At 69.1% G+C, this 114157-nt stretch carries 109 protein-coding genes, 4 tRNA genes and 2 pseudogenes (2 of these 115 only partly in view); 53 read left to right on the top strand and 62 right to left on the bottom strand.

Annotated features, from left to right (window positions below; genetic code table 11):
- Positions 1–760, top strand: partial view of a 1-deoxy-D-xylulose-5-phosphate synthase gene (dxs, locus tag G6N49_RS12280; protein ID WP_011855437.1) — the 3' portion only. The gene continues 1157 nt to the left of window position 1, outside the view; 760 of the gene's 1917 nt are visible here — the last part of the coding sequence; the start codon falls outside the window, past its left edge; it ends in the stop codon at positions 758–760.
- Here dxs and G6N49_RS12275 read toward each other — a convergent pair.
- From G6N49_RS12275 to G6N49_RS12265, 3 genes are read right to left on the bottom strand one after another with little or no spacing between them, the layout of a single operon-like run.
- Positions 741–2450: an alkaline phosphatase D family protein gene (locus tag G6N49_RS12275; protein WP_011559607.1), complete on the bottom strand. Its 1710-nt coding sequence runs from the start codon at positions 2448–2450 to the stop codon at positions 741–743. The two genes, dxs and G6N49_RS12275, sit on opposite strands and share 20 nt — an antisense overlap.
- A 44-nt stretch (positions 2451–2494) precedes the next feature.
- Entirely contained in the window at positions 2495–3781 is a 1287-nt protein-coding gene (locus G6N49_RS12270) for an HRDC domain-containing protein (protein WP_011559608.1), read from the bottom strand.
- Position 3782: 1 nt separating this feature from the next.
- Positions 3783–4364 (bottom strand): DUF3000 domain-containing protein, encoded by a 582-nt coding sequence (locus G6N49_RS12265; RefSeq protein WP_011559609.1) that lies wholly within the window; start codon positions 4362–4364, stop codon positions 3783–3785.
- 113 nt (positions 4365–4477) lie between these two features.
- Here G6N49_RS12265 and hemE point away from each other — a divergent pair, with 113 nt between their 5' ends.
- The 4 genes from hemE to G6N49_RS12245 all read left to right on the top strand — a co-directional run bounded on the left by hemE (position 4478) and on the right by G6N49_RS12245 (position 10084).
- Positions 4478–5542, top strand: coding sequence for a uroporphyrinogen decarboxylase (hemE, locus tag G6N49_RS12260; protein WP_011768206.1), 1065 nt, complete (start codon positions 4478–4480; stop codon positions 5540–5542).
- A 7-nt stretch (positions 5543–5549) separates the two neighbouring features.
- Entirely contained in the window at positions 5550–6905 is a 1356-nt protein-coding gene (locus G6N49_RS12255; RefSeq protein ID WP_011855438.1) for a protoporphyrinogen oxidase, read from the top strand.
- 4 nt (positions 6906–6909) lie between these two features.
- Positions 6910–7614, top strand: coding sequence for a hydrogen peroxide-dependent heme synthase (hemQ, locus tag G6N49_RS12250; protein ID WP_011559612.1), 705 nt, complete (start codon positions 6910–6912; stop codon positions 7612–7614).
- 169 nt (positions 7615–7783) lie between these two features.
- Positions 7784–10084 carry a putative bifunctional diguanylate cyclase/phosphodiesterase gene (locus G6N49_RS12245; protein WP_235679515.1) on the top strand — a complete coding sequence of 767 codons (2301 nt, stop codon included), beginning with the start codon at positions 7784–7786 and terminating at the stop codon, positions 10082–10084.
- Here G6N49_RS12245 and msrB read toward each other — a convergent pair.
- Genes msrB through G6N49_RS12225 form a run of 4 tightly spaced genes read right to left on the bottom strand, consistent with a single transcriptional unit; the run spans position 10044 to position 14163 of the window.
- A complete protein-coding gene (gene msrB, locus G6N49_RS12240; protein WP_011855440.1) occupies positions 10044–10454 on the bottom strand; it encodes a peptide-methionine (R)-S-oxide reductase MsrB in 411 nt (136 codons plus the stop codon). The genes G6N49_RS12245 and msrB overlap by 41 nt on opposite strands.
- Positions 10455–10466: 12 nt before the next feature.
- Positions 10467–11783, bottom strand: a complete 1317-nt coding sequence (gene aftC / locus G6N49_RS12235) for an arabinofuranan 3-O-arabinosyltransferase (RefSeq protein WP_011559615.1) — start codon at positions 11781–11783, stop codon at positions 10467–10469.
- Positions 11784–11804: 21 nt separating this feature from the next.
- The gene (locus G6N49_RS12230) at positions 11805–13367 is read right to left on the bottom strand and encodes an alpha/beta hydrolase (protein WP_011855442.1); all 1563 of its coding nucleotides are present in this window, start codon (positions 13365–13367) and stop codon (positions 11805–11807) included.
- A gap of 22 nt (positions 13368–13389) precedes the next feature.
- Positions 13390–14163 carry a pyrimidine reductase family protein gene (locus G6N49_RS12225; protein ID WP_011559617.1) on the bottom strand — a complete coding sequence of 258 codons (774 nt, stop codon included), beginning with the start codon at positions 14161–14163 and terminating at the stop codon, positions 13390–13392.
- Here G6N49_RS12225 and zapE point away from each other — a divergent pair.
- The gene (gene zapE, locus G6N49_RS12220) at positions 14162–15247 is read left to right on the top strand and encodes a cell division protein ZapE (RefSeq protein ID WP_085975472.1); all 1086 of its coding nucleotides are present in this window, start codon (positions 14162–14164) and stop codon (positions 15245–15247) included. The genes G6N49_RS12225 and zapE overlap by 2 nt on opposite strands.
- On the opposite strand, the gene G6N49_RS12215 is transcribed toward zapE, so the two are convergent.
- The 6 genes from G6N49_RS12215 to G6N49_RS12190 all read right to left on the bottom strand — a co-directional run bounded on the left by G6N49_RS12215 (position 15244) and on the right by G6N49_RS12190 (position 18717).
- The gene (locus G6N49_RS12215) at positions 15244–15783 is read right to left on the bottom strand and encodes a GNAT family N-acetyltransferase (protein ID WP_011855443.1); all 540 of its coding nucleotides are present in this window, start codon (positions 15781–15783) and stop codon (positions 15244–15246) included. The two genes, zapE and G6N49_RS12215, sit on opposite strands and share 4 nt — an antisense overlap.
- A complete protein-coding gene (locus tag G6N49_RS12210; RefSeq protein ID WP_011855444.1) occupies positions 15771–16259 on the bottom strand; it encodes a hypothetical protein in 489 nt (162 codons plus the stop codon). The genes G6N49_RS12215 and G6N49_RS12210 overlap by 13 nt, the downstream gene beginning before the upstream one ends.
- Before the next feature lie 118 nt (positions 16260–16377).
- Entirely contained in the window at positions 16378–16944 is a 567-nt protein-coding gene (locus G6N49_RS12205) for a methylated-DNA--[protein]-cysteine S-methyltransferase (RefSeq protein ID WP_011855445.1), read from the bottom strand.
- Positions 16941–17417 carry an RNA polymerase sigma factor gene (locus G6N49_RS12200; RefSeq protein WP_011855446.1) on the bottom strand — a complete coding sequence of 159 codons (477 nt, stop codon included), beginning with the start codon at positions 17415–17417 and terminating at the stop codon, positions 16941–16943. Before G6N49_RS12200 ends, G6N49_RS12205 begins: the two co-directional genes overlap by 4 nt.
- A 41-nt stretch (positions 17418–17458) precedes the next feature.
- Entirely contained in the window at positions 17459–18181 is a 723-nt protein-coding gene (locus tag G6N49_RS12195) for a Clp protease N-terminal domain-containing protein (RefSeq protein WP_011559623.1), read from the bottom strand.
- A gap of 59 nt (positions 18182–18240) precedes the next feature.
- A complete protein-coding gene (locus G6N49_RS12190; protein WP_011559624.1) occupies positions 18241–18717 on the bottom strand; it encodes an SRPBCC family protein in 477 nt (158 codons plus the stop codon).
- 74 nt (positions 18718–18791) lie between these two features.
- Between G6N49_RS12190 and G6N49_RS12185 the strand changes: the two genes are divergently transcribed.
- Both G6N49_RS12185 and G6N49_RS12180 read left to right on the top strand, forming a co-directional pair.
- Positions 18792–19187: a helix-turn-helix transcriptional regulator gene (locus G6N49_RS12185; RefSeq protein WP_011559625.1), complete on the top strand. Its 396-nt coding sequence runs from the start codon at positions 18792–18794 to the stop codon at positions 19185–19187.
- A 233-nt stretch (positions 19188–19420) separates the two neighbouring features.
- Complete coding sequence (locus tag G6N49_RS12180; protein WP_011559626.1) at positions 19421–19798, top strand: hypothetical protein; 378 nt, start codon at positions 19421–19423, stop codon at positions 19796–19798.
- A gap of 398 nt (positions 19799–20196) precedes the next feature.
- On the opposite strand, the gene G6N49_RS12175 is transcribed toward G6N49_RS12180, so the two are convergent.
- From G6N49_RS12175 to G6N49_RS12165, 3 genes are all read right to left on the bottom strand, one after another.
- Positions 20197–20271: transfer RNA gene (locus G6N49_RS12175), tRNA-Val, on the bottom strand.
- Between the two features lie 16 nt (positions 20272–20287).
- A tRNA-Cys gene (locus tag G6N49_RS12170) sits at positions 20288–20358 on the bottom strand.
- A gap of 26 nt (positions 20359–20384) precedes the next feature.
- A tRNA-Gly gene (locus G6N49_RS12165) sits at positions 20385–20457 on the bottom strand.
- Positions 20458–20707: 250 nt separating this feature from the next.
- Between G6N49_RS12165 and G6N49_RS12160 the strand changes: the two genes are divergently transcribed.
- Positions 20708–20782, top strand: a tRNA-Val gene (locus tag G6N49_RS12160).
- Positions 20783–20799: 17 nt separating this feature from the next.
- Here G6N49_RS12160 and G6N49_RS12155 read toward each other — a convergent pair.
- The 10 genes from G6N49_RS12155 to G6N49_RS12110 form a co-directional block, all read right to left on the bottom strand.
- Positions 20800–21369 carry an alkaline shock response membrane anchor protein AmaP gene (locus tag G6N49_RS12155; RefSeq protein ID WP_011855484.1) on the bottom strand — a complete coding sequence of 190 codons (570 nt, stop codon included), beginning with the start codon at positions 21367–21369 and terminating at the stop codon, positions 20800–20802.
- Positions 21370–21981: a DUF6286 domain-containing protein gene (locus G6N49_RS12150; RefSeq protein WP_083044594.1), complete on the bottom strand. Its 612-nt coding sequence runs from the start codon at positions 21979–21981 to the stop codon at positions 21370–21372.
- Positions 21978–22358, bottom strand: coding sequence for an Asp23/Gls24 family envelope stress response protein (locus tag G6N49_RS12145; protein ID WP_083044593.1), 381 nt, complete (start codon positions 22356–22358; stop codon positions 21978–21980). Before G6N49_RS12145 ends, G6N49_RS12150 begins: the two co-directional genes overlap by 4 nt.
- Positions 22351–22530 carry a hypothetical protein gene (locus G6N49_RS12140; protein ID WP_011768207.1) on the bottom strand — a complete coding sequence of 60 codons (180 nt, stop codon included), beginning with the start codon at positions 22528–22530 and terminating at the stop codon, positions 22351–22353. Before G6N49_RS12140 ends, G6N49_RS12145 begins: the two co-directional genes overlap by 8 nt.
- A 315-nt stretch (positions 22531–22845) precedes the next feature.
- Complete coding sequence (locus tag G6N49_RS12135; protein WP_083044592.1) at positions 22846–23193, bottom strand: Asp23/Gls24 family envelope stress response protein; 348 nt, start codon at positions 23191–23193, stop codon at positions 22846–22848.
- 39 nt (positions 23194–23232) lie between these two features.
- On the bottom strand, positions 23233–23691 hold the full coding sequence (locus tag G6N49_RS12130; RefSeq protein ID WP_083044591.1) for an Asp23/Gls24 family envelope stress response protein: 459 nt from the start codon (positions 23689–23691) through the stop codon (positions 23233–23235).
- Positions 23692–23948: 257 nt separating this feature from the next.
- Positions 23949–25658, bottom strand: coding sequence for a hypothetical protein (locus G6N49_RS12125; RefSeq protein ID WP_225891980.1), 1710 nt, complete (start codon positions 25656–25658; stop codon positions 23949–23951).
- 362 nt (positions 25659–26020) lie between these two features.
- Positions 26021–26317 carry a DUF3618 domain-containing protein gene (locus tag G6N49_RS12120; protein WP_011559633.1) on the bottom strand — a complete coding sequence of 99 codons (297 nt, stop codon included), beginning with the start codon at positions 26315–26317 and terminating at the stop codon, positions 26021–26023.
- A complete protein-coding gene (locus G6N49_RS12115) occupies positions 26314–26715 on the bottom strand; it encodes a phage holin family protein (protein ID WP_059161186.1) in 402 nt (133 codons plus the stop codon). The genes G6N49_RS12120 and G6N49_RS12115 overlap by 4 nt, the downstream gene beginning before the upstream one ends.
- A 72-nt stretch (positions 26716–26787) precedes the next feature.
- Positions 26788–27549 carry a GAF and ANTAR domain-containing protein gene (locus G6N49_RS12110; RefSeq protein ID WP_083044590.1) on the bottom strand — a complete coding sequence of 254 codons (762 nt, stop codon included), beginning with the start codon at positions 27547–27549 and terminating at the stop codon, positions 26788–26790.
- Positions 27550–27563: 14 nt separating this feature from the next.
- On the opposite strand from G6N49_RS12110, the gene G6N49_RS12105 reads away from it, so the two are divergent.
- A complete protein-coding gene (locus G6N49_RS12105; protein WP_011559636.1) occupies positions 27564–28667 on the top strand; it encodes a hypothetical protein in 1104 nt (367 codons plus the stop codon).
- On the opposite strand, the gene G6N49_RS12100 is transcribed toward G6N49_RS12105, so the two are convergent.
- Entirely contained in the window at positions 28620–29126 is a 507-nt protein-coding gene (locus G6N49_RS12100) for a DUF1990 domain-containing protein (protein ID WP_011559637.1), read from the bottom strand. The two genes, G6N49_RS12105 and G6N49_RS12100, sit on opposite strands and share 48 nt — an antisense overlap.
- Before the next feature lie 42 nt (positions 29127–29168).
- Between G6N49_RS12100 and G6N49_RS12095 the strand changes: the two genes are divergently transcribed.
- From G6N49_RS12095 to G6N49_RS12040, 12 genes are all read left to right on the top strand, one after another.
- Complete coding sequence (locus tag G6N49_RS12095) at positions 29169–29795, top strand: PaaI family thioesterase (RefSeq protein WP_011559638.1); 627 nt, start codon at positions 29169–29171, stop codon at positions 29793–29795.
- Positions 29792–30238: a TIGR02611 family protein gene (locus G6N49_RS12090; protein ID WP_083044589.1), complete on the top strand. Its 447-nt coding sequence runs from the start codon at positions 29792–29794 to the stop codon at positions 30236–30238. The genes G6N49_RS12095 and G6N49_RS12090 overlap by 4 nt, the downstream gene beginning before the upstream one ends.
- An 83-nt stretch (positions 30239–30321) precedes the next feature.
- Positions 30322–32376, top strand: a complete 2055-nt coding sequence (gene thrS / locus G6N49_RS12085; protein ID WP_011559640.1) for a threonine--tRNA ligase — start codon at positions 30322–30324, stop codon at positions 32374–32376.
- 101 nt (positions 32377–32477) lie between these two features.
- Positions 32478–33107, top strand: a complete 630-nt coding sequence (locus tag G6N49_RS12080) for an ATP adenylyltransferase (protein ID WP_167535200.1) — start codon at positions 32478–32480, stop codon at positions 33105–33107.
- Entirely contained in the window at positions 33104–33772 is a 669-nt protein-coding gene (gene pgsA / locus G6N49_RS12075; protein ID WP_083044588.1) for a phosphatidylinositol phosphate synthase, read from the top strand. The genes G6N49_RS12080 and pgsA overlap by 4 nt, the downstream gene beginning before the upstream one ends.
- The gene (locus G6N49_RS12070; protein ID WP_011559643.1) at positions 33769–34692 is read left to right on the top strand and encodes a phosphatidylinositol mannoside acyltransferase; all 924 of its coding nucleotides are present in this window, start codon (positions 33769–33771) and stop codon (positions 34690–34692) included. The genes pgsA and G6N49_RS12070 overlap by 4 nt, the downstream gene beginning before the upstream one ends.
- 2 nt (positions 34693–34694) lie before the next feature.
- Positions 34695–35819 (top strand): glycosyltransferase family 4 protein, encoded by a 1125-nt coding sequence (locus G6N49_RS12065; protein WP_011559644.1) that lies wholly within the window; start codon positions 34695–34697, stop codon positions 35817–35819.
- Entirely contained in the window at positions 35816–36829 is a 1014-nt protein-coding gene (locus G6N49_RS12060; protein WP_011559645.1) for an NUDIX hydrolase, read from the top strand. Before G6N49_RS12065 ends, G6N49_RS12060 begins: the two co-directional genes overlap by 4 nt.
- 60 nt (positions 36830–36889) lie before the next feature.
- Positions 36890–37810, top strand: a complete 921-nt coding sequence (pdxS, locus tag G6N49_RS12055; RefSeq protein ID WP_049771550.1) for a pyridoxal 5'-phosphate synthase lyase subunit PdxS — start codon at positions 36890–36892, stop codon at positions 37808–37810.
- 10 nt (positions 37811–37820) lie between these two features.
- Positions 37821–38666 (top strand): acyl-CoA thioesterase II, encoded by an 846-nt coding sequence (gene tesB / locus G6N49_RS12050; protein ID WP_011559647.1) that lies wholly within the window; start codon positions 37821–37823, stop codon positions 38664–38666.
- The gene (pdxT, locus tag G6N49_RS12045) at positions 38663–39283 is read left to right on the top strand and encodes a pyridoxal 5'-phosphate synthase glutaminase subunit PdxT (RefSeq protein WP_011855492.1); all 621 of its coding nucleotides are present in this window, start codon (positions 38663–38665) and stop codon (positions 39281–39283) included. The genes tesB and pdxT overlap by 4 nt, the downstream gene beginning before the upstream one ends.
- 98 nt (positions 39284–39381) lie before the next feature.
- The gene (locus tag G6N49_RS12040) at positions 39382–40134 is read left to right on the top strand and encodes a YebC/PmpR family DNA-binding transcriptional regulator (protein WP_011559649.1); all 753 of its coding nucleotides are present in this window, start codon (positions 39382–39384) and stop codon (positions 40132–40134) included.
- 3 nt (positions 40135–40137) lie between these two features.
- Here the strand turns inward: G6N49_RS12040 and G6N49_RS12035 are convergent, their stop codons facing one another.
- Entirely contained in the window at positions 40138–41238 is a 1101-nt protein-coding gene (locus G6N49_RS12035; RefSeq protein ID WP_235679514.1) for a polyprenyl synthetase family protein, read from the bottom strand.
- A gap of 217 nt (positions 41239–41455) precedes the next feature.
- Here G6N49_RS12035 and G6N49_RS12030 point away from each other — a divergent pair, with 217 nt between their 5' ends.
- The 10 genes from G6N49_RS12030 to fmdA all read left to right on the top strand — a co-directional run bounded on the left by G6N49_RS12030 (position 41456) and on the right by fmdA (position 51108).
- The gene (locus G6N49_RS12030) at positions 41456–42916 is read left to right on the top strand and encodes an APC family permease (protein WP_011559651.1); all 1461 of its coding nucleotides are present in this window, start codon (positions 41456–41458) and stop codon (positions 42914–42916) included.
- The gene (locus G6N49_RS12025; protein ID WP_011559652.1) at positions 42913–43608 is read left to right on the top strand and encodes an SDR family NAD(P)-dependent oxidoreductase; all 696 of its coding nucleotides are present in this window, start codon (positions 42913–42915) and stop codon (positions 43606–43608) included. The genes G6N49_RS12030 and G6N49_RS12025 overlap by 4 nt, the downstream gene beginning before the upstream one ends.
- A gap of 2 nt (positions 43609–43610) precedes the next feature.
- Entirely contained in the window at positions 43611–44282 is a 672-nt protein-coding gene (locus tag G6N49_RS12020; RefSeq protein ID WP_011559653.1) for an SDR family NAD(P)-dependent oxidoreductase, read from the top strand.
- Positions 44283–44294: 12 nt separating this feature from the next.
- Positions 44295–45254 carry an agmatinase gene (gene speB, locus G6N49_RS12015; RefSeq protein ID WP_011559654.1) on the top strand — a complete coding sequence of 320 codons (960 nt, stop codon included), beginning with the start codon at positions 44295–44297 and terminating at the stop codon, positions 45252–45254.
- The gene (locus G6N49_RS12010) at positions 45251–46138 is read left to right on the top strand and encodes a polysaccharide deacetylase family protein (RefSeq protein WP_011855494.1); all 888 of its coding nucleotides are present in this window, start codon (positions 45251–45253) and stop codon (positions 46136–46138) included. Before speB ends, G6N49_RS12010 begins: the two co-directional genes overlap by 4 nt.
- Before the next feature lie 12 nt (positions 46139–46150).
- Positions 46151–47209: a Rieske 2Fe-2S domain-containing protein gene (locus tag G6N49_RS12005; RefSeq protein WP_011559656.1), complete on the top strand. Its 1059-nt coding sequence runs from the start codon at positions 46151–46153 to the stop codon at positions 47207–47209.
- Complete coding sequence (locus G6N49_RS12000; RefSeq protein ID WP_011559657.1) at positions 47206–48153, top strand: PDR/VanB family oxidoreductase; 948 nt, start codon at positions 47206–47208, stop codon at positions 48151–48153. Before G6N49_RS12005 ends, G6N49_RS12000 begins: the two co-directional genes overlap by 4 nt.
- Positions 48154–48184: 31 nt before the next feature.
- Positions 48185–49423, top strand: a complete 1239-nt coding sequence (locus G6N49_RS11995; protein WP_011855495.1) for a PucR family transcriptional regulator — start codon at positions 48185–48187, stop codon at positions 49421–49423.
- A gap of 189 nt (positions 49424–49612) precedes the next feature.
- A complete protein-coding gene (locus G6N49_RS11990; protein WP_049771613.1) occupies positions 49613–49843 on the top strand; it encodes an FmdB family zinc ribbon protein in 231 nt (76 codons plus the stop codon).
- An 11-nt stretch (positions 49844–49854) separates the two neighbouring features.
- Complete coding sequence (gene fmdA / locus G6N49_RS11985; protein ID WP_011855497.1) at positions 49855–51108, top strand: formamidase; 1254 nt, start codon at positions 49855–49857, stop codon at positions 51106–51108.
- 6 nt (positions 51109–51114) lie between these two features.
- Here the strand turns inward: fmdA and G6N49_RS11980 are convergent, their stop codons facing one another.
- Positions 51115–52314, bottom strand: a complete 1200-nt coding sequence (locus G6N49_RS11980) for a mechanosensitive ion channel family protein (protein WP_011768209.1) — start codon at positions 52312–52314, stop codon at positions 51115–51117.
- A 139-nt stretch (positions 52315–52453) separates the two neighbouring features.
- Between G6N49_RS11980 and G6N49_RS29500 the strand changes: the two genes are divergently transcribed.
- From G6N49_RS29500 to ruvB, 5 genes are all read left to right on the top strand, one after another.
- Entirely contained in the window at positions 52454–52759 is a 306-nt protein-coding gene (locus G6N49_RS29500; protein ID WP_225891979.1) for a hypothetical protein, read from the top strand.
- A 2-nt stretch (positions 52760–52761) separates the two neighbouring features.
- A complete protein-coding gene (locus G6N49_RS29495; RefSeq protein ID WP_225891978.1) occupies positions 52762–53112 on the top strand; it encodes a hypothetical protein in 351 nt (116 codons plus the stop codon).
- A gap of 77 nt (positions 53113–53189) precedes the next feature.
- Entirely contained in the window at positions 53190–53747 is a 558-nt protein-coding gene (ruvC, locus tag G6N49_RS11970) for a crossover junction endodeoxyribonuclease RuvC (RefSeq protein WP_085975395.1), read from the top strand.
- Entirely contained in the window at positions 53744–54334 is a 591-nt protein-coding gene (gene ruvA / locus G6N49_RS11965) for a Holliday junction branch migration protein RuvA (protein WP_011559664.1), read from the top strand. The genes ruvC and ruvA overlap by 4 nt, the downstream gene beginning before the upstream one ends.
- 1 nt (position 54335) lies before the next feature.
- Positions 54336–55409, top strand: a complete 1074-nt coding sequence (gene ruvB / locus G6N49_RS11960) for a Holliday junction branch migration DNA helicase RuvB (RefSeq protein WP_011559665.1) — start codon at positions 54336–54338, stop codon at positions 55407–55409.
- Between the two features lie 15 nt (positions 55410–55424).
- On the opposite strand, the gene G6N49_RS11955 is transcribed toward ruvB, so the two are convergent.
- On the bottom strand, positions 55425–56819 hold the full coding sequence (locus G6N49_RS11955) for a fatty acid desaturase family protein (protein ID WP_011559666.1): 1395 nt from the start codon (positions 56817–56819) through the stop codon (positions 55425–55427).
- Positions 56820–56828: 9 nt separating this feature from the next.
- Positions 56829–57926 (bottom strand): ferredoxin reductase, encoded by a 1098-nt coding sequence (locus G6N49_RS11950; protein WP_083044587.1) that lies wholly within the window; start codon positions 57924–57926, stop codon positions 56829–56831.
- A 223-nt stretch (positions 57927–58149) separates the two neighbouring features.
- On the opposite strand from G6N49_RS11950, the gene G6N49_RS11945 reads away from it, so the two are divergent.
- Positions 58150–58776, top strand: a complete 627-nt coding sequence (locus G6N49_RS11945; protein ID WP_083044585.1) for a hypothetical protein — start codon at positions 58150–58152, stop codon at positions 58774–58776.
- Here the strand turns inward: G6N49_RS11945 and car are convergent.
- Positions 58777–62302, bottom strand: a pseudogene (gene car / locus G6N49_RS11940) (carboxylic acid reductase). It abuts the gene before it with no gap.
- A 190-nt stretch (positions 62303–62492) separates the two neighbouring features.
- On the opposite strand from car, the gene G6N49_RS11935 reads away from it, so the two are divergent.
- Positions 62493–63314, top strand: a complete 822-nt coding sequence (locus tag G6N49_RS11935) for a hypothetical protein (RefSeq protein ID WP_011559670.1) — start codon at positions 62493–62495, stop codon at positions 63312–63314.
- Positions 63315–63380: 66 nt separating this feature from the next.
- Here the strand turns inward: G6N49_RS11935 and G6N49_RS11930 are convergent, their stop codons facing one another.
- Both G6N49_RS11930 and gabT read right to left on the bottom strand, forming a co-directional pair.
- A complete protein-coding gene (locus tag G6N49_RS11930) occupies positions 63381–64814 on the bottom strand; it encodes a gamma-aminobutyraldehyde dehydrogenase (RefSeq protein ID WP_011559671.1) in 1434 nt (477 codons plus the stop codon).
- Positions 64815–64831: 17 nt separating this feature from the next.
- The gene (gene gabT, locus G6N49_RS11925) at positions 64832–66172 is read right to left on the bottom strand and encodes a 4-aminobutyrate--2-oxoglutarate transaminase (RefSeq protein ID WP_011559672.1); all 1341 of its coding nucleotides are present in this window, start codon (positions 66170–66172) and stop codon (positions 64832–64834) included.
- A 302-nt stretch (positions 66173–66474) separates the two neighbouring features.
- On the opposite strand from gabT, the gene yajC reads away from it, so the two are divergent.
- The 6 genes from yajC (at position 66475) to G6N49_RS11895 (ending at position 74622) form a co-directional block, all read left to right on the top strand.
- Positions 66475–66828: a preprotein translocase subunit YajC gene (gene yajC, locus G6N49_RS11920; RefSeq protein WP_011559673.1), complete on the top strand. Its 354-nt coding sequence runs from the start codon at positions 66475–66477 to the stop codon at positions 66826–66828.
- A gap of 88 nt (positions 66829–66916) precedes the next feature.
- Complete coding sequence (gene secD, locus G6N49_RS11915) at positions 66917–68713, top strand: protein translocase subunit SecD (protein WP_011559674.1); 1797 nt, start codon at positions 66917–66919, stop codon at positions 68711–68713.
- A 3-nt stretch (positions 68714–68716) separates the two neighbouring features.
- Complete coding sequence (gene secF / locus G6N49_RS11910) at positions 68717–69970, top strand: protein translocase subunit SecF (protein ID WP_011559675.1); 1254 nt, start codon at positions 68717–68719, stop codon at positions 69968–69970.
- Positions 69971–69975: 5 nt separating this feature from the next.
- Entirely contained in the window at positions 69976–71625 is a 1650-nt protein-coding gene (locus G6N49_RS11905; protein ID WP_011559676.1) for an ABC transporter substrate-binding protein, read from the top strand.
- Entirely contained in the window at positions 71622–72146 is a 525-nt protein-coding gene (locus tag G6N49_RS11900; RefSeq protein WP_011559677.1) for an adenine phosphoribosyltransferase, read from the top strand. The genes G6N49_RS11905 and G6N49_RS11900 overlap by 4 nt, the downstream gene beginning before the upstream one ends.
- Positions 72147–72201: 55 nt before the next feature.
- On the top strand, positions 72202–74622 hold the full coding sequence (locus G6N49_RS11895) for a RelA/SpoT family protein (RefSeq protein ID WP_011855501.1): 2421 nt from the start codon (positions 72202–72204) through the stop codon (positions 74620–74622).
- Here the strand turns inward: G6N49_RS11895 and G6N49_RS11890 are convergent.
- From G6N49_RS11890 to G6N49_RS11880, 3 genes are all read right to left on the bottom strand, one after another.
- Positions 74589–75890: an Ig-like domain-containing protein gene (locus G6N49_RS11890; protein WP_423226878.1), complete on the bottom strand. Its 1302-nt coding sequence runs from the start codon at positions 75888–75890 to the stop codon at positions 74589–74591. The two genes, G6N49_RS11895 and G6N49_RS11890, sit on opposite strands and share 34 nt — an antisense overlap.
- A 126-nt stretch (positions 75891–76016) precedes the next feature.
- A complete protein-coding gene (locus G6N49_RS11885) occupies positions 76017–76979 on the bottom strand; it encodes a peptidylprolyl isomerase (protein WP_011855503.1) in 963 nt (320 codons plus the stop codon).
- Positions 76979–77857: a peptidylprolyl isomerase gene (locus G6N49_RS11880; RefSeq protein WP_041309634.1), complete on the bottom strand. Its 879-nt coding sequence runs from the start codon at positions 77855–77857 to the stop codon at positions 76979–76981. The genes G6N49_RS11885 and G6N49_RS11880 overlap by 1 nt, the downstream gene beginning before the upstream one ends.
- Before the next feature lie 131 nt (positions 77858–77988).
- Here G6N49_RS11880 and G6N49_RS11875 point away from each other — a divergent pair, with 131 nt between their 5' ends.
- Both G6N49_RS11875 and hisS read left to right on the top strand, forming a co-directional pair.
- Positions 77989–78657 carry an MBL fold metallo-hydrolase gene (locus tag G6N49_RS11875; RefSeq protein ID WP_011559682.1) on the top strand — a complete coding sequence of 223 codons (669 nt, stop codon included), beginning with the start codon at positions 77989–77991 and terminating at the stop codon, positions 78655–78657.
- Entirely contained in the window at positions 78654–79910 is a 1257-nt protein-coding gene (hisS, locus tag G6N49_RS11870) for a histidine--tRNA ligase (RefSeq protein WP_011559683.1), read from the top strand. Before G6N49_RS11875 ends, hisS begins: the two co-directional genes overlap by 4 nt.
- Here the strand turns inward: hisS and G6N49_RS11865 are convergent.
- Genes G6N49_RS11865 through urtA form a run of 6 tightly spaced genes read right to left on the bottom strand, consistent with a single transcriptional unit; the run spans position 79907 to position 85882 of the window.
- Complete coding sequence (locus G6N49_RS11865; protein ID WP_011559684.1) at positions 79907–81064, bottom strand: zinc-binding dehydrogenase; 1158 nt, start codon at positions 81062–81064, stop codon at positions 79907–79909. The two genes, hisS and G6N49_RS11865, sit on opposite strands and share 4 nt — an antisense overlap.
- Before the next feature lie 15 nt (positions 81065–81079).
- The gene (urtE, locus tag G6N49_RS11860; protein ID WP_011559685.1) at positions 81080–81772 is read right to left on the bottom strand and encodes an urea ABC transporter ATP-binding subunit UrtE; all 693 of its coding nucleotides are present in this window, start codon (positions 81770–81772) and stop codon (positions 81080–81082) included.
- Between the two features lies 1 nt (position 81773).
- On the bottom strand, positions 81774–82601 hold the full coding sequence (urtD, locus tag G6N49_RS11855) for an urea ABC transporter ATP-binding protein UrtD (RefSeq protein ID WP_011559686.1): 828 nt from the start codon (positions 82599–82601) through the stop codon (positions 81774–81776).
- On the bottom strand, positions 82598–83701 hold the full coding sequence (gene urtC / locus G6N49_RS11850; protein WP_011855504.1) for an urea ABC transporter permease subunit UrtC: 1104 nt from the start codon (positions 83699–83701) through the stop codon (positions 82598–82600). Before urtC ends, urtD begins: the two co-directional genes overlap by 4 nt.
- Positions 83698–84582: an urea ABC transporter permease subunit UrtB gene (gene urtB / locus G6N49_RS11845; protein ID WP_011559688.1), complete on the bottom strand. Its 885-nt coding sequence runs from the start codon at positions 84580–84582 to the stop codon at positions 83698–83700. The genes urtC and urtB overlap by 4 nt, the downstream gene beginning before the upstream one ends.
- Positions 84583–84616: 34 nt before the next feature.
- Positions 84617–85882: an urea ABC transporter substrate-binding protein gene (gene urtA, locus G6N49_RS11840; RefSeq protein ID WP_011855505.1), complete on the bottom strand. Its 1266-nt coding sequence runs from the start codon at positions 85880–85882 to the stop codon at positions 84617–84619.
- A 189-nt stretch (positions 85883–86071) separates the two neighbouring features.
- On the opposite strand from urtA, the gene G6N49_RS11835 reads away from it, so the two are divergent.
- Positions 86072–86482 (top strand): Rv2576c family protein, encoded by a 411-nt coding sequence (locus G6N49_RS11835; RefSeq protein WP_225891977.1) that lies wholly within the window; start codon positions 86072–86074, stop codon positions 86480–86482.
- Positions 86483–86486: 4 nt separating this feature from the next.
- Here G6N49_RS11835 and G6N49_RS11830 read toward each other — a convergent pair whose 3' ends face one another.
- Entirely contained in the window at positions 86487–88199 is a 1713-nt protein-coding gene (locus tag G6N49_RS11830; protein WP_083045121.1) for a thiamine pyrophosphate-binding protein, read from the bottom strand.
- Positions 88200–88297: 98 nt separating this feature from the next.
- Here G6N49_RS11830 and G6N49_RS11825 point away from each other — a divergent pair, with 98 nt between their 5' ends.
- A complete protein-coding gene (locus G6N49_RS11825) occupies positions 88298–89230 on the top strand; it encodes an IclR family transcriptional regulator (RefSeq protein ID WP_011855507.1) in 933 nt (310 codons plus the stop codon).
- Between the two features lie 272 nt (positions 89231–89502).
- On the opposite strand, the gene G6N49_RS11820 is transcribed toward G6N49_RS11825, so the two are convergent.
- The gene (locus G6N49_RS11820; RefSeq protein WP_011559693.1) at positions 89503–89706 is read right to left on the bottom strand and encodes a cold-shock protein; all 204 of its coding nucleotides are present in this window, start codon (positions 89704–89706) and stop codon (positions 89503–89505) included.
- 136 nt (positions 89707–89842) lie between these two features.
- On the opposite strand from G6N49_RS11820, the gene G6N49_RS11815 reads away from it, so the two are divergent.
- Positions 89843–90859 (top strand): Rv2578c family radical SAM protein, encoded by a 1017-nt coding sequence (locus G6N49_RS11815; protein ID WP_083045135.1) that lies wholly within the window; start codon positions 89843–89845, stop codon positions 90857–90859.
- Positions 90860–90866: 7 nt separating this feature from the next.
- On the opposite strand, the gene G6N49_RS11810 is transcribed toward G6N49_RS11815, so the two are convergent.
- The 4 genes from G6N49_RS11810 to G6N49_RS11795 all read right to left on the bottom strand — a co-directional run bounded on the left by G6N49_RS11810 (position 90867) and on the right by G6N49_RS11795 (position 95221).
- Positions 90867–92135 carry an acyl-CoA dehydrogenase family protein gene (locus G6N49_RS11810; protein ID WP_011855509.1) on the bottom strand — a complete coding sequence of 423 codons (1269 nt, stop codon included), beginning with the start codon at positions 92133–92135 and terminating at the stop codon, positions 90867–90869.
- Entirely contained in the window at positions 92135–93292 is a 1158-nt protein-coding gene (locus G6N49_RS11805) for an acyl-CoA dehydrogenase family protein (RefSeq protein ID WP_083045122.1), read from the bottom strand. The genes G6N49_RS11810 and G6N49_RS11805 overlap by 1 nt, the downstream gene beginning before the upstream one ends.
- Positions 93289–94518: an amidohydrolase family protein gene (locus tag G6N49_RS11800; protein WP_064874417.1), complete on the bottom strand. Its 1230-nt coding sequence runs from the start codon at positions 94516–94518 to the stop codon at positions 93289–93291. The genes G6N49_RS11805 and G6N49_RS11800 overlap by 4 nt, the downstream gene beginning before the upstream one ends.
- Before the next feature lie 76 nt (positions 94519–94594).
- Complete coding sequence (locus tag G6N49_RS11795) at positions 94595–95221, bottom strand: TetR/AcrR family transcriptional regulator (protein WP_011855512.1); 627 nt, start codon at positions 95219–95221, stop codon at positions 94595–94597.
- Between the two features lie 116 nt (positions 95222–95337).
- Here G6N49_RS11795 and G6N49_RS11790 point away from each other — a divergent pair, with 116 nt between their 5' ends.
- On the top strand, positions 95338–96231 hold the full coding sequence (locus G6N49_RS11790; protein WP_011559699.1) for an acyl-CoA thioesterase: 894 nt from the start codon (positions 95338–95340) through the stop codon (positions 96229–96231).
- A 42-nt stretch (positions 96232–96273) separates the two neighbouring features.
- Here G6N49_RS11790 and G6N49_RS11785 read toward each other — a convergent pair whose 3' ends face one another.
- The 3 genes from G6N49_RS11785 to ypfJ are packed head-to-tail and all read right to left on the bottom strand — an operon-like array spanning position 96274 to position 99339.
- Positions 96274–96810: a DinB family protein gene (locus tag G6N49_RS11785; protein WP_011855513.1), complete on the bottom strand. Its 537-nt coding sequence runs from the start codon at positions 96808–96810 to the stop codon at positions 96274–96276.
- Positions 96807–98456, bottom strand: coding sequence for a DUF885 domain-containing protein (locus G6N49_RS11780; protein WP_011855514.1), 1650 nt, complete (start codon positions 98454–98456; stop codon positions 96807–96809). Before G6N49_RS11780 ends, G6N49_RS11785 begins: the two co-directional genes overlap by 4 nt.
- Positions 98449–99339 (bottom strand): KPN_02809 family neutral zinc metallopeptidase, encoded by an 891-nt coding sequence (gene ypfJ, locus G6N49_RS11775; RefSeq protein WP_011768210.1) that lies wholly within the window; start codon positions 99337–99339, stop codon positions 98449–98451. The genes G6N49_RS11780 and ypfJ overlap by 8 nt, the downstream gene beginning before the upstream one ends.
- A gap of 75 nt (positions 99340–99414) precedes the next feature.
- On the opposite strand from ypfJ, the gene G6N49_RS11770 reads away from it, so the two are divergent.
- A complete protein-coding gene (locus G6N49_RS11770) occupies positions 99415–100911 on the top strand; it encodes a carboxylesterase/lipase family protein (protein WP_011768211.1) in 1497 nt (498 codons plus the stop codon).
- Here G6N49_RS11770 and G6N49_RS11765 read toward each other — a convergent pair.
- Positions 100908–101408: an SRPBCC family protein gene (locus tag G6N49_RS11765; RefSeq protein ID WP_011559704.1), complete on the bottom strand. Its 501-nt coding sequence runs from the start codon at positions 101406–101408 to the stop codon at positions 100908–100910. The genes G6N49_RS11770 and G6N49_RS11765 overlap by 4 nt on opposite strands.
- Before the next feature lie 19 nt (positions 101409–101427).
- Positions 101428–102316, bottom strand: a pseudogene (locus tag G6N49_RS11760) (oxidoreductase).
- An 88-nt stretch (positions 102317–102404) separates the two neighbouring features.
- Here G6N49_RS11760 and aspS point away from each other — a divergent pair.
- Positions 102405–104177: an aspartate--tRNA ligase gene (aspS, locus tag G6N49_RS11755; protein ID WP_011855515.1), complete on the top strand. Its 1773-nt coding sequence runs from the start codon at positions 102405–102407 to the stop codon at positions 104175–104177.
- Here aspS and G6N49_RS11750 read toward each other — a convergent pair whose 3' ends face one another.
- The 8 genes in view from G6N49_RS11750 to G6N49_RS11725 are tightly spaced (at most 28 nt apart) and all read right to left on the bottom strand, a layout consistent with a single transcriptional unit that may run on beyond the window.
- On the bottom strand, positions 104178–107096 hold the full coding sequence (locus G6N49_RS11750) for an FAD-dependent oxidoreductase (RefSeq protein WP_011559707.1): 2919 nt from the start codon (positions 107094–107096) through the stop codon (positions 104178–104180). It abuts the gene before it with no gap.
- A complete protein-coding gene (locus tag G6N49_RS11745) occupies positions 107093–107497 on the bottom strand; it encodes a hypothetical protein (protein ID WP_011559708.1) in 405 nt (134 codons plus the stop codon). Before G6N49_RS11745 ends, G6N49_RS11750 begins: the two co-directional genes overlap by 4 nt.
- Positions 107490–108512, bottom strand: coding sequence for a hypothetical protein (locus G6N49_RS11740; protein WP_179967751.1), 1023 nt, complete (start codon positions 108510–108512; stop codon positions 107490–107492). The genes G6N49_RS11745 and G6N49_RS11740 overlap by 8 nt, the downstream gene beginning before the upstream one ends.
- Positions 108509–108775, bottom strand: coding sequence for a hypothetical protein (locus G6N49_RS29275; RefSeq protein ID WP_179967750.1), 267 nt, complete (start codon positions 108773–108775; stop codon positions 108509–108511). The genes G6N49_RS11740 and G6N49_RS29275 overlap by 4 nt, the downstream gene beginning before the upstream one ends.
- Complete coding sequence (locus tag G6N49_RS29270) at positions 108772–109230, bottom strand: hypothetical protein (protein ID WP_179967749.1); 459 nt, start codon at positions 109228–109230, stop codon at positions 108772–108774. Before G6N49_RS29270 ends, G6N49_RS29275 begins: the two co-directional genes overlap by 4 nt.
- The gene (locus G6N49_RS11735; protein ID WP_011855517.1) at positions 109227–110387 is read right to left on the bottom strand and encodes a polyprenyl synthetase family protein; all 1161 of its coding nucleotides are present in this window, start codon (positions 110385–110387) and stop codon (positions 109227–109229) included. Before G6N49_RS11735 ends, G6N49_RS29270 begins: the two co-directional genes overlap by 4 nt.
- Positions 110384–111160, bottom strand: coding sequence for a hypothetical protein (locus tag G6N49_RS11730; RefSeq protein WP_011559711.1), 777 nt, complete (start codon positions 111158–111160; stop codon positions 110384–110386). Before G6N49_RS11730 ends, G6N49_RS11735 begins: the two co-directional genes overlap by 4 nt.
- A 28-nt stretch (positions 111161–111188) precedes the next feature.
- A protein-coding gene (locus tag G6N49_RS11725; RefSeq protein ID WP_179967835.1) for an AAA family ATPase crosses the window boundary here: on the bottom strand, positions 111189–114157 show its 3' portion. Its footprint extends 1336 nt past the window's final position; the window shows 2969 of its 4305 coding nt (coding positions 1337–4305); its start codon lies off the right edge, out of view; the stop codon is at positions 111189–111191.

Genomic DNA, 114157 nt, shown 5'->3' with positions numbered 1-114157 from the left:
CTACTCGACGTTCCTCAACCGCGCGTTCGACCAGCTGATGATGGACGTCGCGCTGCACAAACTGCCCGTCACGCTGGTGCTGGACCGCTCCGGTGTCACCGGTCCGGACGGCGCCAGCCACAACGGCATGTGGGATCTGTCCGTGTTGGGCATCGTGCCGGGGATGCGGGTGGCCGCACCTCGCGACGGCGCGCGACTGCGCGAGGAACTCGGCGAGGCGCTCGACGTCAATGACGCCCCCACCGCCATCAGGTTTCCCAAAGGTGATGTGGGCGAAGACATCCCGGCGGTGCGACGGCACCGCGGGGTCGACGTGCTGGCCGAGCCGGCCGACGGCCTGTCCGACGATGTGCTGCTCGTGGCGGTCGGTCCGTTCGCCTCGATGGCGCTCACCGTCGCCGAACGCCTGCGCAAACAGGGCATCGGTGTCACCGTCGTCGACCCGCGCTGGGTGCTGCCGGTGCCCGAGGTGCTCACCGAGTTCGCCGCCGCCCACAAGCTGGTGGTCACCGTCGAGGACAACGGTCTGCACGGCGGGATCGGCTCGTCGGTGTCGGCGGCGCTGCGTCACGCCGAGGTCGACGTGCCGTGCCGCGACGTCGGGCTGCCGCAGCAGTTCTTCGACCACGCCTCGCGCGGTGAGGTGCTCGCCGACGTCGGCGTGACCGACCGCAACATCTCCCGGCAGATCACCGGGTGGGTGGCGGCCCTGGGCGCGACGCCGGCGGACGCCGACGAGGTCAGCGAGCGACTGGACTGACGGTCGGGCTGCGCCCGCCGAGCGGGATGCGGGCGACCTCGCGGAGTTCGGTCGACGTATCGGGCTGCTCGAACAGCACCTCGGCCTTGCGGCCCGAAAGCAACAGTGTCGCGATGGTGTTGCCGAAGACCGGGCCGGCCGTGTTGGTCCAGTTGACGGTCAGCTCGGGCGATCCGTGCCGCAGTGCCCACCGCCGCATGAGCGGTGCGAGCCGTCGCGACCAGCCGAGTTTGAAGACCGGCTTCACATACGACGGCACATAGTTGTGCACCGGTGAGCACACCAGCTGGTGCACGGTGGCGTCATCGTCGCCGACGCCGTCGAGGGTGGCCTTCGCGGCGTAGCTGTGGTGTACGTCGCCGGACAGCACCGTGACCGTCGCCGGACCGTTGGGGTACGTGGCGGCTTTGCGGATCATCGTGGTCAACCGCAGGAACGACTTGACGAACGCCGGCCAGTGCTCGAGATCCGCCGCCTGGCGCACCTTTTCGGCCGGTATGCCGCGCCACCCCGGACGGTCGGCGGAGATCTCGTTGACGGTCTGCAGATCGGACAGCGCCGGCGGCATCAGCCACGGCACCGAGGATCCGAGCACCAGGTGGTCGATCTGGTCGAGTCCGTCGCCGGCCTGCTGTTCGAGCCAGGAGAACTCCCGTTCCCCGATCATCATCCGCTCACCGGAGTCGAGGATCCGGCCGTTGCGGGAGTCCATCATGATGAACCTGTTGCGGCCGAAATCCCACCGGTAGCTGAACCGCACGCCCTTGTTGGCGTCCACCTCGGCGTCGGCGCGGTCGGCAATCTCGACGAGAACCGGCCACACGTCACCGTCGACCGCACTCATCTTCTGGTAGTCCTCGTCGGCCTCCAACTCCGCGGGACTGAGGTTGCCCATGTGCTGGTACACCCAGTACGACGCCAGACCGGCCCGGATGCGGTCACGCCACCACGGTTTGGCGTTGATCTCGGCACGCCAGGCCGCCGAGGTGTTCCAGTCGTCGCGGACGTCGTGGTCGTCGAAGATCATCGCCGTGGGAACCGTGGACATGATCCAGCGGATCTCCGGATCCGACCACGAGTGCCGGTAGAGGCCCTCGTACTCGCCGAAGCTGACCACCTCGTCGGGCGGGCGCTGCCCGTGCTTGGCGCGGCGCCGCCGCCGGCCCGTCAGATGTCGGCGGGCCTCAGGGGTGAGCTCGTCGGCGTAGACCTGATCGCCGAGCAGGATCAGCAGATCCGGCCATTCGCTGACCGGGAGCCGTGCCATCCGGTCGGCATAGCGGTCCAGGGCGTCCGCGCCCAGTTTCTCGTCGATCTCCTCGACGCCGGTCTTGGGGTAGCGGCAGGAGCCGAACACCGCGCGCAACCGCTCGGTGCTCACGGGTCCCCGGGTGCGGATCACGCTGGGCGGGAAGGGGCTGTCGGGCAGCGGCCACACCAGTTCGCCGTCGATGTGCACCTGGTACTCGGACGACGAATCGGGCGCCAGGCCGGTGACGGTGACCAACGCGTAGTGGTGTTCTTGCACTCGGAAAGTTCTTGCGCTGCAACCGAGTACGGTCACCGTCGCGGGACGGTCGGTCTGCACCCAGACCACGGCGGTGGTCTCGCCGACGTGCCGCAGAGCGGGTCCGAGAACCAGTGGCGTCGTCTCGTCGGGGGAGTCGGTCGGCGTTCCGGTGGTACTCACCCCTCGGCGGTTCCCTGTTGGTCAATTATCCAAACGCGATGCGGTCATTCGGCGGTCGAGGGGGCGAGCGCGGCGGTCAGCACCGGCACCACCAGATCGCGTTGCCACGGGCGCACGCCTGCGGCCACCAGGAACTCCTCGACCGCGGCGGCGATGTCGGTGACCGGCTGCCAGTCCCAGCACAGCCGACGCACCACCTCCGGGGTGACGAGGTTCTCCGAGGGCACCGCCACCCGCTCCGACAGCGCGGACAGGCCGGCGCGGGCGGCTTCCAGGCGTGCGGCCGCCTCGGGTTTGCGCCGCGCCCACCGCGACGGCGGCGGCGGACCGTTGGGCGGTTCGGCCGAGTCGGGCGGATCGGTGTTGTGGCGCGCCCGGTCGAGCGCATCGAGCCACACCTGGGCGCTGCGGCGCTGCCGGGTGCCGCCGAACACCGGCAGTGCGGTGAGCTTCTCGACGCTGTCGGGATCGGCGGTGGCGGCGTTGATGATCGCTGCGTCGGGCAGGATGCGGCCCGGCGCGATGTCGCGCCTGCGGGCGATGTGGTCGCGCGTGGTCCACAGTTCCCGCACGGCCGCCAGCGCCCGGGGGTTGCGCACCTTGTGGATTCCGGAGGTGCGCCGCCACCGGTCGCGGCGGGTGGGGGCCGCCTCGTAGGTGCGCAGGTGTTCGAATTCCTGTATGGCCCAATCGGTCTTGCCCTGATCGTCCAGCACCGCGGCGACGGCGTCGCGCAGTTCGAGCAGCACTTCGACGTCGAGCGCGGCGTAGTTGAGCCAATCGTCGGGCAGCGGTCGCTTGGACCAGTCGGCGGCGCCGTGGCCCTTCATCAGCTGCAGTCCGAGCAGTTCGGAGACCATCGTCGCGAGGTTCACCCGCGCAAGGCCGGCCAGCCGGCCCGCGAGTTCGGTGTCGTAGAGCTTCGGCGGCCGCATGCCCAGCTCGGCCAGGCACGGCAGATCCTGATCGGCGGCGTGCAGCACCCATTCGTCGGTGTCGAGGACATCGGCCACCGGAGCCATCACCATGGTCGGGTCCTCGCCGTGGTTGACCGGGTCGATCAGTACGGTGCCCGCGCCTTCGCGCCGGATCTGCACCAGGTAGGCCCGGTTGGAGTACCGGAACCCCGAGGCGCGTTCGGCGTCGATCGCGAACGGACCGTGGCCCCCGGCGAGCAGTTCGGCGGCGGCGAGGATCTCGTCGGTGGTCACCGCGAGGTCGGGCACCCCGTCGGCGGGGGTGAGCAGCGGGACAGCCCCAGTGTCGGTGCCGGCCTCGGCGTCGATGTCGGTGTCTGGGCCCTCGGGGTCCGTGTCGGGTGTCTCGCTCATCTCATGCGCGGGTGCGGGAACCGAGATCGGTCACCCCGATGGGAGGCAGTCCCGCGGCGTGCTCGAGCACCTCGCAGAAGGCCTCCACGTGGGGACCGAGTTCCACCGTGATCGCGGTCCAGGAGGCGCGCAGTTCCAGCTGATGCGCGCGCGGGGGACCGGAGATGTCGCCGTACCGCACCGACGTGGTGGCGGTGACCGTTCCGCCCAGTGCGGTGACCTGATCGGATTTGGAGTCCAGCGCCTCGACCAGCCAACTCCAGGCCACCTCGGGCAGGAGCGGGTCGACCGCCTCGCTGGAATCGAGGTCGGCTTGGATGTAGGCCACCAGTCGCATGGTGCCATCCCACGCCTCGGCGCCCTCGGGGTCGTGGAGCAGGATCAACCGGCCGAAGGCGTCGCCCTCGGAACGTTCGGGCACGATCGCGGTCTCGGGATGTCGGATCTCGGCGCCCAGTGCGTAGCTGTAGGGTGCCAGCCGCTGCGGCGGGCGGATCGGGCCGAGTTCGATCTCCGGCCGTACGGTGGTGGCATTCATCGCCGCCACCGCAGCACGGAACTGAGCCGGTTCGGCGGTGGTCACGCCGGTGACGCTAGACCATTCGGCCGGACCTGCACGCAGGCGCGCCGATCCGACTCCCGATGGTGATCCGGGCGTCCGCGGCGCCGTTGCCGGTCGTGGCAGCATTGGGGGCGATGAACACCCGCCGTGAACTGCCCGACTCGCCCTATCTCGCCGCCGCCCGCGGCCGCAAACCCGCCCGGGTGCCGGTGTGGTTCATGCGGCAGGCGGGCCGGTCGCTGCCCGAATACCGGGCGCTGCGGGCGCGCAACACCATGATGCAGGCCTGCTTCGACGCCGACCTGATCACCGAGATCACGCTGCAGCCGGTGCGCAGGCACGGAGTCGACGCCGCGATCCTGTTCTCCGACATCGTCGTCCCGCTGCGGGCCTCGGGCATCGCGCTCGACATCGTGCCCGACGTGGGACCGGTGATCGACCATCCGGTGCGCACCGCCGCCGACGTCGCCGCGATCCGGCCGCTCGAGCGGCAGACGGTCGAACCCGTCGAGCAGGCGGTGCGGATGCTCACCGCCGCACTCGGCGACGTCCCGCTGATCGGGTTCGCCGGCGCCCCCTTCACCCTCGCCTCGTATCTCGTGGAGGGTGGTCCGAGCAAGCACCACGAGCACACCAAGGCGATGATGCTCGGTGCGCCCGACACCTGGCATGCGCTCATGTCGGCGCTGACCGACGTGACGATCGCGTTCCTGCAGGCCCAGGTCGACGCGGGCGTCGACGCGATCCAGGTGTTCGACTCCTGGGCGGGCACGCTGTCGCTGGCCGACTACCGCGCCTACGTGCTGCCCCACAGCGCCCGCGTGTTCCAGGCGCTGGCACCGGCCGGGGTGCCGATGACGCACTTCGGGGTGGGCACCGCCGAACTGCTCGGCGCCATGTCCGAGGCCATCGCCACCTCCGGGGCACCCGGTGTGGTGGGCGTGGACTGGCGCACCTCGCTGACCGACGCCGCGGGCCGGGTCGAACGCGGCAGCGCGTTGCAGGGGAACCTCGATCCGGTCGTCCTGCTGGCCGGGTGGCCCGTGGTCGAACGTGCGGTGCGCGCCGTGGTCGAGGACGGCAGGCGCGCCGTCGACGCCGGGGCGGCCGGACACGTGTTCAACCTCGGGCACGGCGTGCTGCCGGCGACCGACCCGGAGATCGTGACCGCCACGGTGGAGCTGGTGCACTCGCTGTGAGTTCCCGATGAGCGCGACGTATGCCGTTGTCGGGGGCGGTATCTCGGGCCTCGTGGCGGCCTACCGACTGCGGGTGACCGCCGGGCCGGACGCCACGATCACCCTCTTCGACCCCGCGGACCGCCTCGGCGGGGTGCTGCGCACCGAACGCGTCGGCGGTCAACTGCTCGACGTCGGCGCCGAGGCCTTCGTGGCGCGCCGGCCCGAGGTGCCCGCGCTGCTGGCCGAACTCGGACTGGCCGACCGTCAGATCGGCACCACCGGCGCCCGCCCGCTCATCTACAGCCAGGGCCGGCTGCATCCGATGCCGCAGGGCACGCTGCAGGGCATCCCGTCGGGCGCTGCGACGCTGGCGGGTCTGGTCGACGACGCGACGATCGCCCGGATCGCCGACGAACCCACGCGACCGCTGCGGTGGCGGCCGGGTGCGGATCCCACCGTGGCGGACCTGGTCGTCGACCGGTTCGGCGAGCAGGTCGTCAGCCGCTCGGTCGACCCGCTGCTGGGCGGGGTCTATGCCGGTTCGGCCGCGACGATCGGATTGCGCGCGGCCGCGCCGACCCTGGCCGCGGCGCTGGACCGCGGGGCGCGCAACCTCACCGACGCCGTAGGGGAGGCCTTGCCGCCGCCTGCGCCCGGCTCGGTCTTCGGCGCGGTCGACGGCGGCTACGCCGTGCTACTCGATGCGCTGCGCCACCGGGCGCGGATCCACTGGGCCCAGGTGGGCGTCGAACGGCTCGACCTGGTGGGCCGGGGCGTCGAGATCGTCGACGACGAGGGCAACCGCTGGCCCGCCGACGCCGTGGTGCTGGCGGTGCCCGCCCCGCGCCTGCCCAGGCTGGTCGACCACATCGCGCCGCGCACCGCCGCCGCCGCCCGAAGGATCCCGGTGGCCTCCGCCGCGGTGGTGGCGCTTGCGCTGCCCGGCGGCACACCGCTGCCGCAGCAGTCCGGGGTGCTGGTCGCCACCGGCGAACGACTCCGGGCCAAGGCGATCACGCTGTCGTCGCGCAAGTGGGGCCGGCGCGGGAACGTCGAACTCCTGCGGTTGTCCTACGGCCGGTTCGGCGACGATCTGGCCCGCAGCACCGGGGACGAGGACCTGCTGGCCTGGGCCGCGGCGGATCTGGGGACGGTCTTCGGCATCGACACCGAACCGGTCGACGCCCTGGTGCAGCGCTGGATCGACGCGATGCCGCAGTACGGTCCCGGCCACGCCGATCTGGTCGCCGAGCTGCGGGCCGGGCTGCCGCGCGGTGTCGCGGTGGCCGGCGGGTACCTGGACGGTATCGGCGTGCCCGCCTGTGTCGCGTCGGCGAGCCGGGCGGTGGCGTCGCTGGCCACCTCGGGCGTGGCACGATAGGGCCATGGCCAAGCTCGACTTCGACGCGCTCAACTCCACCATCCGCTACCTCATGTTCTCGGTGTTCTCGGTACGTCCGGGGGAGCTGGGCTACGACGAACAGGCGCGCGCGGCGGTGGTCGACGAGACCGCCACCTTCCTCAAACAGCAGGAGGAACGTGGTGTCGTGGTCCGCGGTCTGTACGACATCGCCGGGATGCGGGCCGACGCCGACTTCATGATCTGGACCCACGCCGACACGGTCGAGGCGCTGCAGGCCACCTACTCCGACTTCCGCCGCGCCACCGCGCTCGGCCGGGCCAGCTCACCGGTCTGGAGCAACGTCGCGCTGCACCGGCCGGCGGAGTTCAACAAGAGCCACATCCCGGCCTTCCTCGCGGGCGAGGACCCGGGCAACTACATCTGCGTCTACCCGTTCGTCCGTTCGCTGGAGTGGTACCTGCTGCCCGACGACGAGCGCCGTCGGATGCTGTCCGAACACGGGATGGCCGCGCGCGGTTACAAGGACGTCCGCGCCAACACCGTGCCGGCGTTCGCACTCGGTGACTACGAGTGGATCCTCGCCTTCGAGGCACCCGAACTGCATCGCATCGTGGATCTGATGCGGGATCTGCGCGCCACCGACGCGCGCCGCCACGTCCGCGAGGAGACCCCGTTCTTCACGGGTCCGCGCGTCGGCGTCGAGGAACTCGTCACGCGGCTGCCCTAGGGCGTTTGCCCACCGGAGGTCTTTCCGTTCGAAACTGGCTTCGACGGCCGAGGCCGCAACTTGCTAGCCTCGGCTCACGTGCGCCACGGTCGGGGGGATCCGGCGCACTACGTCGAGCAGTGTGGGGGCGGGGTTGCCGAGCATGCGTGCGAGGCCCCGAGAAGCGGTCGTGATCGCCGGGTCCGGTGTCGCCGCTGTGTTGTTGACGATCTGGTTGGTCGGCGAGTTCCCCGGCGCGGCGGCGGCCGACAACGTCGGCGTGGCCGTGTTCGCCGGCTACGCGGTGGTGTGCGCCGTGCTGGCGGCGCGCGCCGCCTCCGGGCGGATGCGCAACGTCTGGGTCTGCTTCGCCATCGCCTTCGGCGGATGGACGGCAGGCGAGGTCCTCTTCGGGTATCAGGATCTGGTGCTGGGGCATACGACGTTCCCCTCGGCCGCGGATTTCGGGTTCATCCTGTGCCCGATCTTCAGCTGTCTGGCCCTGGTGCAGTGGCCCGGCGGGGTCGCGGGACGCTACCGGGTGCGCCTGCTGCTCGACGGGCTGGTCTTCGCATTGTCGCTGTTCCTGCTCGCGTGGGTGTTGGTGCTGCGCGGCGTCTACGAGAGCTTCCGTGACGACAAAGTGGCGGTCGGCCTGGCCCTGGCGTACCCGCTCCTCGACCTGATGGTGCTCGCCGTAGCCGGGCTGGTCCTGGTCCGCGCGGTTACCTGGCGCCTGCCACTGGTCCTGCTCACGGCGTCCGTCGTCCTGCTCACCGTGTCCGACATCGCCTTCGCGTGGCTGACCACGCAGGGAACCTATGCCGCCGTCTTTCCCATCGACGTGGGCTGGGTGGCCGGGACCGTGTTCTTCGGCGCCGCGGCGCTGACGAGCCGCGGCATGGACGCCACCCCGGACACCACCACGCGGTTGCCCACCAGCGTCTCCCTGTGGTTGCCGTATCTGCCGCTCCTGGTCGGCGGCACGGTCGCGACGGTCGTGGTGCTCGACGGAGTCCTGGCCGTCACCGTGATCACCGTGATCGTCGCCATCTGCCTGCGCCAGTTCGTCGCGTCGTGGGAGAACCGCAGGCTCATGCGGATGGTGACCGATCAGGCGCTGCGCGATCCGCTGACCGGTTTGGCAAACCTCGCGCTGTTCAACGACCGGCTCGCACACGCGGTCCAGTTACGGGCACGCGACGCGGGCGCCGTCGCGGTGCTGTCACTGGACCTCAACGACTTCAAGGTCGTCAACGACAGCCTCGGCCACTCAGCGGGCAACGAACTGCTCACCCAGGTCGCCGACCGCCTGGTGAAGTGCGTGCGGGCCGGTGACACCGTGGCGCGAGTCGGGGGCGACGAGTTCGCCGTGCTGATCGAGGACCGTGTCGACCACTCGCTGGCGATCGCGCACCGCATCGTGGAAGCCTTCGACTCACCGTTCCACGTCGAGGGCGAGAGCCTGCTGATGCGGCCCAGCGTCGGCCTGGCCGTCGCCGCACCGGACGACGAACTCGAACCGTCGGGTGAGCAACTCTTCAGGCGTGCGGACGCGGCGATGTACGCCGCCAAGCGGTCCCGCACCGAGGGTGTCCACGTGTTCAGCCCGGAGATGACGCCGGCGAACACCGAACAATCGGCGCTGCTGCGGGTTTCGGACCACGGCGCCCGAGGGGGTGGTGTGTCGGCGGTCCAGCTGCTCGGCGAGCTGCGCCAGGCCATCGACCGTCGCGAACTGGACGTGGTGTATCAGCCCAAATACCACCTGGCGACGTCCGAACTCGCCGGCGTGGAGGCGTTGGTGCGGTGGCCGCACCCCGTGCACGGCACCCTCAATCCGGGCGACTTCCTGCCGATGGTGCGCAGGCACGGCCTGATGGGGGCGCTCACCGACCTGGTGGTCGACAAGGCGCTCGACCACGCCGCCGGATGGGTGGCGACCGGCACCCCGGTGCCCGTCGCGGTGAACCTGTTCGCGGCGACCATGGCCGACACCGACCTGCCGGACAAGATCGTCGCGGCACTCGAGTCGCGCGGGCTGGCGCCCGCCGGACTGACCGTCGAGATCACCGAGGACCTGATCCTGCCCGACTTCAAGCGGACGTGCGCGGTGTTGCAGGAGCTACGCCGCCGAGGCGTGCGGGTGGCCATCGACGATTTCGGCAGCGGGTACTCGGCGCTGAGCTATCTGCGGGAACTGCCGATCGACGAGGTCAAACTGGACCGCCGGTTCATCGGTCCGATCATCTGGGACCCGAGGGCCGGCGAGGTGGTCCGCGCGGTGGTCAGCCTCGCGCAGACCCTGGGACTGACGACGGTGGCGGAGGGCGTCGAGAACGCGGAGACCGCCGAACGCCTCCGCGATTACGGGTGCGATGTGGCGCAGGGTTTCCACTACAGCCCGCCATTGAGCGCGCCCGGGGTCACGGCGCTGCTGCGGGCGGAGACTATCCGCCCGCCGGCACCAGCCGCAGTGAGATGGAATTGATGCAGTACCGCTGATCGGTGGGCGTCGGATAGCCCTCGCCTTCGAACACGTGGCCCAGATGGCTGTGGCAGTTCGCGCACACCACCTCGACCCGTCGCATCCCCAGCGAATCGTCGGGCCGCAGGATCACCGCGTCGGAATCGGCCGGGTCGAAGAACGACGGCCAGCCGCAATGGGATTCGAACTTCTCGGAGCTGCGGAACAGTTCCGCGCCGCACGCCCGGCACTGGTAGACGCCCTCGGTCTCGGTGTCGGTGTACTCACCGGTGAACGGACGTTCGGTGCCCGCCCGCCGCAGCACCGCGAATTCCTCGGGGCTGAGCTTCTGACGCCACTCGTCGTCGGTCAGTTGCACCTTCGGAGCACTCATGACCCCAAGTTACTACGCCGTCGGCGCGGCCCGCTTGACCTGCGCGGAGTCCTCGGCGGGGTCGGTCAGCCACAGCGGGTCGATGCCCCGGTCGAGGCGGCCGTCGGCCTTGGCGTCGAGGTAGCGGAAGTACAGCACGGCGAACACCACCACCAGCATCAGCGACCAGCCGTAGGTCACCTTCATGTATTCGAGGAACCGGCCGGTGGTGGGCCACCGCCACATCAGCCACCGGTCCATCGTCATGAAGCCGTACACCGCCAGCCACGCCGGCCAGTTGCGCAGCACCGAGTTGGGCAGCACCACAGTCATCAGGAACGGGAACAGCATCATCGAGTAGTAGGCCTGGCCCAGCGACAGGATCAGGAACGACGCGGTCAGCAGCACCCCCGAGGAGGTCAGCATCCAGAAGCGCGGGTCACGGGTGCGGTAGAAGCGGTACAGCAGCACCAGGCTGCCGATCGTCAGCGCCAGGAACAGGATTCGCAGCGCGAGGATCAGCAGCGGCGGCAGGCCGTAGTAGATGCCGTTGCCCTCGATCGAGCTGTTGAAGTAGTCGCGCGTACCCATGATGTAGGGCAGCGTGCGCGTGACGAAGCTCATCGGGTCGCTCACCAGCGGCCAGGCGGCGAGGTTGAAGACCACGGGCACCGCGACGGCGGTGACCAGCGACCGCCACTGACGATTGAGCAGCGGCAGCAACAACAGCGGCGCCAGCGACGGTTTGACCACCAGCGCCAGGCCGATCGCCACGCCCGCCAGCCATTCTCGACTGCCTCTGCCGTCGAGCAGCCAGCGGAAGAACAGCACCTCCGCCAACAGCATGAAACCGTTGATGTTGGTGAACACGATGGTGTTGGTGACCGATTCGGTGCAGTACATCGCGAGCACCAGCGCCGGGGCGGCCACCGAGGCCAGCGTGTAGTTGAACATCCGCAGCAGGAAATACGCGGCGGCCAGCGTGGCGAGGCTGTTGAGGGTGAAATACCAGTTGCGCGAGGCGAATTCGGGCAGGAAGCCGAACGGCGCCAGCAGCAGGGTCCCGCCGGGGGGGTAGAGGTAGTGCGGGTCGACGTGGTCGAAGTGCTCGTTGTAGATGTCCAGACCCAGCCGCAGGTTGGACACCGCGCGGTACACCGGCCCGAAGTCGTCGGTGATGTAGCCGTTGGTGGCCAGGACGTAGGTGCGGTGGATCACCGTCATGATCGCCAGCGGCCACAACACGCTGCGCAGTACCGTCGCCACGCCCGGAGGCGACGTACGTGGCCGGAAGGCGTTGGACAGGCCGGTGCGAAGAGAGTCTGCTGCCGCCACGAGCGAACCGTACACCGGCGCCCGGCGGCCGAGACGTCAGGCCGGACAGTACGTGTCGGTGGCCGGCGGGGCGCCGGTGTCGACATAACCCACCAGCGGCGTCAGCGCGCAGGGGGAGTAGACACTCGCCCCGTGACCGATGCCCTGCCACATCACCCGCTTGTTGGAGGCGCCGGCGTTGAGGACCGTGGCCGCGACCGCGGCGACGCCTTCGTTGCCGACGATGGGATCGTTCTGCACACCGAGCAGCAGTACGGGCACCGGGAGGTCTTTGGGTTCCGGTGGCGCCGAGCCACTCGGCCAGTTGAGGCATTTGACCAGGTCGAGGGCGCCGACGACGCCGAATTGCGGGTACTGCTTACCCCAGGCGACCACCAGTTCCCGTACCCGGTCGGGTGTCGGGCGGTTCAGCGCGTCGCTGCAGGAGTTGACGAACTGGCCGTCGGTCTGGCGCAACCCCTCGGCGTCGGCGATCAGCGCCGTGAGCCGGGCGGTGTCGCCGGACCGCGCCCCGGCCAGCGCGGCGCCCAGATCGTTGGTGGCGGTGACACCGTTGCCCTTCGGGTAGGCCAGCGCCGTGGAGATCGCCGCGGCGACCGCGGCCACCGACGCGCCGCCGGGTCCGTCCCCGGAGCGCGCCGCCGACAGCAGTCCGTCGACGACACCCTTGGGGTCGGGGGCCGCCGGGCAGCCGATGGCCACACACTGCGCTGCCCAGGCGTCGAGCGCGGCCTGTTCACCCCGGACGCGCTGTTCGGCGGCGGCCTCGGCGCCGATCGCCAGCGGCAGCGGCGAGTCGAGCGCCAACCGGGCCACCTTGTTGGGGTGCGATCCGGCGTAGGCGAGCGCGACCTGGGCGCCGTTGCCGATCCCGAGCAGGGCCAGCGTCGGCACGTCCCACGTGCTGCGCAGCCGCTCGAGGTCTTCGGCGGCGTGCGCGTTGTCGTAGGCCGAGTCGCCGGGCGCGATCGTGTCGGTGCAGCTGGTGGTCGCCGTCATCGTGATGGCGCCGAGGTTGGCCACCGGATCGTCGCCGTAGGCGAACTGCGCCTGCTCGATCATCTCCTGGCGGTCGTAGAGGTCGCGGCACTCCAGCGCGCCGGACATCCCGATCCCTCGACGGTCGACGGCGACGATCGGATGTTTGTCGACCAGCGCCTGCGAACGCGCCAGCCACACCGGCAGCTGCACCGAGGACGGCAGATCCGAGCCGGTCGTCATCACCACCGGGCCCGCGTCCTGTGGCGTGCGCGGCGAGGTGGCCCGCACGACGCCGATGGAGACCGTGCCGGTCGCACCGTCGATCGGGTCGAGGTCGGCGTCGTAGGTGGCGCAGTCCAGCGTCACACCGGGCACCGGGTCGACGGCCGCGTCGCCGAACACCTGGTCGGTGCACTCCCGCCAGGACAGCTCGTTCTTCGGCGCCTCGACCGCGGGCGGTCCGGCCTGCTGCTGGGTGGTTTCGGGCTGGCCCTGCGGTCGTGCCCCGTTGTCGGTGGCGAACCGCGGGTTGGCCGCCAGCCCCGGCGCGCAGCCGGCCAGCACCAGCGCGACCGTCGACAGGCTCACGACCCGGAGCAGCTGGGGGTGCCGACGCATGCTGACCACAGTAGCGAGGTGGTCACCGGTCCCGGACGTACCGGCAGTACAGATAGCCGTCGTCGTCGCCGAGGATGTGGCTGCGGCGCAGCGGTGTCCGGACCTGACCAGGCCCGGTGACGATGCGCTGCGCCTCGCCGCCGACGAGCACGGGCGCGACCGTGACGCACAGCTCGTCGAGCAGGTCGGCGGCGGTGAACAGGCCGAGCACCCCGGGACCGCCCTCGGTGAGCACCCGCAGCAACCCGCGCGCCGCGAGGAGGTCGAGCGCAGTGGCCGGGTCGACGTCATCGGGTTCGGGTCCGGAGGCGTCCACGACGTCGGCGAGGCCGCCGAAGCGTTCGCGTGCCGTGGCGGCCGTGCGCGCGCTGGTGAGCAGGATCGGCGGAACCTCGGTGCGGCGGAACAGTTTGGCGTCGTGGTCGAGATCCGCCGACCGGGTGAGCACGGCGATGGGTGGGACCTCGCTCTGGCCGCGGGCCGCGCGGTCCTGTCGCGCGGCGGCCGACAACTGGGCCCCGGAGTAGTCCTCCGTGCGCACCGTCGAGGCCCCGACGACGATCACGTCGGCGGCTTGGCGCATCTTCGCGAACAGCGCCCGGTCGCCGGCCGCGCCTAGGCCGCCGGACCTGCCTGCGACGGTGGCGCCGCCGTCCACGCTGGCGATCATGTTGCCGCGCACCCAGCAGCGCCGCAGCGCGTCGGGGTAGGCGTAGAAGTCGCCGACCCGGTCGTCGGCGACCGATTCGACCGCTCCCAGCACTGTGAACTGCGTCCCAGCCGCGGAGTCGGGCATAGGAACGATTGCAGCACGTCGCTACGCTGCCTGCATGCCTGGGTCCAGTGGTGCGCCGAATCGACCGGACCATCTCGTCGACCGGAATCCCAGCGTCACCCCGGAACGCCTCGTCGCCCAGTTGGTGCCGCCGCCGACGTTCACCCACGTCAGCTTCGACAACTACCGTCCCGACCCGGCCGAACCATCGCAGGCCGCGGCCGTGGACGCGTGCCGGGCGTTCTGCGCCGACGCGGTGACGCGGCGCGCGGGCAAGAAGAAGCTGTTCGGCAAGCGTGAGGTGCTGCCGGGCGTCGGGGTGTACCTCGACGGCGGGTTCGGTGTGGGCAAGACCCACCTGCTGGCCTCGTCGTACTACGACCTGCCCGAAACTCCGGCTCATCCCAAGGCGTTCGCGACGTTCGGCGAACTCACCCAGCTGGCCGGGGTGTTCGGGTTCGTCGAGAGCGTGGAGTTGCTCAGCCACTACGTCGTGGTGTGCATCGACGAGTTCGAACTCGACGATCCGGGCAATACGACGCTCATCTCGCGACTGCTCTCGCAACTCGTCGAGCGGGGCGTCTCGATCGCGGCGACGTCGAACACGCTGCCCGAGCAGCTGGGGGAGGGCCGGTTCGCCGCGCAGGACTTCCTTCGTGAAATCCACACGCTCGCATCGATTTTCACCACCGTGCGGATCGAGGGCCCGGACTACCGGCACCGTGACCTGCCGCCCGCGCCCGAGCCGCTCACCGACGCGGAGGTCGCCGAACGGGCCGAGCAGACCGAGGGTGCGACACTCGACGACTTCGACGCGCTGTGCGCGCATCTGGCGACCATGCATCCGTCGCGCTACCTTTCGCTGATCGAAGGGGTCACGCAGGTGTTCATCACCGGGGTGCACCCGCTCGACGATCAGAGCGTCGCGCTGCGCCTGGTGTCACTGACCGACCGGCTCTACGACGCGGGTATCCCGGTGGTGGCGTCGGGGTCGAAGCTGGACACCATCTTCAGCGAGGAGATGCTCGCAGGCGGGTTCCGCAAGAAGTACCTGCGGGCGACGTCGCGGCTGCTGGCGCTGACCGCGGCGGGGCAACGGGCCTAGAGCGGGCACACCATCACGAAGTCGTTCTCGACGCCGGCGCCGAGGCGGAACGTCTTGGTGCCGGTCACGGCGAAACCGTGTTTGGCGTAGAACCGCTGCGCGCGGCGGTTCTCCTGGTTGACGCCCAACCACACACAGCGGTACCCGGTCTCGCGGGCCAGGGTGAGCGCCTCGGTCATCAGGGCCGAGGAGGCGCCGGTGCCGTGACTCTCGGGCAGCACGTACATCTTCGACACCTCGATCGCCGGGCGCGGCGATACCGCGCGCTGGACGTCCTCGTCGTCGGGGACACCGCGAATCAGCATGGCGTAACCCACGATCCGCCCACCGTCGCGGGCGGCGAGCACGATGCGGTCAGGGTCGGTGAGGTAGTCGGCGAACCGGTGCGGCGAGAGGTTCTCGGCGACGAACGCGGCGATGTTCTCCGCGGTCACCGACGGTGGGCACGCCAGCGGGAAGGTGCGGGCGGCGACGTCGGCGAGTTCGGGGAGGTCGGCTCGGGTGGCCGGAAAGACCTGTGGGCCTACAGGTTCCACTGTGCGAGGTGCTCACCGGTGATCTTGTCGACCAGTACGACGTTCGACACCAGATCGCGGTAGCAGTCCCACCACACGCCGCCGCTGACGGTCGACCCGGGCGGGGCGTTGGTCAGCGCGGCCTGCAGGGCGTCGGGCGCGTCGGTGTTGCGGGGTTCGTACGCGTCGCCGGTCGGGGTGACACCGCGGAACTGGAACGTGATGGCCATCGCGTAGGGCACCGGCACCTTGATCGGCTGGACCACGACGTTGGCGCGCCAGACCTGGTTGCGCGGCGGGCGGGGCGGATAGCCGAAGCCCGGGGGGATCGGCGACGGTTCGACGCTGACCACGGTCACGTCGGCGATCAAGCCCTTGAACTGCACGCGGAGCGGTTGACCGATGCGGCCAATCGGTGAGTCCACCGCTCCGGCCGGCGCCGCGGTCAGACCCGCCGCGACGATCATGGCGGTCAGCAGCATCAGAAGCCGGCGCATGGATTCCCTCCCTAGGTGTGCCTCGCATGATGGCACACCCCGACGAGACGCCACACCGGTTCAGACCCAGGGGCCCGTGGAGTCGCGTGTGTGCAGTCCCACCGCGGAGGTGGGTGTTTCATTCCCGCTCGAGCCGCAGCAGTGCCGCCTTGGCGGCCGATCCACCGACGTACTGGCCGGCCGTGCCGTCGGAGCGCACCACCCGGTGGCAGGGGATCACCACCGGCAGCGGGTTGTGCGCGCAGGCGCTCCCGACGGCCCGCACCGCCTTGGGGTTGCCGACCGCGGCGGCCACCGCGGCGTAGCTGGCGCGCTGGCCGTAGCCGATGGTGCGCAACTGTTCGACGACGTCGCGGCGGAATCCCTCGGCGAGCCGCAGGTCGATCGGCACGTCGAAGGCGGTGCGCCGCTTGGCGAAGTATTCGTCGAGCTGACGCGCCGCGGTGTCGAGCCGGTGCGGCGCCCGCAGGATGCGCGGGCTGATCCTGGTGGCCAGCGTGGTCAGCACCGCGGTGTGGTCCTCGATGTCGTAGGCAACCCGCACCAGACCCGCGGGGGTGGCGGCCAGCAGCAGCGTGCCCACCGGGGTGTCGACGGTCCGGTAGGCGACGTCGAGGAGCCCCTCGGCGTCGGCTCGGGCGCTCAACCGCGCGTGCAGGCCGGCCAATGTGGTGTCGTCGGTCATGGGAGGGGCTCCTCGCGGTAGATCGAGCGCAGTCTGCTCAAGCCGTCGGCACACGCGCGGCGGGCGGCGTCGGGGGAGTTGCCGAGCAGTCCGGCGATCTCGGCGAACGGCAGACCCGCGATGTGGTGGTAGGCGACGGCCTGCCGTTGTTTGGTGGGCAGTGATTCGAGTGCGGCCCACAGGTCGGGGTGTCGGTCCGCGGGGTCGCCGCGTACGGCGGGGCTGTCGGGGACGGTGCCGGTCGGGACGGCCCGGCGGGAGTTGGCGCGGCCGACGTCGAGTGCGCGCCGGTGCGCGATCGTCACCAGCCAGGCCTCGACGTTGGCGTCGGCGGGCAGGTCGGGGTAGGCCCGCAGCGCCGACAGGAAGGTCTCCGACCAGGCGTCCTCCGCGTCGACCGGGCCCACGACGGCGCGGCAGACCCGCAGCACGACGGGCCCGTGTTCGGCCACCACGTCTTCGAACGGTCGCATCCTCACATCCTGTAGACGCCGGCGGCGGGCCTGACGTGAGATCAGTCCGTTCCGGCGCCGGTGATCGAATCGAGCAGGCCGATGAGATCGGTCTGCGCCCGCTGCCGGTCGACGCCCAGGCGGCTCAGGGGTCCGTCGGTGTCCTCGGACTCCAGCAGCGCCAGCAGCAGGTGTTCGGTGCCGATGTAGTTGTGCCCGAGTCGCAGGGCCTCGCGAAAGGTCAATTCGAGCACCTTCTTGGCGGGACCGCTGAACGGGACCAGGTCCAGGGCGGGTCCGTCGGCCGAGGGTGTCAGGGCCACGGCGGCGCGGACGTCCTGCGGTGCGACGCCCTGTGCGGTGAGCAACGCGACCCCGAGTGATTCGGTGTCGACGAGCAGGCCGAGCAGCAGATGATCGGGGGTGATCTCGCTGTGGCGGGCCTCGCGGGCGGTGTTCTGTGCGTGCACCACCGCGGCGCGCGCACGCGGGGTGAAACGGGCGAATCCCTGGTTCGGGTCGAGCGGTTCGGTGTCCGCCTTGGGGACGAAGCGCTTCTGGGCGGCCTGTTTGGTCACGCCCATGCACTTGCCGATGTCGGTCCAGGAGGCGCCGGAGCGTCGCGCCTGGTCGACGAAGTGTCCGATCAGGTGGTCGGCGACCTCACCGAGCGCCTCCGCGGCAAGAACGGCGTCGGTGAGTTGGTCGAGCGGTTCGTCGTGGACGGTCTTGATGGCGTTGATGAGGTCGTCGAGGCGGACAGGGTGAGCGATGGGATCAGCCATGCGTCAACTTTAAGTTGACGAAAGATGGTCGTCAACTATCGGTTGACGCTGAACGGGGTTTAGCTGCGGACGTAGCCTCGTCGCACCGCGCGCTCGAGGATGCCCAGCGTCGCGCGCAGGGCCCCTTCGGAGATGACCGGGAAGATGCCCGCCTCACGCCACTTGTCGTCGATCTGCGACCAGTCGTAGAACGACGTGACGACGGTGCCGTCCTCGGTGGGCTCGAGGGTATAGCCGTAGACGTGCCCGATCTGGGGGCGGATCTGCCCGAGGATCGTCCACGCGATGCGGCGGTTGGGCTCGAATTCGCGGATCTCCACTGTCACCTCGTATTTCCCCATCGGGAAGTCATTGAGCGCTTCGCGGTCCATGTGGACGACGAAGGTGTCGCCGACCGCCGACACCGGCTGCCCGTCGGCGCCCTGGAGCATGCCCGAGGAGTCGATCGCCACGTGCCCCTGCGGATCGCAGAGCACCTCGAAGATCGCCTCGGGGGGCGCGGGGATCACACGCTGGACTTCGATGCGTTCGGTCATGACGACGATCGTGTCAGCAGTGGCATCCCCCTCGATGGGTTTCTGGGTGTTTGCCGGGGGGTACGCGAAATCACATGACGAACCTTCACGAACTGCCGACCAGCGGCCATCGCCCGCCGGGTCTGCGACGCTCGGTAGCGTTCATCCACGAAAACGCCGACAGCGACATCGGTCTTGCGGAGATCGCGGCCGCGGCGAACCTCACGCCGCGAGCGGTGCAGTACATGTACCGCAGACACCTGGGAGTGACGCCGCTCGAATACCTGCGCCGCGTCCGGCTCGACCTCGCTCACCGTGATCTGCAGGCCGCCGACCCCGCGGTCGACACCGTCAACTCGATCGCCGGCCGGTGGGGCTTCTCGCACGCCGGGCGGTTCAGCGTCGCCTATCGACGCATGTACGGCACCCCGCCGAGCGCGACACTGCGAACGACACGGCAGCGCCGCGACCGGGAGCGCTACGGCGCCTAGCGCCGATCTCGCGAATCGGTGATCCGGCACCACTGCTCGCCGTCGTCGAAAGACGCGGTGGCAGAGCATTTCTGGCTAACGCGTGCCGTGCGGTTGCCGGCGATCACGCCCCGTGTAACGCCGTGATCTTGTTGTACGACAGTCCCTACGCGACGACTCGTCGCTGATAGTGTCCCCGGGACAGCAATCAAGGTCAGGGATGAGAAATCCCCGCCGGAGGAAAGGTGAGGCCGATGGTGGGACGTGTCGATGTCCTGACAGGCAAGGGCAGGAAACTGGCGGTCATCGGAGCGGGTGCGCTCGCCCTGACGGGGGCCGTCCTCGCATTCGGCGCGGGCACCGCGAACGCCGACGTGGTGGACATCGGCGGTAAGCCGAATCCGGTCTTCGACGCCAACCCGGCGGCCGAAGGCGGCGTCCGCACGACCGGTAAGGGTGTGGCGAACGCCGGTCCCTCGGACGTGCGTCGCTCGCGTAAGGGCGCGCCGTTGCCGCCTGCGGGTGGTGAGGTGAAGGACAGCATTCGCGCCGTACCGCCGATCACCGGCGGTATCGGGACCTACATCCGGACGGGCCCCGCCCGCAACGGGCCGGGCATCGCCGGTTGGTGATGTGATCGACGAACGCCGCTGCGCATTCCGCGCAGCGGCGTTTTTCGTTGTGCGGGGGCTACCGCCGGCTCTCGGGGCAGGCGTCGTTGGTGCAGCGCGTTCGTACGGGGGCCTGATCGTCCCCTGTGACCGCCTGTGTGGCCACTGGGGCGCCGCAGCGCTCACAGGGCTTGTCGGTCAGCTGCCATTCGTCAGAGATGCTCATGGGTCCTCAGTGATCGCCGTCAGTGCGATCCCGCCGAGCTGCGCTGCTGAACCCCACGGGATCTCTGCGACCGCATGCCCGACTCACCGTGGATGAAACAGTTGCGGACAAGCCGACGCCGAGATGTGACCCGTCGGCGACCTCGCTGGAGACAGCAAAGGCCCGGTGGGAACCCGGGCCGCTCAGACGAATGTGGTGCGCGATACTGGGATTGAACCAGTGACCTCTTCCGTGTCAGGGAAGCGCTCTCCCGCTGAGCTAATCGCGCCGGGATCCTTCATCGGAGGTGGAGACGGGAATCGAACCCGTGTGCACGGCTTTGCAGGCCGTTGCCTCACCACTCGGCCACTCCACCGCTGGGGTTGATGCTTCTGCACCTCGAGCGGATGACGGGATTCGAACCCGCGACCCTCACCTTGGCAAGGTGATGCGCTACCAACTGCGCTACATCCGCGTGCTACGGGCGAGATCGTCGTCCGTCGCGATGCAGAACGATAGTCCACACATGCCTGGCCACACAAATCCCTTCGGCCGCACCGGTCCCGACGCCGACTTCTACACCACGGCGGTCACCGTCGGGCGATCACGACCCTGGTGTGGAACTCGGCGAACGGGCCCGAGGGTGACCTGCGGATTCCAGGATGGCGCGGCGCGCGTGATAATCTTCGTCGTCGTTCGGCCCACTCTGTAGGCCGATCCCACCCGGTCTCGTAGCTCAGTGGGAGAGCGTCCGCCTCACACGCGGAAGGTCGCTGGTTCGAAACCAGCCGGGACCACCACAACAAACCTTCGAGGGTTACTCGACGCGGTGTTCGCGGCGGCGGTGGTGACCGATTCGCACGGTGGTCCGAGTAGCGATGTCGGCGTCACCGAGAACTCCGGCGGTCTGAGTGCAGACCGTATCGATCGGGCCGATCAGCGTCTGAACACTCAGCGGCGAGCGCGCCGTGACCGTGAGATCGATGGTGCGCACACCGCGGTCGACGACGGCTTTGCCTTTCGCGGACTCCACGTCGGGGTACTGCTCCAACACCTGCGCCGCCGCGTTCGCGACCGCCCCGAGATCGGCGCTGACCGTTCCGCCGCTGTGCCCGCTCACCAGGGCCACCGCCTTGACTCTGGCCTTCGGCGTGTGGATGAGCAGCCACCGCAGTGCGAGCACGATGAGCACGATTCCGGCGGCGGCGAGCACCCACGGCCACCACCCCGCGTCAGCTGCGGTCACCAGGCCCGGCGCCGTTACGTACTCCGGTCTGTTCGGAATCCAATCGGAGCCCCAGGCCAGCATGCCGGCCCCGAGGGCGATCAGGGCGAGCCCGAAGATCAGCGCGCTGAACCGATCCCATGCGCTTGCCAGGCGAGTCATCTACCGGCCTCCCGTCCGAACGCGCACCGCCACTTTGGGTCGGTCGGCCACGACGGTGTCGAGGGTCTTTTCGACGGCCGCGGTGACCGCCGTCTTGACCTTGTCACCGCCCCGGCCGCGCTCGGCAGCAGTGGTGACGGCTGTGACGGTGACCTTGCGCAGCGTGGCCGCAGAGCGCGCGTCGAGGACGCCCGGCACCCGTTCGGCGGCGCTCGTGGCGATACGGGCGAGGTCCGTCTTGTTGATCCACACGCTGCTGTCTGCTGCCAGTTGCAGTCCGGTGCGGCGGCGGGGCCGCAGCGCGCTGTAAAACGACCACAGTCCCACGAGGATGGCCAGAACGCCGACGGGATACATCCACCACTGGAATGTCAGGCCGTCGAGCCACTCGACGGCGTTGAGGGTCCACGGACGGCCGTCGAGCCAGCCGGCGTACACGGCGCTGTCGCGCAGCGCGATCGCTCCGAGTGCCAATGTCAGCAGCGCGATCAGTGAGCCGACGTACCCCGCGACGGGGGCTGCCGCAGGTGGCGGTGGCGTTGCGGGCCTCGCCTTCTCGGCGATCGTGTCGTCGGTGGGCGTCTCGGGGGCGGTGTCTGGCGTGGTGGTCATTGCAGTGTCCTGGCCGGTGTGGATGCTTCGGTGACGATCGCCTCGATCGCGACGTCGACGCCGTCCACGGTCATCCCGACGCCGTTGTGCAACGCCTCGGCGACGTTGCGCTGGACGGCCGCACCGACACCGGGGAGCGAATGCGGCCACGTCACCGCGAGGTCGAGGTGTGCACGCACCCGGTCCGCGGACAAGAACACCTGCGCGCGGGGCAGCGACCGGCCCGTCAGCTTGTCCATGCCTGCGGCATGGGGTGCCACGCCGGGTGTGTCGAGGGCGGCGCGCACGGCGACGCGTTGTGCCACTTTGTCCTTGATGACCAGTGTTCCTGCATCTGTGTGCCGGTCGTCAGTATCGGTGGGTTCGGTGTCATCCACGGCCGCGGCCCCTCAACATGGCGCCGAGGTCGAACTGTCCGTCGGCCTGACCCCCCACCAGATATCCGATGACGCCGAGCAGAAGGGCGATGACGAAGCCGGTGAAGCCTCCCGCCGCCGCCGCCACGCCGAGCAACAATCCTGCGATCAATCCCAAACTTGAGGTGGTCATGAAACCCTCCGAAACGGTTGTGTCGCCGAGGTTCTGCGGCGGCAGTGGGTGACTCGAATGCGTATGCGCCGGGCTCGGCGGCGCAGACGCCGGATCCGCCGATCTGTCGAACCCCCTCTGGTCGAACGGAATTCAACAATCGACCCCCGATGGGTCGCACCGCTCCCGCCGAACCGGCGGTCGATCTGCGCAAGGGCCGCGGCGAACTGGTCACCGTCTCCGCCCAGATCGGGGTGGAGCAGCCGCGCGGCGGCGCGGCGGGCGCTGCTCCGGTCGGGCAGGCTGTCCCACGGCCGCTCGGTCATTGTCGTGCGGTCATTGTCGTGCGCCGGCGTCCGCGTCCCGGGTGCCGACGGTGACATCTTCGACGTAGACGTCGACGGTCCCGCCGACTGCCGCCGTCACGACGTCCCGAATGCGTGCCGCGGTGTCCCGCACCGTGCTGCCGAACTGCAGGACGACATGTACTTCGGTGACACCGTCCGCCATGCGAACGCCGGTGATCCGCCGGCCCGGCAGGTAGGTGCCGACCTCGCCGAACATCCCGCCGTGCAGCCCAGCGACGCCGGGGACGGCCTTCACCGCCGCGGCGACGACGTCGGCGGGATCCTCGGCCATCGCCTGCGCGGGGGACGCGCCGTCGGGTGGCAGGGGGTCACTCATCGGTGAAGCCCGCACTTCCGGTGGTGTACGCCCGTGTGGTCACTGCACGCGGGCGGGAGCGGGCTGATCATCGGAACGATCGTCCTCGGCGAAGTGCACGTCGTGGACGGTGATGTTCACCTCGGTGACTTCCAGGCCGGTCATCCGTTCGATCGCGGCCATCACATTGCGACGCAGGCCGGCGGCGAGGTCGGTGATGGAGACGCCGTACTCGGTCACGATGTCGATGTCGACGGCGGCCTGGGTCTCGCCCACCTCGACGGAGACACCCTGAGCGTGGTTGACGCTGCCGCCGGGGAAACGTTCGCGCAGGGCGCCGACGGCGCGCGAGGCGCCACCGCCGAGGGCGTACACGCCGTTCACCTCGTGTGCGGCGATGCCGGCGATCTTGGACACCACCGTATCGGCGATGGTGGTCTTACCCTGCGAACTCGTCAATGATTCACTGCGCGAGGCGACGCCCCCCGCCGCCGATGTCGGGGGTTGTGTGCTCGTCATCTGTGTCCAACTCCTCTGCTGGTCGGTCATCGGTGTCGCCGACCGGAGCGGTCGTGGCTCACACCGAATAGTTGTGATGTGCATCACAACTTCCGACACAGGAGGAGTGCCCATTTACGCGGCCGTCAAGCAGATCCGCCACCACCGAAAGGCACGGTTTCCGTGGTCGCGAGCAGAGTTCGCTTACCTACACCGAAACCGGGCATCACCGCGCGCGGGTGCCGGTCCAGGCCGGCTCCCGCGCCCGCTGATCACACTCAGTCGGTCGAAGGGGCGTTCGCGGTCTCGCCACCGGTGTCCCCACCGGTCTCGCCTCCCGCGTCACCGGCGTCCCCCGTCTCACCGGCATCCTCGTCGCCGTCCTCTGATTCCTCGGCGGTCTCTTCGGTCACATCACCGGAGACGTCGTCACCGGGAAGCTCCTCGACCTCGTCGAGATCCTCCTCGCCGAGTTCCTCTTCACCGAGATCGTCCTCGCCGAGGTCGTTCTCACCGAGATCGTCCCCGCCGAGACCCTGGTCGCCCGCATCGTCGGCCGGCTTCTGCTCGTCGAGCGGCGTCTGCTCGGCGTCCGGATCCGTCTCTTCGCCGGTGAGGCCAACACGCAGCGTCTCGAAGCCGTCCGGCACCAGCTCGGAATCGCCCTCCTCGCCCCCGAGAAGCTCGACCTCTTCGTTCGGGTCGATCTCTTCGTTCGGGTCCACCTCGACCTCGCCGCCCGCCTCGAGGTCGATCTCGAGTCCCAGGGCGACCGCGAAGTGATTGATCAGCGCCCGCACCGACGCCGCGAAGTCGACCTCGGGAAGCTCGGGCAGCGGCAGACCGATCCCGCCGAACAGTGCCGTGGTCAACCCGTTGACAAGCGAGACGCCGCCGGCGACCCCCACGTCGACGAGCAGGTCGTCGAGCGTGAACTTCCACGCGATCGCCTCACCCATACCGCGGATCCCCGCGTCGATGTCTGCGGAGATGTCGCCGACGAACTCGACAACGGCTTCGGCGAACGGCGCACCCGGGCTGCCGACGGGTACGAGCGCGGCCAGCGAGCTCAGCAACGCACCGGTGATGGCTCCGCGGATGTCCACGCCCCCCTCGGCCGCGGCCTCCACGAGTCCGTTGATCAGGTCGACGCCCAGTTCCACGGCGCCGCCGCCGGTCAGCAGTGCCCCGTTGATGCCGTCGGTGAAGTGTTCGATCAGCGCTCCGAGCGATACGGCGACGTCCTCGCCGTCGATGTCGGGCAGGTCTAGGTCGGCGTCGATGCCCAACGCGGCGAGCAGGCTCCCTGCCACACCGTTGGTGAGCGCGATCCCGCCGGTCGCCACCAGGTCGAACAGGACGTCGTCCAGGGTGGCCTTCCAGGCGACCGCCGAACCCGCGCCGATGAACCCGGTCGAGATCAGCTCTCCGATGCCCTCGATCGCACCGCCGATGGCGGCGGACAGGTCAGCCCCGACGCCACCTTCCGGCGTGATCGAGGCCAGGAGGCTCACCAGTGCGCCGGTGAACGCGTCCACCAGATCGACACCCAAGCCTGCGGCCGCCAGCGCGATCTCGGAGACCAGTGCGGCACCCAGGTCGACCACATCGTTGGCCGCCTCGATCCCGCCGTCGATTCCGATTGCGATCGCGTTGATCAGGTCCGCGAACGCCGCGGCGAGCTCCTCGGCGTCGAGGTCGATGTCGACGTCGACCCGCAGGCTGGCCCCCAGCCGTGCCAGCAGGTCCACGAGGTCGCTGTTGAACCGGAACACGCCGTCGAAATCGAGATCGATGACCGCTGCCGCTGCGGCCTGGAGTTGCGCCGCATCGAACGGCAGCGTCAGGGCCGCCAGCAGGGGCGTCGGCGTCGGAGCGCTCACCGCGTACGTGGTGGCGCGGGCCTCGGCGGGGGCGGGAGTGACGAACGTCCCGACCAGCGCGGTGGCGCCGAGCACGGCGAGGCCGCCGGTGATCGCGGGGCGCAACGCTGCACGCCGGCGCCGCACCCGTCGCGGCGCGGAATTTGCTGAAGTGGGCGCTGCGTGCGAGATGTGCACGCCGGGCGTCATGTCGACGGCAACGGTGGGCGTTGCAGTTCTCGCACGCCGGTGTCGACCGCTCATTCGGCGGGACCGGCCTTTCGCCGCTCCGCTCAGCGCAAACTCAGATTCGCAGCCTTCAACATTGTTGCCCGACATCATGGCCCCCTTTTCGACTAGGCATTGTCCCCCCGACCACGCCGGATGAGGAGAAACGTACCTTAAAGGAACCTGATAAAGAAGTAATTCGTTGAAAGTCGAGCAAATTGATTATCGGACCCGTCACGGACCCCGAAATCGGTTTGAGATCAGTGTCGACGACGCCATACGACAACGCCGACGGCGACCACGACGGCCACGACGAACGCCGCGACCGGGATTGATTTCTGCGGGTTGTCGGCCACGACGTGTTGCGCTGTGTGCGCCTTCTCGACCACCCGGTGTTTGGTCTCGTCGACCTTGTCTTTGGCCTGCTGTTTGACGTCGAGCTTGGCTGACAGCGCCTCGACCGTTTCGCCGAGTTCTCGGCGGGTGGCCTCGATGTCGGCCTCGATGTCTTCCATACCGGCGTCCGGGCCGGGTTCGGGGCGGTCAGGTGCGGTCATGACGCTCGGTCCTTTACCTCTTGGATGTCGGCCTTCACCGTCTCGACGGTGCGCGGTGCTGCCGGTGTGACTTCATCGGCCTGTTTCTTGCTGACGAGCGCCGCGATGCCCGCGATGACGAACAGCACCAACGCGACGATCAGCGCCGCCGCCCAGACGGGCAGCACCAGCGACAGCGCCGCCACGGCCGCCGCGATCACTGTCGCCAATCCCAGGAATGCGAAAAGCCCTGCGACGCTCAGTAATCCGGCTCCGATGCCGGCGTGCTTGGCCGACTCCTGGAATTCCTTCTGCGCCAACCGCAACTCGTCGCGCACCAGCCGCGACGTCTGGGCGGACAGTTGGCTCATCAGTTCGCCGAGCGACGCATCGGCGCCCGGCTTCGATTCGAGACTCATCACGCACCAACCCTCTGTGTTGACTGTGTGAGGGTGTGGTGCCCCGGCCTTGTCGGACTGAAACCCCCGGCGTCAGATCCCCGACGAAGTCGCCTTCCGCGTCAGGTCTGTCGCGATCGCGATCAACGGGACGTTGGAGTCCTGTGAGAGCTTGCGCAGCAGCGCGAACGCCTGCACCGCGTCCACGCTGTAGCGCTCCATGATCATGCCCTTGGCCTGTCCGATGATGTCGCGGCTGGCCAGCGCCTGTTTGAACTGCTCGTCGCGGCGTGCCGAGTTCCAGGCCACCGAGGAATGGGCGGCGAAGACCAGTCCGATCTCGCGCGACTCCGTACCGAAGGCGTTCGGTTTCTCGGCGTAGACGTTGATCGCACCGATCGTCTCGTCGGCGATGAACAACTGGAACGCCATGATCGACCGGATCGGCGTCTGCTCCAGCGCATCCCGCCGGTAGTTCGGGAAGCGGTCGTCGCGCTCGAGGTCGGGTACGTGGACGGTGCGTTCCTCCCAGGCCGCAGTCAGGCACGGGCCTTCGCGGTAGCGCTCCTGGATCTCGTCGAGCACGATCGGCCACTTGTGCGTCGCCGCCGGGGTCTCGATCTTCTTCGAATTGCGGGTGATGGTCACACCCGCGTAGTCCGCGCCCGGGATCTCGACGGCGGCGTGTTCAACGAGCTCGGCGAGCACGGTGTCGGCGTCGGCGTCGGTCCGGCCGTGCAACTGCTGTACGAGCTCGGCGATTCGCCGGTGCACACCCTCGACGCCGGCAGGTTCGTTCACCAGCACCTTCCGATCATATTCCTCCGATAAGTTGCTTAAGGCTACGCGCTCCATCGGCCGGAGGATGCATGAACAGGACCCGTCAGCACCGACGCGGTGTGGTGACCCGGGATGCGACCGGTTCGGGGTCGGCGGAAGCGTTCGTGCTCATCGCGATCGCCACCATCCTGATCACCCGCCTTTACCTCGAACTGACCGGATATCCGCAGATCGGCGGGGGTAATCTGCACATCGCACACGCCCTGTGGGGTGGCGCGCTGATGATGCTGGCGCTGCTGACCGGCTGGCTGCTGATCGGGGCGGGTGCGCGGGTGGCCGCGGTCGTCATGGGTGGTGTCGGATTCGGCCTGTTCCTCGACGAGGTCGGCAAGTTCGTCACCAAGGACAACGACTACTTCTACGGGCCGGCCGCCGAGATCATGTACATCCTGGTCGTCGTCATCCTCGTCGGCGCGCGGGTGCTCCGTGACTTCCGGCCGCTGACCGGGCGGGAGTGCCTGGCCTCGGCGGCGGTGATCGCCGGCGACGGGGTCGCGCGCGGACTGGCCGACCGCCGTCGCGAGCTCGGACTGGCGCTGCTGGTCCAGGCCGAACAGGCCGGTGCGGAGCCGACCGAGGTCGGTCCGGTGCGCGCCCTGCTGGTCTCCGCGGAGACCACCAGCGACCGGCTCCACCGGCTGCAGCAGTGGGTGCCGCGGCTGATCCCCGGGTTCTTCCGCAGTCCGCGCTGGGTGCCGGTGGTCGGGTGGCTGCTGGTTCTCAGCGCGATCAGCGGCCTGTTCTTCGGGCTGCTGGGGATCGCCCTGGGCGGCTACTTCTATGAGGACGACGACATCACGCTGCGGCTGGACGGGATGAACCCCGCGTCGGTGATCCTCGTCGTCAACGCCGCGGTGACCTCGATGATCGCCGTGCCTGCGATGATCGCCCGCCGCCGCACCGACCGACTGTGGCCGCTGCGCTGGCTGCGGAACGCCGCACTGCTGTTCACCTTCCTCAACGCGTTCGTCGACTTCGCGACCGAGGGTTTCGCCGCACTGCTCAGCATGTCGATCGGGTTGTTCACCCTCGCGGTGCTGACCTACCAGATCGACGCCGCGGTACGGCGGACCGCCGGCGAGGCCTCAGAGAGCCCGCAGGTACCGCCGGGTGACCACGCGCTGCAGCCGTGAGGTGACGGGTCCGGCGAGCCGGCTCCACCACGTTCGGTGCCGGGAGAACGCCGCCACCTCGGCGTACACCCCGTCGCTCATCGGGTCGTAGCGCACGGCGAACAGCTCCTCACCGGTCTCGGCGTGCCCGGGCAGCGTGCCGTAGGCGAAGCCGCGACGGTCGGGTTCGTCGACCACGTAGACGACGCGGCAGGGCACCTTCACCGGACCCAGCCCGACGATCACCTCGGAACCCACCCGGGCGACCTCGGTGGTGGGCGTGACGCGCAAGCCGGCCCCGCGCAGCATGCCCCACCGCATCACCGCCTCGGCGGCCTCGTCGAACCGGGCGCGTCCGGATCCGATCAGCGCGGACTCCCGCACATGGTGGTAGCCGGGTGGCATCGGTCCGGCCGTCGCGCCGACCTCGCGGTAGGTCAGCGGGAGGTCGGCGAGGTCGGCGAGGTCGGCGAGCTTCACCCCGCCACCTTCTCACCGCGTAAACCCAATACGGTGAGCGGTGTGGCGAGTGAACCGACCCAGGCGCAGAACGGGGGCGGGTTCAACCCCCCAGAACCGACCACCCGCGGCGGACCCGACTACGGCAGGTTCGTCGAGGCGGTTCGCGAACTGCAGGACCTCGCCCGGGCGGCCGACGCACCCGACGAGGTCGTCACCGAGGCGGCCGGGCTGATCGAGAAGGTCACCGGTCTGCTGGCGCCCTACCGCGCCGACGAGTGGACGTCACCGTCCGGGCGGCGGATGGACCTGCCCAACCGCGGCAACATCCTCCAGGTGCCGATGCTGCTGGCCAAGACCGATGACGGCCGGATCGCCGGGGAGGTCACCTTCCGCCGCTTCTACCTCGGCCGCAACGGCGCCGCCCACGGAGGTGCGGTGGCCCTGTTGTTCGACTCGGTGCTCGGCTACACCACCTACAAACTCACCCAGAGCCGGTACCAGCGCACCGCCTTCCTGCACGTGAACTACCGCAACATCGCGCCGGTCGAGAAGACCTTGCGCGTCGAGGCCGGCATCGACCGGATCGAGGGGCGCAAGATCTTCGTCGAAGGCCGGCTCCTCGACGGCGACACCGTGCTCGCCGACGCCGAGGCCTTGTTCGTCCGACTCAACCCGGGGCAGCCGTGACCGAGAACGACACCGACCAACCGTCGCGCTGGACCCGGGTCAAGGACCGGTGGAAGCGCTGGCGCGACGGCCTGCGGGCCAGGCCGCGAATGGAGTTCTCCTACCGCATCGCCGTCGGGGTGATCGGCCTGCTGGTGCTCGTCCTGGGCATCCTCGCCATTCCCTATCCCGGACCGGGATGGGCGATCGTGTTCATCGGCCTGGGCATCCTGGCCACCGAGTTCGATTGGGCCAAACGCCTTCTGGCCTACGCCCGGGAACGCTACGACCGCGTGATGGACTGGTTCCACGGCCAGCACGCCGTCGTCCAGATCCTCGGCGGCCTGCTCACGGCGCTGGTCGTGTTCACCACGCTGTGGCTGCTCGGCGCCGTCGACTGGGTCGCGAAGATCTTCGGCATCGAGCACGAGTGGCTGAACAGTCCGTTCGGGCTGGGCCCCTGATCGCAGCACGCTCGGGGAACCGCCGGTCGCACCGATAGCATGGTCGCGATCGACCGTCCCCGACCCACCGGAAAGAGTCACCGATGAGCACCGCCGCCAGCCCAGCCCCCGCAGCCCCGATCCGGGTCGCTGCCGGGACGACCGCCGGGGCGGCGGTACGCGACGCGGGGCTGCCCGGCCGGGGTGCGCCCGACGCGATCGTCGTCGTGCGCGAGGCCGACGGCCGGTTACGCGATCTGTCGTGGACGCCCGACGCCGACGTCGAGGTCGTCCCGGTCCCCGCCGACAGCGAGGACGGCCGCAGCGTGATCCGCCATTCCGCGGCGCACGTGCTCGCCCAGGCCGTGCAGGACCTGTTCCCCGAGGCCAAACTCGGCATCGGACCGCCGATCACCGACGGCTTCTACTACGACTTCGACGTCCCGCGGGCGTTCACGCCCGAGGACCTCGAGGCGCTCGAGAAGAAGATGCGCAAGATCGTCAAGGACGGGCAGCTGTTCGAACGGCGGGTCTACGAGTCCGAGGAAGAAGCGCGCCGCGAGCTCGCCAACGAGCCGTACAAACTCGAACTGGTCGACGACAAGTCGGGTGACCCGGAGGTGATGGAGGTCGGTGGCGACGAGCTGACCGCCTACGACAACCTCAATCCCCGCACCCGCGAACGCGTCTGGGGCGACCTGTGCCGCGGACCGCACATCCCGACGACGAAGTACATCCCGGCGTTCAAGCTGACCCGCAGCTCGGCGGCCTACTGGCGCGGCGATCAGACCAACGCCAGCCTCCAGCGCATCTACGGCACCGCATGGGAGTCGCAGGAGGCGCTCGACCGCCACCTCGAGCTCATCGAGGAGGCGCAGCGCCGCGACCACCGCAAGCTCGGTGTCGAACTCGACCTGTTCAGCTTCCCGGACGAACTCGGTTCCGGGCTACCGGTGTTCCATCCCAAGGGCGGCATCGTCCGCAAGGAACTCGAGGACTACTCGCGCGCCAAGCATCTGCAGGCCGGCTACGAGTTCGTCAACACCCCGCACATCACCAAAGAGCAGCTCTACGTCACCTCCGGACACCTGGAGTGGTACGCCGACGGGATGTTCCCGGCGATGCACATCGACGCCGAGTACGACGCCGACGGTGCGGTGCGCAAACCCGGGCAGAACTACTACCTCAAACCGATGAACTGCCCGATGCACCACCTGATCTACCGTTCGCGCGGCCGGTCCTACCGCGAACTGCCGCTGCGGCTCTTCGAGTTCGGGTCGGTGTACCGCTACGAGAAATCCGGGGTGGTGCACGGGCTGACCCGCGTGCGCGGGATGACGCAGGACGATGCGCACATCTACGCCACCCGCGAGCAGATGCGCGACGAGTTGACGTCGCTGCTGCAGTTCGTGCTGGACCTGCTCTCCGACTACGGCCTCGACGAGTACTACCTGGAACTGTCGACCAAGGATCCGGACAAGTACGTCGGCTCCGACGAGATCTGGGACGAGGCCACCGAGACGCTGCGCGAGGTGGCCGAGGCCTCCGGGCTGGACCTGGTGCCCGATCCCGGCGGCGCCGCGTTCTACGGCCCGAAGATCTCCGTTCAGGTCAAGGACGCGCTGGGACGCAACTGGCAGATGTCGACGATCCAGCTGGACTTCAACATGCCGGAGCGCTTCGAGCTGGAGTACACCGCCGCCGACGGCAGCCGGCAGCGGCCGGTGCTGATCCACCGCGCGCTGTTCGGCTCGATCGAGCGGTTCTTCGGTGTGCTCACCGAGCACTACGCCGGGGCGTTCCCGGCGTGGCTGGCGCCGGTGCAGGTGGTGGGCATCCCGGTCGCCGACGCGCACATCCCGTATCTGGAAGATGTTGCCGCGCAATTGCGTTCGCGCGGGGTGCGGGTCGAGATCGACGGCAGCGACGACCGGATGGCCAAGAAGATCGTCAACCACACCAACCAGCGGGTGCCGTTCATGCTCCTCGCCGGGGACAAGGATGTGGCCGCGGGCGCGGTGAGCTTCCGCTTCGGTGACCGCACCCAGATCAACGGGGTGCCGCGCGACGAGGCGGTCGAGGCGATCGTCGGCTGGATCGTCGAGCGCCGCAACACGGCTCCGACGGCCGATCTGGTGAAGGCTGGCGCGGGGACGTGACCGAACCGGACGACCGCACGACCGGCGATGAGCGCTTGCGCGAAGGGCGGACGATCGGCGATGAGCGCTTGCGCGAAGGGCGGACGATCGGCGATGAGCGCTTGCGCGAAGAGCGGACGATCGGCGATGAGCGGACGATAATCGATCACGGCGTCGGCGACCCGGACAACCTGCAGCGGTTGTGGACGCCGCACCGCATGAGCTACATCGCCGAGTCGCCGATGAAGAAGGGCTCGAACTCGTCGCAGTCCTCGCAGCCGTTCACCGACATCCCCAACATGGCCGACGAGGACGGGCTGGTGGTGGCCCGCGGGGATCAGGTGTACGCGGTGCTCAACCTGTACCCCTACAACCCCGGCCACCTGATGGTGGTGCCGTACCGGCGGGTGTCCGAACTCGAGGATCTGACCGACGCCGAGAGCGCCGAGCTGATGTCGTACACGCAGAAGGCGATTCGCGTCATCAAGGCGGTGTCGCGTCCACACGGCTTCAACGTCGGGCTCAACCTGGGGCAGTCCGCGGGCGGCTCGCTCGCCGAACACTTGCACATGCACGTCGTGCCGCGCTGGGGCGGGGACGCCAACTTCATCACGATCATCGGTGGGTCCAAGGTCATCCCGCAGCTGTTGCGCGAGACACGTGAGCTGCTCGCCACGGAGTGGGCGAAACAGGGCGAGCGAAGCGACGGGGGATCGAAACAGGAGCGAAGCGACGGAGGGTTGAGTCGGTGAGCAACATCTACCTGATGACCCGGGCCGCCTACGTCAAACTCTCGCGGCCGCTGGCGCGGGCCGCGCTGCGGGTGGGGTTCACGCCGGACAGCATCACGATCCTGGGCACCGCGGGTACCGTGCTGGCCGCGTTGACCCTGTTCCCGATCGGGCAGCTGTGGTGGGGCGCCTTCGCGGTGGCCGTGTTCGTGCTGGCCGACATGCTCGACGGCGCCATGGCCCGCGAACGCGGCGGCGGCACGCGGTTCGGTGCCGTCCTCGACGCGGCCTGCGACCGGATCGCCGACGGCGCGATCTTCGCGGGTCTGCTGTGGTGGGCGGCCTTCGGTATGGACAGTCCGGCGCTGGTGGTGGCCACGGTCATCTGTCTGATCACCTCGCAGGTCATCTCCTACATCAAGGCCCGCGCCGAGGCCAGCGGGCTGCGCGGCGACGGTGGTTTCATCGAACGCCCCGAACGGCTGGTGATCGTGCTGACCGGGGCTGGCCTGTCCGGGGTGTCGTTCCTGCACATCCCGTGGCTGCTGCCCGTGGCGATGTGGATCCTGGCGGTGGCCAACGTGGTGACGGTGCTGCAGCGGCTGCACACCGTGCGCACCTCGCCGGGCGCGATGGACCGGATCGAGCCCAAGGGCGAAGAGAAACCGGCGGCGGACGACCAGTGACCGCACTCGGCGGCTGGCTGCCCGGCACCGACCACCTGACGGACTGGGGTTACGCGGCCGGCTGGCGGGTGGTGCGCGCCGTACCGGAAGTCCTGGCGCGCAACGCCTTCGACGCCGGAGCGTGGTACTCGGCCCGCAACGGCGGCCCCGAACAACTGCGTAAGAACCTCGCCCGGGTCATCGGTGTCGCGCCGGCCGATGTGCCCGACGAGCTGATGCGCGCATCGCTGGCCTCCTACGCCCGGTATTGGCGCGAGGCGTTCCGGCTGCCGACCATGGACCACCGCAAGCTCGGTGAGGAACTCACCGTCGACGACATCGGGCACGTCTGGGACGCTCTCGATTCCGGACGCGGCGCCGTGCTCGCGCTCCCGCACAGTGGCAACTGGGACATGGCCGGGGTCTGGCTGGTCCAGAACCACGGCACGTTCACCACGGTGGCCGAGCGCCTGCGCCCGGAGTCGCTGTTCAACCGGTTCGTCGCCTACCGCGAGAGCCTGGGCTTCGAGGTGATCCCACTCTCGGGAGGCGAGCGCCCGCCGTATGAGCTGCTGCGGGACCGGTTGCGCGCAAACCGGGTGGTGTGCCTGATGGCCGAACGCGACCTGACCCGCCAGGGCGTGGCGGTCGACTTCTTCGGCGAACCCACCCGGATGCCCGCCGGACCGGCGAAGCTGGCGTGCGAGACGGGGGCGGCACTGCTGCCGGTGCACTGCTGGTTCGACGGTGACGGCTGGGGTATGCGGGTCTTCGCACCGCTCGACACCTCCGGTGGTGACGTCGGGCTGGTCACCCAGGCGCTGGCCGACCGCTTCGCGGCCAACATCGCCGAGCACCCCGAGGACTGGCACATGATGCAGCCGCAGTGGATCGCCGACCTGTCCGATGCGCGGCGCGCCAGGCTGGCCGGAGCGGGCTGACGATGCGCATCGGCATGGTGTGCCCGTACTCGTTCGACGTGCCGGGCGGGGTCCAGTCCCACGTCCTGCAGTTGGCCGAGGTCATGCGCGAACGCGGACACGAGGTGAGCGTGCTGGCGCCGTCCTCCCCGCATGTCGACCTGCCGGACTACGTGGTCTCGGGCGGGCGCGCGGTGCCGATTCCCTACAACGGGTCGGTGGCACGGCTGAGGTTCGGGCCCGCCACGCACCGTCTGGTCAAGAAGTGGCTGGCGCAGGGTGAGTTCGATGTGCTGCACCTGCACGAGCCGAACGCCCCGAGCCTGTCGATGCTGGCGTTGCAGGCCGCCGAGGGCCCGATCGTCGCGACGTTCCACACCTCCACCACGAAATCGCTGACGCTGTCGGTGTTCCAGGGCATCCTGCGCCCGTACCACGAGAAGATCGTCGGCCGGATCGCCGTGTCGGACCTGGCGCGGCGTTGGCAGATGGAGGCGCTGGGTTCCGATGCGGTCGAGATCCCCAACGGGGTCGACGTCGCGTTCTTCGCCGATGCGCCCCGCCTCGACGGTTATCCGCGACCGGGGCGCACGGTGCTGTTCCTCGGCCGCTACGACGAGCCGCGCAAGGGGATGAACGTGCTGCTGGGGGCGCTGCCCGCCGTGGTGGCGCGCTATCCGGACGTGGAGATCCTCATCGTCGGACGCGGCGACGAGGACGAGTTGCGGGAGCAGGCCGGCCCGTTGGCGTCGCATCTGTGCTTCCTGGGGCAGGTCGACGATGCGGTCAAGGCGTCGGCGATGCGCAGCGCCGACGTGTACTGCGCGCCCAACACCGGCGGGGAGAGTTTCGGCATCGTGCTGGTGGAGGCGATGGCCGCCGGGACCGCCGTCGTGGCAAGCGATCTCGACGCTTTCCGGCGGGTGCTGCGCGACGGCGAGGCGGGCCGGTTGGTCACCGTCGACGACTCCGAGGCGCTGGCGGCCGGACTGATCGAGGTGCTCGGTGACGACGACGCGCGGCAGCGCTACATCGACGCCGCATCCGAGGCCGTCGGCCGCTACGACTGGTCGGTGGTGGCCGCCCAGATCATGCGGGTCTACGAGACCGTCGCCGGGTCGGGAGTCAAGGTCCAGGTCGCGCCGTGACGTGGATCGTGATCGTCGCGCTGGCGGTCCTGCTGGTGATCGTCCTGCTGGTGGGCGCCTGGGCCTACCAGACCGCCCACCGCCTCGACCGGTTGCACGTGCGCTACGACCTGAGCTGGCAGGCGCTCGACGGCGCGCTGGCCCGCCGCGCGGTGGTGGCCCGCGCGGTCGCCGTCGACGCATACGCCGGGGGACCGGAGGGCAAGCGACTGGCCACGCTCGCCGCCGCCGCCGAACGCGCACCGCGCAGCGGCCGGGAGGCCGCCGAGAACGAACTGTCGGCGGCGCTGGCGCTGGTCGATACGGGCTCCCTACCCGTGGCGCTGGTGGCCGAACTCGCCGACGCCGAGGCGAGGGTCCTGCTGGCCCGGCGGTTCCACAACGACGCGGTGCGTGACACCCTCGCGCTGCGCGAACGCGCACCCGTGCGGCTGCTGCGGCTGGGCGGCACCGCGGCGTTGCCGAGCTACTTCGAGATCGCCGAGGTGTCCTCGCGCGATGCGGAGCCGCTGGGTCGGCGGGTTTCGGCTCGAGTGGTGCTGCTCGACGAGACCGGTGCGGTGCTGCTGTTCTGCGGGTCGGATCCGGCGCTGACCGACGCCCCGCGGTGGTGGTTCACCGTCGGCGGCGGGGTGGAGCCGGGTGAAGCGATCGCGGAGGCGGCCGCGCGGGAGCTCGCCGAGGAGACCGGACTGGAGGTGGACGCGGCCGCGCTGGTCGGGCCGGTGTGGCGCCGCGACGCGGTGTTCGAGTTCAGCGGTGCGGTGCTGCGCAGCCAGGAGATGTTCTTCGTGCACCGCACTGCGCGTTTCGAGCCCTCTCTCGACGCCCACACCCCCCTGGAGCAGCGCACGATTCACGGTCACCGCTGGTGTGATGCGACAATGATCGACGAACTGGTCGCGGCCGGTGAGACGGTCTACCCGCAGCAGCTGGGTGCGCTACTGGCCCGGGCCGGCGAACTGGCCGACGGGCTCTTGGCGCCCGGACCGGTGGAAACGATCCGCTGATCTGCGGATTCAATGGATTTGTGGGCGCTACTACACTGGATCAGTAGCGATTCGGAGGAGATGACAGTGGGATTCGAAGGGCAGCAGAACGGCTCGGCTCATCAGACGGGCACCGCCCGGGTGAAGCGCGGTATGGCCGAGATGCTCAAGGGCGGCGTGATCATGGACGTCGTCACCCCCGAGCAGGCGCGCATCGCCGAAGGCGCAGGCGCCGTCGCGGTGATGGCGCTCGAGCGGGTCCCCGCCGACATCCGCGCCCAGGGTGGCGTGTCCCGGATGAGCGACCCCGACATGATCGAGGGCATCATCGACGCGGTCACGATCCCGGTGATGGCCAAGGCCCGCATCGGGCACTTCGTCGAGGCCCAGATCCTGCAGAGCCTCGGCGTGGACTACGTCGACGAGTCCGAGGTGTTGACACCCGCCGACTACACCCACCACATCGACAAGTGGAAGTTCACCGTTCCGTTCGTGTGCGGCGCCACCAACCTGGGCGAGGCGCTGCGGCGCATCACCGAGGGTGCGGCGATGATCCGCTCCAAGGGTGAGGCCGGCACCGGTGACGTGTCCAACGCCACCACCCACATGCGCAAGATCGGCGGCGAGATCCGCCGCCTGACCTCGCTGTCGGAGGACGAACTGTACGTCGCGGCCAAGGAACTGCAGGCCCCGTACGACCTGGTGGCCGAGGTGGCGCGGGCCGGCAAGCTGCCGGTGACGCTGTTCACCGCCGGCGGTATCGCGACCCCGGCCGACGCGGCGATGATGATGCAACTCGGCGCCGAGGGCGTATTCGTCGGATCGGGCATCTTCAAATCCGGTAACCCCGCCGAGCGGGCCGCGGCGATCGTCAAGGCGACGACGTTCTACGACGACCCCGACGTGCTGGCCAAGGTGTCGCGCGGACTGGGTGAGGCCATGGTCGGCATCAACGTGGAGGACATCGCCCAGCCGCACCGGCTGGCCGAGCGCGGCTGGTAATACCGACACAATGGCGATCGAGCAGATCCTCGACCTCGAACAACTCGAGATCAACATCTACCGCGGTGCGGTCTTCAGCCCCGAATCCGGTTTTCTGCAGCGCACGTTCGGCGGTCACGTGGCCGGGCAGTCGCTGGTGTCCGCGGTTCGCACGGTCGACCCGAAGTTCCAGGTGCACTCGCTGCACGGTTACTTCCTGCGGCCGGGGGATGCCCGCGCGCCGTCGGTCTACATCGTCGAGCGCATCCGTGACGGCGGCTCGTTCTGCACCCGCCGGGTGAGCGCGATCCAGCACGGGGAGACGATCTTCTCGATGTCGGCGTCGTTCCAGACCGATCAGAGCGGGATCGAGCACCAGGACGCGATGCCCGCCGCTCCGCCGCCCGACGATCTGCCCGGGTTCCGGTCCGGAAAGGCCTTCGACGACGCCGGCTTCGCGCAGTTCGCCGAATGGGACGTCCGCATCGTCCCCCGCGACCAGGTGCAGCGCCTCCCCGGCAAGGCCTCCCAGCAACAGGTGTGGTTCCGCCACCACGATCCGCTGCCCGACGATCCGGTGCTGCACATCTGTGCGCTGGCCTACCTCAGCGACCTGACCCTGCTGGGATCGGCGCAGGTCAACCACCCTGACGAGCGCAAGTACCTCAACATCGCATCGCTGGACCACGCGATGTGGTTCATGCGGCCGTTCCGTGCCGACGAGTGGCTGCTCTACGACCAGTCATCGCCTTCGGCGTGCGGTGGGCGGGCGCTGACCCAGGGCCAGCTGTTCAACCAGTACGGCGAGATGGTCGCGGCCGTCATGCAGGAAGGGTTGACCCGCTACCCGCGTGACTTCACGCCGGGTCGCGCGTGAACGCTGTGCCGGATGGTCGCTCGGACAAGCCTCGTTCGGTGGTCGGCGTGCTGGCCCTGCAGGGCGACACCCGCGAACACCTCGCCGCGCTGACCGAGGCGGGCGCCGAGGCCGTCACGGTCCGTCGCCTGCGGGAACTCGAGGCCGTCGACGCGTTGGTGATCCCCGGCGGCGAGTCGACGGCGATGAGCCACCTGCTGCGCGAGTTCGAACTGCTCGAACCGTTGCGGGCCCGGCTCGCCGAGGGGATGCCGGCCTACGGTTCGTGCGCCGGGATGATCCTGCTCGCCACCGAGATCCTCGACGCCGGAGCCGCCGGGCGCGAGGCCACCCCGCTCAAGGGGATCGACATGTCGGTGCGGCGCAACGCTTTCGGCCGTCAGGTCGACTCGTTCGAAGGTGACATTCCGTTCGTGGGTCTGGACTCTTCGGTGCACGCGGTGTTCATCCGGGCGCCGTGGGTGGAGCGCATCGGTGACGGGGTCGAGGTGCTGGCTCGCGCCGACGGACACATCGTCGCCGTCCGGCAGGGCCGGATGCTGGCGACCGCGTTCCACCCGGAGGTGACGGGGGACCGGCGGGTGCACAAACTCTTCGTCGACATGGTTTCGGAGTGATTTCGGCGTGCACGGTCGCGCTGGGCGCGACCCAGCACGCCGAAATCGCCACGTAGACTCGTCAGGCGAGATCGTGACTGGAGAGAGGTAGTTCGCCGATGAGCGGCCATTCCAAGTGGGCGACCACGAAGCACAAAAAGGCGATCATCGACGCCCGCCGCGGCAAGAACTTCGCCAAGCTGATCAAGAACATCGAGGTTGCCGCCCGTACCGGCGGCGGCGACCCCGGCGGCAACCCGACGCTCTACGACGCCATTCAGAAGGCCAAGAAGAGTTCGGTGCCCAACGACAACATCGAGCGCGCGCGGAAACGCGGCGCGGGTGAAGAGGCCGGTGGCGCCGACTGGCAGACCATCACCTACGAGGGGTACGGGCCCAACGGCGTCGCCGTGCTCATCGAGTGCCTCACCGACAACCGCAACCGCGCCGCCGGTGAGGTGCGCGTCGCCATGACCCGCAACGGCGGCAACATGGCCGATCCGGGGTCGGTGTCCTACCTGTTCTCCCGCAAGGGTGTGATCACCCTGGAGAAGAACGGGCTCTCCGAGGACGACGTGCTGATGGCCGTGCTCGAGGCCGGCGCGGAGGAGGTCACCGACCTCGGCGACAGCTTCGAGATCATCTCCGAACCGACCGACCTGGTCGCCGTGCGCACGGCGCTGCAGGACGCCGGTATCGACTACGACTCCGCCGACGCCAGCTTCCAGCCGTCGGTCACCGTACCGCTCGACGCCGAGGGCGCCCGCAAGGTGATGAAGCTCGTCGACGCCCTCGAGGACAGCGACGACGTGCAGGACGTGTACACCAACGCCGACATCCCCGACGAGATCCTCGCCCAGCTCGAGGAGTAGCCCCTACTCCGCCGGCAGGAACGACAGCTCGGTGCACTCGGCGAGCATGTCCGAGAGCCCGGCCAGCGCGGTCGGGTCCGCCGAAGCCGACAGGTCGGCGATCGCCCGCCGGGCGGTGGCGACCAGATCGGCGATGCGCCGTCCGACGCGGTCAGCGGCCCCGCACTGCAGCACGACCGTCTGCACTTCCGCGATCGCCGCCTGGTCGGCCGTAGCGTCGCCGACGATGGTGGCCAACAGGCTGCGGTCCAGGTCGTCCGCCAACTCGTAAGCGGCGCCGAGTAACTCGGTGGGTTTACCCGCCCGGATGTCGTCACCGGTCCGTTTGCCGCTGGTCTTCGTGGTGCCGAACAGGTCGGCGAGGTCGTCGCGCAGCTGGAACGCCTGCCCGACGGCGCCGGCGTAGTCGCGCAGTGTCTGCGCCGTGGCCGGCGACGCGGATCCGGCCAGTTCCAGGCCGAGTTCGACGGGCCGTTCGACGGTGTACGCGCTGGTCTTGTAGCGCAGGATCTTCTCCGCCGTGTCGGCGTGATAGTCGCGCCCGGCCTGGGCCCGCAGCTCCAACAGTTGGCCGGCCAGCACCTCCACCCGCATGGTCCGGAACGCGCGCGACGTGCGCTGGGCGATGCCGGCCGGAAGGCCCGCCACCGCATCGTCGAACGTGTCGTGGGCGGCCGACCACAACAGATCCCCGACCAGCAGGGCCATGTTGTCGCCGAAGTCCGTGGCGTCACCCCATCCGGCGTCGCGGCGGTGGCCGGCGGTCAGCGCCGCGCGCACCGACGGCTGCCCACGCCGCACCTCGGAGGCGTCGATCACGTCGTCGTGGACCAGAATCGCCGCGTGCAGCAGTTCCAGGGCGGCGGCCAGGCGGATCAGGGGTTGCGGCGCGGCGTCCGCCGGTGCGCCCACCCGCCACGCCCAGTAGGCGAACCGGGGGCGCAGGCGTTTGCCGCCGGACTGCACCGCGGACTGGCAGAGCGCCGCGACGGTCCCCAGGTTCTCGTCGATCGACCGCAGCGGTTCGGCGACGGTGTCGCGGACGACCGCGTGCAGGTGCTCCTCGAGGTCGGACAGGAACTCCGTCTGGTCGATGTCGGGCACGACATCCTCACTTCCTGATGGGGTGGCGCCGCGAGTGTATGGGGTGATGCTCGCCTGCCGGCACACCGCGCGTCCGCCCGCGGCGGCAACGTTGTAGATCCCTACAGTCGCGAACCCGGCGACTGTGCGTCCGAACCGCACTTGGCCGTCCGACATGACGGCCTCCCCGCAGCGTGCCCATACTTGCGTGTCCTTGGGGCAGCGAAAGGGAGACCAGATGACGTCCAATGCGCAAACAGGTTCGGCGCCAACCGAATTGAGGCGCGAGTTCTCACTGTGGTCGGCGTTCGCATTCGCGTTCGCGTTCATCTCCCCGATCGTGGCGATGTACGGCATCTACGGGTTGTCGCTGGCGACGGCGGGTCCGGGTTTCTGGTGGACCTTCGTCATCGTCGGGGTGGGGCAGTTCATCGTGGCGCTGGCCTTCGCCGAACTGGTGTCCCGCTGGCCGTACGAGGGTTCGATCTACCAGTGGACCAGGCGGCTGGCCGGCGAGGTGGCCGGCTGGCTGGCCGGCTGGGTGTACATGTGGGCGCTGGTCATCATCATGGCCACCGTCGCCTACGGCGGGGCCGGGTTCCTGGCCCAGCTCATCGGGATCGAACGCCCGACCGCCGTCCAGCAGAGCATCGTGGCGCTGCTGATCCTGCTCGCCGGAACCGGGGCGAACATCCTCGGGCGCGGGTTCCTCAAGGCTCTGATGCTCGGCAGCATCGTCGCCGAGATCGTCGCGTCGGTCGGCCTGGGCACCTACCTGCTGCTCTTCCACCGCCACCACGGCTTCGACGCCATCCTGCACGGCATCGACCTGTCCAGCGGCTGGTCGTGGGCCTACATCTCCGGTCCGTTCCTGGCGGCGCTGGCCTTCACCGGCTGGTCGATCCTGGGCTTCGAGAGTGCCGGCGCCATCGCCGAGGAGGTCAAGGAGCCACGGCGCAACGTCCCCAAGGCGATGCTGTTCTCCATCGCCTTCATCGCCCTGGTGATCGCGTACGCGTCACTGGCGGTCACGCTCGCGGTCCCCGACTTCGAGATGGTGCGCTCCGGCGAGGAGCCCGACCCGGTGTCCTACGTACTGCGCAGTGCGCTGGGCGAATCGTTCGTCAAGCCGATCCTGCTGGCTTTCGTGATCGGCTTCCTCGCCAGCTTCCTGGCGCTGCAGGCCTCGGGGTCGCGGGTCATCTGGTCCTTCGCCCGCGACAGGGTGCTGCCCGGGTCGAGGGTGCTGTCCAAGCTGTCGAAGACCGAGGCGCAGCCGATCCCGGCCATCCTCGTCACCACCGTCATCGGTGCGTTCGTCTACCTGATCTCCGCGACCGACGTCTACTCGGTCCTGGTGACGTTCACCGCGGGCGGCTACTACCTGGCGTTCCTGTTCCCGCTGGTGACCGGGCTGGTGGCACGTCTGCGCGGCACCTGGGAGCCCGGACCGTGGAACCTCGGCCGCTTCGGCACGCCGGTCGCCGTCCTCGCGGTGGTGTGGGTCGGATTCGAGTTCACCAACATCGTCTGGCCGCGCACGGTGTCGGAGTCGTGGTACATGAACTGGGCGTTCTTTGTCGCGATGGGTGCGATCCTCGCGCTCGGCGCGGTGATCATCAAGGCACGCAACGTCGCCGGGCGCCGCATCGACGATCCGGTCGAGACGGACCAGACCACCGAAACCGAGCTGGTATGACCGCCCCCGTCGCCGTGGTGACCGGTGCGGGCAGCGGCATCGGCGCCGAGATCGCGCAGAACCTCCAGGTCGGCGGCTGGAAGGTGGCCTCGATCTCTCGGGAACCCGCACCCGCGATGGACAAGTGGCTGATCGCCGACGTCGCCGAGGAGCGTGAGATCGCCGACGCCGTCGCCGAGATCGAGAACACCTTCGGGCGCATCGACGCGGCCGTGGTGTGCGCCGGACACTACGAGGAGACCCCCGCCCTCGAGATCACCCAGGCCGCCTGGGAACGGATGCTGCGGGTGCACGTGGGCGGGCTGGCGCACATCTGCCGCGCGGTCCTACCGGCCATGCGGCGACGGGGGAGTGGCCGCATCGTCGGCATCGCCTCCGAACGCGCCATCGGCGGCGGGAGCAACGACGCGCACTACGCGGCCGCCAAGGGTGCCGCGCTGAGCCTGCTGCGCAGCATCGCCGTCGAGGTGGCCGCCGACGGGATCCTGGTCAACGCGGTCGCGCCCGGGCCGTGCGACACGCCGCTGCTACCACCCGATTCATGGGAACGGGCCGAGGGGTTCACCTCCGGTCTGCCCGCGCGGCGCATCGCCCAACCGCGCGAAGTGGCCGAACTCGTCCAGGCACTGCTGGAGGAGGACCTGTTCCTGTGCGGAGAAGTGTTGTCGGTCAACAGCGGAACGGTCATCTGAGCATGGGTGACGAATCCATGCGCGTGCTGATCACCGGTGCCGACACGACGTTGGGCGCGGCCGTCGCGGACTACTTCACCAGCCGAGGCGCCGTGACCGAGGGGGCGGACGCCGATCCCACCGACAGTGTGGACGTCCGCCGCGCGGTGGCGCAGGCGGCCGACGTGATGGGCGGGATCGACGCCCTGGTCGTCGCGCACGCTCTGCCGCGGGTCGCCGCGTTCGCCGAGCAGTCGATGGACATGTTCTGGGACCACGTCGACGCCACCCTGACCGGCAGCTTCCTCTACGCCCAGGCCGCCGCGGAACACATGCGGCACAACGACACCGGTGGCCGGATCGTGCTGACCACATCGCGCTGGCACGTCGGTGGACCGGAACTGTCGGCGGTGGCCACGGCCGCGGGCGGCATCGTCGCACTGACCAAGACCCTGACCCGTGACCTCGGCGGCTTCGGCATCGGGGTCAACGCCGTCGCCGTCGGCGCCGTCGACTCCGAGTGGTCGGTGTGCGATGCGGCCGCCGGGCTTCCCGGTGGCGTGCCGCCGACCGGGCGGTTCGGCACCGTCGAACAGGTGGCCCGCGTCATCGGGCTGCTGTGCCGGCGCAGGCTCGGCGCGGCAGTGGGACAGATCGTGAACGTCGACGGTGGAACGTCGCGCAACCGCGTCTAGGAAAGGCAATCAATGAATCTCGACAACGGCCGCGCGATCGTCGGGCCGGCCGACCCGCAGGTGCAGCCCCGTTACGCCGGCTGGACCACCTTCGCCCGGCTGCCACGGCTGGAGGACGTGTCCCACGCCGACGTGGTCGTGGTGGGTGTCCCGTTCGACAGTGCGGTCACCTACCGGCCGGGGGCGCGCTTCGGCCCCAACGCGATACGGCAGGGCTCGCGCCTGATCCGCGGCTACAACCCCGAACTGGACGTCAAACCGTTCGAGGTCTGCCAGTTCGCCGACGCGGGGGACCTCGCATGCAATCCGTTCGACATCGCCGAGGCGGTCGACCAGGTCGCCGAGCAGTTGAGCCAACTGCTCGCCAACGGCACCCGAGCGGTCATCCTGGGCGGTGACCATTCGGTGGCGCTGCCGTCGCTTCGCGCCGCCCACTCCGTCCACGGGCCGATGGCGCTGGTGCACTTCGATGCCCACCTCGACACCTGGGACCGCTACTACGGTGCCGACATCACCCACGGGTCACCGTTCCGGCGGGCCTACGAAGAAGGGCTGCTGCTCGACCGGAACATGCACGTCGGGGTCCGCGGATCTATCTACGACAAACAGGATCTCGTCGACGACGCCAACTTCGGCTTCTCCGTCGTCACCTGCCGCGACATCGGCACGCTGGGCGCCGAGGGTATCGTCGACAAGATCCGCGCCCGCGTCGGCGACGCGCCGGTCTACGTCTCGGTCGACATCGACGTCCTCGACCCCGCCCACGCGCCGGGTACCGGGACGCCGGAGGCCGGCGGCATGACCAGCCGCGAACTGCTCGAGGTGGTGCGCGGTCTGGACAGTGTGAACCTGGTCGGCGTCGACGTCGTCGAGGTCTCACCCGCCTACGACCACGCCGAGATCACCGCGATCGCCGCGGCGAACGTGACGTGGGAATTCCTGTCCGTCTTCGGAAGAAAGGCTCAACGATGACCGCCCTCATCCCCGCCGGCCCGGTGCCCTGGCCGGACGGCAAGCGCTGCGCCGTCGCGTTCACCTTCGACGTCGACGCCGAATCACCGCTGTTGACCACTGATCTGGCGTTCGCCGACCGGATGGGCGCGATGTCACACCAGGCGTACGGCCCCTTGGTGGGCGTGCCCCGCCTGCTGAATATCCTCGACGAATTCAGCGTTCCGGCAACGTTCTTCGTGCCCGGCTACACGGCTCACCGCCACCCGGAGGCGATCCGGTCGATCGCGACGGCGGGTCACGAGATCGCCCACCACGGGTACCTGCACGAGTCGCTGGTCGGCGTCGACGAGGACACCGAACGTGCAATTCTCGAACGTGGTCTGGAGGCGCTCGACGAGGTCGCCGGTGTGCGGCCGTCCGGTTACCGCGCGCCGATGTGGGAGATGAACTGGCACACCCCGAAGCTGTTGGCCGAGTATGGGTTCACCTACGACTCGACGCTGATGGACTCCGACCATCCCTACGAGCTCGCGGTCGGTGACTCCTCGCTGGTCGAGTTGCCGGTGAGCTGGGCGCTCGACGACTGGCAGCAGTACTGCTTCGTCCCCGACTTCTCCGGTACCGGGCTGATCGAGACGCCGGCCAAGGCGATCGAGTTGTGGCGCTGCGAACTCGACGCGATGCGCGACATCGGTGGCGCGTGGATCCTGACCAACCACCCGTTCCTGTCCGGGCGTCCCGGCCGGGCCGCCGCCCTGCGCGACTTCATCGCCGAAGTGCGTGCCATGGACGACGTCTGGGTGGCCGGTATGTCCGAGATCGCCACCCACGTGCGGGCCCAGCACCTCACCCCGCGCACCCTCACTCGTCCCGAACCCACCCCGGTCACCGCCCGACCGTAAGGAGATCCGACCGTGAACCGCGAAGCCCTGACCCCCGAGAAACTGCGCGAGGCCTACCAGCACGTCTGGTTCGTCGTCGCCAGGTCCCAGGACATCTCCACCCCGCAGTCCGCCACACTGCTCGACCAGAACCTCGTGGTGTTCCGCGATTCGACCGGTGCGGCGCGCGTCACCGACCGGCGCTGCATCCACCGCGGGGCCAACCTCGCGGACGGAAAGGTGGTGGGCGACAGCATCCAGTGCCCGTACCACGGGTGGCAGTTCGACGGCAGCACCGGAGCGTGCTCGCGCATCCCGTCACTGCCTGCCAACGGGCGGATCCCGCCGAAGGCCGCGATCAAGGCCTATCCCGTCATCGAGCGCTTCGGGCACGTGTGGACGTGTCTGGGTGATCCGGTGTTCGACCTGCCCGACCCGCCGGAGATTGCCGACCTGGAGCTGGAATGGCGTGCGGCCGAACCGATCCACGCCGACTGCGGGTTCATGGCCGCCACCGAGAACTTCCGCGACATGGCCCACTTCCCGTTCGTCCACGAGCCGTCGATGGGCGACGTCGACCCGGTGGTGGGCGACCTCGACGTCAAACGCGACGGGCGCGAGGTGTGGGCGTCCTACTTCTACCGGCAGGTGCCGGGGTCGGAGTTCTCCGACGTCGGTGACGCCTGGATGCACTACCACTCCTACGCCCCGGGTATCGCCACCATCCTCTACGATTTCGGTCCGGAGACCGGCAAGCGCTACCTCGTGGACTTCCCGTCGCCGGTGAGCTACGACAAGTGCATCATCTTCTGGGGTGTGGCCACCGACCGCGACTTCCGCGGCGGCACGGTCGACGAGATTCTGGAAACCGAGACGATGGTGTTCAACGAGGACACCCCGGTGCTGGAAGGGTTGGAGCCCAAAGAGGTTCCGCTGGCCGGTCAGGCGTTCGAGGTCTCCGCCCCGGCCGACATCTACACGCTGAACTACCGCAGGGCGACCCAGTACGCGGTGCAGACCATCCAACAGGCCCGCGGACTCGTCGAGGCGCCCCTGGAGCAGGCCGGAGCCAACGGCCACGTGCACGCGTGAAACTGCGCGTCACCCAACTGAAGTGGGAAGCGGCCGGCATCGTCAGCGTGGTGCTGCGCAGCCCGACCGGCGACCGGTTGCCCGCGTGGGCGCCGGGCGCCCATGTCGCCGTGACGTTGCCGTCCGGGCTGGTGCGGCAGTACTCGCTGTGCGGGCCGGCCGACGACCCGTACAGCTACACGATCGCCGTCCTGCTCGTCGGTGACGGCCGCGGCGGCTCGCGGGAGATCCACCAGCGGCTGCGTATCGGTGAGGTGCTGGAGGTGGGGGAGCCCCGCAACAACTTCGCGCTCAGCGATGCGCCGCGGTACCTGTTCCTCGCCGGCGGCGTCGGCATCACTCCGATCCTGTCGATGATCGAATCGCTGCGGGGGCGGACGGACCCACCGCCGTGGCGGCTCGTCTACGGCGGCCGCGACCGGGCGGCGATGGCGTTCCTCGACCGGGTGCAGGCATCCGACGGCGTCGACGTGATCCCGCAGGACGAGGCGGGTCTGCCCGACATCGCCGGCGCGCTGGCGGACAGCCCGCCGGGTACCGCCGTCTACTGCTGTGGGCCACCGGCGATGATCGCCGCCGTGTCGGACGCGTGCGCCCGCCACCCGGGGTTGGATCTGCACGTGGAGCGGTTCGCCGCGGCAGCCGGGGACGTCCCGCCGACCGTCGACGGCGACGGCGCGTTCGACGTCGAGTTGGCGCGCAGCGGCGTCACCGTGACGGTGCCCGCCGGTACGAGCGTGCTCGACGCCGTCCTCGAAGTGAATCCGGACACCGCGTTCTCGTGTGCCGCCGGGTTCTGCGGCACGTGCGAGACCAAGGTGCTCGCCGGCGAGGTCGACCACCGAGACGAGTTGCTCAGCGAGGACGAACGCCGGTCGAACGCGACGATGATGATCTGCGTCTCCCGGTCACGTGGTGGGAGCAGGCTGACACTCGACCTGTGAGGACAAGATCAGCCGCCTAGACTCCGCAGCCATGACGGTCCAGGCGGCGGAGACGGTGGCAGATACACCCCACGACGGCACCGTGAGCCTGGGCGAACTGCTGGCCGAGCCCGGTCTGCACGTCGACACGCCGACGCCGATCGACGCGCTCGACCGACCCATCCGCTACGTGTACCCCACCGAACTGGCCGACCCCTCGCTGTACCTGTCCGGCGAGGAACTGATCCTGAGTGTCGGTGTCCCGGTGGCCGGCCGGTCCGCCGACGAGATCCGCAGCTACGTCACCACGCTGACCGACCGGGGGGTGGCCGCACTGCTGATCGGCCTGGGCGACGTCCTGGACGAACTGCCCGAGGCATTGGTGCAGGCGTGCCGCGAGCAGGATCTGCCGCTGCTGATCCAGCGCGCCGCCGTGCCGTTCCGCCGGATCGTCGACTGGGCGGAATCCCGGCGCGCGGCCGAGCGGGAGGCCGATGCACGCGAACGCGAACTCGGGGCGATCCTGCGGTGGTTCGTCGCCGGCACCCTCGGCGTCGGTCCGGTCGAGTCGGCGTTGACCCGGTACGGGCTGTCCGGGGCGGCGGTCACCGTGTGCGCCTTCACCGCCGACGTCCACAGCCAGGTGCACGACCTCGTCGACCGCCACCGCGGCGCCGTGGCGCTTCTCGACGACCGGATCGTCGCGCTCTGTCCGCAGACCACCGAGTTCGCCTCGGAGTTGGCGGCGTCCGAACTGGTGTGCGGGGTGGCGATCGGCGCCGACGCCCAGTCGATGGCCTACGCCATCCCCGAAGCGCTCGAGGCGCTGCACGAGGCGATCCGGTGGCGGCGGACCGTGCACATCGACGAGATCGCCACCCTCGACGGCCTGCTGGCCGCGGTCCCGAAAGTGCGGCTGGTCCCGTTCGTGCACCGGCTGCTGGTGCCGTTGGTCGACCACGACAAGGGCAACAACTCCTACCTCGTCTCCTCGCTGGAGGCGTTTCTGGCGCCGGGCAACGACCTGTCCACGGCAGCGAATCAGCTGTACGTCCACGTCAACACGCTGCGTAACCGGCTGGCCAAGATCGCCGAACTCACCGGGGCCAATCCGCTCGACGAGACCGACCGCATCAACTTCCGCATCGCACTGTGGGCCGCGCACAACATGGGCATGAGCGACGGCGCCGGGTCAGGCGCCACGGTTCCGTCGACCGCCGCGAAACCCCGACCCCACAACAGCTTTGGCGCGTCCACGCGCGGCCGCCGGATGCCGCCCCGCACGAACTGAGCGGCGGCCGGCCTGTAGCCGGCTACACCTAACCCCTGGTCGGCTGTCGGGTTCTCCAACTGCCGCGCGGGCGGCCCGTCCGCTCGGTAATGTGGCCTTCGCCGGCTTCGAGCACAGTGAGGGAATGCCTTGGTTCTCTATGTCTTTCGCTGCGAAACCGGGTGCGGCACAACGCAGCAGATGCATCCGATGGACAGTCGTCCTGATGTGGTCTGCTGCCCTGACTGCGGCGGGTCGGCCCGCCGGATGATCTCGGCGCCGCATCTGGGCAGCACCGGCAGCGCCGCCATGGCGCTGCAGGACGCGACGCGGGCCACCGCCGACCGACCCGCGGTCGTCGACACCCCGCCCTCGTCGCCCGGAACGCGCCGGCGCCCCGTGAGCGCCAACCCGCTGCACCGCAAACTCCCGCGACCGTAGAAGGAGATCCCATGCCCGACCTTGTCTTCCCGCTCGACTCCACCAAGAAGTTCACCGACCAGGAGAAGCTGGGCCACAACCGCTGGCACCCCGACATCCCTGCCGCGGTGACGGTCAAGAAGGGTGACTCGTTCCGGGTGCACTGCCGGGAATGGTTCGACGGCGCCATCCACAACGACGATTCGGCCGACGACATCCTCAACGCACCGCTGACGACGGTGCACGTGCTCTCGGGCCCGATCGCGGTGGAAGGCGTCAAACCCGGCGACCTGCTGATCGTCGACATCCTCGACGTCGGCCCCATCCCGCAGGAGGACTCCGGCCCGCTCGCCGGCCAGGGCTGGGGCTACACCGGTATCTTCCCGACGCAGAACGGCGGCGGGTTCCTCACCGAACAGTTCCCCGACGCCTACAAGGCGATCTGGGACTTCTCCGGGCAGAAGGCGACGTCGCGGCACATCCCCGGGGTCGAGTTCACCGGCATCGTTCATCCGGGCCTGATGGGCACCGCGCCGTCGCGCGACCTGCTGTCGACCTGGAACACCCGCGAGGCCGCGCTGATCGCCACCGATCCGGACCGGGTGCCGCCGCTGGCGCTGCCGCCCGAACCGCAGGACGCCATCCTCGGCGGCCTGACCGGCGATGCGTTCACCAAGGCCGCCGCCGAGGCGGCGCGTACCGCACCGCCGCGGGAGAACGGCGGTAACCAGGACATCAAGAACCTCACCAAGGGCAGCCGCATCTTCTATCCGGTGTTCGTCGACGGCGCCAATCTGTCGGTCGGCGACCTGCACTTCTCCCAGGGCGACGGTGAGATCACGTTCTGCGGGGCCATCGAGATGGGCGGGTTCATCGACCTGCGCGTCGACGTGATCCCCGGCGGTATGGAGACCTACGGCGTGAGCGAGAACGCGATCTTCATGCCCGGGAACACCGATCCGCAGTACTCCGAGTGGTTGGCGTTCTCCGGGACGTCGGTCACCCTCGACGGCGAACAGCGTTACCTGGACTCGCACCTGTCCTACCAGCGGGCCTGCCTGCACGCGATCGACTACCTGACGAAATTCGGCTACAGCCCGGAGCAGGCCTACCTGCTGCTCGGCGCCGCCCCGATCGAGGGCCGGTTGTCCGGTGTGGTCGATATCCCGAATGCCTGTGCGACGGTGTACATCCCGACGGCCATCTTCGATTTCCCGGTGACGCCGTCGGCGGCCGGGCCGGTGAAGATCGACCCCGGGATCGGGGCGCCGCACTCGGCGTTCTGAGGTCTGCTAGTCGCGGCCGTGCCCGTTGGACCCGTTGGAGTGGTCGAAGTCGCGGGCGCGGGCCTCGGCCTCCGGGCTGCCGGAGAACACCGCCGAACCCACCCGCGGTGTCTCACCGCCGGTGGTGACGTGGCGCCGCGGCGCCGGCTGGCTGGACTCCAGTCGGAACCTCGGGGCGGTGCCGTGGGTGCGCCGGATCCAGTCGACCAGGCCTTCGCGCACCGCGCACTGCAGATCCCACAGCGCGCTGGCGTCGGGCGCGCTGACCAGGACCCGCACCCGGACGAAGCCGCCGACCGCCCCGGTGACCTGCAACACGCCGCTGCGGCCGTCCCACTGGTCGCTTTCGGCCAGCAACCGGTCCAGTTCTGCGCGCATGTCGTCGAAGGGCACCGAGAAGTCGACGTCGAACTCGACGGTGCCCATGATCTCGGTGGCGTTGCGCGTCCAGTTCTGGAACGGGGTGTTGGTGAAGTAGGTGCAGGGCAGCACCAGACGGCGTTCGTCCCACACGCGGACCACCACGTACGTCAGCGTGATCTCCTCGATTCGGCCCCATTCGTCTTCGAGCACGACCACATCGCCCACGCGGATGGCGTCGGAGAAGGCGATCTGCAGGCCGGCGAAGACCGACCCCAGAGAGGTCTGCGCCGCCAGGCCGGCGACCACCGACAGCACACCGGCCGAGGCGAACAGCGTGGTGCCGATGTCGGAGAACGACGGGAACGTCATCAGGATCGCGGCGGAGCCCAGGACGACGACGATTGCGACCGCCAGTCGGCGCAGCACGGTCACCTGGGTGCGGACCCGCCGACGGTGCCGGTCGGCGTCGGTCAACCCGGCGTCACCGCCGCCGAAGCGGGAGATAGCCTGGCGCTCAGCGACTTTCACCAACCCGGTCACGAGCCACGTCAGTGTCGCGATCAGCGCGATGACCAGGGTGTGGTCCACCCAGCCGCGCCAGGTCGTGGCCGGGTCGGCGGTGCGCTGCACGGCGACCGTCGCGGCCACCACCATCAAGATCGCCCGGATCGGCAGCCGGGTGCACACCTCGATGTCCTTGACGACGTGGCTGCGGCGTGCCACCCGCGACAACACCCAGGTGAGCACAATGCCCACCAGGTAGGCGGCGACGACGGCGCCCGCCACCCAACTGAGGGTGACGGCGAGGTCGGTGGCGGATTGGAGTTCGGTCTCTTCGGGCATCGGGGGCATCTGCTCCACGGCTCGGGTTCGACGGTCCATCCCGACGGTAGCGGCATGGACGCGGGCCGTCACATCGGCGCGCGCGCATGTCGCACCGCGAAATCGCCCCGTCGGCGCGCTGATCCGCGATGATGACGCCATGGCGGCGGTCACGGATCCGAACGGGACGACATGGTCGGTGCACCGGCAGTGGTGGCCTTTTCCCGGTGTGGTCGATCTGACCTTCGACCTGTTCGGACTTGTCCTTGCGCTGCCGTTTCTGGTGCTGTGGCCGTTCTGGCTGGTGACGAAATGGCTGGGCGGGCGGTGGACGATCCTCGTCGAACGCGACGGCCAGGAGATGAACCGCGAGCGCGTGCGCGGGTGGCAGCGGTCGAAAGGACGGATCGCCGAATTGGCGTGGCAGATCTCACAGGGCGCCCGATCCGGCCGGTTCGTGCTCTAGCCATGGCGGAACTCGAGGACGCCGACGGGGTGCGGTGGCGCGTGCACCGCCGCTGGATGCCGCTGCTCGACCGTCTGGAAGACCTGAACTGGGGCAGCGACTGGTTCGGGGTCCTCATGTTCGCCCTCGCGTTGCCGTTCGTGCTGGCGTGGCCGTTCTGGGCGCTGGGGAAGCTCTGCGGCGTGCCGTGGAAGGTGGTCGTCACCCGGGACGACGAGGACGTGGCCGAGGAGAAGATCAAGGGGTGGCGCGCATCGGGACGGCGGATCGCCGAGATCGTCGACGGCATCCGCGTGGCCGGTGTGGTGCCTGATCCGGGGTCACCGCCGCAGGACCTGCGGCCGTACACCTGAGCGGTGTGTCGCGGATATCCGCGCGGCCGATCGCCCGCTAGGGTGTCGAACAGGTGTTCTCACGAAGGGGCGTTGTCGTGCGGGTGATGGGAGTCGATCCCGGGTTGACGCGCTGTGGGCTTTCGGTCATCGAAAGCGGGCAGGGTCGGAAGGTGATCGCGCTCGACGTCGACGTGGTGCGCACCCCGGCCGATGAGCAGCTGCACCGCCGCCTGTTGATCATCAGCGATACGGTCGAGCACTGGATGGATACCCATCGGCCCGACGTGATCGCGATCGAGCGGGTGTTCGCCAACCACAACGCCAACACCGCCATGGGCACCGCCCAGGCCGGTGGCGTCATCGCGCTGGCGGCGGCCAAACGCGATATCGACGTGCACTTCCACACCCCCAGCGAGGTCAAGGCCGCGGTCACCGGCAACGGCCGCGCCGACAAGGCCCAGGTAACCGAGATGGTGACGAGAATCCTTGCGCTGCAGGCGAAGCCGACACCGGCCGACGCAGCCGACGCGCTGGCGCTGGCGATCTGCCACTGCTGGCGCGCGCCGATGATCGCGCGGATGGCCGCCGCGGAGGCGATGGCCGCCGAAGCGCGCCGCAAATATCAGGCCAAGCTCAAGGCGGCCCGCGCATGATCGCCTCGGTACGCGGTGAGGTGATCGACATCGCGCTCGACCACGCGGTGATCGAAGCCGCCGGGGTGGGCTACAAGGTGATGGCCACCCCGTCGACGTTGGCCACGCTGCGCCGCGGCACTGAGTCGCGTCTGGTGACCGCGATGATCGTGCGCGAGGATTCGATGACGCTGTACGGGTTCGCCGACGCCGATGCGCGGGACCTGTTCGGCACGCTGCTCGGCGTTTCCGGGGTGGGGCCGAAGATCGCGTTGGCGACGCTGGCGGTCTACGACGCGCCCACCTTGCGCCAGGCGCTGGCCGACGGCGACGTCACCGCGCTCACCCGGGTGCCCGGTATCGGCAAGCGTGGCGCCGAGCGGATGGTGCTCGAACTGCGCGACAAGATCGGCCCGGTCACCACCGGGGCGGGTGTGACGGCGGTCGGTGGGCACGCCGTGCGCGGCCCGGTGGTCGAAGCCCTTGTCGGGCTGGGCTTTGCGGCCAAACAGGCCGAGGAGGCGTGTGACAAGGTCCTCGCCGCCGATCCGGACGCGACCACGTCGAGCGCGCTGCGGGCGGCGTTGTCGATGCTGGGGAAGAAGTGACATGGGCCGTTTCGACGACGCCGGGGCGCAGGACGCCGAGCCCGATGATCGGGACGTCTCACCGGCGCTGACGGTCGGTGAGGGTGATATCGACGCCAGCCTGCGACCCAGGTCGCTGGGGGAGTTCATCGGCCAGCCGCGGGTGCGTGAACAGTTGCAGCTGGTGCTCGAGGGCGCCAAGAACCGCGGCGGCACGCCCGACCACATCCTGCTGTCCGGTCCGCCGGGGCTGGGCAAGACGTCGCTGGCGATGATCATCGCCGCCGAGCTGTCGTCGTCGCTGCGGGTGACCTCGGGGCCGGCGCTGGAACGCGCCGGGGATCTGGCGGCGATGCTGTCGAACCTCGTCGAGGGTGACGTGCTGTTCATCGACGAGATCCACCGCATCGCGCGCCCGGCCGAGGAGATGCTGTACCTGGCGATGGAGGACTTCCGGGTCGACGTGGTGGTCGGCAAAGGCCCTGGGGCGACGTCGATTCCGCTGGAGGTCGCGCCGTTCACCCTGGTGGGCGCCACCACCCGGTCCGGTGCGCTGACCGGTCCACTGCGCGACCGGTTCGGGTTCACCGCCCACATGGACTTCTACGAGCCGGCCGAACTGGAACGGGTGCTGGCCCGCTCGGCGGGCATCCTCGGCATCCACCTCGGTACCGAGGCCGGCGCGGAGATCGCCCGCCGCTCCCGCGGCACCCCCCGCATCGCCAACCGGCTGCTGCGCCGGGTCCGCGACTACGCCGAGGTGCGCGCCGACGGGGTCATCACTCGCGACATCGCCAAGGCGGCGCTGGAGGTCTACGACGTCGACGAACTCGGCCTCGACCGCCTCGACCGCGCGGTGCTCTCGGCGTTGATCCGCAGCTTCGGCGGCGGCCCGGTGGGCGTCTCCACACTGGCGGTCGCGGTGGGGGAGGAACCCACCACCGTCGAGGAGGTGTGCGAACCGTTCCTGGTGCGCGCCGGGATGATCGCGCGCACACCGCGTGGCCGCGTGGCCACCGCGTCGGCCTGGACGCATCTCGGCCTGACCCCACCCAGCGGCATCACCGGACTGGGCCAGACCGGGCTGTTCGACTGAGGACGCAGCGGAGCGTCAGTCGTTGCCGCGCGGCGGCGGCTGCACCGCGACGCCGGTAGACGCGTGCTCGGGACCGGCATCCGGATGTTCGGCGGGAAGGCGGTCGCGGAATCGTACGGCTTCGCTCGGGGCTTCCCGGGTCGGGTTCCGATCCTGGCTGCGGTAGGGCCCGGGCTTGGGTCGCGGCTTCCCGCCCGGAAAGGCCAGACGGAAGATGGTGCGGTGCACCGAGAACCATTGTTTGCCGAATCGTCCGGAGTTGTACGGTAATTCGTACCGCTCGCAGATGTCTTTGATTCTGGGCGCGATCTCGGAGTACCGGCTGCTCGGCATGTCGGGATAGAGGTGGTGTTCGACCTGGTAACCGAGGTTTCCGCTGATCACGTGGAAGAGCGGGCTGCCCTCGATGTTGGCTGCGCCGATCAATTGGCGGACGTACCACCCACCGCGCGACTCGTTCTCCACTTCCTCTTCACTGAATGTATATGTCTGGTCGGGAAAGTGGCCGCAGAAGATGATGGCGTGCGCCCACACGTTGCGAATGAGGTTGGCCAGAGCGTCGGCCGCCAAAGTGCGCAGGAATGTGCTCTCGACGCCGGGTAGCAGACGGTCGAGCACAGTGGCCGTTGCGCCGATGCGACCCTTGGTCGATATTTGGCGAAGTCGCCTGGCCACCCGCGACTCGGCAGGCTGGTCGATTCGCCCGCGCAGAGCCAACTGTGCGAGCGCGAAGGCGCCGGCGCTGATCAACGGCCAGCCGACGTAGTCCTTGATGATCTGCAGGCGCGCTTTGCCGGCGATGCCCCGGAAATCCTCCTTGAGATCGGCCATCGTCTTCTGGCCGCGCCACAGTGCCTCGACGTCGGTGTCGTGCAACGCCACGCCCCATTCGAACAGGACCGTGAGCAGGAAGTTGTAGAGCGGTTGGCCGAGATTGGCGGGGCGCCACTTCTGGTTGGGATCGATCCGCATGATCTCGTAGCCGAGATCCTTGTCCTTGCCACGGATGTTGGTATAGGTGTGGTGAATGTAGTTGTGCGAGTGCTTCCAGGCCTTCGCGGTCGAGGCGGTGTCCCAGTCCCAGACCGATGAGTGGATGTCAGGATCGTTCATCCAGTCCCATTGGCCGTGCAGGATGTTGTGGCCGAGTTCCATGTTCTCCAGGATCTTGGCCATACCCAGACAGGCCGTGCCCGCCACCAGGGCAGTCCGCGACCGTGAGGCGAGCAGCAGTACCCGACCGGCGACCACGATCTGGCGCTGGACCGAGATGACCGCCTTGATGTAGTTGCGGTCCCGGTCGCCGAGTTCACTGAAGATCTCGTCGTGTATCGCGTCGAGTTCCTTGGCGAGCTTTTCCAACTCCTGCTCGGTGAGACGGGCCAGGGGGCTCTCGACAGTGGTGGTCACAGTGGCTCCTCAGAGTTCGAATTCGACGTCGCCTTCAGCGGCGTGGATGCAGATCCGGACGTCCTGCCCGGTCGGTTCGGTGACTTCTCCAGACCGCAGGTCGCGAACTCTCCCGGATTTGAGCGTCCCTACGCAGGTGTGGCAGATCCCGATCCGGCAGCCGTACGCAAGCTTCAGCCCGGCCTGCTCACCGGATTCGAGAATCGGTGTGCCACCGTCGCTTTCGGTAGTGGTGTCGCTGTCGAGGAAGGTGATCTGCCCACCTTCGCCATCGCCGGCGTCGCCTCCGATCTTCGGCTGAAACCGTTCGAAGTGAAGCCGGTCGCGGTCGCCGTTGTCCTCCCAGTGCTCGATCATGTCGTCGAGCAGTTCGCTGGGACCTGAACAGAACGCTTCACGTTCGCGCCAGTCCGGACACACCTCGTCCAGATCCCCGGCCGACATGCGGCCACGTTCGGATGTCAGCCGCAGGTCCAACCGCAGGTTCTCGTGGCGGCGGTCGAGATCTTCGAGTGCAGACAGGAACATGACCTGTTCGCGGGTGCGGGCTGAATGGATCACCACCACGTCGCCCATCTCGCCACGGTGATCGAGGCTGCGCAGCATGCTGATGATCGGCGTGATACCGCTGCCCGCGCTGATGAACAGCATCTTGGCCGGCAACGGTTCAGGCAGCGTGAACACGCCTTCGATCTCGCCCAGGCGTACCAGCTCTCCCGGCTGGATCTTCTGCACCAGGTACGGCGAGACCACGCCGTTGTCCACCTTCTTGGGCGTGACGCTGATCAACCCGTCATCCGGGTGCGGATCCGAGGTGAGCGAGTACGCGCGCCAGTGATAGCGACCGTCGATGACCAGGCCGAGACGCACGTACTGGCCGGGTTTGTGCCCCGGCCATTCGTACCCGGGTCGGATCAGTACGCTCGCCGCTTCTGAACCCTGCGGTTCGACGCGCTCGACCTTGCCGCGGAGTTCCTTGGTCGTCCACAACGGGTTGACCATCTCGAGGTAATCGTCGGGCCGCAACGGGTTGAACAAATGCCGCACGGCGCGCAAGAGCAGGCGACGGCCCCGGGGGACGGGGGGTTCGGCACCGCGCTCCGCCATGGAGGTCCTCTTCGCAGTCGGGCTGGCCCGGCGCGTCAGCCGTCCGTGTCAGCGGTCACATTCTGGGCAGTGGGTTACCGGCCGGCTGTTACTTGAAACACATCAGAGGATGTTCACCCGATCCCAACGGACACCGGATTGCGCCCGGACCGCTATCTTCGACAGCCAGCGAAAGCACCGGCAGGGTGCTCGTGTAGGGCTGTTCGACTGAGAGGACGCAGGTATGGGCAGCGGCACGATCCGGATCGGCGGTGTGTGCGGCCTCATCTGCGCGGGCGCCGCGCTCCCGGCGTATCTCGCCGGCTCACCGGAGCGGAACCAAACCTTCGACGCGGCATCCTTCGTCACCGCCAACGGCACCGTGCCGCTGCTGCACCTGCTCTTCGGTGTGGCGTTCCTCGGCGTGCTGCTCTCGCTGCTGCGGTCGGCCGCCGGCCCGACCGGCGCGGTGTACGCGGCGGTCGTCGGCGGCGGGCTGTTCCTGGCACTGACCGCCGCCGGACTGGCAGCGGAGGTCGCCGTCCCGGCGGCGGTCACCCGATCGTCCGACACAGCCATGGTCGACGCCATGAGCGATCATGCGCAACCGTTCCTGACATTGGCGGTGTGGCTCTACCACTACAGCCACATCGGTTCGGCCGCACTGATCTTCGCGACGGCCTACGTCGTGTGGCGCACCGGCGTCCTCCCCAGATGGTCGGCGGGGCTGGCCGTGTTCGGGGTGCTCCCACTGCTGCACACCTGGGTCGGACTGCCGGGCGCCTACAGCATGGTCGCCTGGATCGGCCTGACCGGACTTCTCATGCTCGCCATCCCTCCGGTCGTCCGGGTGGAGAGCGTGGTGGCCTGACTAGATCAGGCCCAGCAGCTCCAGGTCGGTGGCGTACTTGACGATCACCGCTGGAGTGACGTGGGGAATGTCCTTGTCCGGGCCGAGCTTTGCCTCCTGCACCGCAGCGCGGAACCGGTCGGTCGGGGCCATCGCCCCGTTGATCGGGTGCGCAGGCCGCTGGTAGTTGTGCAGCAGCGGGAGCAGTGAGTACTGCCGAGTGCGCTCGGGCAGCGCCCGCAGGGCGGTTTCGAACCGCTGCAGCCAGGCCGCGTAGTCGTCGATGCGGTCGATGCGATACCCCGCCTCGACGAGCCAGTCGACGAATTCGTCGAGGCCGATCCCGTCGTCGTGGGGGTTCATCACGTGGTAGGTGGCGAAACCCGTTCCCGCCTCGTCGACCGCCTGCGCTCCCAGCGCGGAGATCGATTCGGCGACGAACTCGACCGGCAGCCCGTCGTAGTGGGCGCTCTGCCGGTGGCCCTTTGCGTCGAGTGGGTGGAACGATTTCGGCGCGATACCCGTGGTCACCAGGCTCAGCATCATCCGGGTGAACATGTCCGGCAGGTTGAGCTGGCCGGCGTAGGTGGTGTCGGCCAGGATCATGTCGCACCGGAACACCGCCACGGGGAGCCCGCACAGATCGTGCGCCTCGCGCAACAACACCTCACCGGCCCACTTGCTGTTGCCGTAGCCGTTGGCGTACCCGGTGTCGACGGCCCGCGTCGGGCTGATCACCCGGATGTCGTCGTCCTCGGTGAAACGGCCCGGTTCGATACCGGCGCCGACGCCGATCGTCGACACGTAGGTGAACGGTTTGATGCGGGTGGTGAGCGCAAGCCGGATCAGCTCGGCAGTGCCCAGCGCGTTGGGCCCGAACAGCTGGCTGTACGGCAGTACGTGGTTGACCAGGGCGGCCGGGTCGACGATGAGGTCGACGGTGTCGGCCAGTCGCTGCCAGACCTGATGCGGCAGCCCGAGATCCGCCTCACCCTTGTCGCCGGCCAGCACTTCGAGGTGGTCGGCGGCCAGCTTGCGGTAGTGCGCCAGCAGCTTCGGATCGCCGCTGTCGAAGGTGTCGTCGAGGCGTTTGCGGGCGGCCGCATCGTCCTTCGCGCGGACCAGGCAGATGACCTTGCCGTCGACCAGGGCCATCCTTTCGAGCCAGTCCAGCGCCAGGTAGCGGCCGAGGAATCCGGTGGCCCCGGTCAGCAGCACGGTGCGCACCTCACCGATCGGGACGGGCAGTTCTGTTGCAGCGGAGAGTGTTTCGGCGTCGATGAACTTGTCCAGGGTGAGGTCGCGCGCGCGTACCTGTTCGGCGTCGCGCCCGTGCACCGACGCGTAGGTCGGCCGCTTGCCGGTCGAGGCCTGTTCGGTCTCGATGTACGCCGCGATCGACGCCAGGTCGGCCGCCGGGCTGACGATCACCCCGACCGGGACGTCGACGCCGAAGATCTCCTGCAGCAGATTGCCGAAGGTCAACGCCGACAACGAGTCTCCGCCGAGGTCGGTGAAGTGCGCGTCGGGGCGCACGTCGGCGGCGGCGGCGCCGAGCAGCGCGGCCGCGGCGCGGCCGACCGTCTCGGCCACCGGACGCTTCGCGCCGTCCCGGCGCAGGGTGCGCAGTTCGCCTGCCTGTCCTTCGGCCAGTTCGACGTAGAGCGCCTCGAGCCGATCGCCGTAGCGCGCCTTGAGTTTCGGGCGGGCCAGCTTGCGGATGCCGGTCAGTAGTCCGTTCTCCAGCGTGAACGGTTGAGTCTCGACGAGGAAGTCACGCGGCAGCTCGTAGGACTGCAGACCGGCGGTCTTCGCGGCCTGCTGCAGCGAGGCGCTGATCGCGGTCTTGAGCGATGCCGGGTCGTGCCGGGCCACCGCATCGTCGGTCGGCACGACGACGGCCAGCAGGTAGGAGCGCGCACTGTTGCCGTACACGAAGATCTGGCGGACGAGGGCGCTGCCGGCGAAGACCGCCTCGAGTTTGGAGATGGTGACGAACTCACCCTGGGCGAGTTTGAGCACGTTGTTGCGGCGGTCGAGGTACTGCAGCTGGTCGGGGCCGAGCTCGGCGACGATGTCGCCCGTGCGGTAGAAGCCGTCGTCGTCGAACACCTCGGCGGTGACGTCGGGACGCTTGTAGTAGCCGGGGAACAGCTGCGTGGAGCGGACCAGCAGCTCACCGCGCGGGTGCGGCCGGTCGGTGCTGAAGTAGCCGAGGTCGGGGACGTCGACGAGTTTGTAGTCGAGCACCGGCGGGCGCTGGATGTGGCCGTCGACGAACACCGCGCCGGCCTCCGTCGAGCCGTAACCCTCGACCAGGTGCATGTCGAGCAGGGTCTCCACCCATGTCTTCATCTCGGGGGAGATGGGCGCCGAACCGGTCATCGCGGTGACGAACCGGCCACCGAGCAGCTCCTGGCGCAGTTCGGCCAGCACGTCGGCCTCCGCGGTGGGGCGGTCTGCACCGTCGTTCACCCGCCGGTCGACCTCGCCGACGAACTCCTGGAAGAGCATGTCCCAGATCCGTGGCACGAAGCTGAGTTGGGTGGGCCGTACCAGGCGCAGGTCCTCGAGCAGCGTCGACAGATCGCTGCGGGCGGCGAAATACGCGGTGCCACCGGTGCTGAGCGTGCCGCACAGCAGGCCGCGACCCATGACGTGGCTCATCGGCAGGAAGTTCAGGGTGATCGACGAAATCGCCGTCTGATCGTTGTTCCAGGCGGCCTTGGCCGACGCGCGCCACATGCCGGCGACCCTTGCTCTCGGGATACATCGCGCCCTTGGGGGCGCCGGTGCTGCCGGAGGTGTAGATCAGCAGCCGCAGTGGATCGGCCTCGTCGAACACGTGCGGTGCCACGGCGGGCAGATGGGCGCCACGCCGCAACACCTCGGCGAGTGTCTCGACGGGCACCGCGTCTCCCAGCCGGGCCGTCGCGGCCCGCACCGCGTCGCGTTCGTCGTCGACCTGCTCGCGGTGGTCGAAGACCACCACCTGGGACGGACGGTGGCCGGTGAGTGCGAGTTCCGCGGCGGCGTCGACATGATCGACGCCGGTGGCGATGAGCATCGGTTCGGTCTCGGCCACGATCGGGCGCAGCGCCTCCACGGCGGCGCTGGTCTGCAGCGGCACCGCGACCGCGCCGAGCTGGATCAGGGCGAGGTCGACGACGGTGTAGTCGATGCCGGTGAATCCGAGGATTGCGACGCGGTCGCCGGGGCGCACCCCGTCGGCGTGCCACGCGTTGGTGCGCGCCCGGACGCGGTCGAGCAGCTCCCGGTAGGTGATGGTGTCGAAGCGGGGGAGCAGCTCCATCGTGGTGCGGCCGGTCTGCGGGTCGGTGGCGAATTCGGCGGCGCGCTGCCCGAGTGCCGGCCGGTCGGCGTACCCCGACATGACGGCGGAGACGATGGCGGTCAGCCGCGCGTCATCGCGGTCGACGGCATCGCTGATCCGGGGGTCGGGCCGGGCGGCGGCGAACTGCGGGTCGGTGGCGAACAGATGCGCGATGCGCTGCTGCAGGCGCGCTTCACGGGTCTCGGTGGACATGACGAATCCTCACGACTGGCGATCAGGTTTTCGGCGGCGCCTCGCTGCGCACCCTGAGATACTACGTTAGTCAAACTAATCTTATTCCGCGCTGTTCGTCACCTGTCGGATCGCTGGGAGAAGCGGGCCGGCCACGGGGTTACGCCGGCCCGCAGTCGGGTACCCGGTGCGCACGACATAGGAGGCAACAATGATCGGATCTGAGCGTGCGGATCGCCCCCGCGGCGGCCGCATGAGGATTCCCCGCAGCCGCGGCGCGGCGAGCGGGTTCCTGCTCATACTGCTCGGCCTGTGGGGTGCGCTCATTCCGTTCCTCGGGCCGTACTTCGATTTCGCGTTCACTCCCGATCAACCGTGGACGTGGACGAACGCCAGAGGCTGGCTGGAAGTGCTGCCCGGTGCCGTGACCGTGGTGGGTGGTCTGCTGATGCTCATGTCGCGTAACCGCGCGACCGCGTCGCTCGGTGCGTGGCTCGCGGTCGCCGCCGGCGCGTGGTTCGTGGTCGGCCGTGCCCTGGCCGGCCTGCTCGGCCTGGGCAACGCCGGTGCCCCGGTGGCCGGAACCGACACCAAGCGGGTGTGGCTCGAACTCACCTACTTCTACGGCCTCGGCGCCCTGATCGTGTTCCTCGGCGCGCTCGCGCTCGGCCGGTTGTCGGTCCGCAGCGTGCGCGACGTCGAGTACGCGCAGCGCCCGCTGACCGACCACGACCGCACCGTGGCCGACCGGGACCACACGCTCACCGACCGGGACCACACGCTGACCGACCGGGACCACACGGGAGCGACCCACACCGGCGCCCAGCCGATGGCCGCCGCCCCCGCGGCCCAGACCGGTCCGCAGCCGATGGCCCAGACCGGTCCGCAGCCGATGGCCCAGACCGGGCCGCAGCCGATGGCCGCACCGGGCAACGCGCCCACCGAGGCGGTCCAGCCCGCTGCGGGTCAACGCAAGCGCGGATTGCTCGATCGGATCCGCGGCGGGCGCAACCGCCCGATGGCCCACCACTGACGCGGTCGACACGAGATCCCGGTCGTCGGGAGACCCGAGGGGTGACGACCGGGGTTTCCTGCCGTCTCAGCCGATGTAGGCCATGACGTGCTTGATGCGGGTGTAGTCCTCCAGCCCGTACATCGACAGGTCCTTACCGTGTCCCGACGACTTGAAGCCGCCGTGCGGCATCTCCGCGACGAGCGGGATGTGGGTGTTGATCCACACGCAGCCGAAGTCGAGGGCCGCCGACACCCGCAGCGCGCGTGACACGTCCTTCGTCCACACCGACGAGGCCAGCCCGTACTCGACGCCGTTGGCCCACGCGACGGCCTCGTCCTCGTCGGAGAAGCTCTGCACGGTGATGACCGGACCGAAGATCTCCTGCTGGATCATCCGGTCGTCCTGCCGCAGGCCGCCCACCACGGTGGGTTCGATGTAGAAACCCTTGTGGCCCTGCCGGTTTCCACCGACGGCGACCGTCGCGTGCGACGGCACGTCGTCGAAGAAACCCAGTACCCGGTCGAGCTGGTTGACGTTGTTCACCGGTGGCACCCAGGCGTCCTCGTCGTCGGCCGGGCGCCCGAACGTCGTCGTCGCCGCCTTCGCCTGTTCGGCCAGCGCATCGGTGAGGTCGGAGGCGATCCGCGCCGGGGCGAGCACCCGCGTGGCGGCCGTGCAGTCCTGACCGGCGTTGAAGTAACCCGCCGTCGCGATACCTTCGGCGGCCGCGGCGATGTCGGCGTCGTCGAACACGATCACCGGCGCCTTGCCGCCCAGTTCGAGGTGGGTGCGCTTGAGGTGGCCCCCCGCGCTGACCGCGACCGCCCGGCCCGCGGCGACCGACCCGGTGATCGCCACCATCTCCGGCGTCGGGTGGGCGACGAGGTTCGCACCGGTCACGCGGTCACCGGTCACCACGTTGAGCACCCCGGGCGGGAGATGCTTGGCCGCCAGTTCGGCCAGCATCACGGTGGTCACCGGCGTGGTGTCGCTGGGTTTGATGACGACGGTGTTGCCCGCCGCGATCGCCGGGCAGATTTTCCAGATCGCCATCATCATCGGGTAGTTCCACGGCGCCACCTGACCGATGACACCGACCGGTTCCCGGCGGATCCACGACGTGTGGTTCTCCATGTACTCGCCGGCGGATTTGCCCTCGAGGACACGCGCCGCCCCGGCGAAGAACCGGATCTGGTCGACCATGGGCGGGATCTCCTCGGCCATGGTCACGTGGTTGGGCTTGCCGGTGTTGCGGCCCTCGGCGGTGACCAGGTCGTCGGCGGCCTTCTCGACCTCGTCGGCGAAGTCGAGCAGCGCCTTCTGCCGCTGCGCCGGGGTGGTCCGCTTCCAGTCCTTGAACGCCTTCGACGCCGCCGCGTAGGCGTTGTCGATGTCGGCCTCGTTGGACACCGGGGCGGTCCCGTACTCCTCACCGGTGGACGGATCCACCAGCGGCATCGTGGCGCCGGAGACGGAGTCGACGAGTTCGCCGCCGATGAAGTTCTTGACCGTTGTCATGTAGTGCTCCTTGTCTGTCAGAGGTCGCGCAGGAGACCGGCCACCACGTCGAGCCCTTCGTCGAGCAACTCGTCGCTGATGGCCAACGGCGGTAGGAAACGCAACACGTTGCCGTACGTGCCGCACGTCAGCACGATCACCCCGGCGGTGTGCGCACCGGCGGCCAGCGCCTTGGCCAGGGCGGCGTCCGGTTCGGTGGTGCCCGGTTTCACCAGCTCCACCGCGATCATGGCGCCGCGTCCGCGCACGTCGCCGATGCGGTCGTCCTCGGCCTGCAGCCGACCCAGCCGGTCCTTCATCAACGCCCCGATCGCCGCCGCGCGTTCGACGAGGTTCTCGGATTCGATGGTCTCGATGGTGGCCAGTGCCGCCGCGCAGGCGACCGGGTTGCCGCCGTAGGTGCCGCCGAGGCCCGACACGTGCGGAGAGTCCATGATCTCGGCGCGGCCCGTCACCGCGGACAACGGCATACCGTCGGCGATGCCCTTGGCCGTCACGATGAGGTCGGGTTCGATGCCTTCGTGCTCACATGCGAACATCCGCCCGGTGCGGGCGAATCCGGTCTGCACCTCGTCGGCGATGAACACGACGTCGTTGCGGCGGCACCAGTCGAGCAGGGTGGGCAGGAAGCCTTCCGCCGGGACGATGAAACCACCCTCGCCCTGGATCGGTTCGATGATCACCGCGGCCAGATTGTCGGCGCCGACCTGCTTGTCCATCACATCGATCGCCCGGCGGGCGGCCAGTTCGCCGTCGGTCGCCAGTTCCTTACCGAATTCGGCGTCGCGGAAGGGGTAGGAGAGCGGCGCGCGGTAGATCTCCGGCGCGAACGGTCCGAACCCGTGCTTGTAGGGCATCACCTTGGCGGTCAGCGCCATGGTCAGGTTGGTGCGACCGTGGTAGGCGTGGTCGAAGGACACCACCGCGGATTTGTGGGTGTAGGACCTGGCGATCTTGACGGCGTTCTCGACGGCCTCCGAACCGGAGTTGAACAGCGCCGAGCGTTTCTCGCCGCTACCGGGGGTGAGCCGGTTGAGCGCCTCGGCGACCGCCACGTACCCCTCGTACGGCGTGACCATGAAACAGGTGTGGGTGAACCGCCCGGCCTGCGCGGCGACGGCCTCCACGACGCGGGGGGCCGCGTTGCCGATCGTGGTGACCGCGATACCCGAGCCCAGGTCGATCAGCCGGTTACCGTCGACGTCCTCGACGATGCCGCCCTGGGCACGCGCCGCGTACACCGGCATCGTGGTGCCGACACCGCGTGAGACGGCGGCGGCCTTGCGGTCGATGAGCTGCTGCGACTTCGGGCCGGGGATGGCCGTGGCGAGGTGGCGGCTCTGCTCGAGGGTGCTCACGTCAAGACTCCTGCGTCACATGGGTGGCGGCGATTCCGGGCACGCACGAGCCTAGTCGGCACCACGGTGATGTGCGGCCGGAAACGACCGTCGGGGGAGGGCCCGACTATGGATTACGCAGCCAGCGCGCGCGATTTGTGCGATTTCCGTGGGATTCGGCCGCCTCGAGGGCTCCCGGGCGACGGGGCATGGGGACCCAGGCCCGGACAATGGCACACTGGTCAACTACGAGGCGCCTGTTTTCCGGGGGGATCAAGGGCGCCGTGACCGCGAATACCTCGAAACGAAAGACGCTTGCCGCTATGGATCTGGTCGTATTCCTACCCCTGCTCATCATCATGGGCGCGTTCATGTTCTTCGCCTCGCGCCGTCAGAAGAAGGCCATGCAGGCCACCATCGACCTGCACGAATCGCTGCAGATCGGCGACCGCATCCACACCACCTCCGGTCTGCAGGGCACCATCACCGGCATCACCGACGACGACGTCCACCTGGAGATCGCTCCCGGCGTCGTCACCACCTGGATGAAGCTCGCCGTGCGGGACCGCATCGACCCCGACGACGAACTCGACACCGACGATTCGGCGGCCACCGAGGTGTTCGACAGCCCGGTCGCCGACGCCGCGTCCGACCCCGACCGGTCCAAGAGGGACTGACCACAGGGAGACTGACAGCCAAGCCCTCAGCAGCCGCACGTACCCTTTGCGGTGCTGACGAACTGAACTCCGAGGGGACCCAAGCAACGTGGCATCGTCTTCGGCGCCGGTACATCCTGCCCGCTATCTGTCGCTCTTCCTTGTGCTTCTGGTCGGCGCCTTCCTCCTGGTCTTCCTGACCGGTGACAAGAAGGCGGACCCGAAGCTCGGAATCGACCTGCAGGGCGGTACCCGCGTCACCCTGACCGCGCGAACCCCGGACGGCTCCCCGCCGAGCCGGGAATCGCTGGCCCAGGCCCAGCAGATCATCAGCGCGCGTGTCGACGGGCTGGGGGTGTCGGGTTCCGAGGTCGTCGTCGACGGCGACAACCTGGTCATCACCGTTCCCGGCAACGACGGCAACGAGGCCCGCAACCTCGGCCAGACGGCGCGCCTCTACATCCGGCCGGTCGTGCACGCCATGCAGGCGCAGCCGGCCGCTGCGCGGGACGGTCAACAACCCGCCCAGCCCGCTCAGCCAGGCCAACCCCAGCAGGCACCCGGTCTGCCCGGCTTACCCGGACTGGTACCGCAGCAGCCCGGCCAGCCTGAGCAGGCGCCACCGCCCGCGGCGCCCCCCGCCGAGACGCCACCGGCTCCGCAGCCCCGGCCCTACCCGCAGCAGCCGGCCCCGTCGCCGACCGAACCCTCACCGGCACCGGCACCGCCGGCCCCCGCCGGCCCGGCCACACCCGCGCCGTCGCCCACCCCGGGCCCGCCCAACAAGCGCGCGGACCTCGCGCAGCGCATCGCCGACGAGAAGCAGCTGCGCCAGAGCACCGATCCGTCCATCCAGTTGCTGGCTCTGCAGTTCCAGGCCACCCGCTGCGGTGAGGACGACGTGCTCGCCGGCAACGACGACCCCAACCTGCCGCTGATCACCTGCTCGACCGACGGGCAGACGGTGTACCTGCTGAACAAGTCGATCATCAGCGGTGAGCAGATCGCCAACGCGTCCTCGGGCCTGGACAACCAGCGCGGCGAGTACATCGTCGACCTCGAGTTCAAGAGCGACGCCGCGAAGATCTGGGCGGATTTCACCGCCGCCAACGTCGGCACGCAGACCGCGTTCACACTGGACTCCCAGGTGGTCAGCGCCCCCGAGATCCAGGAAGCCATCCCGGGTGGGCGCACCCAGATCAACGGCCGATTCACCGCGGACTCGGCGCGTGAACTCGCCAACGTCCTCAAGTACGGTTCGCTGCCGTTGTCGTTCGAATCGTCCGAAGCCGAGACGGTGTCGGCGACACTCGGGCTGGCCTCGCTGAAGGCGGGGCTGATCGCCGGTGCGGTCGGCCTGGCGGCGGTGCTGCTGTACTCGCTGCTGTACTACCGCTTGCTCGGCGTGCTGATCGCGCTGTCGCTGGTCGCCTCCGGGGCGATGGTGTTCGCGATATTGGTGCTGCTCGGCCGGTACATCAACTACACCCTCGACCTGGCCGGGATCGCCGGTCTGATCATCGGTATCGGTACCACCGCGGACTCCTTCGTCGTGTTCTTCGAACGCATCAAGGACGAGATCCGCGAAGGGCGGTCGTTCCGGTCGGCGGTCCCGCGCGGTTGGGCCAGAGCGCGGAAGACGATCGTGTCCGGCAACGCGGTGACGTTCCTCGCCGCGGCGGTGCTCTACTTCCTGGCCGTCGGCCAGGTCAAGGGCTTCGCGTTCACGCTCGGGCTGACCACGATCCTCGACGTCGTCGTGGTGTTCCTGGTGACCTGGCCGCTGGTCTACCTGGCCTCGAAGACGACGTGGGCGGCCAAACCGAAGTTCAACGGCCTCGGCGCGGTCCAGCAGATCGCGCGCGAACGACGGGCGGCCGCACACGCGACCGCGGGACGGGGATAGGCAATGGCGGCTGAAGACAAGACCGCTGAGGACACCGTCAAGACGGCGGGCACCGAGACGGCACCCCAACACGGCTTCTTCGTCCGGCTCTACACGGGCACCGGCGCGTTCGAGGTCGTCGGGCGCCGCAAGATGTGGTACGCCATCAGCGGGGTGATCGTCCTCATCGCGCTGGCCAGCATCCTGATCCGCGGCTTCACCTTCGGCATCGACTTCGAGGGCGGCACCAAGGTCGGGATGCCGGTGGCGGGCGCCAACGGCAACGCCGAGGTCACCCAGGTCGAGACGGTCTTCAACGAGACCCTCGGCAAGCCGCCGGAGTCGGTGGTCATCGTCGGCAGCGGTAGCTCGGCCACAGTCCAGATCCGGTCGGAGACGCTGTCCAACGACGAGGCCTCCGAGCTGCGGACCGCGCTGTTCGACCGCTTCCAGCCGATCGGCGAGGACGGGCAGCCCAGCGAGCAGGCCATCAGCGATTCGGCGGTGTCCGAGACGTGGGGCGGCCAGATCACGAAGAAGGCCCTGATCGCGCTGGCGGTGTTCCTGGTGCTGGCCTCGCTCTACATCGGGATCCGCTACGAACGGTGGATGGCGATCGCGGCGATGGCCACGCTGTTGTTCGACCTGGTCGTCACCGCCGGCGTGTACTCCCTGGTGGGCTTCGAGGTCAGCCCGGCGACCGTGATCGGTCTGCTCACCATCCTCGGCTTCTCGCTGTACGACACGGTGATCGTGTTCGACAAGGTCGAGGAGAACACGCACGGCTTCGAGCACACCACCCGACGGACGTTCGCCGAACAGGCCAACCTCGCGGTCAACCAGACGTTCATGCGCTCGATCAACACCAGCCTGATCTCGGTGCTGCCGATCATCGCGCTGATGGTCATCGCGGTGTGGCTGCTGGGTGTCGGCACGCTGATGGATCTGGCGCTGGTCCAGCTGGTCGGCGTGATCGTGGGCACCTACTCGTCGATCTTCTTCGCCACCCCGCTGCTGGTGTCGCTGCGCGAGCGCACCCAGCTGGTGCGTGACCACACCCGCCGCGTGCTCAACCGGCGCAAGCCGGGCCGCCGCTCGGCGGCGGTGACCGCGCCGGTCGACGACGACACCGTGGCCGACGAGCCGGAGAAGGTCACGGCCGCCAGCGCCCCGGTCACCAGCGCCCCGGCCGACAAGCCAGCGCCCGGTGCGAAACCGTCGCGGCCGACCAGCAGGCCCAGTCGACCCACGGGTAAGCGCACCTCGCGGGGCCGGTAGGCCCGATGCCTGCTCGGATCCGGCGGGCCGCCGCTGCGGCGGCGGCGGCGACGTTGACGGCCACCGCGCTGTCCTCCTGCGGCGGTGCCGCGGAATCGGTGGACTATGCCGTGGACGGCGCACTGCTCAGCTACAACACCAACACCGTGGCGGGTGCGGCGTCGGGCGGTCCGCAGGCGTTCGCCCGCGTGCTGACCGGGTTCAACTACCACGGTCCGGAAGGTCAGATCGTCGGCGACCACGACTTCGGCACCATCGCGGTGGTCGGCCGCGCACCGCTCGTGCTCGACTACCAGATCAACGACAAGGCCGTCTACTCCGACGGTAAACCGGTGACCTGCGACGACCTGGTCCTCGCCTGGGCCTCCCAGTCCGGGCGCTTCCCGCAGTTCGACGCCGCCAACCGGGGCGGTTACAGCGACGTCGCGTCGGTGGACTGCGCCCCGGGCCAGAAACGCGCGCGGGTGTCGTTCGCGCCGGACCGCGGATTCGTCGACTTCGGGCAGCTGTTCAGCGCGACCGCGCTGATGCCGTCCCACGTCCTCGCCGACCAGCTCGGCGTCGACGTCACGACCGCGCTGACGAAGGGCGACCAGCCGACCGTCGCGCGCATCGCCGAGGCCTGGAACACCACCTGGGAGCTGAAGCCCGGACTGAACGACGAGGACCTGAAGAAGTTCCCGTCGTCGGGCCCGTACAAGCTGGAATCGGTGACCGACGAGGGCGCCGTCACCCTGGTGGCCAACGACAAGTGGTGGGGCGCCAAACCCGTGACGAACCGGATCACGGTGTGGCCGCGCGGCGCCGACATCCAGGAGCGCGTGAACGAGGGCGCCTACGACGTCGTCGACATCGCCGCCGGATCCTCCGGCACCCTCAACATGCCCGAGGACTACGTCCGCACCGACAGCCCGTCCTCGGGTGTCGAACAGCTGATCTTCGCCCCACGCGGCCCGCTCGCCGCTCCACCGGCCCGGCGTGCGCTGGCCTTCTGCACACCGCGCGACGTCATCGCCCGCAACGCCGATGTGCCGATCGCCAACTCACGGCTGAACCCGGCCGACGAGGACGCCTTCGCCGCCGCGGAGGCCACCGGCGAGGTGGGTCAGTTCACCGCCGCCAACCCGAACGCCGCCCGCGACGCGCTGGGGAACCGTCCGCTGACCGTGCGCATCGGCTACCAGAGCCCGAACGCCAGACTGGCCGCGACCGTCGGCACGATCGCCAGGGCCTGCGAACCGGCGGGTATCCGGGTGGTCGACGCCGCCGGCCCGAAGGTCGGCCCGCTTACGCTGCGCGCCAACGAGATCGACGTCCTGCTCGCCAGCACCGGCGGCGCCCCGGGCAGCGGTTCGACCGGTTCGTCGGCGTTGGACGCCTACGCGCTGCACACCGGCAACGGCAACAACCTCAGCGGGTACTCCAACGCGCGCGTCGACGGCATCATCGGTTCGCTGGCGGTGAGCAACGATCCCAAGGAGCTCGCCCGGCTGATCGGTGAGGGCGCGCCGATCCTGTGGGCCGACATGCCGACCCTGCCGCTGTACCGTCAGCAGCGCACTCTGCTCACCTCGTCGAAGATGTACGCGGTGATCGGCAACCCCACCCGATGGGGCGCCGGCTGGAACATGGACCGCTGGAGGCTGTCACGGTGACCGACATCTCGAAGGTGATCGCGTCACTGATGCGCGAGGTGCCCGACTTCCCCGAACCCGGAATCCAGTTCAAGGATCTGACGCCGCTGCTCGCCGACGCCGAGGGGCTGATGGCGGTCACCGATGCGCTGGCCGCCACGGCCGAAGGGGCCGACCTGGTGGCCGGCATCGACGCCCGCGGATTCCTGCTGGGCGCCGCGGTGGCGCTGCGGCTGGGCACCGGTGTCCTCGCGGTGCGCAAGGGGGGCAAGCTGCCGCCCCCGGTGCATTCACAGACTTACAACCTCGAATACGGGTCGGCCACACTGGAGATCCCCGCCGACGGGCTCGACATCGCCGGGCGCAGCGTCGTGATCATCGACGACGTGCTGGCGACAGGCGGAACCGTGGCGGCCACGCATCGGCTCCTCACCAGCGGCGGCGCCACCGTGCTCCACGCCGCAGTGGTGCTGGAACTGACCGCCCTTGGCGGGCGTGAGGTGGTGCAACCGCTGTCTGTCAGCAGCCTGTACACGGTGTGAGGGATATCCTCGAGGTCGGCGCGGCGACGCCGAGCGACGACGAGGAGGTGTACTGATGGCGGACGACACGACCACGAGTGCACCGATCACCGCCCCGCTGCCGGTCGTCGACATCCCCGAACCCGAGCCGCCCAAGGGCGACGCTTCGAAGACCGACGCTTCGAAGACCGACGCTTCGAAGACCGACGCTTCGAAGACCGAAGCCCCGAAAACGTCGTCGAGCGCGTCGCGGCGGGTGCGTGCCCGCCTCGCCCGCCGGATGACCGCACAGCGCAGCACGGTCAACCCCGTGCTCGAACCGCTGGTGGCGGTCCACCGGGAGTTCTACCCCAAGGCCGACCTGACGCTGTTGCAGCGTGCCTACGAGGTCGCCGAAGAGCGGCACGCCGACCAGATGCGCCGCTCCGGCGACCCCTACATCACCCATCCGCTGGCGGTGGCCAACATCCTCGCCGAACTCGGGATGGACACCACCACGCTGATCGCCGCGCTGCTGCACGACACCGTCGAGGACACCGGGTACACCCTCGATGCGCTGACCGCCGAATTCGGCGCCGAGGTCGGCCACCTCGTCGACGGCGTCACCAAACTCGACAAGGTGGCACTGGGCACCGCCGCCGAGGGCGAGACGATCCGCAAGATGATCATCGCGATGGCGCGCGATCCGCGGGTGCTGGTGATCAAGGTCGCCGACCGGCTGCACAACATGCGCACGATGCGGTTCCTGCCACCGGAGAAGCAGGCCCGCAAGGCCCGCGAGACACTGGAAGTCATTGCCCCCCTTGCCCATCGGCTGGGGATGGCCACGGTGAAGTGGGAGCTCGAGGATCTGTCGTTCGCGATCCTTCATCCGAAGAAGTACGACGAGATCGTGCGCCTGGTCGCCGACCGCGCGCCGTCGCGGGACACCTATCTGGCCAAGGTCCGCGCGGAGATCGTCAACACCCTGACCAAGTCCAAGATCAACGCCACCGTCGAGGGACGCCCCAAGCACTACTGGTCGATCTACCAGAAGATGATCGTCAAGGGCCGCGACTTCGACGACATCCACGATCTGGTGGGTGTGCGGATCCTGTGCGACGAGATCCGCGACTGCTACGCCGCCGTCGGTGTCGTGCACTCACTGTGGCAGCCGATGGCGGGGCGCTTCAAGGACTACATCGCCCAGCCCCGCTACGGCGTCTACCAGTCGCTGCACACCACGGTCGTCGGGCCCGAGGGCAAACCGCTCGAGGTGCAGATCCGCACCCGCGACATGCACCGCACCGCCGAGTACGGCATCGCCGCGCACTGGCGCTACAAGGAGTCCAAGGGCCGCAACGGTTCACCGGCCGGCCACACCGCGGCCGAGATCGACGACATGGCGTGGATGCGGCAACTCCTCGACTGGCAGCGGGAGGCCGCCGACCCGGGTGAGTTCCTGGAGTCGCTGCGCTACGACCTCGCCGTCCAGGAGATCTTCGTCTTCACGCCCAAGGGCGACGTGATCACGCTGCCCGCCGGTTCGACACCGGTCGACTTCGCCTACGCCGTGCACACCGAGGTCGGCCACCGCTGCATCGGCGCCCGGGTCAACGGCCGACTGGTCGCCTTGGAACGCAAACTCGAAAACGGTGAGGTCGTCGAGATCTTCACCTCCAAGGCCCAGGGCGCAGGCCCGTCGCGGGATTGGCAGAGCTTCGTGGTGTCCCCGCGTGCGAAGGCCAAGATCCGGCAGTGGTTCGCCAAGGAACGCCGCGAGGAGGCGCTCGAAGCCGGTAAGGACGCGATCGGCCGCGAGGTACGACGCGGCGGACTTCCGTTGCAGCGCTTGATGAATGCCGAGTCGATGGCGTCGCTCGCGCGGGAACTGCGCTACGCCGACGTCTCCGCGCTCTACACCGCGGTCGGTGAGGGGCACATTTCGGCGCGCCACGTCGTGCAGCGGTTGCTCGCGGTGTTCGGTGGCGACGACGCCGCCGAGGACGAACTCGCCGAACGGTCCACCCCGGCGACCATGCCGGTCCGTCAGCGCAGCACCGACGACACCGGTGTGTCGGTGCCCGGCGCGCCGGGCGTCCTGACGAAGCTGGCCAAGTGCTGCACCCCGGTGCCGGGTGACCAGATCATGGGGTTCGTCACCCGCGGTGGCGGGGTGAGCGTGCACCGGACCGACTGCACCAACGCGTCCTCCCTGCAGGAGCAGGCCGAACGCATCATCGAGGTGGAGTGGGCGCCGTCGCCGTCGTCGGTGTTCCTGGTCGCCATCCAGGTCGAGGCGCTCGACCGGCACCGACTGCTGTCCGACGTGACGCGCGTGCTCGCCGACGAGAAGGTGAACATCCTGTCGGCGTCGGTGACCACCTCCAACGACCGGGTGGCGATCAGCCGGTTCACCTTCGAGATGGGCGACCCCAAGCACCTCGGCTACCTGCTGCGGGTGGTGCGCAACGTCGAGGGCGTCTACGACGTGTACCGGGTGACCAGCGCGGCCTGAGGGCTCACGGCAGGGCGCTGCCCTTGCGCCATTCCGGCCAGGGGATCGTCCAGTCGCCGTTCTGGGCGAGGGTGAGGCGGGGGCCGCCGGTGTTGCGGACCTCGACCACGTCGCCGGGGACCGAGAAGTCGTAGAACCACCTGGCGTTCTCGCCGTTGAGGTTCAGGCAGCCGTGCGAGAGGTTGGTGTTGCCCTGCGCCCACACCGTGGAGTCCAACTGGTGCAGGTAGATGCCGTCGATGCTGATGCGGCGTCGCGTACGAGATGGTCTCCCGGTAGCCGAGCCGTGAATTGGTCGGCAGCCCGAAGGTCGAGGAGTCCATGATCACCGGGTTGTCCTTGTCGAGCACCGTGTAGACGCCCGGGGGTGTCCAGAACGACAGCGTGGTGCCGCCGATGGTCTCGGTGCCGCCCATCCCCATCGAGGTCGGCATGGTGCGGACGAGGACGCCGTTGTCGTACACGCTGACCTGTTTGGTGGTGTCGTCGGCGATGGACACGTGGGCGTCGCCGATGCGGAACGAGACCTGCCGGTCGTCCTGCCCGTACAGCCCGTCGCCCAGTCGGGCGCCGTAGACGTTCGCCGCGACGGTGACCTTCGTGCCGGGGGCGAAGTACCGCTCGGGGCGCCAGTGGGCGGTCTGGTCGTCGACCCAGTACCAGGATCCGGTCACGGGCGGGTCGGTGGTCACGACGAGGCGTCGTTCGGCGGCCGCGCGGTCGCCGATCTGCTCGTCGAAGCGGGCCACCACGACGGTGCCCACCCCGTAGGTGGCGCCGTCGGCCAGTGCCTGGCCCGAGGTGGCGGTCAACTCGACCGAGGTCTGGTCGGCCGGCGAAACGGTCGAGAAGGTCGACGTCTGCGCGGCGGACATCCCGCCGACGCCGCGACTGCGCACGGTGAGGGTGTAGGTGCGGCCGTAGCCGAGTTCCTCGGCGGGGCGCCACATCCTGTGGTCGGGCGTCATCGTCCCGGCGATCACCCGGCCGCCCTCGTTGGTCATCTGCACCTCGGTGAGCGTCCCGGCCGACGCGCGGACGAACACTGGCACCGCGGGGGAGACGTCCTGCGCGGCCGCCGGCGGGTTGACCGTCAGCGTGGCCGGCGCGGGCGGGCGAACCGCTGCCGCACTGGCGACCGGGGAATCGGCCTGCGGCCGTGCGCATTCGCGGCAGCCGGCACCGGCCGACGCCGACAGCGACGCCGTCGCCATCAGCAGCGCGAGCAACCAGGTCGCCCGCCGGCGGTCACCGAGGATGTCAGACATTGCGCGCACTTCTCGTCGATCAGAGGACGGAGTCACCATGGTATGAGTCCGCCGACGGCTGACGGCGCACCGCTCGTCACGAAATCGTTGCCCTTCGATATCCGTTGCGTGGCAACGGCACTGGGATCAGTCGAGCCTCGCGGAAATGATCTTGACCTCGGCGGCGGGCTTCCCGTCGTCAGCGCCGCCCGCAACGCCGCGGGCCGCGATCCTGTCGAGTGTCGCCAGTCCGGTGGAGTCGACGGTCCCGAAGACCGTGTACGTCGGCGGCAGCAGGGTGTCCCCGTACACGAGCATGAACTGGCTGCCGTTGGTGCCCGGGCCGGTGTTGGCCATCACCAGCGTGCCCCGCGGGTACACCACCGGACGCCGCAGCCCCGGATCCGACAACCGGTACTGGCTGGTCGGGTATTCGTTCGGGAACCGGTATCCCGGGCCACCCGCGCCGGTGCCGGTCGGATCCCCGCACTGCAGCACGTTCAGGGAGCGGGCGGTGGTCAGCCGGTGGCAGGTGGTGTCGTCGAAGAAGCCCTGTTGGGCGAGGCTGGCGAAGTTGTTCACCGTGCAGGGCGACTTGCCGTTGTCGAGTTCCAGGCCGATGTTGCCCTGACTGGTCGACACGCTGGCGCTGATCTTCGCCGGGTCGGTCGGCACCCGTCCGGTGCGCGGCGGGGTGACCGGTGCCCCGGCGGGCAGGTCACCCTTGGGGTACTGGCAGTTGGCGCCGAGGTTGCGGGGTGCGACGAACGCCGGCAGCCGGTCACCGGAGGGCGGTGCGGCGCTCCGGGTGGATCCGTCGTCGACGCGCAGTTCGCCGACGTGCTGGGCCACCGCCACCAGGAACAGCACGCTGAACACGACGACGATGACGGTCAGCGCCGTCATGACGTACCCGATGATCAGGCCGGCCAGCGCGAGTCCGCGGCCGTCCTCCCCGGTCCGTTTGATCTGGGACAGCGACAGGTGGCCGAAGACGATGCCCAGCGGCGCGAACAGGAACGCGCACACCAACGCGGCGACGGCCCACGCGTTGGTGGTACGCGGGTACGCCGGCGGTGGCGGGTAGGGCGGCCAGGACGGGTAACTCATCAGTCGAGCAGGATCGTCTTGACCTGTACCTCTTCGGCCGGTGCACCGTCGGGCCCGCCGCCTTGCACCCCGGCCGCCGCGATCTTGTCCAGGGTGGCCAGGCCGGTGTCGTCGATCCGGCCGAACACGGTGTAGCCCGGCGGCAGCTGCGAATCCTTGTAAACCAGGAAGAACTGGCTGCCGTTGGTGTTGGGGCCGGCGTTGGCCATCGCGATCGTGCCGCGCGGGTAGAGCACCGCTTCGCCAAGGGCGGGGTCGTCGGGCTGGTACTGGTTCGTCGGGTACTCGTTGGCGAACTTGTACCCGGGCCCGCCGGTGCCCTCACCGGTCGGGTCGCCGCACTGCAGCACCGACAGGGACGGGGTGGTGGTCAGCCGGTGGCACGGCGTGTCGTTGAAGTAGCCCTGCTGCGCCAGGCTGGCGAAGCTGTTGACCGTGCACGGCGCCTTGGCGTTGTCGAGCAGCAGACCCAGGTTGCCCTGGTTGGTTGACATGCTGACGCTGACCTCGGCCGGGTCGGTGGGCACCTGGCCGGTGCGCGGCGGTTCGACCGGCTTGCTCGCCGCACCGGAAGCGGGGTACTGGCAGTCCGCGCCCAGCCCGGCGGGCGGCGCGAACGCCGGCAATCCGCCGTCGGCGGCCGGCTGCGCGGGGGCCCCCGAGGTGGGGGTGGGGGTCTGTGCCGAGGCGGTGGTGTCCGACGAGTCACTTTTGGTGAGCACGATGGTCGCGACGATGGCGCCGATCACGACGACCGCCGCCACCGCCGAGCCGGCGATCGTGGCGATCCGCCGCTTGCGCGCCTTCTCGGCCCGGCGCTCGAGCTGCCGTTCGAGCTTGCGTTTGGCCGCCTCGCGTCGCTGTTCGTTAGTCGGCACTGCCGCTGTCCTCCTCGTCTGCGCGGTCATACCCGCGTCCGGTCGGCACCGAGTGTGCCAAAAGTTGCTGAGGGTCAGGTGAACGACCCGCTGGAAAACCGCACCGCGGCGGGCATGGGAAACTGGCATACGTGTTGATCACCGGATTCCCGGCGGGCATGTTGGCGTGCAACTGCTACGTGCTCGCCCAGCGGCCGGGGTCGGACGCCATCGTCGTCGACCCGGGACAGCGCGCCATGGCGCCGCTGCGCCGAGTCCTCGACGAACACCGCCTCACGCCGGCGGCGGTGCTGTTGACCCACGGCCACATCGACCACATCTGGTCGGCCCAGAAGGTCGCCGACACCTACGGCTGCCAGGCCTACATCCACCCCGAGGACCGGTTCATGCTGACCGATCCGATCAAGGGTTTCGGCCCCAGGGTGGGGCAGATGCTGATGGGTGCGTTGTTCCGCGAACCGCGGCAGGTGGTCGAACTGGACCGCGACGGCCAGACGCTGGATTTCGGCGGCGGTATGGCGGTGACCGTCGACCACACGCCCGGGCATACCCGCGGCTCGGTGGTGTTCCGGCTCGCCGCCGACGGTTCGCAGGTGGCGCTGACCGGCGACACCCTGTTCCGCGGGTCCGTCGGCCGCACCGATCTGCCCGGCGGCAGCGGACGCGACCTGCTCGGTTCGATCCTGACCAAACTGCTGGTACTCGACGACGACACCGTGGTGCTGCCCGGGCACGGGCCACGGTCCACGATCGGCGCCGAACGCCGCACCAACCCGTTCCTCGAAGGGCTCAGACTGTGACCGAGACCGCGTTCCAGGCGCCCAAGGGCGTCCCGGACTACCTACCGCCCGAGTCGGCGCAGTTCGTCGCCGTGCGGGATGGGCTGCTGTCGGCCGCGCGCCGTGCCGGCTACGGCGACGTGGAGCTGCCGATCTTCGAGGACACCGCGCTGTTCGCACGCGGCGTGGGGGAGTCCACGGACGTGGTGAGCAAGGAGATGTACACCTTCGCCGACCGCGGCGACCGGTCGGTGACGCTGCGTCCCGAGGGGACCGCCGGGGTGATCCGCGCGGTGATCCAGCACCGACTCGACCGCGGCGCGCTGCCGGTCAAGCTCTGCTACGCCGGACCGTTCTTCCGCTACGAACGGCCGCAGGCGGGGCGGTACCGCCAACTGCAGCAGGTCGGCATCGAGGCGATCGGGGTGGACGATCCGGCGCTCGACGCGGAGGTGATCGCGGTCGCCGATGCCGGGTTCCGGTCGCTGGGGCTCGACGGCTTCCGGCTCGAGCTGACCTCACTCGGTGACGACACGTGCCGGCCGCAGTATCGGGAACTGTTGCAGGACTTCCTGTTCAAGCTCGATCTCGATGAAGAGACTCGCCGCCGCGCGGAGATCAACCCGCTGCGCGTGCTCGACGACAAGCGCCCCCACGTGCGCGAGATGACCGCCGACGCGCCCGTGATGCTCGACCACCTGTCCGACAGTGCGAAGGCGCATTTCGAGGCGGTGCAGACGCACCTGCAGGCGCTGGGCGTGCCGTACGTGATCAACCCGCGGATGGTGCGCGGTCTCGACTACTACACCAAGACCACGTTCGAATTCGTCCACGACGGTCTGGGCGCCCAGTCCGGCATCGGCGGTGGCGGACGGTACGACGGGCTGATGCGCCGGCTGGGCGGTCAGGACGTGTCCGGGATCGGGTTCGGGCTGGGGGTCGACCGCACCCTGCTGGCACTGCGCGCGGAGGGTAAGACGGCGGGCCAGGTCGCTCGGATCGACGTGTACTGCATCCCGTCCGGCCCCGACGCGAAGGTCGACATCGCCGTGCTGGCCGCGGATCTGCGCCGCGCCGGTGTCCGCGCCGACGTGGCCTACGGCGATCGCAGCCTCAAGGCCGCCCTCAAGGCGGCGGACCGCACGGGTGCGTCCATCGCGCTGATCGCCGACCCCGGCGTCGCCACCGTGAAGGTGAAGGACCTCGGCACCGGTGACCAGATCGAGATGGCGCGGGAAGCCGTTGTCGCGGAGGTGGTTTCGCGGCTCGGCTAGGGTGCGACGGCGGTGCTGCGGGGGTCGATGAGGATTTTGGCGTGCGCCTCGGCCGATCCCAGCACGTCGAAGGCGTTCGCGACGCCGTCGAGCCCGACGGTGCCGGTGATCAGCGGTGACGCGTCGAGCTTGCCCTCGGCGAGCATGTACAGCGTGTCGCGGAACTCCAGGGGCGTGTAGGCGAATACGAACCGCAGGTCGATCTCCTTGGCGTTGGCGATGGTCGGGTGCAGCCGGTCCTCGCCCATGCAGACGCCGACGACCACCACGCGGGATTGCAGCGGGGCCGCGCCGATGATGCCGTCGATAACGCCGGGCAGCCCGACGCATTCGAACACGATCGGTCGTTTCGGTCCCGCGGCGCCGAGCGCCTCGGCGGCCCGGTAGAGGTGGATCCAGCCCGGCACCCGGCGCAGCTTCTCCATGGAGCCCACTCCCAATTCGTAGAGCTGCGGGGCCTCGGTGATCGCACCGCGCTGACCGCCCGCCTCGTACGGTGAGTCGACGGCCGGGTCGACGACCACGTGCGCCCCGCAGCGGGTGGCCAGGGCGCGCCGGGTGGCGGAGAAGTCGCTGGCGACGATCGTGCGCACGCCGAGCGCCTTGAGGTGGCAGATCACCGCGAGGCCGACCGGCCCGCAGCCGATCACGATCGCGGTGTCGCGTCTGCGGATCTCACTGCGCCGCACGGCGTGCAGAGCGACGGCCATCGGCTCGGTCAGCGCCGCGGTGTCCAGGTCGAGTCCGTTGGGGATGACGAAGCTCATCGACGCCTCGGCGACGACCTGTTCGGCGAAGCCACCGGGCGCCAGCGGGGAGAGCCCGGTGAGGTGGATGCCGCCGGCGGCCCGCACCAGCGGGAAGGACACGACCGGCGTGCCCGGTTTGAACTCCTTACCGACACCCTTACCGCGGTCGGCCACCTCACCGCAGAACTCGTGACCGAGAACCACCGGGGTGTCCCCGCGCATGAAGTCCGGATAGCCGATCCGGTCCATCACCTCGGTCAACTCGTCGGCGTGGTCCTTGGCGTGCAGGTCGGATCCGCAGATCCCGCAGCGCCGCACCTCGAGCAGCAGCTGGCCTTTGGCCGGCCGCGGGGTGGGCAGGTCGACCACGGACAGGGTGCCGCGCTCGCAGCTGACGGCTTTCATGCCGCCGACAGTAGCTCAGATGGCCATCGCGGCCCGCACGTCGGCCTCCGAGGCGGACCCTCCGGTGCCGCTGGAGGTGATCCGACCGGCTTCGAGGATGTAGTAGCGCTGTGACGATTCCAGCGCGAAGCCGATGTGCTGTTCGACGAGCAGGACACCGAGGTCGCCGCGCGCGGTCAACGCCGTGATCGCGCCCTCGATCTCGGCGACCACGGACGGCTGGATGCCTTCGGTGGGTTCGTCGAGGATCAGGCACTTCGGGCTGGTGATCAACGCGCGGGCGATCGCGAGCTGCTGGCGTTGTCCGCCGGAGAGCAGACCGGCGCGGCGGGTCAACAGCTCTTTGAGCGCGGGGAACAGGTCGAGTTGCTCGTCGATCAGCTGCTTGCCGTTCTTGCGGCCGTCAGCGACCACCTGGAGGTTCTCCGCCGTGGTCAGCTGTCCGAACGACTGCTGGCCCTGCGGCACGTACGCCAGCCCGCGGGCCACCCGCGCGCTGGGCCGCAGTCTGGTGATGTCCTCACCTTCGAACATCACCCGCCCACCCGTGCACTTCAGCAGCCCGACCGCCGCGCGCAGCAGCGTCGTCTTGCCTGCGCCGTTGTGTCCCATCACCGCGGCCACGCCGTCGGCGGGCACCTCGACGCTCGCGCCGTGGATGACCTGTGACCGCCCGTAGCCGGTGCGGACGTCGACGAGTTGCAGCATGTCAGTCACCTTCCACGACGAGGTCGTCGGCGATCCCGTCGGCACCCGCGGCGGCGGTACCCAGGTACACCTCCTGCACCTTCGGGTTCGCCTGCACCTCGGCGACCGACCCTTCGGCGATCACCTGGCCGCGGGCCAGCACCGTCACCGACGTCGCGAAGGCACGCATGAAATCCATGTCGTGTTCGACGACGACGACGGTGCGCTGACCACCGATGCGGCGCAACAGGTTTCCGGTCTCTTCCCGTTCCTCGGTGCTCATTCCCGCCACCGGCTCGTCGAGCAGCAGCACGTCGGCGTTCTGGACCAGCAGCATGCCGATCTCGAGCCACTGCTTCTGACCGTGTGCCAGCACGCCTGCGGGCTTGTCGGCCATCTCGGTCAGGCCGACGGTCTCCAGGGCCTCCTCGATGGCCGGTGACACCCCGTGCCTGCGGCGCAGCAGCGTCCAGGCCGACCGGTGCGCTCCGGCGGCGATGTCGAGGTTCTGCAACACGGTGAGCTGTTCGAAGACGCTCGCGGTCTGGAAGGTCCGTCCGACGCCGAGTTTGGCGATCTGGTGCACCTTCTTGCCGAGCAGTTCGACGCCGGACTTGTTGACCGATCCGGAGGCGTTGACCAGGCCGGTGATCGCGTCGATGACTGTGGTCTTACCGGCCCCGTTCGGCCCGATGAGGAAGCGCAGATCACCCTGGAAGAGGGTCAGGTTCACATCGCTGACCGCCTTGAACCCGTCGAAATCGACGGTCAGCCCGCGGACTTCGAGGTACTCCGCCCCCATGCCGGCGTTGCCGCCGGCGACCGGTTCGCGGTCGGTGGTGGTCGTCATGTGGGCGCCCCCACCTTCTCGGGTTGCGGATCGGGTTGTGCGGGTACGGGTTCCGACTTCTTCCTACGCCGTCGTTTGAGCAGCACACCGAGCCCGGCCAGCCCGGCGGGGAAGAACCCGACGACGACGATGAACAGCAGGCCCTGGGCGTAGATCCACTCCGACGGGAACCGTTCGGAGAACAGGGTTTGCGCCCACGCGACGCCGATGGCGCCGAGCACCGGTCCGAGCAGGGTGGTGCGGCCACCGATCGCGACGCCGATGAGGAAGGCGATGGACGGCAGGATGCCCACCTGAGACGGCGCCATGAATCCGACGATCGGGGCGAACAGCGCTCCGGCGATGCTGGCGCACAGCGCGGCCACCGTGTAGGCGACGACCTTGATGTTGGCCGGGTCGTAGCCGAGGAAGCGCACCCGCTCCTCACCGTCGCGCACCGCCACGAGCAGTTCGCCGTAGCGGCTCTGCATTAGTTGCCGCACCACCGCGACCACGATCAGCAGCACCGCCGCGGCGATGAAGTAGAGCATCTGCTTGTTGACCGGATCGTTGAGCGCGAACCCGAAGAACGTCCGGAAGTTCGTCAGCCCGTTGCTTCCCCCCAGCCCGGTCTGGCCGACCAGCAGGATGGCCAGCGCGGCCGCCAGCGCCTGGGACAGGATCGCGAAGTAGGCGCCCTTGACCCGGCGCTTGAACACCCCGAAACCCAGCACCGCGGCAATGCCGGTCGGGATCACGACGATCGCCAGCAGCGTGAAGGCGGGGGAGGCGAACGGCGCCCAGTAGCCGGGCAATTCGCGCACACCGGCGATCTGCATGAAGTCCGGCACATCGTCTCCGCGCAGCTGCGCATCGGAGATCTTGAGGTGCATGCCCATCATGTAGCCGCCGAGGCCGAAGAACACCCCCTGCCCCAGGACCAGCATGCCGCCCCGGCCCCAGGCCAGGCCGATGCCGACCGCGACGATCGCGAAGCAGAGGAATTTGCCGAGCAGGCCGAGCCGGAAGTCGGACAGGACCGCGGGCGCCACCGCGAAGAGCAGCAGCGCCGCCACGCCGAACCCCGCCCACGTCTGCCAGCGTCCCACGAAGGTCCTCATACGAGACTCCTTGTCCGAACGGTGAACAGGCCCTGCGGGCGCGCCTGCAGGAAGATCACGATGATCACGAAGACGATCACCTTGGCCAGCGACGCGGTGGTGTTGTACTCGATGAACGAGTTCAGGAAACCCAGTGCCAGCGCCGCGATGACGGTTCCTTTGATCTGCCCGAGGCCACCGACGACCACCACGAGGAATGCGTCGATCAGGAAGCTCTGTCCGGTGGTCGGGCTGGTCGACCCGATCAGGGTCAGCGCCACCCCGGCGACGGCGGCCAGACCCGATCCGATGAAGAACGTGGTGATGTCGGTCTTGCGCGATGAGATGCCGCTGGTCTCCGCGAGATCACGGTTCTGCACCACCGCGCGGATGCGCCGGCCCATCGGGCTGGTCTTGAGCACGGTGGCCAGGACCGCCACGCACACCACCGCCAGCACCAGGATGAAGATGCGGGTCTTGGGCACCACCGCGCCGAGGATCTCCACCCCACCGGAAAGCCACGACGGCGCAACGACGTTGACCGCGGGAGCGCCGAAGATGTCCCTGGCGATCTGCTGCAGGATCAGCCCGACCCCGAAGGTGACCAGCAGGGTGTCCAGCGGTCGGTGATACATCCGCTGGATCAGGGTCACCTCCAGGAGGGCGCCCATGGCGCCGCCGACGAAGAACCCGACCACCAGCGAGATCAGCAGTGACGCACCGGCGCTGGAGAACACCTGCTGCACCACGTAGGCGGTGTAGCAGCCGGCCATGATGAACTCGCCGTGCGCCATGTTGATGACCCCCATCTGACCGAAGGTCAGCGAGAGCCCGAGCGCGGCCAGCAACAGGATCGAGCCGAGGCTCAATCCCGTTGCCAGCTGCCCGATCAGGACATCCATCTAGGACTTTCTCCCGTCGCTTCGCTCGCCCCGATCAGCTGGAGAGGCCGGCGGCCCACGGGTAGGACTTCAGGTACGGGTCCGGCTCGATCGGCCCGGGGGACTCCCAGATCGTGTAGATCAGGCCGTCCGGGCGGATCTCACCGATGCGGGCGGTCTTGGTGATGTGGTGGTTCTCGCCGTCGATCGTGACCTTGCCCTCGGGTGCGTCGAACGTGACCCCGCCCGCGTTGTCCTGGATCGCCTTGACGTCGAACGACTGTGCCTTCTCGACGGTGTTCTTCCACAGGTACACCGACACGTAGGCGGCCTCCATCGGATCGGAGGTGGGCTTGTTCGCGCCATAGGCCTTCTTGTAGGCCTCCACGAACGCCTTGTTCACCGGGGTGTCGATGGTCTGGTAGTAGTTCCAGGCCGTCAGCTGACCGGTGATGTTCTGCACGCCGATGCCGCCGACCTCTTCCTCGGCGATCGACACCGACACCACCGGCATCGCCTGCGGGGTCAGGCCGACGTTCTTGTACTCGCGGAAGAACGCGACGTTGGAGTCGCCGTTGAGCGTGTTGAACACCGCGTCGGCGTCGGCGGTGCGGACCTTGTTGACGATCGTCGAGAAGTCCGTCGAACCCAGCGGGGTGTAGTCCTCACCCTTGATCGCGATGCCGTTGGCCTCGGCGTAGGCCTTGATGATGCGGTTGGCGGTCTGCGGGAAGACGTAGTCGCTGCCCACCAGGTACAGCGATTTGACGCCCTTCTCCTTGAGGTAGTCCAGTGCGGGAACGATCTGCTGGTTGGTGGTGGCGCCGGTGTAGAAGATGTTCTTCGACGACTCGAGGCCCTCGTACTGCACCGGGTAGTACAGCAGCGAGTTGGCGCTCTCGAACACCGGAAGCATGGCCTTGCGGCTCGACGAGGTCCAGCCGCCGAACACTGCGGCGACGCAGTCGCTGCTGATCAGCTTCTCGGCCTTCTCCGCGAACACCGTCGGCTCGGAGGCGCCGTCCTCGCCGATGAGCTGGATCTGCTTGCCCATCACCCCGCCGGCGCCGTTGATCTCGTCGACCGCCAGCTTGATGGCGTCGCGGACGGTGACCTCCGAGATCGCCATCGTGCCGGACAGCGAGTTCAGCGAGCCCACCTTGATGTTCGGGCCGGAGGTGTCGACACAGGACTCGGCGCTGGCGGCGTCGGTGTCGCTGGCCTTGCTGCCGCAGCCCGCCAGCAACATGCTGGTCACGGTGACCAGACTTCCCGCAGCAAGAGCCGATCTGTGGAACGAGGAGCGTCCTGGTCGTCGCATGTAAAGCCTTTCCCTGAAGTCAACAGCGCGGGCACGCGCGGCACCGTCGCAGTGCCGCATCGGCACGTTAAGTGGCCGGTGTTTCTGGGAAATGACTGTGTGTGACGAACAAATTAACCTGCTGGGCAGACGCCCAGTCGGGGTGCGCGGCGGTGTAACGGCCCGGTGCGTCCCGTCGATGAAGCCGACATGCGAACAGCAGTGGCATCAGTGATGGTGGCGGCGGCGATGACGGTGAGCCCTGTGGTGGCGCACGCCGACCCGGCAGCGGAGCGCGGCTCCCACATGGTCACCTACACGGTCGTCGCGCAGAGCGAACTCAACGCCCAGATCTACTATCTGGCGACCGAACCGCCGAGCCGGGCCGACTTCGACGCCGACTCGTCGAGATACCTGACGAACGTGAAAGTGCCCCTGCAGCCGGGTGTTCCGTGGGTCTTCCAGACCACGCTCGACGACCCCACCCAGTGGGCGTTGGTCAGCGCCAGCGGGGCGCTGCGGGTTCCGCCGAACTTCCACTGCGAGATCGCCGTCGACAGTGTGGTCGTCGTGCAGTCCGACGGCGGCAGCGGCACGCAGTGCGCACTGCGCGCCTGGTGATTCGTCAGCGGGGCAGGTTCTCGTAGTAGGGCACGACGATCGCGTCGGTGGCGGTCACGTCGCCGAGCATCATCGTGGTCAGTGGATGCACGGTGTGCGGATCGATCTCGAGGTTGAGACAGGCGGGAACCTGCGCGGCGAATGCGCGCTGGACGGCGGCGGCGATCTCGTCGACCTCGCCGACGCGCTCACCGTAGCCGCCGAACGCCTCGGCGACCTTTTCGTATGAGCTGTCGGCCAATTCGGACACCACGACACCGCCGTCCCCGTAGACGGCCTGCTGGCCGTGCACCGACATGCCCCACACCGCGTTGTTGAAGACGACCGTCAACACCGGCATACCGTGGCGGGCCATGGTGTCGAACTCGCCGAGGTGGAAGCCGGCGGCACCGTCGCCGGTGATGAGCACCACCGGGGCCGCCGGCCGGGCCCGTGCGGCACCGATCGCGAAACCCGGCCCGACGCCGAGGGTTCCGAGATAGCCCAGGCGCAGCACACCACCGACCGTCTCGGTGGTCGCGAAGAACTCCGCCCAGGCCGGCGCCTCGGCGCCGTCGAGCACGAAGGTCGTTCCCGGAGGGCATGCCTCGACGACGGCGCGGGCGGCGAAGTACGGATGCATCCGACCGCTGGGCGTCGCAGCGTCGGGGTAGAGGGCGCGGTGGAACCGCTGCGCCTGCACCGCGGTGTGAACCCACTCAGACCAGTCCGGCCAGTCGCGGTCCGCCGCCGCGGCCTGCAACGCCCGCAGCGTCTCCCGGCAGTCGGCCACTATCGCGACGGCGACATCCTGCGTGGCTCCGATCTCGGCCGCGTCCAGGTCGACCTGCACGATGCGGGCGCCGGGGAACATGCTCGCGCGCCCTCCGGTGAACATGCCGGCCCGGGCGCCGACGAGCAGCACCACATCGGGGGTCGGGGCGCCCAGCGCGGACAGGGCGCCCAGCCCGAGCAGTCCGCCCGCGGCGAGTCGGTGACTGGCGGGGATGGCGCCGTCGGACTTGCCGGGGTAGAACACCGGAACGCCGACCGTCTCGGCGAAGGCGACCAGCGCGTCGGCTGCGCGCGAGAAGGTGACACCACCACCGATGACGATGACCGGGTGCTGGGCGCCCTGGAGCACGTCGAGCGCTTGGTGGACAACGGAATCCGACGGCACCGAACGCGCGTCGAGGGCGTAGCGCGCCGGGTACCTCACCTCGGCTTCGTCCGCCTCGCCGAACATCACGTCGATGGGCACCTCCAGCAGGACCGGACCCGGTGCGCCGGTGGTCGCCTTACGCACGGCCAGGGACACGATCTCGGGAATGCGGGCGGCTTCGGTGAGCCGGTACGCCCACTTGGTCACCGGCGCCGCCGCGGCCACCTGATCGAAGCCGCCCTGCAGCGGGTTGGTCTCGCTCTCCCGCAACGGGGGCCCGCCCACGATGAACAGCGTGGGGGTGCGGTCGAGGTAGCCGTTGGCGATCGCGGTGTAGGCGTTGGTGAAGCCCGGACCCGAGGTCACCACGCACACCCCCAGACTCCCGGTCACGCGCGCGTAGGCGTCCGCCGCGTGGCCGGCGCTGGACTCGTGCCGCGTATCGGTGAGCCGGACATCGTGTTTGCCGCACGCCACCAGGAAGGCGTCCAGGTGGCCACCGTGCAGGGTGAACACCTCCGTGACGCCCGCATCCGCCAACGCCCGGGCGAGTAGATCGCCGCCGCTGACAGTCATGTGCCACCTCCAAGCCCCGACCACACATCGCAGGTGGTCGCTTGTTGGCACGACAAGTGTTTTCACAACGCGTCACAATGGTGGCATAGTGCGAACACATGGCCCGTCCGTCACCGCAGTCCGACCGCATCCTGCTGCTCATGGAGTTGCTCAGCGAGCAGCCACGGACCGGGCGCACCCTCGCCGAGATCGCCCGGCACCTGGGGGTGGCCAAGGCGACGTGTTATCCGATGCTGGTCGCGCTCACCGATGCGGGATGGCTGGTCCGGCACCCCGCCCGCAAGACGTTCCATCTGGGTCCGGCCCTGGTCCCTCTCGGCCAGGCGGCCGCGGATGCGCTCGACGTCGTCGATCTGGCACGGCCGGCCATGCACGAGCTCGCGGACACGGCCGACATGGCGTGTCTGGCATTCGTCTGGTCGGGTGACGATCTGGTGGTCACCGAGGCCGTGCAACCCCGACGCGGGCGGCGGGGGACGCTCGGTCTCCGGCTCGGGGACCGGATCCAGATCACCCCTCCGCTGGGTTCAGCGCTGGCCGCCTGGTTCGGGCCCGACCGGCTCGACCAGTGGTACCGCACCGGTGCCGCGGACCTCGGCGTCGACGCCGGCGATCTGCGTGCCGGCTATCGGGAGGTGCTCGCGCTGACGCGGCAGCGCGGGTACGCCGTGGAATGTGTGGACCAGGGGATGCGCACCATCGCCGACGAACTCGCGCGGCTGCGCGGCGGTGTGGGCACGCTCGGGCGCCGGCAGCCGCCGGTCACCCTGCGCACCGTGAGCGATGAGCATCCGGTCGACGTACTCGTCGGGGAGGTCGACACCGAGGCGCACTACCGGCCGATCTCGATCAACGCGGTGGCATTCGACGCCGACGCGTCGCCGGCGCTGGTGCTGTGCCTGGTCGACGCGCCGGAGCCGATGACGGGCCGGCGGGTGGTCGAACTGGGGGAGTCGGTGCGCGCCGCGGCCGACCGCCTGACCGGACTGATTCACGGGTGCCGCCCGGTGTCGCCCCGGGAAGAAGCGTAGAGTGGGCAAGGAACCGCTCATGTCAGCGGTGTTTTCGGCCGATGAGACGGCCGCTCCGAAGAAATTCTTGAAGGGTTTTCACCTATGAAACACGGCGATCTTTTTTCGCATCCCGTTGTCAACGAACCGAGTCCTGCGCAGGAAACCTCTGCGCCGGTGCAGAATCCGGAATTCTCGGACGCACCGGATCAGAAGAGTCGGTGACGTTCAACCCCTGAAAACGACTGTGGGCCGCCGGATGAATCCGGCGGCCCACAATTCGTTGAAGTCTGCTAGATCGCGGTCACCGAGGTAGCCTGCGGACCCTTTGCACCTTGTCCGATTTCGAATTCGACCCGCTGATTCTCCTCGAGCGAGCGGAAACCGCCGCCTTGGATCTCAGAGTAGTGGACGAAGACGTCATCAGAGCCGCCGTCGGGAGCGATGAAGCCGAAGCCTTTTTCGCTGTTGAACCATTTAACGGTTCCCTGTGTCATATCTTGATTTCTTTCGACTTACGTACGAATGCAGAAAGCATTCTCCGTTGAGGCTAGCACGGGAAATCCGATCCGGGTGAATCCCGGCGGATCCGCCCCCTTGACAGCGGATCGAACCTACGTTCGAATGGTGGACATGCGTTGGTCGGGTCAGGGTGTGGAGGTCGACGACGGCGCGCTGCCCGGCCTGCAGCGGATCGGCTTGGTGCGCAGTGTGCGTACGCCGCAGTTCGAGGGGATGACGTTTCACGAGGTGCTGTGCAAGTCGGCGCTGAACAAGGTGCCCAACGCGTCGATGCTGCCCTTCCAGTACACCGTCAACGCCTATCGCGGGTGTTCACACGCCTGCCGTTACTGCTTCGCCCGTCCCACCCACGAGTACCTCGACTTCGACATCGGCATCGATTTCGACACCCAGGTCGTCGTGAAGACCAACGTCGTCGACGTGTTGCGGCGGGAGTTGCGCCGGCCCTCGTGGACCGGGGAGACCGTCGCCCTCGGCACCAACACCGATCCGTATCAGCGTGCCGAGGGCCGCTACGCACTGATGCCGGGAATCATTGCCGCACTGCGGGATTCGGGAACCCCGTTCTCCATACTGACCAAGGGCACGCTGCTGCGCCGGGATCTGCCGCTGATCGCGGAGGCGGCGCGGCGGGTTCCGGTCAGCGTGGCCGTCTCGCTCGCGGTCGGTGACCCGGATCTACACCGCGACGTCGAACCGGGCACCCCGTCACCGCAGGCGCGCCTGGCGCTGATCGCCGCCATCCGGGAGGCGGGTCTGGACTGCCATGTGATGGTGGCGCCCGTGCTGCCGAGGTTGACCGACTCTGTGGCGCACCTCGGCGCGCTGCTCGGGGAGATCGCCGCGGCCGGTGCCCGCAGCGCCACCGTGTTCGGGTTGCATCTGCGCGGCGCGACGCGCGGATGGTTCATGGCGTGGCTGGCCCGCGCACACCCCGAACTCGTCGGGGAGTACCGGACCCTCTACCGACGGGGTGCGTACCTGCCCGCGGACTATCGGGAGATGCTGCGCGCCCGCGCGGCACCGCTGCTGGCCCGGCACGGGCTGGCCGGTGGTCCGCGCCGCACCGAGCCGCTCGTTGGCTCGGTACCCGCCGCGGCGGGACCGGTGCAGCCCACGCTGTTCTGACGGGCGGTCAGGCTTTGTTGCGCTTGACGTCCTTGAACGGCACGCCGCGGTCGGCCGCGGGTTCCCTGGGGAAGCCCAGGACGCGTTCGCCGATGATGTTGCGGGCGATCTCGGTGGTGCCGCCACCCAGCGACGCGGCCTGCCGCGACAGGTAGCGGTCGCCGAACTGGGCCAGACCGTCCCCGCCGTCGACCACTCCCGAACTCCCCGAGATCGACAGCGCCGTATCGAGTTCGAACTGGATCGACTCGGCGTGGGTGATGCGGATGATCGATCCGGCCGCCGGCGGCAGGCTCCCGTCGAGCACCCCGTGGTAGACGTGGTCGATCAGCTGTTCCTGCACCTTGCGCCGGACCAGCGCCCGCCCGGCCATCTCGCGCACGCGTTCGTTGTCGGACTGGCCGGTGGCGGCCAACAGGGCGACGTAGTCGACAGGCTGATCCGAGACGCCCTCCGGCCCGATGCCGCTGGCGAACTCGGAGCCGCCGCCGACCGCGCGACGCTCGTGATAGAGCTGTCGCGAGGCCACCTCCCAGCCGTTGTTGACCTCGCCGACCACCGCGTCGTCGCCCAGTTCGAGGTCGTCGAAGAACTCCTCGCAGAACTCGTTGCCGCCGTCGACCTGCTTGATCCGGCGCATCGTGATGCCGGGCGCGTCGAGTGGCACCAGAAACATGGTCAGGCCTTCGTGTTTCGGCACATCCCAGTCGGTGCGGGCCAGCAGGAGGCCGTAGTCGGCGGCGAATGCGCTGGTGCTCCACGTCTTGGCGCCGTTGATGACCCACTTGTCGCCACGGCGGTCCGCCCGGGTGATGACGCCGGCCAGATCCGAACCGCCGCTGGGTTCGGACAGGAGCTGCACCAGGATCTCGTCGCCGCGGATGACGCCGCCGATGTGCTGTTGCTTCTGCGCCTCGTTACCGGTGTCGAGGATGGTGGCCGCACAGATCGTGAAGGTGGGCGTGTTCAGGATGATCGGCAGCTCATAGGCTTTCGATTCCTGGTCGAAGGCGCGCTGGTAGGCGATCGGCAGGCCGAGGCCGCCGTACTCCTTCGGAAAGCAGATGCCGGCGAACCCGCCCGCGTACAGCTTCTTCTGGAGTTCCCGGGCGCGCAGCCACGGGCCTTCCTCACCGCGATCGGCGTCCGGCGGATTGTCCGGGTCGATGCGCGGCATGTTGTCCGCGAGCCACGCCCTGGCCCTGGCCTGGAACTCCTCGACCGACTCGGCGGCTTCGGCCGGGGCGGACTGGGATCGAGTGGACGTCTCGGTCATCAGGCGGGCTCCAACTCGTCGGTGACGGCCTCTTCGGCGAGGGCATAGACGCGCAGATTGTGGTCCTCGGGTGTGCCGTACAGGGACCGGTACTGCGTCGCCCGCCGCAGGTACAGGTGCAGATCGTGTTCCCAGGTGACCCCGATCCCGCCGTGGAGCTGCACGCAGTCCTGGATCATCGGCGAAGCATGTTCGCCCACATGGGATTTGGCCGCACTGACGTTGAAATCGGCGTCGGCCGCCCTGGTGGCCACCGATACGACGGCGGCGCGGGTGGTCGCCCGGCACGCCTCGAGGCCGATCCTCAGGTCGGCGAACCGGTGCTTGAGTGCCTGGTAGGAGGCCAGCGGGCGGCCGAACGAATGCCGGTCGAACGCCCATTGGACGGTCATGTCGACGACCGCGCCGAGAACGCCCACCACCTCGGCGCACTGCAGCAGCTGTGCGATCTGGCTCTGCCTGGCGATGAGATCCCTGGTCTGTTCCGCCGCGCCGACCGCCGCGGAAGCGTCCACCTCGACGCCGGAGAACTCAACGCGTGCATAGCGTTTGACCAGATCGATCGAACGCTGGGGTTCGACGGTGACGCCGGGCGCATCGGTCGGCACCACGAACTGACGCAGCGCACCGTCGCATGCGGTGACCACCAGCAGCACGGCGCTCTCCCCGCCGGCCTCCACGCGATCGGCGACGCCGTCGAGGCGGAACCCCGATCCGGTGGCCGATGCCGTCACCCCGGGGTCGTGCGGCGCCCAGCCGCGGCCCGGCCGGTAGACCGCCCACGACGCCACGGACTCACCACTGACCAGCGACTCGATGAGCGCGCTGTGACGTTCGGGTTCCTCGGCGTCTACGAGGCCCGCCAACACGGTCGAGACGGGGTGCAGGGGTCCCGGCGCCACGGTTCGGCCGATCTGCTCGGCGACGAGCGCCAGATCGGCCACCCCGTTGCCCGAGACACTGCCGCCGCCGAGTTCCTCGGGGACCAGCAGGCTGGCCCAGCCCAGTTCGGCGGCGCGCTGCCACCACTGCGGGTCGAAAGAGGTGCCCGCGGCGTGCAATTCGCGCACCCGCGCCAGCGACGCCTCTTTCTCGAGGAAGGACTGTGCCGTCGAGGCGAACAGCAGGCTTTCCGGCGAGGTGACGTCTGTCGTCACGCGATGACCAGGGCGGGCACGTCGGGCCGGTGGACGACCTCGTTGGGCACCTTGAACAGGTCGACGAGGTTGCCGCCCATGATCTTTCGGATCGACTCCTCGTCGAGGCCCTGCTCTTCGAGGTCGCCGACCAGATTGATCGGATCGGCGAGACCTTCGGGGTGCGGCCAGTCCGAACCGAAGATCACCCGGTCGACGCCGAGCAGTTCGGACATCTGCTTGAAGTTGTCCTCCCAGAACGGGGCCACGTAGACGCAGCGTTTGAAGGCTTCGATCGGGTCCTCGGGGAACTCCTGCGGCATCTTCGAGTAGACGTCCTTGAACTGGTAGAAGAGGTAGGGCACCCACGAGGCGCCGTTCTCGATCGACAGGATGCGCAGGTCCGGGTTGCGGGTCAGCGCGCCGTGACAGACCAGCGCCGCCATGGTGTCCTCGATCGGGCGCTTACCCATCGAGACCATCCGGAATGCGGTCGGCTTGAACGGCAGGTACTCATCGGCCGGTTCCCAGTCGTTGAGGTACTGCGCATAACCACTGTCCGAAGCGTGCATCGACACGGGGATGCCGGCCTTGACGCAGGCGTCCCAGAACGGGTCGAACTCCGGCAGGCCCGGCGAGCGGGTCCCGCGGTAGCCCGGGACCGGGGCGGGGCGGACCAGCACGGTCTTCGCGCCGCGCTCGAGGCACCACTCGAGTTCTTCGAGCGCCCGATCGACGACGCTGAGATTGATGACCGGCGTGGAGAAGATGCGGCCCTCGTAATCGAACTGCCAGGTCTCGTACATCCACTGGTTGAGCGCATGGATGATGTCGAGGATCAGGTCCGGGTCGTCCTTCATGCGTTCCTCGACCAGGCTGGCCAGCGTCGGGAACATGATCGAGTAGTCCAACCCGAGCCCGTCGAGCACTTCGAGGCGCGCCTCGGGGTTGCGGAAGGCGGGGATCGCCTTCATGGGCTTGCCCATGACCTCGCGGAAGCTCTTACCGCCGCTGCCGTGCCGGAAGTACTCCTCCTGCGCACCGGGCCGGGCCACCACCTCGAACGTCGGGTTGGGGATGTAGTCGCTGATCGTGTTGCGCACGACGATCTTGGTGCGGCCCCGGACGTCGATGTAGTCGATGACGCCTTTGCGGTGCTCCGGCAGGAACTGCGTCAGCGCCTCTTTGGGCTCGTAGAAGTGGTTGTCCCCGTCGAAGACCGGATAGGACAGTTCACGTGAGGGCATATCCGCCTCCCGGAAGTCGTATTCACGCCAAGTGGTAATGACATTACCACTTGGTCGACGGGGTAAACAGGGGCGATCAGTGCGGTGCGATGAGGAGGGCCCGCGCGCAGAAGTCGTAGATGTGCCCGGCGTCGACCGGGGCCCCCGACAGTTCGGCACCGAGCACCCGCAGCCGCATCGAACCCAGCACCGACTGCATGATCAGGGCCGACGTCGCGGCGACGTCGAGGTCGTCGCGGAAGTCGCCGTCGGCGATGCCGCGCCGGATGATGTCGGCGATCAGGGTGTGCAGAGGGGTCAGCACCATGGCGTACTCCCGCGGCATCGATTCGGCGAGGCGGTCGTTGTACGAGGTCAGACCCTTGTTGACCCGGTCCTGGGTGTCCGATCCGGGTAGGACGCAGATGCGGTCGATCAGCGTGCGCAGTGCCGCCGGGGCGGGCAGGTCATCGGTGTCGGCACGCCAGTGCCGGGCGGATTCGGCCATGATGCGCTCGATGAGTGCCAGCAGCAGCTCGTCCTTGGTGGAGAAGCGCTGGTAGAAGGACCGCAGAGAGGTCTTCGAACGCTCCACGACCTCGAGCACCGTGAAGTCGGTGCGGCCGGTCTCGCCGAGGATGGCCAGCGCCGAGCGCATGAACCGTTCGGGACGCGACGCGACATCTTCGCCCACGGTGTCCGACGTGCCGCTGGTCCTCGCCATGGGTGCACCTTCCGCGTGGGCTGCAATTGGTGAGAATGACGTTACCGCTTTCGCAGAAGGCTATGTAGCTTCTGGATAGGGTGCACCGAAGACAACCGGAACAGGGGCCAGACGATATGACCACCGAATCAACACAGGACACCACCGCGGCGCAGTGGACGGTCGAGATGCTGCTCGACCTGTTCGACGCCCAGCCCGCGGGCGACGACCGGTTCACCGCCCAGACCGGCGTGGCCGCGGCCGATGAGCGGCAGGTGGTCGAAGGCACGCAGGTACTCGCGCAGGCGATCGTGGCGGTGGCCAAGCGGTTCCCGGACAAGTCGGTGCGCTCGGCGTACGCCGTGTTCTCCCGGGTGGTCCTGGTCGGCCCGCCGGTGGAGTTCGAGATCGACGTGGTGTCCGAGGGGCGGTCCACGGCCACCGCGGTGGTGTCCGCATCGCAGAACGGCAAGCGCTGCATCAGCGTCACGGTGTTCACCGACGTGCCGTCGGGCGACGTGATCCGCCATCATCTCCCACGTCCGGCCGTGGTCCCGCCGGCCGAGGCCAACGACGGCGGGATGCCGATGGTGGGCCGGCAGGTGCGATTGGTGGACGTGGTCGACGTCAACAGCCCGGACGAGGTCGGACCTCCTGAGCTCTACGCCTGGCTGCACTACGATCCGATCCCGCAGCGCGATGATCTGGCCAAGGCCCTGATCGCCTATTTCACCGGTCACCTTGGCATTTCGACGACGATGCGCGCCCATGAGGGGATCGGGACCGCCCAGGCGCACCTGACCGTGTCGACGGCGCCGATGACGATCAGCGTGAGCTTCCATGAACCGGTGCGCTGGGACGGCTGGCTCCTCTACAGCCACGAGAGCACACAGGTGGGTGCGGGCATGTCGTACGTGCGCGGTGCGGTGCACACCGAGGAGGGGGAACTGATCGCCTCGTTCAGCCAGGACGCGCTGATCCGGCCGCTGCGCACCACCGACAACTCGATCGCCACGCAGAATCGTTTGTAGTCAACGACATTCGAGCCGCCGTCGAATGTCGTCGTTCTGTGATCAGTGTTCGTCGACGTCCCACGCGTGGTGCACCACATCGTGCAGGTGGTACAGCGCGATCGAGGCGACGGTGAACTCGCTGCCGTTGCTGCGCAGCCCGGATCGCGACCACCCGTCCGGCGGCACCGAGGCATACGTGTCGGCGACCGTCACCGCGGCGTCGAACAGTTCACCGGCCACCACACTCGGGTTCTGTCCCGCGTAGTCGTCGTCGCGTGCGGTCTGGTCCTGGTCCCAGTTGGCGAACAACGGTTCGTACTGGGTCAGCATCAGCGTCACCCGCTCGTTGAAGATCCGGTGCACATCGCGCACGTGGCAGCCGTACTCGAGTGTCGACCACACCCCGGGCCGGGGCCGGACGGCCGCGTGTGGCGTCTCGAGTCGGCGGATCCACTCGTCGGCGTCGCGACGGATCATGTCCGCGACATCGCTGTGGTGCACCGCCGAGGCGTCGAAGCCGCACTCCGGGCACGGCCGCGACAGCACCCAGGTCCAGTCCTTGGTATCCGGTTCGATCGGATCGTCCGCGCGTGTCATGCGAGTTCGCCGACCAGCGCCGAACGCAGCACGTCGAGCGGGAGGCCGCCGAGATCCAGTGCGCGGCTGTGGAAGTCCTTGAGCGTCATGCTGCGAGCCAGCATGGTTTCCCGAAGTTGCTCCCAGATGCGTTGTCCGACAGCGTAGGACGGCGCCTGCCCCGGCCAGCCGAGGTACCGGTCGAGTTCGAAACGCCGTGTCTTCTCCGACTGTGCGCAGTGCGCGGCCAGCAGATCCCACGCCCGGTCGGCGTCCCACGTTCCGCCGTCGGGGGCGGTGAGTTCACAATGCACGCCGATGTCGATCGCCACCCGGGCGGCGCGGAACCCCTGGGCGTCGAGCATGCCCATCCGTGCGCCGTCGTCGTCGAGCCACCCCAGTTCGGCCATCAACCGCTCGGCGTAGAGCGCCCAGCCCTCACCGTGGCCGGACACCCAGCAGCCCAACCGGCGCCACCGGTTCAGCCGGTCGGCGAGTACGACGGCGCGCCCGATCTGCAGGTGGTGTCCGGGCACCCCCTCGTGGAACACCGTCGTCGTCTCCTGCCAGGTGTGGAAGGTCTGCTTACCGGGCGGCACCGACCACCACATCCGACCGGGACGGGTGAGGTCTTCCGAAGGGCCGGTGTAGTAGATGCCGCCGGTGTGGGTGGGGGCGATCCGGCACTCGAGGTTGCGCAACGCCGGGTCGATGTCGAAATGCGTGTCCGCCAGGGCGTCCACCACGCGGTCGGACAGATCCTGCATCCACGCCTGCAGCGCATCCGTGCCGTGCACCTGATACCGCGGTTCCTCGTCGAGGCGGCGGATCGTCTCGGCAACGCCCGCACCGGGATACAGCCGCTCGGCGACGGTCTCCTGTTCGGCCACGATCGCGTTGAGGTGTTCGAGACCCCAGGCGTAGGTCTCGTCGAGGTCGACCTCCGTGCCGAGGAACGACCGTGACATCAGCCGGTAGGCGTCCCGGCCGAAGGCGTCGCGCTCGCGGGCGTACGGGGCGATGTCCTCGCGCAACACCCGGCCCAGGCCCCGGTAGGCCTCCGCGGCGGCGGCGGCGTGCCGGTCGAGGTCGGCTCGCAGCGCGGGGGCGACCGCGGCGCCGGACACCATGTCGAGGAACAACTGCTCGATCTGGGCGGCCTGCTCGACGCCGCGCTGCACCTGCCTGATCGCCGGTGGACGACCTTCGGCCACGGCGGTGCGCAGCGCCTCGGCGTAGCCGGGCACCCGCTCGGGCAGCTTGGCCAGTCGCCGGTCGATCACCGTCCAGTCGTCAGCGGTGTCGGTGGGCATCAGGTCGAACACGTCCCGCATGGTCTGCAGCGGTGAGGCGATCACGTTGAGTTCGCCGATGTCGAGTCCGGCCTCGTGGATGTCGATGAGCACCCCGAGTCGTTCGCGCATCGCGTCGGCGGTCACCGCGTCGGTCTCGTCCACCGCGACGACGGCGCGCAGTTCCTTGAGCGCCGAACGGGCGGCCTCGGCCCGTGCGGCGACGGCGTCGGGGGAGTAGTCGGTGATGTCCTCGTCGTAGTTGCGGTCGCCGCCGGCGATGCCGAGTTCGGTTGCGGTACAGGGATCCAGCGCGGCGAGGGTGTCGAGGTAGCGTTCGGCGACGGCATCGACCGCCGTGTGTGGCCTAACCAAGATCGTTCGTGGCGAACGTGTCGCACTTCGTCGGATCGCCGGTCTGGTAGCCGACGGTGAACCACTTCTGCCGCTGCTCCGACGATCCGTGGGTCCACGATTCGGGATTGACCCGGCCGGTCGCGGCCTCCTGGATCCGGTCGTCACCGACCGCCGATGCGGCCGACAGCGCGTCGGCGATGTCCTTGTCGGTCAACGGTTCCAGGAACGGGACGCCGGTGCTCTCCTGTGTGGTGACCGCCGCATAGTGTGCCCACACACCCGCGTAGCAGTCGGCCTGCAACTCGGTGCGCACCCCGCCGCCGGTGGGTCCCTCTGGATCCTCCTGCGCTCGTGCGAGCGAACCCTGCAGTTGCTGCACGTGGTGGCCGAATTCATGGGCGACGACATACTCCTGGGCGAAAGGTCCACCGCTGGAACCGAACTGATCCCTCAGGACGTCGAAGAAGTCGGTGTCGAAATAGGCGGTCTGATCGGCCGGGCAGTAGAACGGGCCGACCGCGCTGGTGGCCGGACCGCAGCGGGTGTCCACGCTCCCGGAGAAGATCTCCACCTGCGGCCGCGTGTAATCCGGTTTGAGCTGCGACCACACCGCGTCGAGGGAGTTGCCGGTCGCCACCACCCGGCACTGCACGAACTCGTTGGCGTCGGCACCGGTCTTGCACTGGCTCAGGTCGAAGCCCGGCGCCTGGACGCCCTCGGTGCCGATCTGCTGTTGTTCCGGCAACACCGTGCCGGGATCCACACCGAGGAACAGCGCGACGACCACGATCAGCAGACCACCGATGCCCCCACCGACCGCGATTCCGCGTCCGCCGCCGCGCCCGCCGCCACTGCTCGAGGTGGTACTGGTGTCGATCTGCATGCCCTCGTTGAAGGTCATCGCACACTCCGTCCGCGCTCGGGGAGGCGCTCCGACCCAGCGCCGGTGTTCACCCTCCCACACTACGATTCGGGTGTGTCCGCCGTCGCCGAAGTTCAAACCGTCGCGCACACCGCGCTCGGACGGTTGCGGGGCACCAACGAAGGCGGCGTTCACGTGTGGCGGGGCGTCCCGTACGCCCGCCAGCCACTGGGTGAACTGCGGTTCGCCGCACCCGTTGCGCCCGAACCGTGGAGCGGTGTGCGCGATGCGCTCGAGCACGGCCCGATCCCGCCGCAGGGCCGCTCGTTCGTCGGGGGCGGCCGCGACGACCCCAAGCACCGCGACGAGGCATGCCTGACGCTGACCGTCTGGTCCCCGGACACCACGGCGGCGCTACCGGTGATGGTGTGGATCCCGGGCGGGGCGTTCGTCTACGGGGCCGGCCAACTGCAGCTCTACAACGGGTCGCGGCTGGCGGCCAACGGTGGCGTCGTGGTCGTCAACGTCACCTACCGGCTCGGGGTGTTCGGCGGGCTCGACCTCAGCGCGCTGGGTGACGGTTTCGACGACAACCTCGCGCTGCGCGACCAGATCGCGGCGCTTCGCTGGGTGCGCGAGAACATCGCCGCGTTCGGGGGAGACCCCGACCGGGTCACCGTGTTCGGCGAGTCGGCCGGCGCGACGTCGGTGCTCGCGCTGCTCGCCAGCCCCGCCGCCGACGGCCTGTTCGCGCGGGCGATCGCGCAGAGCCCGGCGCTGCCGCTGATCGCCGACCGCGAGACCCGCGCGGACCGGGCGACACGGTTCCTCGAACTGTTGAACCTCGACCCGGAGCAGGTCAAGTCGGCACCGCAGCGGTCATTGCGCCGGGCGGCGGGCCTGCTGCAACTCGACAGCGTCGCCGAGACGCCCACCCTCGCCTACGGCCTCACCCACGGTGTCGACCTGCTGCCCGCCCACCCGATCGCGGCCGCGCGCGCCGGTGCGGCCCGGCCGGTGCCGCTGATCGTCGGCACCAACAGCCACGAGGCGTCCATGTTCGCGTGGGGTAGGCCGCCGATGCTGCCGACGACCCCCGCCGGGGTGGACTCGTGGTTCGCCAGGTGCGCACCCGATGCCCGTGAGCGGATCCTGGCGGCCTACCCGGACTACCCGCGGCGCCAGGCCCTCGTCGCGATCGGCTCCGACGTGATGTTCGGCGGGCCGACATGGGCGTTCACCGACGCTTACAGCGCCGCGGCGGCCACCTACGTCTACCGGTTCGACCACACGACCTGGACGCTGCGGGCGCTGCGCCTGGGCGCCACCCACGGCAGCGAGATCGTGCACGTCCAGCACAGCTACGCGTCGTACCTCGGGCGCAAGCTGCACCCGCTGGGCCGACGGGTGTTGCCGTCGGTGGGCCGACGAATGCAACGCACCTGGCTCGATTTCGCGACCCGCGGATGGGCATCCGGCGAGCAGTGGCGTGAGGACTGGCCGCGCTACGACGCCGTCCGCCGCCGCACCCGAGTGATCCGCTCGATGCGCGACGACTCCGTCGACGACCCGGACGTGGTGCGGCGCAGCGCGTGGAGCGGGGTCTATTAGCGGGCGAACCGCTGGTCGGTGTAGCGGCGCAGATTGTGCAGGAACCGCTGGAACAGCCGGCCCATCACCGGTCGGCCGAGCGACATGCCGATCCGGGCGGCGGCGCCGTTGGGTTTCATCGCCATCACCCAGGTCAGGTGGCAGCCACCCGGTGTCTCGACCACGCGGTAGTCCTCGGCGAACGCCGCGATACTGCCCGTCGATGCTTCGTTGAAGCGGAAAGCCATGTGGCGGAACGGCTCCCAGGCCAGGAACTCCTCGTCGCCCACGATTCCGCCGCGCATGTGCACGGTGCGGGTGGTGCCGATGCCGCGCGGTTCCGGACTCGTCCACGTCACCTTGGTGATCACCGTCGCCCAGTGCGGCCACGACTCGGCGTCGGCGAGCACCTCGAAGACCTGCTCGGGGGTGATCGCCAGATCGACGGTGCTGACGAAGCGGTACGGCGCAGAGTCGACGAAGGACAGGTCGACGCGCTCGCAGGAGTGCATGGCCATACACGGTAGCCCAAGCTGTCTAGCCGGGCCCCTCTCCGGCCGCGGCCAACAGTGGCACCACGATGTCGCTGATCGGCGTCGCGATGCCGTACGCGGCGCCCTTGCGGGCGATCACCCCGTTGCGGATGTCCCATTCCAGCGCGCGCCCGGCCTCCCGGTCGGTGAGCATCGACGTGGTGATGTCGGGCGGTCCCGCGGCCAGCATCCCGATCACCTCGTCCACCACCTCGTCGCCGAGCGCAGCCCCGTCGGCCCGGGCCACCGCCAGGCATTCGGCCAGGTAGCGGCGACCCAGCGCGGCGATGTCGTCGCGGCGGAACATCCCCGACCTGCGGCCGGTCAGCACCATCAGGCCGACCACGGCGTTGACCAGCAGCTTGCGCCACGCCGCGCTCGCGAAGTCCGGATCGCACGCGACGCTCAGATGCGGTGTCGCGAGCGTGTCGGCCAGCATCGCCGCGGCCTCGGTGGCGGGCAGCACCACCCGGGCGTCGGTGCGCAACCGCACCTGCCCCGGCCCGGACGTCTCGGCGGACATCCACACCGCGGCGGGCACCACCGTCGCATCCGGGCAGAAGCGGCCGACCCGCTCGCCCTGCTCGACACCGTTCTGCAGTGCGCACACCACCGTGCGCGAGCCGCACAGCCGGCTCAGCCAGGGTGCGGCCGCCTCGTTCTGGGTGTCCTTGACCGCCAGCAGGACCACGTCGACCGGGCCGTCGACATCCGCGGGATCGGGTGTGCACCGGACCCGGTATCACGATCGGCTCCCGGTCGTCGGGCCGGACCTCCAGCGAGCTGCGGGCGGTGCGACCGCACAGCAGCACCGGCCGGCCCGCCTCGTGGAGCAGGGCCGCCATGGTGGCGCCGATGGCGCCGGGCCCGACGAGTGCGATGCGGGTGGTCACGATCGCCCAAGCTACCGCCGGGGACGCGCCACGGCCCCCAACTAGACTGTGCCGTTGTCCCGCCCCACCCATTCCCCAGGAGTTTTTTGTGCTGCGCAGTCATGCCGCCGGATCGCTGCGACCCGCCGACGCCGGTCAGAACGTGACGCTGGCCGGTTGGGTGGCTCGTCGGCGCGATCACGGTGGTGTCATCTTCATCGACCTGCGCGACGCGTCCGGGGTGTCGCAGGTGGTCTTCCGCGAGGGTGCGGTGCTCGAGGCGGCCCACCGGTTGCGCGCCGAGTTCTGCGTGGCCGTCGAGGGCGTCGTCGAGGTGCGTCCGGAGGGCAACGAGAACCCCGAGATCCCGACCGGCGGCATCGAGGTCAACGCCACCTCGCTGACCGTGCTCGGCGAGAGCGCCCCGCTGCCGTTCCAGCTCGACGACGAGGCCGGTGAGGAGGCCCGGCTGAAATACCGCTACCTCGACCTGCGCCGCGAAGGCCCCGGCAAAGCCCTCCGGCTGCGGTCGAAGGTGAACGCCGCCGCGCGCGAGGTGCTGGCGCGCCACGACTTCGTCGAGATCGAGACACCGACGATGACGCGGTCCACCCCCGAGGGCGCGCGGGACTTCCTGGTGCCCGCGCGGTTGCAGCCCGGTTCGTTCTACGCGCTGCCGCAGAGCCCGCAGCTGTTCAAGCAGCTGCTCATGGTCGCGGGCATGGAGCGGTACTACCAGATCGCGCGGTGCTACCGCGACGAGGACTTCCGCGCCGACCGTCAACCCGAGTTCACCCAGCTCGACATGGAGATGAGCTTCGTCGACGCCGACGACGTCATCGCGGTGTCCGAGGAGATCCTCAAGGCGCTGTGGGCGCTCATCGGCCACGACCTGCCCACCCCGCTGCCGCGCATCACCTACGCCGAGGCGATGCGCCGGTTCGGTACCGACAAACCCGATCTGCGGTTCGGCCTCGAACTCGTCGAGTGCAAGGAGTTCTTCGCCGACACCACCTTCCGGGTCTTCCAGGCGCCCTACGTCGGCGCCGTGGTGATGCCCGGCGGGGCGTCGCAGCCGCGCCGCACCCTCGACGGCTGGCAGGAGTGGGCCAAACAGCGCGGCGCCAAGGGGCTGGCCTACGTACTGGTCGGCGACGACGGCACGCTGGGCGGGCCCGTCGCCAAGAACCTCACCGACGCCGAACGCGACGGCCTGGCCGCCCACGTCGGCGCCAACCCCGGCGACTGCATCTTCTTCGCGGCCGGCCCGCCCAAGTCGTCGCGGGCGCTGCTGGGCGCCGCGCGCATCGAGATCGCCAAACGCCTCGACATGATCGACCCCGACGCGTGGGCCTTCACCTGGGTGGTCGACTGGCCGCTGTTCGAGATGGCCGAGGACGCCACGGCCGCCGGTGACGTCGCGGTCGGCTCCGGGGCGTGGACCGCGGTGCACCACGCGTTCACCGCGCCGCAGCCGCAGTCCGAGGCCACCTTCGACACCGACCCGGCCGGTGCGCTGGCCGACGCCTACGACATCGTCTGCAACGGCAACGAGATCGGCGGCGGCTCGATCCGTATCCATCGCCGCGACGTGCAGGAGCGGGTGTTCGCGATGATGGGCATCGAACACGACGAGGCGCAGGAGAAGTTCGGATTCCTGTTGGACGCCTTCACCTTCGGGGCCCCGCCGCACGGTGGTATCGCCTTCGGCTGGGACCGCATCACCGCGTTGCTGGCGCGGATGGACTCGATCCGCGAGGTGATCGCGTTCCCCAAGTCCGGCGGCGGAGCCGATCCGCTGACCGGTGCGCCCGCGCCGATCACCCCGCAGCAGCGCAGGGAGTCGGGTATCGACGCCAAACCGAAGAAGGACGGCGAATAGTCAGTCCCCGCCGCGGATTTCGCCCATGACGTCGCGATAGAGCGACTTCGGGGCGACCTGCCGCGCAGCGGCGGGATCCGCTCCCGTGGTGACGTCGCGGAACGCCGAGCGCACGGTACGCGCGGCGGGTGACTCGAGCGGGCCGGTCTGACCGCTCCACCGGTCGGGCGGGGGCGTGGGGCCCTGCGGCGGCCGACCGACGTCCAGTCCACCGGCCAGATCGCGAAACGGGATACCCACCGTGCCCCAGTCGTCGTCGGGCGGCCGGATGACCTTCTGCTGCCGTTTGCCCCACTGGGTGGCGGGATCCGCCGAACCCCAGTAGTCGTCGAGCTGCGGAAAGTACTCCGGCGGTTCCGTGGGTCCGGACGACGACCCCGACGCGGCCGACTCCTGGCCGCCACCCGACTGCTGTGCCGGGGCCTGTGAAGCGGTCTGCGGTGTCGCACCCGCGGCGTGCTCCAGGTAGCGACGCCACGCCTGGAGCTGGCCGAACAACTGCTGGGAGTAGTCGGCCGGCGCGGGCGCAGGGGCGTTCGCGGTCCCCGGCGGGGCCGGCATCGGGAACGGGGTACCCGCCCCGGACAGCAGGGCCGTCCACTGCTCGAGGAGTTGTCGCCACGCCTGCAGGAAGGCGAGTAGTTGCTGGTTCGCGTCGAACGGCCCGAACGGCGGCATGGTCATCGGAATTCCTCCTGTGGGTGGGACAAGCGTGTCCAAGGGATGGGGCAGCGACCGCTCGGAGAACCGTGAATCGAGGACCCGCAGGGCGCGCGTGTCGGACGGCTCTCGGTTCTCGATGTCGAAGACGTAGCAGTAGTCACCGGCCGGGGTCGGCATCCGGATCGGGGTCGACTGGCCCTGGTCGAGGAAACCGTAGGGGAACCGCCACTTGAGCGTCGTCTTCTCGCGCCGGTCACGACCGCCCGATTCGACCCAGATGTAGTGGTCGAGGATCGCGTTGACCGCATGCCGTCCGGATTCACACGCCGCTTCCATCGACGTCATGCGGGTGAACGTCTTGGCCCAGGTGCCGGCGAACACGACCGAATTGTTGTGCACCTGATAGCCGCCGTGGCGGGCCTGCCAGACGTTGCGCAGTTCGAGGTCTTCGCGCCAGGCCTCCTCGGTCGGCACACCGACGTAGGACGTGCCGTGCGGATTCCACGGATCGCCACCGGGCCGGTTCGGCCAGTCCCCGATGATCGGTACCAGATAAGGGGTTTCGTTGAGCACCGGCGGGCCCGTGCCCTGTCCGGGTCCGTCCGCCATGATCAACCCGCGGTCCAGCGCGTACCAGGCCGGTGTCGGCAGCAGCGATTCCGGGGGTCTGTCGACGTTGTTGGTGAGCGCCGTGACGATCTGGCGCCACACCTCGGCGGCGATCTCGTCGGCGGTGCAGTCGCGGGCGGCCTTGCCGTGACCGTCGGCGTCGACGAGGCGCCGCGACGGGGCGTTGAAATCGCCGATGTCGACCGACAATACGGAGACATGTCCGTCTTGGGCCAGCATCGGTCGCCGCTCCCACATGCCGTGCTGGTTGATCGACGACAGCGCCCATTCGGTTCCCGAGTAGTACATGTGCCCGCGGAGCAGTTGGAATTCGGTGTCGAAGAAGTACTGGATGCCGCCGAGGGTTTGGAACCGGTCCCAGGGCACCCGGCCCATCTCGGCCAGTGCATAGGGATTGCGCCGGGCCGCGGTGCGGGTCGCGGCGGGCTCGAGGGGCCCGGTCGCCGGTGGGACGGAGGTGGTGAAACCCTCCAGTTCCGAGACGGTTCCACCACAGGCCGCGGTGCGCAGGGGAGCGGTGACCCGCTCGGCCTCCGGGGCGTCGACGGCGACGACGGCGTAGTCGGGCGTCAGTCGGGTCCCGTCGGCCAGTGTGATCTGGACCCGCGCTCGGCGGTGCGGTGGCAGGCTGGGATCGACGGGCAGTGCGTCGATCCGGTTGGCCACCGCGCGGACGAAACGCACACCGAGAGCGGTCAGGTGGCGGTACCAGTGGTCGAACCACGACTCGGTGGTGGGGCCGTTGAGCACCCCGTCGGCCTTGTTGTCGCGGCGATCCATCTGCAACTGCAGTTGCAGGTAGGTGGTGAGGTTGGTGCGGGCGTCGCCCCAGTTCGAGTCGAAAGCCGCGAGCACCTTGGGCATCTCGCGCAGCACGGTGTCGAACTGCGGGGTGTAGGAGAACCGTGGGACCCCGGTCGCGCTGTCGCGGCCGACGAAGAAGTCGTAGGCCGAGAGGTTCTGCAGTTCCCTGGCTCGCCGGTGCGGGCTGGTCACCAGGTACCGCAGCAACCTGCTCACGAACGTGCTCACGTCGGCCTGGGTGAAGCCCAGCTCCCTCAGTTGGTTCACCGTGCCCAGGAATTCGGCGAGGCTGCGGGGTGCTTCGCGCGGAAACACCAGCGAGGGTTTGCCTTCCACGGTGGTGCCCTGCGTGACGACCCGGCGGACGTTGTCGAGCACGGTGCGCGAGGTCGGCAGGAAGCGGATGTCGCTGCCGGGCAGTTCGATTCGTTCATAGACCGGGATGCGCTGGAACAGGTCCCAGATGTGCAGGTAATACGCCGGGAAGAAGCGGAACCCATGTTCACCGGCGACGGCCCGACCGGGTTTGCGCGGCGCCCCCCGCCGGCCGGGAAACGGTCTCAGTTCCGCGTTGCTGCCGTCGTGAGTGCCCACCGTCGAGTACTGCGAGGCGGCCAGCCCGCCCAATTTCACCGGTGGGTAGCAGGACGGCGGTTCGGGGCCCAACCCGATACGTTCGTCATGGCGCGGTTCGTACACGGTGACGTCGAATCCGCGGTCGGCGAGTTCATGGGCTGCGGTCAGGCCCGCGATGCCACCGCCGAGCACCGCCACCGTGCGGCGCCGTCGGCAGGAGGCCGGTGTGGGGATGGGTTCGGTCACGACACCCCCGTCCGCAGCGCGGCCAGCAGGGCGGGTTGCGACGGCGCCCGCACCGCGGCGTGCACGTAGGCCAGCAGGGTGTCGTGCGCCCGCAGGACGTGCTCGAGGGAACCGGCCACCCGGACGGCGCCGGCCTCCACGGCCTCGTCGAGTCCCGTTCGGGCGTTGAGCAGGTCGTTGATGGCGGTTCGCGAGGTGCCGACGCGCGCACCCGGTTCGCGCGCAGGGCCGTCGGACACCTCGAGGCCGTGCCCGCCGCGCATCGAGAACACTTCGCCGTCGACGTCGAGTTCGACGACCAGCGGGCCGAGCCTGTCGAGCAGCAGCCGGTAGCTGTCGGGCACCTCGTCGGCGAGGTGGTCGACGGAGCGGCGCAGCAGCGACGAAACCGGTTCAGCCATGGAGGAACTCGAATACACCGGCGCCGACGACGTCGAAATCCACACCGCGGACGGATCCGGTCACGCGGGCGGTACCGCTCGCCTCGCAGAGCACGGTCGCGCCGTCGAGGCGGACCTCGCTCGGCAGAGCCAGGCGGGCGTAGGAGTGCGGGCGGAACTCGGCGCACACGGTGTCGCCGGCCCGGTGTGCGTTGACCTCGACGCGTTCCGGGACACCGGGCATCCGCCCGTCAAGGAGCAGCCGCATGGGAGGAGGCAGTGTGCAGTCCGGGGCGCGGCCGAGGACCCCGTGGCTGTGCGTGCTGACGGCGGCATGCCGGAAGATCGCCGCGGGTTCGTCGCGGTGCCAGACGTAGAGCGCCTGGGACAGGCAGCGCAGCCGCGCCCGGTCGGTCATCTGCAGGAAGACGAACGACCACGGATCGTCGGGGTCCCGCGGCAGAAGGGTTCCCCACGTCCAGCCGAAATCACCGCCCCAGCGGAACCGGCCCCAGTTGTGGTCGTGGTAGGCGAGGGCATCGCGGATCCGGTGTTCCCGCCCGCCGATCTGCACCCACCCGTCGGCGCGCAGCCTCGGCACGAACAGCCAGCACATCGTGCCGTCCCCGACGGGCTGGTTGTTGACGACGAACGGTCTGCTCACCGACCTGAGGTGGAGTGCGCCGTGGATGCCGTGGTCCGGCAGATCGAGCGACACGTCGTAGCCGTCTGGCCGCACGGTCAGCCGGTTACCGCCGATCGACAGGCCGCCGAGGTCGGGCGAGACGTCGAGTTCGGAGGTGTCAAAGCGCTCCACGGCGCCGCTCCACTGCCGGTCGTGCGCGATCACGATCACCCGCGGCACCAGCCGCGACCGGCCGGTCGACCGCGTCTCGTCGGTGAGGCTGAAGTTCACCAACAGCCGCTGATCCGGGCCGTGAACGACGAAGTGGTGCCACTCCTTGAAACCCTCGGGCCGTGCGGTGGCGAGCACGGGGGCGCGAAGGAAATCGCTGTTGGTGAGCACCGCGGTCATCGCAACCACCGGATCTGCGTCGCGCCGGACGGCGTGGGGTCCACCGGTGGGACCGACGGCGCACCGAGGTGCTCGATGGTCCGTCCGATACTCGCGAAACCGAGGAGCAGATGAACGAAATCGTCTGCCGGAACACCTGTCTCGTGATGCCGAGGATCGTCGGCCAACGCGCGGACGAGGTGCGCCACACCGGTGAGACCGAGGAGGTAACCGATGAAGCTGCTCTGGTCTGCCAGTGCCTCGCGAGGATCGGTGAGCGTCATGCGAACCCCTGCGGGCGCAGTCGGGCCAGGATCGAGTCGTCGAGGCCGCGCCCGATGAGCGCGTCGGCGAGCAGATCGGACCACGCGTCCGGAGCGGCGCCGGGTGCGGCCGGACCGTCGAGCACGTTGAGGCTGACCGTCTCCCAGATGCGGCGCAGATTCTCGACCCCTTCGGAGCTGACGAGCGCGTCACGCAGCCGCGCCCCCTCGCTGGTGCCGGCATAGCGGCGGCCCTCGGCGACGAGCAGATCGTGCACCGCCCGGGCGGCCGCGGGGTTGCCGAGCACCGCTCGGCGGGCCCCGAGGAGCAGATCGAATGCGGACCGCTCGGGGCCGGTGGCTTCGTCGGCCGGTTCGGGATGCAGTGACGGGGCGGCACGTTCGACGAGATCGAGGGTCAGTGTGCGGATGCGTTCGAGTTCGGCCAGCATGCCGACCAGGGCTTCCGGGGTCATCGGGTCCGCCCGTGCACATAGTCGACGAGGTGGGTCAACGCCTCACGGTGCCGACTGGGCGGAAACCAGTCCAGACCGGCCAGCACGGCCGCGGCCTGCTGCGCGTGCCGGGCGGCCACCTCCCGGGCGTGCCCGAGCGATCCGACGTCGTGCATCAGCTCGTACAACCACTGGATGTCATCGAGGCTCTTGGCCTCCGCGGTGTCGAAGCGGGCCGCAATCTCGGCGCGGCCCGTCGGCGACAGTTCGCCGCGGGCGGTCAGCCGGTCGAGTAACCCGGCGAGCCCGGCTTCCAGGCCGGCCGGGCGGCGCCGGGCCAGTATCTGCAGGGCGCGTATCCGGTCCTGGGGTTGTGCCGTGCGCAGTGTGTGCAACAGCATCAGGGTCCGTTTGCCCTCCCAGAGGTCGCCGCCGATCTCTTTGCCGTACTCCTCGGGGTCCGCCCGCAGGTTGAGCAGGTCGTCGGTGATCTGGAAGGCCGCCCCGAGGTGCCGGCCGAGCGACTCCAGCGGCTCCAGCCGGTTCGGGTCGACACCGGCGGCGATCGCCCCCGCCTGCAGCGGTGTGATGAACGAGTACCAGCTGGTCTTCAGCTCGACCATCGTGAGGTAGTCGGCGTCGTCGAGCCGCCAGGCGTTGGACCTGACCCATTCGAGCTCGATCGCCTGACCCTCCACGGTCCTGCGGGTCATGTGGGCGACGGCGCGCAGGATGCGCAGTGCCGGCCCGAGCCCGATGCGTTCGACGTTGTCCAACAGCGGCTGCAACGACAGCGAGAGCATGGCGTCACCGACGTTGACGGCGATCGGGATGCCATGGTCGATGTGCATCGTGGGTTTGCCGCGGCGCCACCAGGATTCGTCCTCGATGTCGTCGTGGATGAGGAAGGCGTTGTGGTACAGCTCGAGCGTTGCCGCGGTCGGCAGGATCGCATCCAGCTGACCGCCCAGACCGAGGCAGACCGCGATGCTCAGCGCCGGCCGCAGCGCCTTGCCGCCGCGGCGGGGATAGTCGAGGAGCAGTGCCTCGAAGCCCGACCCGGGCCGCCCGGACGAATAGAGCCGCTCGATCTCGCGGTCGCAGGTCTCCTTGCACAGCGCGAGGTAGTCCTCGAGCGGGTCCACTGCGCGGTCGGTATCGGGAACGGTCGACGTCATGGCGCTTCGTCGACGATTCCTGCGATGCCGTTCTTGTCCTTCACCCGCGTCGCGAAGCGAACCCGCACCCCGACGCGGACTTTGGCGTCGTCGACCTCGCCGACGATCTCGAGGCAGGGCGGCATGCTCACCGCGATGTCCACCGGTTCCTCGCCCGGTGATGCGTCGACCGCCCCGCCGTGCGCGATCCGTTGTCGGCGCCCCAGCAGGACCATCTTGATCTTGTCTCCCGCGTCGAGTTGCGAAACACGGTGCAGGCTGTTGATGTTCGCCGATTCGAGCAACAGCTCCAACAGGGAGTATCCGTTGTTCAACGCGCTGATCGCCTTGAGACCGACGGTATTGGTCAGCAGGCATGAAGGCGCGCGGAAACCATTGTCTTCGAGTTTCACCCGCGCGTCGATCAGCGCCGACTGGAGCACGGTGGCCGTGGTGGCGGTCAATTCGACGTTCGCGGCGACGTTGGCCGCCTTGAGCTCGTCGATCACCGCCTTGTCCACCTTCGCCGCGACCTTCGCGGTCGCCGCGATCACCTCGGTGAGCACCGCGTCGGGTGTCGGGGCGCCGATCTGGGCGAGTGTCAACTCGAATGGCTCTTCGGCGTGACCGAGCGTGAGATACCCCGGGTTGTCGACGACGTCGTTGCGGACCTCCACGGCGCCGGGGTCGCCGATGTCCCACTGCGGTATCGCCTGCCAGGCGATACAGGTCTGCTCGAAGGTCCGTTGAATCGCGTTGTTGGCCACCGCGACCCGCTCGGCGCTCAGATACATGTCCGTTTCCCCCTCAGTGTGTCGCGAGCTATTTGTGGACGAGCACGATTCCCTGGCCGGGGGACATCTCCCCATGAGTCACCGCATCGCAGTGGGCCAGATGCAGCGGGGCGATCGGATCGCCGGGCAGCAGTCGGCGGCAGTGCTGGAAAGCCGTTCGCGCCTCGCCGGTCTCCCCGGCGTCGAACAGCGCGAAGGCACGGTCGAAGGCGGGCTGGGCGTCGCGTTTCGCATCCCGCAGCGGTGCCGGGTCGTCGTCGTAGACCTCGTAGATGGTCACCGGCCGGCGCCGGTTGACCACCATCACCCGTTCCATCCGGCGGATGTCGAACTGGCCGCGGTCGGCCAACCGCGCACACGTGGCATCCGAGATGAGCAGCGCCGACCCGTAGCGCTTGTTCGCGCTCTCGATGCGCGCGGCCAGGTTGACCGCGTCCCCGATGATCGTCAGCACCATGCGGTTCACCCCACCGACGAGCCCCACACCCACGGTGCCGGTGTTGATCCCGATGCCGACCCGCAGCTCCTCGGATCCGTGTGCCAGCCGATCCTGGTTGTGGTCGTGCAGCGACCGCAGCATCGCCAACCCCGCGCGCACCGCGTCGTCCGGATCGGAGTCGAAGACGGCGACGATCTCGTCCCCGCGGACATCCTGGATCATGCCGTTGCACGAGATGATCGGCACCTCCACGGCCCGCATGAACCCCATGGCCAGATTGCTCGCCTCGGACACACTCATGTCCTCGAGCATGGTTGTGTAGCCACGGATGTCGGAGATGAGCACCGTCATCGTCCGCTCGACCCGGTAACCGCTGCGAACGCGACGCAGGTCGTCGATGTCGAGGATGCGCAACAGTTCGTTCGGCACGAACTTGGACTGCACGTCGATCAGTGAGCGGCGGTGTTCGTCGGCGGCCCGCAGCCGTTGTTCGAGCTGGAAGTTCCACAGCGGCGCGGCGGCCTGATCGCAGACGAAGGCGACGGCCTCCTGCTGAACCGGCGTGAAATCGCGCCCGGTGTCGGAATGCTCGGCGTAGACGACGCCGATCACCCTGTCCTGCACCAGGATCGGGGTGGCGAGCACCGCGGTGACACGGCGGGCGGGATCGGACGGGATACTCAGCGGAGCGCCGCTGTCGGTCACGCCGCGGACGACGCTCCTGTCGTAACCGACCTCGGTCCACGGTCCGTCGACGATCCTGGTGTTCTCGCCCTCGCGGACGGCGACGACCGCAATGCCCTCGCCCTCACCGGTGAACAACAGGATCCGGCCGGCGTCGGTGAGGTCGGCGACCGTTCCAAGGACGACGGTGGCGAGGCGATCGGCTGTGCGCGCACCCGACAACGCACGCATCACGTGGTGGGCCGCCGAGGGGTCGATGCCGTCGGACTCCGCGGGTACGAGTTCGCGGCTGAGCAGCCACGGATGATTGCGGGCGAGTTTGGTGGCGCGCATGGTCATGCCCTGGCGCAGCCATCGCTGGTGTGCGGTGCGCAGCAGGTGCTCGGCGAGGGATTGCCGCCCGACGTCGGCGTAGTGGGTGGCGGCCTCTTCGTGGGCGAGGGCCCCGACCAACGGCAACTGGTTGCGCTCGGCGAGCGTCATCGCGCGGTCGAAGTGGATTTCGGCCTTGCGGTGACGTCCACGCGCCCGCGCCCAGACTCCCTCCAGCAATTCCCATGGCGCCGCGTAGTTTTCGGGCGCGTCGGCAGCCCATTTGCGGTGCAGCTCCAGCGCCTGGTGGACGCACTGCCGGGTGGCGCGGTCGTCCGGGGCGGCGTGGATCATGCTGAGCGCCGCGATCATGTGATCGAGCTGGAAGATCGCGGTGCCCGCCATACCTCCGGCGTGCGCGAGGGTGTCGATGGCGGCCTCGGCCGCGCCGGTGTAGTCCCCGCACCAGAAGTGCAGACCGAGCTTCATCGTGGCGACCGTGCTCAACGCCACCTCGTCGCCCTCGCGCCGGGCCGCGGCCAGCGCCTCGCGCTCGTCATAGCCGCTCTCGCCCGCGAGCAGGAACGGATCACCGCTGCGTCCCATCAGGTTCAGGCAGATCTGCTGGACCGCCTGGCAAAGTGCACTGGGTACCGGTTGGGAGCGGATTTCGGGTACCAGTGAGCGTGCCAGCGCGTCGATCTCCGACAGCGGTCTGCCGATCCAGAAGGACTGGGACAGCAGCGCGGCCGCCAGAAACCCGGCGTACTCGTGATCACCCTGGTCGAGTGCTTCGGCGACGGCGTCGCGCAGGCGGCTCAGACCGTCGCGCAGCGGGTGACGCCAGTGCCGGATGAAGTTGTGGTACAGGAAGATCGTCTGCGGCCGCGCCTCGAGGAACTCGTCGCGGTCGGCCAGTCGCATCCCCACCTCGCCGAACCGCTGACTGCCGGAGCGGTCACCGGTCAGCACGAGCAGCAGGCCGAAGCTGACCAGTGCGAGCGGTGAGCTCGACGTGTGACCGTGGGCCAGCGTCAGCTCGAGTTGTCTGCGCACGATCAACGGGAAGAGATTGGGCGCGACGATGTATGACAGGCTGCGCAGTTCGGTGAGGATGCGCTGTGTCTCGATCACGCAGCGGTCCTCGCAATGGGGGAGGGAGAGGAGCCTTTCGTCGGACCAGCGGCTCATCGTGAGCTTCATCCGCACCACCGCCGCGGCCATCCGGGGTTTGCCTGCGGCGGCCGGCAGGGGTTCGCCGAGTTCGTCGAGCGCCCGAAGCCCGGTCTCCAGCGCCTCCTGCAGGTGGTTCTGCGCGACGCAACCCTTCAGCCGTAGATATGCCAGCCGGGCACGGTCGGCGGGTTCGACCAGCATCACCTCGGCCTCGTCGAGCAGCGCGTGCAGCCCCTCCACATCGCCGACGAGCAGTGCGGCATTGGCCGCGTCGAGTTGCAGCTGCCGGGTCAGGGGGAGGTGCGCGGCCCAACGGCCCTCCCCGAGGAGGCCGAGGGCCTTGCGGCAGCATTCCAGCGCCAGCGGGAAAGACGTCTGCGCCTTGG

Source organism: Mycolicibacterium monacense (assembly GCF_010731575.1).
GTDB lineage: Bacteria > Actinomycetota > Actinomycetes > Mycobacteriales > Mycobacteriaceae > Mycobacterium > Mycobacterium monacense.
Note: the sequence above shows the minus strand (reverse complement) of the source record. Positions and strands in the feature narration are given on the sequence as shown.

What these genes read in the sequence shown, in the direction of transcription:
- G6N49_RS12225 (WP_011559617.1), bottom strand. Translation starts at nt 14,163, where the DNA reads ATGCCCGACTCCGCGGCTGGGACGCAGTTCACAGTGCTGGGAGCGGTC.
- G6N49_RS11765 (WP_011559704.1), bottom strand. Translation starts at nt 101,408, where the DNA reads ATGGCCATGCACTCCTGCGAGCGCGTCGACCTGTCCTTCGTCGACTCT.
- G6N49_RS12110 (WP_083044590.1), bottom strand. Translation starts at nt 27,549, where the DNA reads ATGGAGCGCGTAGCCTTAAGCAACTTATCGGAGGAATATGATCGGAAG.
- G6N49_RS11825 (WP_011855507.1), top strand. Translation starts at nt 88,298, where the DNA reads ATGGCCCGTCCGTCACCGCAGTCCGACCGCATCCTGCTGCTCATGGAG.
- G6N49_RS11865 (WP_011559684.1), bottom strand. Translation starts at nt 81,064, where the DNA reads ATGAAAGCCGTCAGCTGCGAGCGCGGCACCCTGTCCGTGGTCGACCTG.
- secF (WP_011559675.1), top strand. Translation starts at nt 68,717, where the DNA reads ATGGCGGCTGAAGACAAGACCGCTGAGGACACCGTCAAGACGGCGGGC.
- G6N49_RS12210 (WP_011855444.1), bottom strand. Translation starts at nt 16,259, where the DNA reads ATGCGCCGGCTTCTGATGCTGCTGACCGCCATGATCGTCGCGGCGGGT.
- G6N49_RS12155 (WP_011855484.1), bottom strand. Translation starts at nt 21,369, where the DNA reads ATGACTCGCCTGGCAAGCGCATGGGATCGGTTCAGCGCGCTGATCTTC.
- ruvB (WP_011559665.1), top strand. Translation starts at nt 54,336, where the DNA reads ATGGGCCGTTTCGACGACGCCGGGGCGCAGGACGCCGAGCCCGATGAT.
- G6N49_RS11790 (WP_011559699.1), top strand. Translation starts at nt 95,338, where the DNA reads ATGACCACCGAATCAACACAGGACACCACCGCGGCGCAGTGGACGGTC.
- G6N49_RS29495 (WP_225891978.1), top strand. Translation starts at nt 52,762, where the DNA reads ATGGCGGAACTCGAGGACGCCGACGGGGTGCGGTGGCGCGTGCACCGC.
- G6N49_RS11950 (WP_083044587.1), bottom strand. Translation starts at nt 57,926, where the DNA reads ATGGCGGAGCGCGGTGCCGAACCCCCCGTCCCCCGGGGCCGTCGCCTG.
- G6N49_RS11995 (WP_011855495.1), top strand. Translation starts at nt 48,185, where the DNA reads ATGACGGTCCAGGCGGCGGAGACGGTGGCAGATACACCCCACGACGGC.
- G6N49_RS11740 (WP_179967751.1), bottom strand. Translation starts at nt 108,512, where the DNA reads ATGACCGCGGTGCTCACCAACAGCGATTTCCTTCGCGCCCCCGTGCTC.
- G6N49_RS11990 (WP_049771613.1), top strand. Translation starts at nt 49,613, where the DNA reads ATGGACAGTCGTCCTGATGTGGTCTGCTGCCCTGACTGCGGCGGGTCG.
- G6N49_RS11945 (WP_083044585.1), top strand. Translation starts at nt 58,150, where the DNA reads ATGGGCAGCGGCACGATCCGGATCGGCGGTGTGTGCGGCCTCATCTGC.
- G6N49_RS11835 (WP_225891977.1), top strand. Translation starts at nt 86,072, where the DNA reads ATGCGAACAGCAGTGGCATCAGTGATGGTGGCGGCGGCGATGACGGTG.
- pdxS (WP_049771550.1), top strand. Translation starts at nt 36,890, where the DNA reads ATGACAGTGGGATTCGAAGGGCAGCAGAACGGCTCGGCTCATCAGACG.
- G6N49_RS12135 (WP_083044592.1), bottom strand. Translation starts at nt 23,193, where the DNA reads ATGAGTGACCCCCTGCCACCCGACGGCGCGTCCCCCGCGCAGGCGATG.
- G6N49_RS11930 (WP_011559671.1), bottom strand. Translation starts at nt 64,814, where the DNA reads ATGACAACGGTCAAGAACTTCATCGGCGGCGAACTCGTCGACTCCGTC.
- thrS (WP_011559640.1), top strand. Translation starts at nt 30,322, where the DNA reads ATGAGCACCGCCGCCAGCCCAGCCCCCGCAGCCCCGATCCGGGTCGCT.
- G6N49_RS11785 (WP_011855513.1), bottom strand. Translation starts at nt 96,810, where the DNA reads ATGACACGCGCGGACGATCCGATCGAACCGGATACCAAGGACTGGACC.
- G6N49_RS11735 (WP_011855517.1), bottom strand. Translation starts at nt 110,387, where the DNA reads ATGACGTCGACCGTTCCCGATACCGACCGCGCAGTGGACCCGCTCGAG.
- G6N49_RS11730 (WP_011559711.1), bottom strand. Translation starts at nt 111,160, where the DNA reads ATGTATCTGAGCGCCGAGCGGGTCGCGGTGGCCAACAACGCGATTCAA.
- G6N49_RS12180 (WP_011559626.1), top strand. Translation starts at nt 19,421, where the DNA reads ATGGTGGGACGTGTCGATGTCCTGACAGGCAAGGGCAGGAAACTGGCG.
- hemE (WP_011768206.1), top strand. Translation starts at nt 4,478, where the DNA reads ATGAACACCCGCCGTGAACTGCCCGACTCGCCCTATCTCGCCGCCGCC.
- G6N49_RS11795 (WP_011855512.1), bottom strand. Translation starts at nt 95,221, where the DNA reads ATGGCGAGGACCAGCGGCACGTCGGACACCGTGGGCGAAGATGTCGCG.
- G6N49_RS11885 (WP_011855503.1), bottom strand. Translation starts at nt 76,979, where the DNA reads ATGAGTTACCCGTCCTGGCCGCCCTACCCGCCACCGCCGGCGTACCCG.
- urtE (WP_011559685.1), bottom strand. Translation starts at nt 81,772, where the DNA reads ATGCTGCAACTCGTCGACGTCCGCACCGGCTACGGGCGGTCACAGGTC.
- G6N49_RS12140 (WP_011768207.1), bottom strand. Translation starts at nt 22,530, where the DNA reads ATGACCACCTCAAGTTTGGGATTGATCGCAGGATTGTTGCTCGGCGTG.
- G6N49_RS12040 (WP_011559649.1), top strand. Translation starts at nt 39,382, where the DNA reads ATGAGCGGCCATTCCAAGTGGGCGACCACGAAGCACAAAAAGGCGATC.
- G6N49_RS12230 (WP_011855442.1), bottom strand. Translation starts at nt 13,367, where the DNA reads ATGCGTCGGCACCCCCAGCTGCTCCGGGTCGTGAGCCTGTCGACGGTC.
- G6N49_RS12065 (WP_011559644.1), top strand. Translation starts at nt 34,695, where the DNA reads ATGCGCATCGGCATGGTGTGCCCGTACTCGTTCGACGTGCCGGGCGGG.
- G6N49_RS11810 (WP_011855509.1), bottom strand. Translation starts at nt 92,135, where the DNA reads ATGACCGAGACGTCCACTCGATCCCAGTCCGCCCCGGCCGAAGCCGCC.
- G6N49_RS12120 (WP_011559633.1), bottom strand. Translation starts at nt 26,317, where the DNA reads ATGACCGCACCTGACCGCCCCGAACCCGGCCCGGACGCCGGTATGGAA.
- G6N49_RS12150 (WP_083044594.1), bottom strand. Translation starts at nt 21,981, where the DNA reads ATGACCACCACGCCAGACACCGCCCCCGAGACGCCCACCGACGACACG.
- G6N49_RS12190 (WP_011559624.1), bottom strand. Translation starts at nt 18,717, where the DNA reads ATGACCGAACGCATCGAAGTCCAGCGTGTGATCCCCGCGCCCCCCGAG.
- ypfJ (WP_011768210.1), bottom strand. Translation starts at nt 99,339, where the DNA reads ATGACCTTCAACGAGGGCATGCAGATCGACACCAGTACCACCTCGAGC.
- urtC (WP_011855504.1), bottom strand. Translation starts at nt 83,701, where the DNA reads ATGAGGACCTTCGTGGGACGCTGGCAGACGTGGGCGGGGTTCGGCGTG.
- G6N49_RS12270 (WP_011559608.1), bottom strand. Translation starts at nt 3,781, where the DNA reads ATGAGCGAGACACCCGACACGGACCCCGAGGGCCCAGACACCGACATC.
- G6N49_RS12020 (WP_011559653.1), top strand. Translation starts at nt 43,611, where the DNA reads ATGGGTGACGAATCCATGCGCGTGCTGATCACCGGTGCCGACACGACG.
- G6N49_RS29500 (WP_225891979.1), top strand. Translation starts at nt 52,454, where the DNA reads ATGGCGGCGGTCACGGATCCGAACGGGACGACATGGTCGGTGCACCGG.
- ruvA (WP_011559664.1), top strand. Translation starts at nt 53,744, where the DNA reads ATGATCGCCTCGGTACGCGGTGAGGTGATCGACATCGCGCTCGACCAC.
- G6N49_RS11815 (WP_083045135.1), top strand. Translation starts at nt 89,843, where the DNA reads ATGCGTTGGTCGGGTCAGGGTGTGGAGGTCGACGACGGCGCGCTGCCC.
- hemQ (WP_011559612.1), top strand. Translation starts at nt 6,910, where the DNA reads ATGGCCAAGCTCGACTTCGACGCGCTCAACTCCACCATCCGCTACCTC.
- G6N49_RS11980 (WP_011768209.1), bottom strand. Translation starts at nt 52,314, where the DNA reads ATGCCCGAAGAGACCGAACTCCAATCCGCCACCGACCTCGCCGTCACC.
- fmdA (WP_011855497.1), top strand. Translation starts at nt 49,855, where the DNA reads ATGCCCGACCTTGTCTTCCCGCTCGACTCCACCAAGAAGTTCACCGAC.
- tesB (WP_011559647.1), top strand. Translation starts at nt 37,821, where the DNA reads ATGGCGATCGAGCAGATCCTCGACCTCGAACAACTCGAGATCAACATC.
- G6N49_RS11820 (WP_011559693.1), bottom strand. Translation starts at nt 89,706, where the DNA reads ATGACACAGGGAACCGTTAAATGGTTCAACAGCGAAAAAGGCTTCGGC.
- G6N49_RS11745 (WP_011559708.1), bottom strand. Translation starts at nt 107,497, where the DNA reads ATGGCTGAACCGGTTTCGTCGCTGCTGCGCCGCTCCGTCGACCACCTC.
- G6N49_RS12130 (WP_083044591.1), bottom strand. Translation starts at nt 23,691, where the DNA reads ATGACGAGCACACAACCCCCGACATCGGCGGCGGGGGGCGTCGCCTCG.
- G6N49_RS12025 (WP_011559652.1), top strand. Translation starts at nt 42,913, where the DNA reads ATGACCGCCCCCGTCGCCGTGGTGACCGGTGCGGGCAGCGGCATCGGC.
- G6N49_RS11800 (WP_064874417.1), bottom strand. Translation starts at nt 94,518, where the DNA reads ATGCCCTCACGTGAACTGTCCTATCCGGTCTTCGACGGGGACAACCAC.
- G6N49_RS11830 (WP_083045121.1), bottom strand. Translation starts at nt 88,199, where the DNA reads ATGACTGTCAGCGGCGGCGATCTACTCGCCCGGGCGTTGGCGGATGCG.
- msrB (WP_011855440.1), bottom strand. Translation starts at nt 10,454, where the DNA reads ATGAGTGCTCCGAAGGTGCAACTGACCGACGACGAGTGGCGTCAGAAG.
- urtB (WP_011559688.1), bottom strand. Translation starts at nt 84,582, where the DNA reads ATGGATGTCCTGATCGGGCAGCTGGCAACGGGATTGAGCCTCGGCTCG.
- yajC (WP_011559673.1), top strand. Translation starts at nt 66,475, where the DNA reads ATGGATCTGGTCGTATTCCTACCCCTGCTCATCATCATGGGCGCGTTC.
- G6N49_RS11895 (WP_011855501.1), top strand. Translation starts at nt 72,202, where the DNA reads ATGGCGGACGACACGACCACGAGTGCACCGATCACCGCCCCGCTGCCG.
- G6N49_RS12200 (WP_011855446.1), bottom strand. Translation starts at nt 17,417, where the DNA reads ATGCGACCGTTCGAAGACGTGGTGGCCGAACACGGGCCCGTCGTGCTG.
- urtD (WP_011559686.1), bottom strand. Translation starts at nt 82,601, where the DNA reads ATGACGACCACCACCGACCGCGAACCGGTCGCCGGCGGCAACGCCGGC.
- G6N49_RS29275 (WP_179967750.1), bottom strand. Translation starts at nt 108,775, where the DNA reads ATGACGCTCACCGATCCTCGCGAGGCACTGGCAGACCAGAGCAGCTTC.
- G6N49_RS11890 (WP_423226878.1), bottom strand. Translation starts at nt 75,890, where the DNA reads ATGTCTGACATCCTCGGTGACCGCCGGCGGGCGACCTGGTTGCTCGCG.
- G6N49_RS11905 (WP_011559676.1), top strand. Translation starts at nt 69,976, where the DNA reads ATGCCTGCTCGGATCCGGCGGGCCGCCGCTGCGGCGGCGGCGGCGACG.
- G6N49_RS12030 (WP_011559651.1), top strand. Translation starts at nt 41,456, where the DNA reads ATGACGTCCAATGCGCAAACAGGTTCGGCGCCAACCGAATTGAGGCGC.
- G6N49_RS12185 (WP_011559625.1), top strand. Translation starts at nt 18,792, where the DNA reads ATGACGAACCTTCACGAACTGCCGACCAGCGGCCATCGCCCGCCGGGT.
- G6N49_RS11935 (WP_011559670.1), top strand. Translation starts at nt 62,493, where the DNA reads ATGATCGGATCTGAGCGTGCGGATCGCCCCCGCGGCGGCCGCATGAGG.
- G6N49_RS12205 (WP_011855445.1), bottom strand. Translation starts at nt 16,944, where the DNA reads ATGACCGACGACACCACATTGGCCGGCCTGCACGCGCGGTTGAGCGCC.
- speB (WP_011559654.1), top strand. Translation starts at nt 44,295, where the DNA reads ATGAATCTCGACAACGGCCGCGCGATCGTCGGGCCGGCCGACCCGCAG.
- G6N49_RS12010 (WP_011855494.1), top strand. Translation starts at nt 45,251, where the DNA reads ATGACCGCCCTCATCCCCGCCGGCCCGGTGCCCTGGCCGGACGGCAAG.
- urtA (WP_011855505.1), bottom strand. Translation starts at nt 85,882, where the DNA reads ATGCGACGACCAGGACGCTCCTCGTTCCACAGATCGGCTCTTGCTGCG.
- G6N49_RS12115 (WP_059161186.1), bottom strand. Translation starts at nt 26,715, where the DNA reads ATGAGTCTCGAATCGAAGCCGGGCGCCGATGCGTCGCTCGGCGAACTG.
- G6N49_RS29270 (WP_179967749.1), bottom strand. Translation starts at nt 109,230, where the DNA reads ATGACCCCGGAAGCCCTGGTCGGCATGCTGGCCGAACTCGAACGCATC.
- G6N49_RS12255 (WP_011855438.1), top strand. Translation starts at nt 5,550, where the DNA reads ATGAGCGCGACGTATGCCGTTGTCGGGGGCGGTATCTCGGGCCTCGTG.
- G6N49_RS12105 (WP_011559636.1), top strand. Translation starts at nt 27,564, where the DNA reads ATGAACAGGACCCGTCAGCACCGACGCGGTGTGGTGACCCGGGATGCG.
- G6N49_RS12195 (WP_011559623.1), bottom strand. Translation starts at nt 18,181, where the DNA reads ATGGCTGATCCCATCGCTCACCCTGTCCGCCTCGACGACCTCATCAAC.